General features: G+C 69.0%; 100 protein-coding genes, 1 pseudogene and 1 riboswitch (1 of these 102 cut by a window edge). Of the genes and pseudogenes, 52 read left to right on the top strand and 49 right to left on the bottom strand.

Features of this window, described 5'->3' with window-relative positions:
* The 5 genes in view from ABNX41_RS09375 to ABNX41_RS09355 are tightly spaced (at most 9 nt apart) and all read left to right on the top strand, a layout consistent with a single transcriptional unit that may run on beyond the window.
* Nucleotides 1-91: the end of an ABC transporter permease gene (locus ABNX41_RS09375; RefSeq protein ID WP_438669467.1), read on the top strand. 878 nt of this gene lie to the left of the window's left edge; the window shows 91 of its 969 coding nt (coding positions 879-969); its start codon lies off the left edge, out of view; the stop codon is at nt 89-91.
* Entirely contained in the window at nt 88-1,083 is a 996-nt protein-coding gene (locus tag ABNX41_RS09370) for an ABC transporter ATP-binding protein (RefSeq protein ID WP_438669466.1), read from the top strand. Before ABNX41_RS09375 ends, ABNX41_RS09370 begins: the two co-directional genes overlap by 4 nt.
* Nucleotides 1,080-2,057: an ABC transporter ATP-binding protein gene (locus ABNX41_RS09365; protein ID WP_438669465.1), complete on the top strand. Its 978-nt coding sequence runs from the start codon at nt 1,080-1,082 to the stop codon at nt 2,055-2,057. The genes ABNX41_RS09370 and ABNX41_RS09365 overlap by 4 nt, the downstream gene beginning before the upstream one ends.
* Complete coding sequence (locus ABNX41_RS09360) at nt 2,054-2,797, top strand: TSUP family transporter (protein WP_438669464.1); 744 nt, start codon at nt 2,054-2,056, stop codon at nt 2,795-2,797. Before ABNX41_RS09365 ends, ABNX41_RS09360 begins: the two co-directional genes overlap by 4 nt.
* A gap of 9 nt (nt 2,798-2,806) precedes the next feature.
* Nucleotides 2,807-3,562, top strand: coding sequence for an SDR family NAD(P)-dependent oxidoreductase (locus ABNX41_RS09355; RefSeq protein ID WP_438669463.1), 756 nt, complete (start codon nt 2,807-2,809; stop codon nt 3,560-3,562).
* Nucleotides 3,563-3,572: 10 nt separating this feature from the next.
* On the opposite strand, the gene ABNX41_RS09350 is transcribed toward ABNX41_RS09355, so the two are convergent.
* Nucleotides 3,573-4,997, bottom strand: a complete 1,425-nt coding sequence (locus tag ABNX41_RS09350; RefSeq protein ID WP_438669462.1) for an aldehyde dehydrogenase family protein — start codon at nt 4,995-4,997, stop codon at nt 3,573-3,575.
* Between the two features lie 110 nt (nt 4,998-5,107).
* Nucleotides 5,108-5,305: a DUF3553 domain-containing protein gene (locus ABNX41_RS09345; RefSeq protein WP_438669461.1), complete on the bottom strand. Its 198-nt coding sequence runs from the start codon at nt 5,303-5,305 to the stop codon at nt 5,108-5,110.
* On the opposite strand from ABNX41_RS09345, the gene ABNX41_RS09340 reads away from it, so the two are divergent.
* Nucleotides 5,304-5,903 (top strand): histidine phosphotransferase family protein, encoded by a 600-nt coding sequence (locus ABNX41_RS09340; protein ID WP_438669460.1) that lies wholly within the window; start codon nt 5,304-5,306, stop codon nt 5,901-5,903. The two genes, ABNX41_RS09345 and ABNX41_RS09340, sit on opposite strands and share 2 nt — an antisense overlap.
* A 131-nt stretch (nt 5,904-6,034) precedes the next feature.
* On the opposite strand, the gene ABNX41_RS09335 is transcribed toward ABNX41_RS09340, so the two are convergent.
* The 6 genes from ABNX41_RS09335 to ABNX41_RS09310 all read right to left on the bottom strand — a co-directional run bounded on the left by ABNX41_RS09335 (nt 6,035) and on the right by ABNX41_RS09310 (nt 10,873).
* Entirely contained in the window at nt 6,035-6,754 is a 720-nt protein-coding gene (locus tag ABNX41_RS09335) for a sulfate/molybdate ABC transporter ATP-binding protein (RefSeq protein ID WP_438669459.1), read from the bottom strand.
* 87 nt (nt 6,755-6,841) lie between these two features.
* On the bottom strand, nt 6,842-7,756 hold the full coding sequence (gene cysW, locus ABNX41_RS09330; protein ID WP_438669458.1) for a sulfate ABC transporter permease subunit CysW: 915 nt from the start codon (nt 7,754-7,756) through the stop codon (nt 6,842-6,844).
* On the bottom strand, nt 7,749-8,585 hold the full coding sequence (gene cysT / locus ABNX41_RS09325; RefSeq protein WP_438669457.1) for a sulfate ABC transporter permease subunit CysT: 837 nt from the start codon (nt 8,583-8,585) through the stop codon (nt 7,749-7,751). The genes cysW and cysT overlap by 8 nt, the downstream gene beginning before the upstream one ends.
* A 15-nt stretch (nt 8,586-8,600) precedes the next feature.
* The gene (locus ABNX41_RS09320; RefSeq protein ID WP_438669456.1) at nt 8,601-9,638 is read right to left on the bottom strand and encodes a sulfate ABC transporter substrate-binding protein; all 1,038 of its coding nucleotides are present in this window, start codon (nt 9,636-9,638) and stop codon (nt 8,601-8,603) included.
* Between the two features lie 174 nt (nt 9,639-9,812).
* Nucleotides 9,813-10,106 (bottom strand): hypothetical protein, encoded by a 294-nt coding sequence (locus ABNX41_RS09315; protein WP_438669455.1) that lies wholly within the window; start codon nt 10,104-10,106, stop codon nt 9,813-9,815.
* 299 nt (nt 10,107-10,405) lie between these two features.
* Nucleotides 10,406-10,873: an RrF2 family transcriptional regulator gene (locus tag ABNX41_RS09310; protein WP_438669454.1), complete on the bottom strand. Its 468-nt coding sequence runs from the start codon at nt 10,871-10,873 to the stop codon at nt 10,406-10,408.
* A gap of 213 nt (nt 10,874-11,086) precedes the next feature.
* Here ABNX41_RS09310 and ABNX41_RS09305 point away from each other — a divergent pair, with 213 nt between their 5' ends.
* Nucleotides 11,087-11,560: an Lrp/AsnC family transcriptional regulator gene (locus tag ABNX41_RS09305; RefSeq protein ID WP_438669453.1), complete on the top strand. Its 474-nt coding sequence runs from the start codon at nt 11,087-11,089 to the stop codon at nt 11,558-11,560.
* 30 nt (nt 11,561-11,590) lie between these two features.
* On the opposite strand, the gene ABNX41_RS09300 is transcribed toward ABNX41_RS09305, so the two are convergent.
* The 4 genes from ABNX41_RS09300 to ABNX41_RS09285 form a co-directional block, all read right to left on the bottom strand.
* On the bottom strand, nt 11,591-13,264 hold the full coding sequence (locus ABNX41_RS09300; protein ID WP_438669452.1) for an ABC transporter permease: 1,674 nt from the start codon (nt 13,262-13,264) through the stop codon (nt 11,591-11,593).
* Between the two features lie 16 nt (nt 13,265-13,280).
* Nucleotides 13,281-14,228, bottom strand: a complete 948-nt coding sequence (locus ABNX41_RS09295) for an ABC transporter substrate-binding protein (protein WP_438669451.1) — start codon at nt 14,226-14,228, stop codon at nt 13,281-13,283.
* Between the two features lie 7 nt (nt 14,229-14,235).
* Nucleotides 14,236-15,330 (bottom strand): ABC transporter ATP-binding protein, encoded by a 1,095-nt coding sequence (locus ABNX41_RS09290; RefSeq protein ID WP_438669450.1) that lies wholly within the window; start codon nt 15,328-15,330, stop codon nt 14,236-14,238.
* 129 nt (nt 15,331-15,459) lie between these two features.
* The gene (locus tag ABNX41_RS09285; RefSeq protein ID WP_438669449.1) at nt 15,460-17,091 is read right to left on the bottom strand and encodes a phospholipase D-like domain-containing protein; all 1,632 of its coding nucleotides are present in this window, start codon (nt 17,089-17,091) and stop codon (nt 15,460-15,462) included.
* 479 nt (nt 17,092-17,570) lie between these two features.
* Here ABNX41_RS09285 and ABNX41_RS09280 point away from each other — a divergent pair, with 479 nt between their 5' ends.
* Together ABNX41_RS09280 and dld are read left to right on the top strand one after the other, a co-directional pair.
* Nucleotides 17,571-17,822, top strand: coding sequence for a GlsB/YeaQ/YmgE family stress response membrane protein (locus ABNX41_RS09280; protein WP_438669448.1), 252 nt, complete (start codon nt 17,571-17,573; stop codon nt 17,820-17,822).
* A gap of 385 nt (nt 17,823-18,207) precedes the next feature.
* Nucleotides 18,208-19,905 carry a D-lactate dehydrogenase gene (dld, locus tag ABNX41_RS09275; protein WP_438669447.1) on the top strand — a complete coding sequence of 566 codons (1,698 nt, stop codon included), beginning with the start codon at nt 18,208-18,210 and terminating at the stop codon, nt 19,903-19,905.
* 253 nt (nt 19,906-20,158) lie between these two features.
* Here the strand turns inward: dld and ABNX41_RS09270 are convergent, their stop codons facing one another.
* Nucleotides 20,159-21,811 carry an N-6 DNA methylase gene (locus tag ABNX41_RS09270; protein WP_438669446.1) on the bottom strand — a complete coding sequence of 551 codons (1,653 nt, stop codon included), beginning with the start codon at nt 21,809-21,811 and terminating at the stop codon, nt 20,159-20,161.
* 291 nt (nt 21,812-22,102) lie between these two features.
* Between ABNX41_RS09270 and ABNX41_RS09265 the strand changes: the two genes are divergently transcribed.
* Complete coding sequence (locus ABNX41_RS09265; RefSeq protein WP_438669445.1) at nt 22,103-24,736, top strand: LuxR C-terminal-related transcriptional regulator; 2,634 nt, start codon at nt 22,103-22,105, stop codon at nt 24,734-24,736.
* Between the two features lie 250 nt (nt 24,737-24,986).
* On the opposite strand, the gene ABNX41_RS09260 is transcribed toward ABNX41_RS09265, so the two are convergent.
* From ABNX41_RS09260 to ABNX41_RS09250, 3 genes are read right to left on the bottom strand one after another with little or no spacing between them, the layout of a single operon-like run.
* Entirely contained in the window at nt 24,987-26,078 is a 1,092-nt protein-coding gene (locus ABNX41_RS09260) for an S-methyl thiohydantoin desulfurase family protein (RefSeq protein WP_438669444.1), read from the bottom strand.
* Nucleotides 26,075-26,758, bottom strand: coding sequence for an ABC transporter permease family protein (locus ABNX41_RS09255; protein ID WP_438669443.1), 684 nt, complete (start codon nt 26,756-26,758; stop codon nt 26,075-26,077). Before ABNX41_RS09255 ends, ABNX41_RS09260 begins: the two co-directional genes overlap by 4 nt.
* 4 nt (nt 26,759-26,762) lie before the next feature.
* Nucleotides 26,763-27,527, bottom strand: a complete 765-nt coding sequence (locus tag ABNX41_RS09250; RefSeq protein ID WP_438669442.1) for an aspartate/glutamate racemase family protein — start codon at nt 27,525-27,527, stop codon at nt 26,763-26,765.
* 308 nt (nt 27,528-27,835) lie between these two features.
* Between ABNX41_RS09250 and ABNX41_RS09245 the strand changes: the two genes are divergently transcribed.
* The 12 genes from ABNX41_RS09245 (at nt 27,836) to ABNX41_RS09190 (ending at nt 42,244) form a co-directional block, all read left to right on the top strand.
* Entirely contained in the window at nt 27,836-28,831 is a 996-nt protein-coding gene (locus ABNX41_RS09245) for a nitroreductase family protein (RefSeq protein ID WP_438669441.1), read from the top strand.
* 595 nt (nt 28,832-29,426) lie between these two features.
* The gene (locus ABNX41_RS09240) at nt 29,427-29,723 is read left to right on the top strand and encodes a DUF6525 family protein (RefSeq protein ID WP_438669440.1); all 297 of its coding nucleotides are present in this window, start codon (nt 29,427-29,429) and stop codon (nt 29,721-29,723) included.
* A gap of 124 nt (nt 29,724-29,847) precedes the next feature.
* Nucleotides 29,848-30,513 carry a DUF1007 family protein gene (locus tag ABNX41_RS09235; protein WP_438669439.1) on the top strand — a complete coding sequence of 222 codons (666 nt, stop codon included), beginning with the start codon at nt 29,848-29,850 and terminating at the stop codon, nt 30,511-30,513.
* The gene (locus ABNX41_RS09230) at nt 30,495-31,466 is read left to right on the top strand and encodes a nickel/cobalt transporter (RefSeq protein WP_438669438.1); all 972 of its coding nucleotides are present in this window, start codon (nt 30,495-30,497) and stop codon (nt 31,464-31,466) included. Before ABNX41_RS09235 ends, ABNX41_RS09230 begins: the two co-directional genes overlap by 19 nt.
* Before the next feature lie 356 nt (nt 31,467-31,822).
* Nucleotides 31,823-33,691: a glycosyltransferase family 2 protein gene (locus tag ABNX41_RS09225; RefSeq protein ID WP_438669437.1), complete on the top strand. Its 1,869-nt coding sequence runs from the start codon at nt 31,823-31,825 to the stop codon at nt 33,689-33,691.
* Nucleotides 33,692-33,749: 58 nt separating this feature from the next.
* On the top strand, nt 33,750-34,565 hold the full coding sequence (locus ABNX41_RS09220) for a hypothetical protein (protein WP_438669436.1): 816 nt from the start codon (nt 33,750-33,752) through the stop codon (nt 34,563-34,565).
* Nucleotides 34,565-35,491 carry a GT-B fold glycosyltransferase domain-containing protein gene (locus tag ABNX41_RS09215; protein ID WP_438669435.1) on the top strand — a complete coding sequence of 309 codons (927 nt, stop codon included), beginning with the start codon at nt 34,565-34,567 and terminating at the stop codon, nt 35,489-35,491. Before ABNX41_RS09220 ends, ABNX41_RS09215 begins: the two co-directional genes overlap by 1 nt.
* Before the next feature lie 4 nt (nt 35,492-35,495).
* Nucleotides 35,496-36,191: a class I SAM-dependent methyltransferase gene (locus ABNX41_RS09210; RefSeq protein WP_438669434.1), complete on the top strand. Its 696-nt coding sequence runs from the start codon at nt 35,496-35,498 to the stop codon at nt 36,189-36,191.
* Between the two features lie 64 nt (nt 36,192-36,255).
* A complete protein-coding gene (locus ABNX41_RS09205) occupies nt 36,256-36,948 on the top strand; it encodes an FkbM family methyltransferase (protein ID WP_438669433.1) in 693 nt (230 codons plus the stop codon).
* 321 nt (nt 36,949-37,269) lie between these two features.
* On the top strand, nt 37,270-38,784 hold the full coding sequence (locus tag ABNX41_RS09200; protein ID WP_438669432.1) for a hypothetical protein: 1,515 nt from the start codon (nt 37,270-37,272) through the stop codon (nt 38,782-38,784).
* Nucleotides 38,781-41,174, top strand: coding sequence for a sulfatase-like hydrolase/transferase (locus ABNX41_RS09195; protein ID WP_438669431.1), 2,394 nt, complete (start codon nt 38,781-38,783; stop codon nt 41,172-41,174). Before ABNX41_RS09200 ends, ABNX41_RS09195 begins: the two co-directional genes overlap by 4 nt.
* On the top strand, nt 41,171-42,244 hold the full coding sequence (locus ABNX41_RS09190) for a glycosyltransferase (RefSeq protein WP_438669430.1): 1,074 nt from the start codon (nt 41,171-41,173) through the stop codon (nt 42,242-42,244). The genes ABNX41_RS09195 and ABNX41_RS09190 overlap by 4 nt, the downstream gene beginning before the upstream one ends.
* A gap of 31 nt (nt 42,245-42,275) precedes the next feature.
* On the opposite strand, the gene ABNX41_RS09185 is transcribed toward ABNX41_RS09190, so the two are convergent.
* The 4 genes from ABNX41_RS09185 to ABNX41_RS09170 all read right to left on the bottom strand — a co-directional run bounded on the left by ABNX41_RS09185 (nt 42,276) and on the right by ABNX41_RS09170 (nt 46,783).
* Nucleotides 42,276-44,261, bottom strand: a complete 1,986-nt coding sequence (locus tag ABNX41_RS09185) for a MacB family efflux pump subunit (RefSeq protein ID WP_438669429.1) — start codon at nt 44,259-44,261, stop codon at nt 42,276-42,278.
* A gap of 35 nt (nt 44,262-44,296) precedes the next feature.
* Nucleotides 44,297-45,466, bottom strand: a complete 1,170-nt coding sequence (locus tag ABNX41_RS09180) for an efflux RND transporter periplasmic adaptor subunit (protein ID WP_438669428.1) — start codon at nt 45,464-45,466, stop codon at nt 44,297-44,299.
* Between the two features lie 67 nt (nt 45,467-45,533).
* Nucleotides 45,534-45,920 (bottom strand): hypothetical protein, encoded by a 387-nt coding sequence (locus ABNX41_RS09175; RefSeq protein WP_438669427.1) that lies wholly within the window; start codon nt 45,918-45,920, stop codon nt 45,534-45,536.
* A 74-nt stretch (nt 45,921-45,994) separates the two neighbouring features.
* Nucleotides 45,995-46,783 carry a hypothetical protein gene (locus ABNX41_RS09170; RefSeq protein WP_438669426.1) on the bottom strand — a complete coding sequence of 263 codons (789 nt, stop codon included), beginning with the start codon at nt 46,781-46,783 and terminating at the stop codon, nt 45,995-45,997.
* A gap of 211 nt (nt 46,784-46,994) precedes the next feature.
* On the opposite strand from ABNX41_RS09170, the gene ABNX41_RS09165 reads away from it, so the two are divergent.
* The gene (locus tag ABNX41_RS09165) at nt 46,995-47,720 is read left to right on the top strand and encodes a response regulator (protein WP_438669425.1); all 726 of its coding nucleotides are present in this window, start codon (nt 46,995-46,997) and stop codon (nt 47,718-47,720) included.
* Entirely contained in the window at nt 47,717-49,027 is a 1,311-nt protein-coding gene (locus tag ABNX41_RS09160; RefSeq protein WP_438669424.1) for an ATP-binding protein, read from the top strand. The genes ABNX41_RS09165 and ABNX41_RS09160 overlap by 4 nt, the downstream gene beginning before the upstream one ends.
* 8 nt (nt 49,028-49,035) lie before the next feature.
* Here the strand turns inward: ABNX41_RS09160 and ABNX41_RS09155 are convergent, their stop codons facing one another.
* The 3 genes from ABNX41_RS09155 to ABNX41_RS09145 form a co-directional block, all read right to left on the bottom strand.
* Nucleotides 49,036-49,170, bottom strand: coding sequence for a hypothetical protein (locus tag ABNX41_RS09155; protein ID WP_438669423.1), 135 nt, complete (start codon nt 49,168-49,170; stop codon nt 49,036-49,038).
* Nucleotides 49,171-49,445: 275 nt separating this feature from the next.
* Nucleotides 49,446-49,664, bottom strand: coding sequence for a hypothetical protein (locus ABNX41_RS09150; RefSeq protein ID WP_438669422.1), 219 nt, complete (start codon nt 49,662-49,664; stop codon nt 49,446-49,448).
* A complete protein-coding gene (locus tag ABNX41_RS09145) occupies nt 49,639-49,830 on the bottom strand; it encodes a hypothetical protein (protein WP_438669421.1) in 192 nt (63 codons plus the stop codon). Before ABNX41_RS09145 ends, ABNX41_RS09150 begins: the two co-directional genes overlap by 26 nt.
* 158 nt (nt 49,831-49,988) lie before the next feature.
* Between ABNX41_RS09145 and ABNX41_RS09140 the strand changes: the two genes are divergently transcribed.
* Nucleotides 49,989-50,261 carry a hypothetical protein gene (locus ABNX41_RS09140; RefSeq protein WP_438669420.1) on the top strand — a complete coding sequence of 91 codons (273 nt, stop codon included), beginning with the start codon at nt 49,989-49,991 and terminating at the stop codon, nt 50,259-50,261.
* Between the two features lie 310 nt (nt 50,262-50,571).
* On the opposite strand, the gene ABNX41_RS09135 is transcribed toward ABNX41_RS09140, so the two are convergent.
* Entirely contained in the window at nt 50,572-50,862 is a 291-nt protein-coding gene (locus tag ABNX41_RS09135) for a hypothetical protein (RefSeq protein ID WP_438669419.1), read from the bottom strand.
* A gap of 565 nt (nt 50,863-51,427) precedes the next feature.
* Nucleotides 51,428-52,879 carry an MORN repeat-containing protein gene (locus tag ABNX41_RS09130; RefSeq protein WP_438669418.1) on the bottom strand — a complete coding sequence of 484 codons (1,452 nt, stop codon included), beginning with the start codon at nt 52,877-52,879 and terminating at the stop codon, nt 51,428-51,430.
* Between the two features lie 233 nt (nt 52,880-53,112).
* Between ABNX41_RS09130 and ABNX41_RS09125 the strand changes: the two genes are divergently transcribed.
* Nucleotides 53,113-54,789 (top strand): NAD+ synthase, encoded by a 1,677-nt coding sequence (locus tag ABNX41_RS09125; RefSeq protein WP_438669417.1) that lies wholly within the window; start codon nt 53,113-53,115, stop codon nt 54,787-54,789.
* 378 nt (nt 54,790-55,167) lie between these two features.
* Nucleotides 55,168-56,409, top strand: a complete 1,242-nt coding sequence (locus ABNX41_RS09120; RefSeq protein ID WP_438669416.1) for an MFS transporter — start codon at nt 55,168-55,170, stop codon at nt 56,407-56,409.
* A 4-nt stretch (nt 56,410-56,413) separates the two neighbouring features.
* Here ABNX41_RS09120 and ABNX41_RS09115 read toward each other — a convergent pair whose 3' ends face one another.
* From ABNX41_RS09115 to ABNX41_RS09095, 5 genes are all read right to left on the bottom strand, one after another.
* Nucleotides 56,414-57,364: a 1-phosphofructokinase family hexose kinase gene (locus tag ABNX41_RS09115; protein WP_438669415.1), complete on the bottom strand. Its 951-nt coding sequence runs from the start codon at nt 57,362-57,364 to the stop codon at nt 56,414-56,416.
* A 64-nt stretch (nt 57,365-57,428) separates the two neighbouring features.
* Entirely contained in the window at nt 57,429-58,391 is a 963-nt protein-coding gene (locus tag ABNX41_RS09110; protein ID WP_438669414.1) for an MBL fold metallo-hydrolase, read from the bottom strand.
* A 100-nt stretch (nt 58,392-58,491) separates the two neighbouring features.
* Complete coding sequence (locus ABNX41_RS09105; RefSeq protein ID WP_438669413.1) at nt 58,492-58,902, bottom strand: metallopeptidase family protein; 411 nt, start codon at nt 58,900-58,902, stop codon at nt 58,492-58,494.
* Nucleotides 58,903-58,965: 63 nt separating this feature from the next.
* Nucleotides 58,966-59,655 (bottom strand): fumarylacetoacetate hydrolase family protein, encoded by a 690-nt coding sequence (locus tag ABNX41_RS09100; protein WP_438669412.1) that lies wholly within the window; start codon nt 59,653-59,655, stop codon nt 58,966-58,968.
* Nucleotides 59,656-59,664: 9 nt separating this feature from the next.
* Nucleotides 59,665-60,450, bottom strand: a complete 786-nt coding sequence (locus ABNX41_RS09095) for an SDR family oxidoreductase (protein ID WP_438669411.1) — start codon at nt 60,448-60,450, stop codon at nt 59,665-59,667.
* 357 nt (nt 60,451-60,807) lie between these two features.
* Between ABNX41_RS09095 and ABNX41_RS09090 the strand changes: the two genes are divergently transcribed.
* Nucleotides 60,808-62,037, top strand: a complete 1,230-nt coding sequence (locus ABNX41_RS09090) for a pyridoxal phosphate-dependent aminotransferase (protein WP_438669410.1) — start codon at nt 60,808-60,810, stop codon at nt 62,035-62,037.
* A gap of 184 nt (nt 62,038-62,221) precedes the next feature.
* Here the strand turns inward: ABNX41_RS09090 and ABNX41_RS09085 are convergent, their stop codons facing one another.
* The 8 genes from ABNX41_RS09085 to ABNX41_RS09050 all read right to left on the bottom strand — a co-directional run bounded on the left by ABNX41_RS09085 (nt 62,222) and on the right by ABNX41_RS09050 (nt 70,485).
* A complete protein-coding gene (locus tag ABNX41_RS09085; RefSeq protein WP_438669409.1) occupies nt 62,222-63,142 on the bottom strand; it encodes a dihydrodipicolinate synthase family protein in 921 nt (306 codons plus the stop codon).
* A 17-nt stretch (nt 63,143-63,159) separates the two neighbouring features.
* The gene (locus ABNX41_RS09080; protein ID WP_438669408.1) at nt 63,160-64,329 is read right to left on the bottom strand and encodes a M24 family metallopeptidase; all 1,170 of its coding nucleotides are present in this window, start codon (nt 64,327-64,329) and stop codon (nt 63,160-63,162) included.
* Nucleotide 64,330: 1 nt separating this feature from the next.
* Nucleotides 64,331-65,422, bottom strand: a complete 1,092-nt coding sequence (locus ABNX41_RS09075; protein ID WP_438669407.1) for a mandelate racemase/muconate lactonizing enzyme family protein — start codon at nt 65,420-65,422, stop codon at nt 64,331-64,333.
* A 1-nt stretch (nt 65,423) separates the two neighbouring features.
* Nucleotides 65,424-66,581 carry a M20 family metallopeptidase gene (locus tag ABNX41_RS09070; RefSeq protein WP_438669406.1) on the bottom strand — a complete coding sequence of 386 codons (1,158 nt, stop codon included), beginning with the start codon at nt 66,579-66,581 and terminating at the stop codon, nt 65,424-65,426.
* Nucleotides 66,582-66,605: 24 nt separating this feature from the next.
* Nucleotides 66,606-67,343 carry an amino acid ABC transporter ATP-binding protein gene (locus ABNX41_RS09065; RefSeq protein WP_438669405.1) on the bottom strand — a complete coding sequence of 246 codons (738 nt, stop codon included), beginning with the start codon at nt 67,341-67,343 and terminating at the stop codon, nt 66,606-66,608.
* Between the two features lie 9 nt (nt 67,344-67,352).
* Nucleotides 67,353-68,063, bottom strand: coding sequence for an amino acid ABC transporter permease (locus tag ABNX41_RS09060; protein ID WP_438669404.1), 711 nt, complete (start codon nt 68,061-68,063; stop codon nt 67,353-67,355).
* 122 nt (nt 68,064-68,185) lie between these two features.
* The gene (locus ABNX41_RS09055) at nt 68,186-69,010 is read right to left on the bottom strand and encodes an ABC transporter substrate-binding protein (RefSeq protein ID WP_438669403.1); all 825 of its coding nucleotides are present in this window, start codon (nt 69,008-69,010) and stop codon (nt 68,186-68,188) included.
* Nucleotides 69,011-69,540: 530 nt separating this feature from the next.
* Entirely contained in the window at nt 69,541-70,485 is a 945-nt protein-coding gene (locus ABNX41_RS09050) for a LysR family transcriptional regulator (RefSeq protein ID WP_438669402.1), read from the bottom strand.
* A gap of 148 nt (nt 70,486-70,633) precedes the next feature.
* Between ABNX41_RS09050 and ABNX41_RS09045 the strand changes: the two genes are divergently transcribed.
* From ABNX41_RS09045 to ABNX41_RS08995, 11 genes are all read left to right on the top strand, one after another.
* On the top strand, nt 70,634-71,281 hold the full coding sequence (locus ABNX41_RS09045) for a phosphoribosyltransferase family protein (RefSeq protein ID WP_438669401.1): 648 nt from the start codon (nt 70,634-70,636) through the stop codon (nt 71,279-71,281).
* Nucleotides 71,282-71,437: 156 nt separating this feature from the next.
* Entirely contained in the window at nt 71,438-72,013 is a 576-nt protein-coding gene (locus tag ABNX41_RS09040; protein ID WP_438669400.1) for an aminotriazole resistance protein, read from the top strand.
* Between the two features lie 7 nt (nt 72,014-72,020).
* Nucleotides 72,021-73,538, top strand: a complete 1,518-nt coding sequence (locus ABNX41_RS09035) for an ABC transporter ATP-binding protein (protein ID WP_438669399.1) — start codon at nt 72,021-72,023, stop codon at nt 73,536-73,538.
* Nucleotides 73,535-74,245 (top strand): energy-coupling factor transporter transmembrane component T family protein, encoded by a 711-nt coding sequence (locus ABNX41_RS09030; protein WP_438669398.1) that lies wholly within the window; start codon nt 73,535-73,537, stop codon nt 74,243-74,245. Before ABNX41_RS09035 ends, ABNX41_RS09030 begins: the two co-directional genes overlap by 4 nt.
* A 40-nt stretch (nt 74,246-74,285) precedes the next feature.
* On the top strand, nt 74,286-74,936 hold the full coding sequence (locus ABNX41_RS09025; protein WP_438669397.1) for a phosphoribosyltransferase family protein: 651 nt from the start codon (nt 74,286-74,288) through the stop codon (nt 74,934-74,936).
* A gap of 222 nt (nt 74,937-75,158) precedes the next feature.
* Complete coding sequence (gltX, locus tag ABNX41_RS09020) at nt 75,159-76,496, top strand: glutamate--tRNA ligase (protein WP_438669396.1); 1,338 nt, start codon at nt 75,159-75,161, stop codon at nt 76,494-76,496.
* Nucleotides 76,497-76,807: 311 nt separating this feature from the next.
* Nucleotides 76,808-76,904, top strand: a riboswitch (glycine riboswitch).
* Nucleotides 76,905-77,088: 184 nt separating this feature from the next.
* On the top strand, nt 77,089-78,210 hold the full coding sequence (gene gcvT / locus ABNX41_RS09015) for a glycine cleavage system aminomethyltransferase GcvT (protein ID WP_438669395.1): 1,122 nt from the start codon (nt 77,089-77,091) through the stop codon (nt 78,208-78,210).
* Nucleotides 78,211-78,228: 18 nt separating this feature from the next.
* On the top strand, nt 78,229-78,588 hold the full coding sequence (gene gcvH / locus ABNX41_RS09010) for a glycine cleavage system protein GcvH (RefSeq protein ID WP_438669394.1): 360 nt from the start codon (nt 78,229-78,231) through the stop codon (nt 78,586-78,588).
* Nucleotides 78,589-78,761: 173 nt separating this feature from the next.
* Nucleotides 78,762-81,611 (top strand): aminomethyl-transferring glycine dehydrogenase, encoded by a 2,850-nt coding sequence (gene gcvP / locus ABNX41_RS09005; protein ID WP_438669393.1) that lies wholly within the window; start codon nt 78,762-78,764, stop codon nt 81,609-81,611.
* Nucleotides 81,612-81,858: 247 nt separating this feature from the next.
* Nucleotides 81,859-82,176 carry a DUF3775 domain-containing protein gene (locus ABNX41_RS09000; protein ID WP_438669392.1) on the top strand — a complete coding sequence of 106 codons (318 nt, stop codon included), beginning with the start codon at nt 81,859-81,861 and terminating at the stop codon, nt 82,174-82,176.
* 434 nt (nt 82,177-82,610) lie between these two features.
* Nucleotides 82,611-84,224: a 2-isopropylmalate synthase gene (locus tag ABNX41_RS08995; protein ID WP_438669391.1), complete on the top strand. Its 1,614-nt coding sequence runs from the start codon at nt 82,611-82,613 to the stop codon at nt 84,222-84,224.
* Between the two features lie 341 nt (nt 84,225-84,565).
* Here the strand turns inward: ABNX41_RS08995 and ABNX41_RS08990 are convergent, their stop codons facing one another.
* The 3 genes from ABNX41_RS08990 to ABNX41_RS08980 form a co-directional block, all read right to left on the bottom strand.
* Nucleotides 84,566-85,876, bottom strand: coding sequence for a TRAP transporter large permease (locus ABNX41_RS08990; protein WP_438669390.1), 1,311 nt, complete (start codon nt 85,874-85,876; stop codon nt 84,566-84,568).
* Nucleotides 85,869-86,402 carry a TRAP transporter small permease gene (locus tag ABNX41_RS08985; protein ID WP_438669389.1) on the bottom strand — a complete coding sequence of 178 codons (534 nt, stop codon included), beginning with the start codon at nt 86,400-86,402 and terminating at the stop codon, nt 85,869-85,871. Before ABNX41_RS08985 ends, ABNX41_RS08990 begins: the two co-directional genes overlap by 8 nt.
* 82 nt (nt 86,403-86,484) lie before the next feature.
* Nucleotides 86,485-87,651: a C4-dicarboxylate TRAP transporter substrate-binding protein gene (locus tag ABNX41_RS08980; protein ID WP_438669388.1), complete on the bottom strand. Its 1,167-nt coding sequence runs from the start codon at nt 87,649-87,651 to the stop codon at nt 86,485-86,487.
* Nucleotides 87,652-87,931: 280 nt separating this feature from the next.
* Between ABNX41_RS08980 and ABNX41_RS08975 the strand changes: the two genes are divergently transcribed.
* A complete protein-coding gene (locus tag ABNX41_RS08975) occupies nt 87,932-88,684 on the top strand; it encodes an SDR family NAD(P)-dependent oxidoreductase (RefSeq protein ID WP_438669387.1) in 753 nt (250 codons plus the stop codon).
* Nucleotides 88,685-88,705: 21 nt separating this feature from the next.
* On the opposite strand, the gene ABNX41_RS08970 is transcribed toward ABNX41_RS08975, so the two are convergent.
* Nucleotides 88,706-89,812 carry a CaiB/BaiF CoA transferase family protein gene (locus ABNX41_RS08970; RefSeq protein ID WP_438669386.1) on the bottom strand — a complete coding sequence of 369 codons (1,107 nt, stop codon included), beginning with the start codon at nt 89,810-89,812 and terminating at the stop codon, nt 88,706-88,708.
* A gap of 279 nt (nt 89,813-90,091) precedes the next feature.
* On the opposite strand from ABNX41_RS08970, the gene ABNX41_RS08965 reads away from it, so the two are divergent.
* The 6 genes from ABNX41_RS08965 to ABNX41_RS08940 are packed head-to-tail and all read left to right on the top strand — an operon-like array spanning nt 90,092 to nt 97,144.
* The gene (locus tag ABNX41_RS08965; protein ID WP_438669385.1) at nt 90,092-91,336 is read left to right on the top strand and encodes a CaiB/BaiF CoA transferase family protein; all 1,245 of its coding nucleotides are present in this window, start codon (nt 90,092-90,094) and stop codon (nt 91,334-91,336) included.
* Nucleotides 91,329-92,033, top strand: a complete 705-nt coding sequence (locus ABNX41_RS08960; RefSeq protein WP_438669384.1) for an SDR family NAD(P)-dependent oxidoreductase — start codon at nt 91,329-91,331, stop codon at nt 92,031-92,033. The genes ABNX41_RS08965 and ABNX41_RS08960 overlap by 8 nt, the downstream gene beginning before the upstream one ends.
* A gap of 7 nt (nt 92,034-92,040) precedes the next feature.
* Nucleotides 92,041-93,207 (top strand): acyl-CoA dehydrogenase family protein, encoded by a 1,167-nt coding sequence (locus ABNX41_RS08955; RefSeq protein ID WP_438669383.1) that lies wholly within the window; start codon nt 92,041-92,043, stop codon nt 93,205-93,207.
* Nucleotides 93,204-94,712 (top strand): 3-hydroxyacyl-CoA dehydrogenase family protein, encoded by a 1,509-nt coding sequence (locus tag ABNX41_RS08950; protein ID WP_438669382.1) that lies wholly within the window; start codon nt 93,204-93,206, stop codon nt 94,710-94,712. Before ABNX41_RS08955 ends, ABNX41_RS08950 begins: the two co-directional genes overlap by 4 nt.
* Nucleotides 94,709-95,704 carry an NADPH:quinone oxidoreductase family protein gene (locus ABNX41_RS08945; RefSeq protein ID WP_438669381.1) on the top strand — a complete coding sequence of 332 codons (996 nt, stop codon included), beginning with the start codon at nt 94,709-94,711 and terminating at the stop codon, nt 95,702-95,704. Before ABNX41_RS08950 ends, ABNX41_RS08945 begins: the two co-directional genes overlap by 4 nt.
* 9 nt (nt 95,705-95,713) lie before the next feature.
* Complete coding sequence (locus tag ABNX41_RS08940) at nt 95,714-97,144, top strand: 3-hydroxyacyl-CoA dehydrogenase NAD-binding domain-containing protein (RefSeq protein ID WP_438669380.1); 1,431 nt, start codon at nt 95,714-95,716, stop codon at nt 97,142-97,144.
* Nucleotides 97,145-97,190: 46 nt separating this feature from the next.
* On the opposite strand, the gene ABNX41_RS08935 is transcribed toward ABNX41_RS08940, so the two are convergent.
* Both ABNX41_RS08935 and ABNX41_RS08930 read right to left on the bottom strand, forming a co-directional pair.
* The gene (locus ABNX41_RS08935; protein WP_438669379.1) at nt 97,191-98,012 is read right to left on the bottom strand and encodes an alpha/beta fold hydrolase; all 822 of its coding nucleotides are present in this window, start codon (nt 98,010-98,012) and stop codon (nt 97,191-97,193) included.
* A 329-nt stretch (nt 98,013-98,341) separates the two neighbouring features.
* Nucleotides 98,342-99,520 carry a thiolase family protein gene (locus ABNX41_RS08930; RefSeq protein ID WP_438669378.1) on the bottom strand — a complete coding sequence of 393 codons (1,179 nt, stop codon included), beginning with the start codon at nt 99,518-99,520 and terminating at the stop codon, nt 98,342-98,344.
* Nucleotides 99,521-99,667: 147 nt separating this feature from the next.
* Here ABNX41_RS08930 and ABNX41_RS08925 point away from each other — a divergent pair, with 147 nt between their 5' ends.
* Both ABNX41_RS08925 and ABNX41_RS08920 read left to right on the top strand, forming a co-directional pair.
* Nucleotides 99,668-100,423: an SDR family NAD(P)-dependent oxidoreductase gene (locus ABNX41_RS08925; protein WP_438669377.1), complete on the top strand. Its 756-nt coding sequence runs from the start codon at nt 99,668-99,670 to the stop codon at nt 100,421-100,423.
* Between the two features lie 157 nt (nt 100,424-100,580).
* Nucleotides 100,581-102,224, top strand: coding sequence for a class I adenylate-forming enzyme family protein (locus ABNX41_RS08920; protein WP_438669376.1), 1,644 nt, complete (start codon nt 100,581-100,583; stop codon nt 102,222-102,224).
* Nucleotides 102,225-102,302: 78 nt separating this feature from the next.
* On the opposite strand, the gene ABNX41_RS08915 is transcribed toward ABNX41_RS08920, so the two are convergent.
* From ABNX41_RS08915 to ABNX41_RS08895, 5 genes are all read right to left on the bottom strand, one after another.
* Nucleotides 102,303-103,382: an acyl-CoA dehydrogenase family protein gene (locus ABNX41_RS08915; protein WP_438669375.1), complete on the bottom strand. Its 1,080-nt coding sequence runs from the start codon at nt 103,380-103,382 to the stop codon at nt 102,303-102,305.
* A 1-nt stretch (nt 103,383) separates the two neighbouring features.
* A complete protein-coding gene (locus ABNX41_RS08910; protein ID WP_438669374.1) occupies nt 103,384-104,571 on the bottom strand; it encodes an acyl-CoA dehydrogenase family protein in 1,188 nt (395 codons plus the stop codon).
* Nucleotides 104,568-105,797 carry a 3-hydroxyacyl-CoA dehydrogenase gene (locus ABNX41_RS08905; protein ID WP_438669373.1) on the bottom strand — a complete coding sequence of 410 codons (1,230 nt, stop codon included), beginning with the start codon at nt 105,795-105,797 and terminating at the stop codon, nt 104,568-104,570. The genes ABNX41_RS08910 and ABNX41_RS08905 overlap by 4 nt, the downstream gene beginning before the upstream one ends.
* Before the next feature lie 29 nt (nt 105,798-105,826).
* Nucleotides 105,827-107,446, bottom strand: coding sequence for a long-chain-fatty-acid--CoA ligase (locus tag ABNX41_RS08900; protein WP_438669372.1), 1,620 nt, complete (start codon nt 107,444-107,446; stop codon nt 105,827-105,829).
* Between the two features lie 134 nt (nt 107,447-107,580).
* Nucleotides 107,581-109,254: a sigma-54 interaction domain-containing protein gene (locus ABNX41_RS08895; RefSeq protein WP_438669371.1), complete on the bottom strand. Its 1,674-nt coding sequence runs from the start codon at nt 109,252-109,254 to the stop codon at nt 107,581-107,583.
* 284 nt (nt 109,255-109,538) lie between these two features.
* On the opposite strand from ABNX41_RS08895, the gene ABNX41_RS08890 reads away from it, so the two are divergent.
* The 4 genes and pseudogenes from ABNX41_RS08890 to ABNX41_RS08875 all read left to right on the top strand — a co-directional run.
* Entirely contained in the window at nt 109,539-110,318 is a 780-nt protein-coding gene (locus tag ABNX41_RS08890) for an enoyl-CoA hydratase-related protein (RefSeq protein ID WP_438669370.1), read from the top strand.
* Nucleotides 110,319-110,327: 9 nt separating this feature from the next.
* Nucleotides 110,328-111,095, top strand: coding sequence for an enoyl-CoA hydratase/isomerase family protein (locus ABNX41_RS08885; protein ID WP_438669369.1), 768 nt, complete (start codon nt 110,328-110,330; stop codon nt 111,093-111,095).
* A 141-nt stretch (nt 111,096-111,236) separates the two neighbouring features.
* Nucleotides 111,237-112,586, top strand: a complete 1,350-nt coding sequence (gene rpoN, locus ABNX41_RS08880; protein ID WP_438669368.1) for an RNA polymerase factor sigma-54 — start codon at nt 111,237-111,239, stop codon at nt 112,584-112,586.
* 244 nt (nt 112,587-112,830) lie between these two features.
* A pseudogene (locus ABNX41_RS08875) lies at nt 112,831-112,969 on the top strand (electron transfer flavoprotein subunit beta/FixA family protein); the annotation flags it as partial.

Below are 112,969 nucleotides of genomic sequence, written 5' to 3'. Positions count from 1 at the left end.
CACCACCGACCCGGAAGAGCGTGAAAAGCGCCACGCCCGCACGCTGGCCTCGAAACGGCGCGGCATCTTCCGCAGAAGGGACATAGCATGACCGGCCCGCTCCTGGAAATCGACGGACTCGAAGTGGATTTCGACACGAGGGCGGGAACCGTCCATGCCCTGCGCGGCGTCAGCCTGACGGTCGGGCGCGGCGAGGCGCTTGGCATCGTCGGGGAATCCGGCTCGGGCAAGAGCGTGACCGCCCAGGCGGTGATGGGGCTGATCGACCTGCCCGGCCGGATCACCGGCGGCGCCATCCGCTGGCAGGGTGCGCCGATCCTGGGCCAGGGCGCGGGCAGGCGCCCCCGCGCGGTCTGGGGCAAGGAGATCACCATGGTCTTCCAGAACCCGATGACCTCGCTCAACCCGCTGATGACGGTGGGCGACCAGATCGCCGAGGTGATGGAATTGCACATGGGCCTCTCGCATGAGGCCGCGCTCGACCGCGCCGCCGAACTGCTGGCCGCCGTGGGGATTTCCGGCGCGCGGCGCAGGCTCGCGCAATATCCGCACGAATTCTCGGGCGGGATGCGCCAGCGCGTCATGATCGCCATGGCCATCGCCTGCGAGCCGCGCCTTGTCATCGCCGACGAGCCGACGACGGCGCTGGATGTCACCATCCAGGCCCAGATCCTTGAGCTGATGGCCGCTCTGATGGAGCGGCTTGGCCTGTCGATCATCCTGATCACCCATGACCTGGGCATCGTCGCGGGCCTGTGCCAGCGCGTCGCGGTGATGTATGCGGGCCAGATCGTCGAGACCGGGCCGGTGGATGCGATCTTCGAGACCCCCGGCCATCCCTATACCCAGGGGCTGATCCGCTCGACCCCGCAGCTCGACGAGGTGGCCGACCGGCTGATCTCGATCGAGGGCACGCCGCCCGGACTGATGAACCCGCCCGAGGGTTGCCCCTTCATGGCCCGCTGCCCGATCCGCGACGCGGCCTGCGCGCGGCCCCAGGCCCTGCGGTCCATGGGGGCGGATCCGGGCCATACGGTCGCCTGCCACAAGGCCGGGGCCGACGCATGGAGGGGCGCGGCATGAGCGCGACGCTTTCGGTTTCCAGCCTGTCGATCGACTATGGCCTCGGCCCGGCGGGGTTCCTGCGCAAGCGCCGCTCGGTCAATGCCGTGGGCGGCGTCAGCTTCGACATCGCCCCGGGCGAGACGCTGGGCCTCGTGGGCGAATCCGGCTCGGGCAAGACCACGGTCGGGCGCGCGATCCTGCGCCGGATCCCGACCTCGGGCGGCCGGATCGTCTTCGAGGGCCGCGACATCACCCGGCTGGAGGGCGAGGACCTGCGCCGCCTGCGCGCGCGGATGCAGATCGTGCTGCAAGATCCCTATACCTCGCTCAATCCGCGCATGACCGTCGCCGACATCGTGGCCGAGCCGCTGATCGTCCATGGCCTGGCCGCCTCGGCGGCGCAGGCGCGGCGCGAGGTGGGCGACCTGCTGGACCGCGTGGGCCTGCCCGCCGATGCCGCCGGGCGCTATCCGCACAGTTTCTCGGGCGGGCAGCGCCAGCGCATCGGCATCGCCCGGGCGCTGGCGCTGAAACCCGCGCTGATCGTCGCGGACGAGCCGGTCTCGGCCCTGGACGTGTCGGTGCGGGCGCAGGTGGTGAACCTGATGCAGGATCTTCAGCGCGACCTTGGCGTGTCCTTCCTGTTCATCGCCCATGACCTGGCCATCGTTCGCCATATCTCGCATCGGGTGGCGATCATGTATGCGGGCCGCATCGTCGAGATCGCGCCGCGCGCCGATATCTACGACCGCCCGCTGCATCCCTATACCCAGGCGCTGCTCTCGGCGGTGCCGGTGGCCAATCCCCGGCTGCAACGCCAGCGGCGGCGGATGGTCCATCCGGGCGAAAGCGTCGATATCGCCAACCCGCCCACCGGCTGCCGCTTTCACCCGCGCTGCCCGCTGGCCACCGAACGCTGCCGGACCGAGGCGCCTCAGCTTCTGCGCCGGACGGGCGATCATCTGGCCGCCTGCTGGAACCTGGACGCATGAGCGGGGTCCTCGACGGCTGGTCGCTGATCTCGCTGACCGGGGTCGCGGCCATCGTGACGGTGTTCCTTGCGGGCACGGTGCAGGGCTCGACCGGGTTCGGCTTCAACATGCTGGCGGCGCCGGTGCTGGCGGTGCTGGACCCCGCCTTCGTCCCGGGGCCGATGCTGGTCATGGCCAGCGCCGTCTGCGTCGGCGGCGCGCTGGCCGAGCGGCAGAACGTCAACCGCAGCGACCTGGGCTTTGCCCTGGCCGGGCGGCTGATCGCGGCGGCGGCGGCGGCGCTTGTGGTCGGGCTTCTCAGCCCACAGGCCTTTTCGGGCCTTTTCGGCCTGGCGGTGTTGCTGGCGGTGGCGCTCAGCCTTGCGGGATGGAAGATCGTCACCCGGCCCTCGACCCTGTTCGGGGCGGGGCTGGTCTCGGGCTTCATGGGCACGCTGACTTCGATCGGGGCGCCGCCGATGGCCATCGTCTACCAGAATGCGGAACCGGCGCGGATGCGCGCCACGCTGAACGCCTATTTCCTGTTCGGCGGCCTGATCTCGATCGCGGCGCTGCTGCTCGCCGGGCGTTTCGGCTGGCGCGATCTGGCGCTTGGGGGCGCGATGATGCCCTTCGCGCTGGCGGGGTTCCTGGCCTCGGGCTGGGGGCGGCGGCTGATGGACCGGGGCCGCGTGAAACCCGTGGTGATCGCCGTCTCGCTGGCCTCGGCCGTCGTGCTGCTTTTCCGCGCCTTTACCTGAGGATCCGACATGAGCCAGCCCGTCCTTCTGATCACCGGCGCCGCGACCGGCATCGGCGCCGCCATCGCCCGCCGCATGGCCGGGCCGGGCGCGCGGCTGGTGCTGCACACCGGGCGCAATGCCGAGGGGCTTGAGGCCCTGGCGGCGGATCTGCGCGCCCGGGGCGCCGGGGTGGTGACCGCGCTTGGCGATCTGGCCCGGCCCGAGACCGCGCCCGCGCTGGTCGAGGCGGCCCGCGCGGGCTTCGGCGGGCTCGACCAGATCGTCTCGAATGCGGGCCGCGCGCAAAAGGCCCGGTTCGGCGAGGTCACGCCCGCCGATCTGCAGGCCGCCTTCGACCTGATGCCCATGGCCTTCCTACGGCTGGTCGACAGCGCGCTGCCGGATCTGCGCGCCTCGGCCCGGGGCCGCGTGGTCGCGATCAGCTCCTTCGTCGCGCATGGGTTCGGCACCAACGGGATGCTGTTCCCCGCCTCCTCCGCCGCCAAGGCCGCGCTGGAGGCGCTGGCGCGCAGCCTTGCGGTGCAGTTGGGTCCCGAGGGCGTGACAGTGAACTGCATCGCCCCCGGCTTCGTGCGCAAGGATGCGGGCGGACATGCCGCCACCACCAGCGCCGCCATGGAAAGCGCCGCCCGGATCACCCCGAACCAGCGCCTTGGCGAACCCGCCGACATCGCCGAGGCGGTGGCCTTCCTGCTCTCGCCCGGGGCGCGCCATGTCACCGGCCAGACCCTGCATGTCGACGGCGGGCTGTTGCTGCCCTGACCCCAACAGGTCAGACCATGCGCCGCAAAAGCTGCGCGACGATCCGCCGCAGCCGCCCGCCGGGCGGGTCGAACAGAAAGCCCCCGTTCAGCCGTGGCTGGTCCAGCACCGGGCGCAGATGGCTGAAAGTGTCGAACCCCGTCCGGCCGTGATAGGCGCCCATGCCGCTTTCCCCCAGGCCCCCGAAGGGCAGCGGATGGGCGGCGACATGGAAGACCGTCTCGTTGACACAGACCCCGCCCGAGCGGGTGCCCTCCAGCCAGAAGGCGCGCTCGGCCCGGTCTTCGGTGAAGAGGTAAAGCGCCAGCGGCACCGGGCGGGCCAGGATCATGGCGCGCGCCTCTTCGGGGCTGTCATAAGGCAGGATCGGCAGGATGGGGCCGAAGATCTCTTCGCGCATCAGGCGGCCGTCCAGGGGCGGATCCAGCACCAGGGTCGGCGTCAGCCGCCCCGGCGCGGGCCCGGCGCCGGGGGGCAGGATCTCGCGGATCCCCGCGCCCCGGGCGCGGGCCTCGTCCAGCATGGCGTGGAGCCGCGCCAGATGGTCATCGGTCAGGATCGCGGTGAAATCCGGGCTTGCGGGGCCCTGCGGGAAAAAGCCCGCGATCGCTGCCGCGACCAGATCGGCGAATTCCGCCACCCGCGCGCGCGGCACCAGCGCGTAATCGGGCGAGACGCAGACCTGGCCCGCGTTCATCACCTTGCCGAAGGCGATGCGCCGCGCCGCGCGGGCCATATCCCCTCGCAGCCCCAGGATCGCCGGGGATTTCCCGCCCAGTTCCAGCGTCACCGGCACCAGATTGCGCGCCGCCGCCTGGGCGATCTGCCGCCCCACCCGGGTCGAGCCGGTGAATAACAGATGGTCGAAGGGCAGATCCGCGAAGGCCCGCGCCAGTTCCACCCCGCCGGGATGGACCGAAAGCTCATCCGGCGCGAAAGCGCCCTCGACCATGCGCGCCAAAAGGGCCGAGGTGCGGGGCGTCAGTTCCGAAGGCTTCACCAGCACACGGTTTCCCGCCGCCAGCGCCGCCGCCACCGGGGCGAGCGTCAGATAGACCGGAAAGTTCCACGGCGCGATCACCCCTGCCACGCCCTTCGGCTGCGGCAGGACACGCCCGCGCGCGGGCCAGAGATAAAGTGGCATCCCCACCCGCCGCGCCCGCATCCAGCGCCGCAGATGCCGCCGGTTCGAGCGGATCTCGCCCAGGGGAAATGTCACGTCGAACACCCGCGCCTCGAAGGCCGAGCGATGGCCGAAATCGGCCCGCATCGCCGCGACCAGATCCTCTTCCCGCGCCAGAAGCGCCGCCTCAAGCCGTCGCAGACGGTCGATGCGCAAGGCCGCGGGCGGCATCGGCGCGGCCAGATGGGCAGCGCGGGCGGCGGCGAAACCGGCATGCAGCCGGGCGGCGGCGGTCTCATCCTCAGGCGTCATGGCAGAGTGCTCCAGTCCTGGCCGATCCGGCGGGCGCGACCGGGGCCACGGCACTTGTCCCAGCCGCATCAAACGGTTGCATCATTTCCTTCGCGGACGCACTATGCGTTTCAGGCACTGAAATCGGGCAGCAAAGCCACGAATCTGCTGTCGATCACCTGTTTGCCCGCGTGCTCGAAGTTCACCGTAACCCGTCCGCCGATATTGGACTGCACCTGTCCCAGGCCCCAATCCGGGCGGGACGGGTGGCGGACGAACATACCCGGTTCGAGCAGCGAATTCATCGACGTCACGGAGAAGCCTTTCATGTCCGACAAGCCCGATCTCGCTGCCCTCATCGGCTCGCGCATCTGCCATGACCTTATCAGCCCGATCGGCGCCATCGGCAACGGGGTCGAGCTGCTGATGATGGAAGGAAATGCCAAGGCGAGCCCCGAACTCGCGCTGATCGCCGAAAGCGTGGCCCATGCCAATGCCCGGATCCGCTTCTTCCGCGTGGCCTTCGGCGCGGCCGGGCGCGACCAGCGCATCTCGCGCACAGAGGTCGCGGCGATTCTGGGCGCGATGGCGCAGGGCGGGCGGCTGCATGTGGAATGGCAAAGCGGCCAGGACCTGCCGCGACCCGAGGTGAAACTGGTCTTCCTGCTGCTGCAATGCGTGGAAAGCGCGATGGCCTGGGGCGGCGAGGTGACGGTCGAGGAAAGCGGCGCGGGATGGCGGATCGAGGCCAGGGCGGCAAGGATGAGGGCCGATCCGACGCTCTGGTCCACCCTGGGCGGTGCGCGCACCGCCGAAGACCTTGGCGCGGCACATGTGCATTTCGCGCTGGTCCCCCGGGCGCTGGCGGCACAAGGGCGGCGATTGACCTGCGCCCTGGGCGAGACGACGATCTCGCTGCGGTTCTGACCGGCGGGCGAAGGCAGCAGATAGCGAGGCCGGGAACACGCGAAGGGCAAGACCCGGGCAGGGAACGACGCTGAGCGGGCCAGGTCGCCCGCTCCCCCCCTCGGAAGCCGACCTCCGGGCCCCGCCCGCCCTCAGGCGGTGATGAAATCGCGCACGAAATCGGTGGCGGGGCGGGCGCGGATGTCGGCGGGCTTGCCGATCTGCTCGATCCGGCCCATCGACATCACCACGACTAGATCGGCAAGTTCCATCGCCTCTTCCTGGTCATGGGTGACGAAGATCGTTGTCAGGCCGGTCTCGTCATGGATGTCGCGCAGGCCCTGGCGCAATTCCTTCCTGACCTTGGCGTCGAGTGCGCCGAACGGCTCGTCCAGAAGCAGCATGCGCGGCTCGATCGCCAGCGCCCGCGCCAGCGCCACCCGCTGGCGCTGACCGCCAGAAAGCTGGCTGGTATAGCGACTGCCGATCTCGGGAAGCTGGATCAGTTCCAGCAGCCTGGTCACCCGGCGGGTGATCTCGTCGCGCGTGGGGCGGGTCGCGCGGGGGCGGGCGCGCAGCCCGTAGGCGATGTTCTCGAACACCGTCATATGGCGGAAGAGGGCATAGGACTGGAACACGAAACCGGCGCGGCGCTGCTGCACCGTCAGGTTGGTCGCATCCTCGCCATCGAACAGCACCCGCCCCGAGGTCGGATATTCAAGCCCCCCCAGGATGCGCAGAAGCGTGGTCTTGCCCGAGCCCGAAGGCCCCAGCAGCGCGACCAGCGCGCCCGATGGCAGGTTGAGCGAAACCGGGTGAAGCGCGGCGGTCGAGCCGAACAGTTTGGTGATCTCGTCGATCTCGATATGCATGGCTTGCGGTCCTTCCTTCTGTCTCCGGCGCGGCGCCTGGCAAGGCCGGGACATTTGGGTCAGCAGGTCTTCGGTGGCGACGGGTCTTCAGTGACGGCGCATCGCGGCGAGCTGGTCGGCATGGCGGATCTCAAGGGCGGTCTTCAGCAGCAGCGTCAGCAGCGCCAGAACCGTCAGCAGCGCCGCCAGCGAGAAGGCCGCCACCGAGAGATATTCGTTATACATCATCTCGATGGTGATCGGCATCGTGGCGGTCTGGCCCCGGATCTTGCCCGAGACCACGGCAACTGCGCCGAATTCGCCCATGGCGCGGGCGTTGCACAAAAGCACGCCGTAAAGCAAAGCCCAGCGGATGTTCGGCAGCGTCACCGTCAGGAAGGTGCGCAGCCCCGAGGCGCCCAGCGTCAGCGCGGCCTCTTCCTCGGCCCGGCCCTGTTCGATCATCACCGGGATCAGTTCGCGCGCGACGAAGGGGAAGGTGACGAAGATCGTCGCCAGCACCACGCCGGGCAGCGCGAAGACGATCGGATAGCCGTTCGCGACCAGCCAGCCGCCGAAGGCGGTATTGGCGCCGAACATCAGGACGATGGAAAGCCCCGCCACCACCGGAGAGATCGAGAACGGCAGGTCGATCAGCGTGATCAGGAAGGCCTTGCCGCGAAAATCGAACTTGGTGATGAACCAGGCGGCGGCGATGCCGAAAAGCGCGTTCAGCGGCACCGAGATCGCCGCGATGGTCAGGGTCAGCCTGATCGCCTGCTGCGCATCGCGCGAGCCAAGGCTTTTCACCGCCGCGGCCCATCCCCGCGACAAGGCCTCGGCGAAGATGGCGGCCATGGGCGCGAAGACCAGGACCCCCAGCCCCACCACTGCAAGGGCGATCAGGCTCCAGCGCAGGAACGGGCTTTCCTCGGTCGCCGGGCGGAAGGCGCGCGGCGGGGCGGCGGGGCGGCGCCCGCCGTGGCCCGCGCCGCGGCCCCCGTTCAGGGTTGCGTCAGACATGTCCGATCCTCCGGCGGCTCCAGATCTGGATCAGGTTTATGACCAGAAGCATGGCGAACGAAATGACCAGCATGGCGATCCCGATCGAGGCCGCGCCGTCATAGTTGAATTCCTCAAGCTGGATCACGATCAAGAGGGGCGCGATCTCGGTCACCAGCGGGCGGTTCCCGGCGATGAAGATGACCGATCCGTATTCGCCGACCGCCCGCGCCAGGGACAGCGCGAATCCGGTCAGCGCGGCGGGCAGCAGCGCGGGCAGGATCACCCGCCACAGGGTATAGGCGCGGGTGGCGCCCAGGGTGGCCGAGGCCTCTTCGACCTCGGATTCGAGTTCCTCGATCACCGGCTGGACGGTACGGGTGACGAAGGGCAGGCCCACGAAGACCAGAGCGATGAAGATCCCCCATTGGGTATAGGCGATCTTCCAGTCGATGGCCGCCGCCCAGGAGCCGAAAACGCCCTTGGGCGCGTAAAGCGCGGTCAGCGCGATCCCCGCCACCGCCGTCGGCAGCGCGAAGGGCAGATCGACCGCCGCGTCGATGATGCGGAGGCCGGGGAAGCGGTAGCGCACCAGCACCCAGGCCAGGATGACGCCGAAGACCAGGTTGAAGAGCGCCGCGAACAGCGACAGCCGGAACGACAGGAACAGCGCGCGCCAGACCCGCTCGCGGTTCACCGTTTCCCACATGTTGCCGAAGCCGAAACCGATGCCCTGCGCAAGCAGGGCACCGATGGGCAGCAGCACCACGATGGACAGCATGGTCAGCGTGATCCCCGCGCTGATGCCAAGGCCCGGCATCGGGGATCGGTGGATCAGGGGTCTGCCCATCGTTCTGCCTTTTTCCTACTTCTTGGTATAGATCTGGTCGAAGGTGCCGCCGTCACCGAAATGTTCGGGCTGCGCCTTCACCCATCCCCCGAAATCCTCGATGGTGACAAGCTCTAGTTCGGGGAAACGTGCAACATCCTCGGGATCCGCCTCGGAAGCGTCCCAGGCGCGGTAATAGTTCTTGAAGGCAATCGCCTGGCCCACCGGGCTGTAGAGGTAGTCCAGATAGGCCTCGGCCAACTTCAGCTGCTCATCGGTCCTGATATTGCCCGGGACCAGCGCCACCGGCGGCTCGGCCAGGATCGAAAGCGAGGGCACCACGATCTCGAATTCGTCGGGGCCGAGTTCTTCCAGCGCCAGATAGGCCTCGTTCTCCCAGGCCAGCAGCACATCACCGATGCCGCGCTGCACGAAGGTCGTGGTCGAACCACGCGCGGCGGTGTCGAGCACCGGAACGTGTTCGTAAAGCTCTTTCACGAATGCGGCCGGATCGCGGCCGTTCTTCTCGGCCCAGGCCCAGGCGGCCAGATAGTTCCAGCGCGCGCCGCCCGAGGTCTTGGGATTCGGCGTGATCACCTCGACGCCGTCCTGCACCAGATCGCCCCAGTCTTGCAGGTTCTTCGGATTGCCCGCGCGGACCAGGAAGACGATGGTCGAGGTATAGGGCGAGGCGTTGTGCGGCAGCTTGGTCTGCCAGTCGAGCGGGAGCTTGCCGCTCTGGGCCACGCGGTCGATGTCGCCCGCAAGCGCCAGCGTCAGCACATGGGCCTCAAGCCCCTCGACCACCGAACGCGCCTGCGAGCCCGAGCCGCCATGGGTGGTGTCGATCACCGGCGCGGGATTGCCAAGACCCACCCAATATTCGGCGAAAGCCTCGTTGAACTGGCGGTAAAGCTCGCGCGTGGGGTCATAGCTGACGTTCAGCAGCGATTGGGCCTGCACCGGCGCCGTGCCGGTGACCCCCATCGCGGCCAGCGCGACGGCGGCGACGGCGCCCTTGATCAGGCGCGCAAGCGCGATGTGGCGCCGGGTCTGGGTCAGATCTCTGGACATGGATTTCTCCTTGGTCTTCTGGGCGGGATCGGCGGCTTCCGGCGCGCCTGCCCTGCGGAGGAAAGGGATGGAGGCGAAAGAAGGAAGCAGCGGGGCGAGACCCTGGAACTCCTGTGGCGGATGCAAGACCGTCATCGGGTCGTCTTCCGTTGCTGCGGTTCGGATCCTGGCGGCTCAGGGCTCGATGGCATCGACGCGGACTTCCCAGGCGCCGCGGTCGCGGCCTTCGAGAAGCTCGGCCATCGCCTCGGCCGGATTGCGGGTGAAGACCACCAGCGGGCTGCCGTTGACGCGATGGGTCAGGCCTGTGCGGCGGTCGATCAGGCGGACGACACAGGTGCCGTTGCTGCCGGGCATGGCGGCGGGGGCGGGGGCGGCGACCGGCGCGGCGACCGGGGCCGGACGCATCAGGCCGGGGCGGCGGTGCCCGGGGCGGGCAAAGAGGGTGCCGGAAGCTGCGGCGAACATCTGCTGTCTCCTTCCTGTTCCTCTCGGGCAGTGCCTGCCCGGCATCTGCCGGGGCCTGTCCTGCCCGACCTGTTCGGGCCGGGCCCGTGCGGCCCCGCCAATACCCAAATAACGACAGAGATTATCGAGTTTAGCAAACGAAAAATCGCGGTAATATTGGCCGTAGCCGTAGAATAATTTTCCTTATTGCCCTCGGAGCCCGCCGGATCCACGCAAATCAATCTCATTCCCTGCCGGGCGAGGCGGGAACGAAACGGCGGCAATGCGCGGGAATTGCACGGGTCCGGGCGCGCGCGGCCCTAGCCGCTCATCACCTGGCCGCCCATCACCGTCTCGGCCACCGCCGAGGATCTCACCATATCCTCAAGCGTCAGCGACTCGATGATCAGCAGATAGGACCAGAACACCTCGGCAAACACCTTGCGGATGCGGCACGAGGCTTCGTCCACGCAATCCTCGCAGCGTTGATAGGCGCGGCGCGACAGGCAGGGCAAGGGCGCGATCGGCCCGTCGATCAGCCGCAGCATCTCGGAGATCGAGACATCGGCAGGTTTCTTGATCAGCGCATAGCCGCCCGAGCGCCCGCGCGTCGAGGCGATGATCCCGGCGTTGCGCACCTCAAGCAGGATATGCTCCAGAAACCGCTTGGGCGTGCCCGATCGGCGTGCGATCTCTTCGATCGTCAGCGCCTCGGGGCTGTCGCGCCGGGCTTCGTCGGCCAGAACCAGAAGCGCCTTGAGCGCATATTTCATCTTCTGCGTGATCATGGCTGCCAGACTAGAAGTGCAAAGGTCGCGAATCAATGTCGGGATTGGTGACATTCCCGCCCTGCACCTCGCACTTATGGCGGAAAGGTCAAGAAAACAAAGGTTTCAATCCCGCGAATAAATATACGATAAAAACAGTAGACAAAAAGTTCTTTTTTCGACCACCATAGGCCAGAGCCGCCATGTCGCGCGCCTCAAGGCAGGAGAAGACCAATGGACGACCTCGATCTGATCGACCGCAAGATCGTGGCAGAACTTATGCGCGATGCAACCCTTCCGGTGGCCCAGATCGCCGACCGGGTCGGGCTGTCGCAGACCCCGTGCTGGAAGCGCATCCAGAAGCTTGAGGCCAACGGCGTGCTGACCGGACGGGTCGCGCTGGCCGATCCGGCGCGGCTGGGATTCGGGCTGACGGTCTTCATCGGGATCGAGGCCCCCGACCACACCGCCGAATGGCGCGAATCCTTTGCCCGCGCGGTCCATGCCATCCCCGAGATCATGGAGACCTATCGCATGGCGGGCGAGATGGACTATCTTCTGCGGGTCGCCGTGGCGGATATGTCGGCCTTCGACGGGCTCTACAAGCGGCTGACCGATGCGGTGCCGATCAAGAACGTCACCTCGCATTTCGCGATGGAGCGGATGAAGTTCACCACCGCCTATCCGGTGGACACGCGCAACCGCTGACCGGCGCGGGGGGCGGGCCGCGCAACCGCCTCAAAGCAGGTTGCCGCGCCGTCCCATCAGGCTAAGCACCACCAGGGGCAGCGCGGTGGTGATCAGGATGGTGACGAAGGCCATCGCCATGCCCAGCCCCACCGATCCCTGTTCGAACTGGCGCCAGATATAGGTCGAGATCACCCGCACCCCCACCGGCGCCACCACGACCGAGGCCACCAGCTCGCGCGTGGCCACCGCGAAGACCAGGAGCATCGAGGCCAGCAGCCCCGGCGCGATCAGGGGCAGCAGGATGCGGCGGAAGGCGGTGACCGGCGTCGCGCCGCAGACCCGCGCGGCGGCCTCCAGATTGTCGCCGATCTGATGGAAGGCGGCGGTGGCGTAGCGCACCGGCTGCGGCAGCAGGATGCAGCAATAGGCCAGAAGCAGGATCAGCGCGGTGTTGTAGGGCGTCACCGGCAACCAGGGCTGGTTCCAGGCCAGGATCAGCCCCACCGCGACGACGATCCCCGGCAGCGCATTCGGCAGGATGGTCAGCGCATCCAGAAGCCCCCTGCCCCGCATCCGCGACTTCACCACCGCATAGGCCGCCAGCGCCCCCAGGATCCCCGTCACCAGCGCCGCGGCAAGGCCCAGGCTCAGGCTGGTGGTCAGCGCCTTCAGCGCACCGCCGCCATCCGACAGGATCGCGGCGAAATTGCCGAAACCCAGGTTGGACCAGGCCAGCCCGCCCGAGATCGTCCGCGACAGCGCCGTCACCAGGATCGCCAGCAGCGGCAACCCGGTCGAGACCAGCGCGACCAGCCCGAACAGCGCCAGCACCGGCCAGCGCCAGCGGCCCAGCGGGCGCTTGGCGCCCTCTTGCGGCTTGCCGGTGGTGATCTGGTAGCTGCGCCGGGTCAGGATCCAGCGTTGCAGAAGGAAGGCGCCGAAGGACATCGCCACCAGCAACAGCGACAGGATCGCCGCGCCCGGCAGGTCGATCGGCCAGTCCGAGACCCTCAGGTCGATCGCCGTCACCAGCACCTCGAACCCCGCGCGGCGGCCCAGGGCGGCGGGGGTGCCGTATTCCTCGATCGCCATGGCGAAGACCAGCAGCAGGCTGGCGGCAAGCCCCGGCGTCGTCAGCGGCAGCGTCACCCGCCAGAACGCCCGCACCGGCCCGGCGCCGAAGACCCGCGCCACATCGCCATAGCGCGAGCCCACCGCCTCGACCGTGCGCGAGACCGCGAAATAGACCACCGGAAAGGTGTTCAGCGTCATCACGAAGACGATGCCGGGCAACGAGAACAAGAATCCCGACAGGTCGAACCCCGCGACCTGCGCCAGACAACCCCGGGGCTGAAGCGTCATGATCCAGCCCAGCGTCGCGATATAGGGCGGGATCATGAAGGGCACCAGGAACAGCAGGTCCCAGACCATGGCGCCCGGCAGCCGGAACAGCCCGCGCACGATGGCGAGCGGCACCGCGACCAGCGCCGAAAGCGTCACCACCCCCAGCCCGAGCCCGAGCGTGTTCGCGATCATCCTGACAAGCTTCGGATTCGCCAGCGCCGGGATCACCGCCGAGAAGGGCGCGGCCAGCGAGCCGCGACCAAGCTGCGGAAACACCGCCTGCAACAGGATGAAAAGGAAGGGCACCGCCACGACAAGGACCAACCCCGCGGCCGCGACGATCACGACCGCGCCGACGCCTTCCCGTGCCGATGCCATTCCCTATGTCCCCGTCTTATTTGGCGAAGGTTTCGCCGAAGGTCGCCAGCGTCGACTCGCGCGCGCCCTGCACCGCCTCGGCATCCACCGGAAGGATGGTCAGATCGGCGATCAGCGGGCGCGCGGCGGCGATGTCGCCGCGGGCAGGCATCAGGTTGCTGTCCGCGACGACGGTCTGGCCCGCATCCGACAGGATATAGTCGACGAACTGCTTCGCCTCGTCCTGGTTCTTCGACCATTCCAGGATCATCACCGGGCGCGGCGCGATCACGGTGCCGCTTTCGGGGAAGATCACCTCGATCGTTTCGCCCTTGGCCTGGCCGTTGAACGAGATGTAGTCGACCGCGCCGAAGACGGCGGCCTTGGCGCCTTGCAGGACGGGGTTCAGCGCCTCGGCATTGGCGCCGACGACGATGGCACCATTGGCGGCCAGGCCCTCGAACAGGTCCCAGCCCTGGCTGGCGGACAGCGCGGCCACCAGCTCGAACGTGGCGCCCGACTGCGCCGGATCGGGCAGGGTCACCAGATCGCGGAACGGCTCGGTCGTCAAGTCCGACCATTCCGCCGGGCGCGGCGTGCCCGAAGTCGGGTTCCAGGCGATGGCCAGCGCCGAGACGCCCTGGGCGACGGCGGTTTCGGTCTTGAGGAAGTCGGGCACATTCGCCGCGTTCGGGCTGTCATAGGACACGAGCCAGCCGCGCGCGGCGAAATCCGTCGCGGTATCCCACGAGGCCGAGATCAGCACGTCCACCACCGGATTGGCGGCCTCGGCCTCGATCCGGGCCATGACCTGGCCGGTGGTCGCCTGGAAGACTTCGACGCCCACGCCGGTCTCGGCGGTGAAGCCCTCGGCCAGCTTCTCGATCAGCGCGGCGGGGCCGGCGGTATAGACAGTGATGTCGGCGAAGGCCGGGGCGGCAAGGGCCAGAAATGCGGCGCTGGCACGCAGGCTTTGTTTCAGCATGATGTCCTCAGGAAACCGGGGCGGTGCCGTCCGCCGGGAACCAGCGGATACGTTCGGAGACGATCTCCAACCCGATGCGCTCCCCGGGGCGCATGCGGGAATCGCTTGAAATCTGAAGGCTCTGCGGCGCCCCCGGCCCGTCGAGCAGGACGGTCACCGCATAGGCCATGTCGCGGTATTGCACCGTCTTGACCCGGCCGGTCAGCCGGGCCTCTTCGGCGGGGGCAAGGCGCAGCGCGCGCGGGGTGAACAGCGCCCGCGCGGCCCCCGCATCCGGCCCGCCGGAAAGCCCGGCCAGGCGCCCGCCTATGGCCCATTCGCCGCCCGCGCGGGCCAGGTCCAGCACGGTGCCCAGACGCAGGAATTCGGCGATCCGCGCGCTGGCCGGGGCCTCGGTCAAGGCCTCGGGGGCGGCGATCTGGGTGATGCGCCCGGCCTCCATCACCGCGACCCGATCGGCCAGGGTCAAGGCCTCGGACTGGTCGTGGGTGACATAGATCGCGGTCAGGCCCAGCGAGGCGATCAGCGCACCCAACTCGGCCACCATGGTCTCGCGCAGCTCGCGGTCGAGGTTCGACAGCGGCTCGTCGAAGAGCACGATCCGCGGCTCGGCCACGATGGCGCGGGCAATGGCGACGCGCTGCTGCTGGCCCCCCGACAGCGCCGAGGGCGAGCGGTCGGCCAGCGCCGCAAGGCCCACCCGCTCCAGCGCAGCCGCCACGCGGCGATCGCGCTCGACCCGCGGCATCCGGGCCATTTCCAGCGGGAAGGCGACATTTCCGGCCACGCTCAGATGCGGCCAGAGCGCGTAATCCTGGAACACCATCCCCAGGCCCCGCCGCTCGGGCGGGACGAAAAGGCCGGGCCCGGCGACCGGGGCGCCCGCGACGCGGATCTCGCCGCTGTCGGGCGCCAGCAGCCCCGCGACCAGCCGCAGAAGCGTGGTCTTGCCGCAGCCCGAGGGGCCGAGCAGCGCCAGCACCTGGCCCGAGGCCAGATCGAGGTCGATTCCGTCAAGGATCCGCGTCGCGCCATGGGCAAGGCCAAGGCCCCGGGCCGAGACCGCGATGGCCGGGGCGTCGTTCTGTGCTGCCGGTGCCACTTCTGTCCCTGCCCCCAGTCCTGCGCGCGGAACCGACCCTGCGCGGATCGATCCTGCCCGGCGGATATAGCGGCCAGATGACAGGCATGTGACAGGTGGGCCCCTTCGCGCGCCAGGGGCCCGTGCGCCTCAGCGGCCTGCGCCGGGCCCGCGGCGAAGCCGGGCGCGCAGCCGGTCCCAGCCCCGGAACAGGCCGCGCCGGGTGGTCGGCTCGAAGATCTCCTCGGGCCCGTCGGGGTCGAGGATCTCGTTCTCGGCCAGCCAGCTTTCCAGGTCCGAAAGCGCCGGGATGCGATAGGGCTCAAGGCTGCGGCCCGGGCCGCGCAGCGCCTCGACGGTGGCGATCAGCGATCCGGTCTCGGCCAGACGGCGCGTGACCTCGGCGGGTTCGACGCCCAGATGCTCGGCCAGAAGATCGTCGCGCAGCGCGGCGATCCGGGGGCCGAGGCCTTCGTTCCCCGGTTCGCCAACCGAAAGGATCACGTCGCATTCGGTGTCCAGCCGCATCGAGCGGTTGTTGAGGTTCGACGAGCCCACCCGCAGCACATGGTCGTCCACCACCATCACCTTGGCATGGACATAGATCGGCGCGCCGCCTTCGGTCCGGGGGTGGTAGATGCGCAGCCGACCCTGCCGGTCGTGCCTGCGCAGCGCGCTGACCAGCCGGGCGCGAGCGGTGTCCATCGCCAGTTGCTCCAGCCAGCCGTCGGCGGCCTCGGGGGTGACGAGGACGATCTCGGGCGGATCCTCCTCGGTCAGCCTCTGCGCAATGGCGCGTGCCACCCGGCGCGAGGCGAAATACTGGCTTTCGGCATAGATCATCCGCCGCGCGCCCGCGATCAGGTCGAGCCAAGCGGTCTCGACCTCATGCAGGGGCGGGTTGTCCTTCATCGCGGGGGCCGAGCGGGCGATGGCAAGGCGGGGGCGGGCAAAGCCGGACTCCCGCCCACCCGGCAAGCATTCGGGCCAGCATTCGCCGCAATCCGCGCAGGGTGCAAGCGTCTCGCCGGTCGCGGCCTTCCAGCGGGCGCGGGCCAGATCGCCCATGGCGCGGGCGGCGGCGCCGTCGAAGGCGCTGGTCGCGTCGTGCCAGGGGCCGTGACGACGCCCGCCGGGGCTGACCCGGCGCGGATCGCGGTCGAGATGCGCGCGGGTGTCCCAGCGTTGCATAGTCATGTCGATGCCGCCGCAGAAGGCGATGCTGTCGTCGATCACCACGATCTTCTGGTGATGGGCCGAGGCGAGGGGATGCGCGGCGTCGAGCCGCAGGGTGATGCGCGGATGCGCCTTCCAGCGCAGGACCGTCCACAGGGTATTGCCGCGCAAAAGCGCCTTGAAGGCGCCGGTGTCCCAGCGCAGCAGCCGGATCTCCAGCCCCGGGGCGCGGTCGGCCAGCCAGAGGATGAAATCGCCAAGGCACTCCGGCCCGCCATCGGCGGGCGCATCAGTCGCGGGATCGCCCTGCCCGTCGCCGGTCCGATCTCCCCCGCGCTCCTCCCCCCGGCCCGAGGGATCGTCGGTGCCGAAGGCGATCCGTGCGTCGAAATCCCATCCGATCATCAGGATCGAATGCCGCGCCTTCAGCATCGCCCGGCGCAGGGCGGTGAAGTAATCCGCCGCATCCACGATGAAGGCGAAACGGTCGGCCTGCTCGATCCGCCAGCAGTTGACGCCGGGCGTCAGGGCCGCCGTCGCGGTCCCGGGTGCGATATGGGCCGGGCGCATCTTGTCGGTCGGGCCCGTCTCGGCGGCTCTCACCATGGCTCCCCCATCTTTCTTCTCGCCGCCAGTCCTGCTTGCCACCAGCCTTGCGGCATGACGACCCGTCCCGGGTCCACCTGCCTGTTTCAGAACCCGTCGCCTCAGGGCAGACCGTTCCGGGGCGTGGGCTTTCCGCGCAAGGCACCCCGTGAAGGCGCCCCGTCCCAACGCCTGCCGCGCGGCGGGGTTCCCGCCATCCGTCTCGCCACCGCGAACTTCACCACCGGCAAGTACAGGCTACCGCACCGCATCCGCCCCTCTCGCAACCTTCCCCAACCGGCCCGATCACCGGATCCCGGGCGACAAAACGGCGCGGGAACCGGATGCCTTCCCGGAGGTTATCCCGCCTGATGCCGATGCGCAGCCCGGCGCCCCCCGCCAGAGCCTCCCAAGGGAAAGAGCCTCGCAGGGGAACGCCCTAGCAAGACGCATGACGGATCGCACGCAAACCCGAACAGAAACTCAGAGGGAGAGTTGAAATGGACGATACGAGCATCGGATGGATCGCAGCCATCATCATCGGCGGACTCGCGGGCTGGATCGCCTCCAGCCTGATGAAATCCGACACCGGGATCTTGCTGAACGTGCTGCTCGGCATCATCGGCGCCGCGATCACGAGCTTTCTCTTCGGGCTGCTCGGCGTCTCGTTCGGGGGCTGGGTCGGCTATCTGGTGGCCGGGACGCTTGGCGCCTGCATCCTGATCTGGGGCGCCCGCGCCATCCGGCGCTGAAGCAAACGAGAACGAACGGCGCGGCTTCGCCCGAGGCCGCGCCCGGAGGACATCCCGCCGCCCGAGGCTGCACGCCTCGGGATGGCGCATCACGGCGGCGATCCGGTCCTCTGCCCGGATCTTCGTCCCCCGAGCGGATCCCCGTCCCGATCCGCCTCCGCAGTCCTGCGACATGTCGGCAGACCCGACACTTCCCCGCAAAAACCACCCCAGCCATCTCACGCAAAACCATCCCTTTCACGCAAGACTGGTGGCGCCCGGCGGAAGGGAAGGCGATTATGCCCCCGGGCCCCGGGGCGAATCCGCGTTCGCCCGCCCTGGCCGCTTTCCCGCTAGGAAACGGCGGGGTAAACGGCGACGGCGAAGACCTTGCGAAGATGGTGACATGGACGAAACCCTGCTGATCCAAGAGTTGCGCGCCATCGTCGGCGCGCGCCACTGCCTGACCGGAGACCGCCGGACCGAACGGTTCCGCAAGGGCTTCCGCTCGGGCGAGGGCGCGGCGCTCGCGGTGATCGTCCCCGGCAGCCTGCTGGAGATGTGGCGCGCGCTGGAGCGGCTGGTCGCCGCCGATGTGATCGTGATCATGCAGGCCGCCAATACCGGGCTGACCGAGGGCTCCACCCCCAAGGGCAGTTACGACCGGCCGGTGGTCATCGTCTCGACCCTGCGGCTGGATGCGATCCATGTGCTGCCGGGCGCGCGCCAGGTGGTCAGCCTGCCCGGCGGCACGTTGTTCAAGCTGGAAAAGCTGCTGGCAGGCCACGGGCGCCAGGCACATTCCGTGATCGGCTCGTCCTGCATCGGCGCCTCGATCGTCGGCGGGGTATGCAACAATTCCGGCGGATCGCTGGTGCGCCACGGCCCGGTCTATACCGAGCTTTCGCTTTTCGCCCAGCGCGGCGCCGACGGGGTCCTGCGGCTGGTGAACCATCTGGGGATCGACCTGGGGGGAACGCCCGAAGAGATCCTAGGCCGTCTCGACCGGGGCGAGATCGACCCGGCCGCGGTGCACGAGGGCGCGGGCCGCGCCTCGGACGACAGCTATGCCGAGCGGGTGCGCGAGGTCGACGCCCCCACCCCGGCGCGGTTCAACGCCGATCCGCGCGGGCTTTACGAGGCCTCGGGCTCGGCCGGAAAGGTCGCGGTCTTCGCGGTCCGGCTCGACACCTTTCCCACCGATGCCGAAACGCGGGTCTATTACATCGGCGCCAACGATCCCGCCGCGCTGGCCGGGCTGCGGCGCGGGCTTCTGACGGAATTGCCGGAACTGCCGGTCAGCGGCGAATACATGCACCGCGACTGTTTCGACATCGCGCGGCGCTACGGCAAGGACACGCTGTTGATGATCCACTGGCTGGGCACCGACCGCCTGCCGATGTTCTTCGCGCTGAAAGGCGCCCTCGACGCCCGGCTGAACAAGCTGCGCTTTTTGCCGCGCAACATGGTGGACCGGGTGATGCAGGGCCTGTCGCGGCTGGTGCCCGAGGCCCTGCCCCCCCGGATGCTGGCCTTCCGCGACCGGTTCGAGCATCACCTGATCCTCAAGGTCACCGGCGCCAGCGCCGAAGCGACCGAGCGCCTGCTGGAACGCCACACCCCCGGCGGCTGGTTCCTGTGCGACGGCGCCGAGGCCAAGAAGGCCACGCTGCACCGCTTCGCCGCCGCGGGCGCCGCGATCCGCTATGCCGCCGTGCATCCGGCCGAGGTGGAGGATATCCTCGCCCTCGACATCGCGCTGCGCCGCAACGACGCCGACTGGTTCGAGCGCCTGCCGCCCGAGATTTCCGACCGCCTCGGCCCCAGGCTCTATTACGGGCATTTCCTGTGCCATGTTCTGCATCAGGATTACGTCGTCCGAAAGGGCGAGGATCCGAAGGCGCTGAAGGCCGCGATGCTGGAGATCCTGGACCGGCGCGGCGCGGAATATCCGGCCGAGCACAATGTCGGCCATATCTACACGGCAAAGCCCGCGCTGGCGGCACATTATGCCGCGCTGGATCCGACGAACAGCTTCAACCCCGGGATCGGCGGCACCCCGCGCGAGAAATGCCCGACCTGCGCGGGAAAGGCGCAGGGCTGATCGCCTCTCGCCCGCGCCGATGGCGCCGATGGCGGCCCCAGCCGCCACGCGATGCCGGGCCGCGCGCCTTGCTCGCCGGTACGGCCACCCGATACCCGCGCGAGGGGTCGCTGCAGTTGATCCCGGGGCCGAGATCGCCCCTTCCCGCCTTGTGACCGGCGCGGGTTTCCACGACATCATTGTCGGGATGAACGGCGACACGGGCATCCTGCCCGTCCCGGGCGCGCGTCATCCTCTCCCGACCCAGTTCCCGTCACGGGTGCCCCGCCTCAAGACCCGAGGCCTCTCGCCCGGCCTGCAGGACCAGACGGTCGAGCGCCCGCGCCTCGGCCGCCTCGCACGGGCGCGCGCGCCGACCCGCGACAGTCTCCGCCAGAAGGGCGCGGGTCGCGGCGCGGCAATGCGCCAGATCGGGCAGCATGATGGCCAGAAGATCCCTTGGTTCCAGCTTGTTCAGCCCGCCGCCATAGGCGCGGATCTGGCTTTTCATCAGGTCCTGGACAAGGCCCGAATTCAGCGCCGCCAGCAGCGCCAGCGTCGTCGTGCGGTCCGGCGACAGCGGAAAGATGCCGTGAAAAGCGGTCAGATGGGCGATGCCCGCGCTGTTGAGGACGAAGCGCATCGACTGCCGCCCGAAAACCGCGGCCCAGATCGGCGCGATATGGATCTTTTCATTGGCATACCAGGGCGATCTGGCGCGGGTCAGGAAGCGGCGGTGCAGGCCCTCGGCCTCGCCCATCGCAACATAGGCGCGCTCGGGGCCGCTCAGATCCCCAGTCAGGTGGATCAGATGCGTGGGCCGGTCCCGCGCGACCAGCGCCGCCAGATCCTCGGGGCCGAAGTCGGCCCCCGGGGCATCCTTCACCTTGGCGATGCAGGGGACCAGCCGGTCCTCGGCGATGCCGAGGGCGCGGGCGCGGGCAAGCGGCAGGTGGAAAAAGCCGTTCGCCCCGGTGGCGATGCCGCGCCGGGTTCTGGCCAGGCGGCCAAGCGGCACGAATCCCTCGGGGATCCGGGGGGCGCCGCGCTCGATCAGGTCGCCCCATTTCGGCGCCGCGCGCAGGGCCTGGACCGGGGTCTCGCGGATCAGCGCCCCGCCATCATGTGCCAGGGGTCCGAACAGCGAAGCCAGCCCCGGGATCGCCCCACCCTTCGGCACGAAGGCGGTGCGCAGCGCCACCCCGGCGGGCGGCGCCTTCTCGACCAGCAAGATGCCCATCGTCGTCAGCGCATCCTCGAACCCCGGCGCGCTCGGGCAGGTGTGGACGATGCCGCGCAGAAGGCCACGGTCCAGCAGATGGTCGCGGATCGGGCCACCGAAATTGGAATTGGACCATTCCGCCGGGATCAGGAAGGCCAGCCGCCCCCCCGGCGCCAGCCTGCGGCAGCAATCCAGCAGGAAAAGCCCATAGGCATTGGTCGAGCCCGAAAGCCCAAGCCCCGAGGCCTTTGCGACGCGGGCGATATGGCGGGCGGCATCGGGCAGGTCCTGCGGGCGCAGATAGGGCGGATTGGCGATGATCGCATCGAAGCTCTCGTCCGGGGGCAGGTCGAAGAAATCCTGCGCCCGGATCTCGATTGCGGCCCCGCCCCCCGCCAACGCGATGGCGCGGCGGGCGGCATGGGCGATCCGGGGGTCGATCTCGCAGCCGGTCACGCGGGCGCCGGGCAGGCGGGCCGCCACCGCCCGGGCAAGGACCCCGGTCCCCAGCGCCGGGTCGAGCACCCGGCGCGGCCGCGCCGCCGCGATCCAGTCGGCCATCATATCGGCGCAGGCGGGCGGGGTGAAGAACTGGCCGAAACGCCTGCGATGCGGGCGCGGCGCCGCGCGGGCATAGGCCAGATCGATCTCTTCGGGCCGTGTCAGGCCCGCGAAGGGATCGTCCCCCGCGCTCTCCGCGCCCATGTCGTCCGTCGCCTGCAATGCGACCCTTTCCGCCAAACGCCCCGCCCTCCCGGCGCGCGGCCCCCCCCGGCGCCTCCGGGGATGCCGCGCCCCCCTTTGTCGCGCCGGGACCCCGGCTTGGCAAGAGAAGGACCGCCCGCCGCAGCCTCCCGCACGGGCAAGAGGATGCGGACCGGAAGAGAGTGGCGCCCTCCCGCCAGCCCCGCACTTGACCCCGGCCGGACCGGGGGAACATAACCGACCGGACGCCATCCGGCCCCGCATTCCCCTTCCCAGCAAGGACCCCCGCATTTGGCCTTTGCCCCGCCCCGCAACGCGCTGGAGCTTCTGCCCCGCCCCGAACTGGTCGGGCGCATGGCGACCGGGTTCGAGGGCCAGATCGTGCTGCTGGAGGCCCCGCCCGGCTTCGGCAAGACCGAAACCATGGCGGCCAGCTACCGCCTGGCCGCCCGCCGCCAGCGCGAGGCGCATTGGCTGACGCTTTCGCCCGGCATGGATGCGGCCGCGATCGCGCAGGCCCTTGCCCGCGCCGTCGCGGCGCCCGATCCCTCGCCCGCCTCGGTCCTCGCCACGCTTTCCGCGCGTGAGGGCGAGGTGGAGCTTTACCTCGACGATGCCGAGCGGCTGTCGCCCCCCGGCGCCGATCCGGCCGTCGGGGCCGAGGCGCTGCACTGGCTGATCGGGGCGGCGCCGGACAATCTGCGCATCGCGCTGGCCGGGCGCCAGCTTCCGCCCCTGCGCCTGTCGCGGCTGCGCCAGCGCGGGCTGGTCAGCCGGATCGGCCCGTCGGATCTGGCCTTCAGCCGGGGTGAAATGGCGCAGATCCTGCAACACTGGCTGCCTGGGGACGAGACCGAAGCCGCGATCCAGAGCTTCGCGGGCTGGCCCGCGCTGGTGCGGCTGGCGCGGATGGAGCTGGAATCCGGCCTTGCCCCCGCCGCCCGCCGCGCGCTGATCGAGGGCAGCGCCCGCGTCTTTGACGAATTCCTGGCCGAGGACGTCCTGCCCTCGTTGCAGGACGGCGCGCGGGCCATCCTGCATTCGGTCTACGGGCTGGACAGTTTCACCCCCCATATCGTGGCCGAGCTCGCGGGCGCGCCCTCGGACAGCGAAACCATCCGCCGCCTCGACGGGCTTTTCCCGCTGATCCTGCCCGAGCACCAGAAGGCGGGGTGGTATCGGCTCAGCCCCGTCGCCTCGGCCTTTCTGGGCGGCGCGCGCAACCACGAAAGCGCCGAGGCCCGGCGCGCGCGCCATATCCGCGCCTCGCGCCTTTTCGCCGAGGAGGGCAGCCTGGAAAAATCGGTGCTGCATGCCTCGCTGGCCGGCGACCAGGATCTGATCGTGCGCACGATCGAAAAGGCGGGCGGAGTGAACCTTTTCCTGCGCGCGGGCTATTCGGTCCTGCGTGCGATCTTGCAGGCGGTGCCGCATGACGTGGTGGTGGCCACGCCCTCGCTGCGGCTATGCCGCTGCGTCATGCTGGCGAAGTCGGGGCGCATCGCCGAGGCCCGCGCCGCCGTGGACAGCCTTGTCGCCGATACCGCGGGCGAGACCGATCCCGACTGGACCGGCCCCCTGCGCCATATCGACAGCCTGGTCGCGGTCTATGAGGACCATGGCATCGACGCCGTGGGCATCACCGAACTGCGCGCCGTCGCCCGGGCCGAGGCGCAGGAGAACACCTGGAAACAGGGCTGGATCTACAACCACCTGACCATCGCCCATACCCGCGCGGGCGATCTGGAAGAGGCGATGCACTGCGCCCTGCGCGCCCTTGCCGCCTATCAGGAAGAGCGCGCCTCCTACCCGCAGATCTTCATGCAGATCCATATCGCCTATATCCATTGCCGGGCGGGCCGCCCCGATCGCGCGCAGGACCATATCGGCCAGGCGCTCGGCATGATCCGCTCGCGCCACTGGGGCGACCGCAACCTTCAGGCCATCGCCCATGTGGTGCTGGCCCGGATCCGCTATCTGCAAGGCGCGCTGCCCGAGGCGCGCCAGTTGCTGGAGCCCGCCCTGCCGGTGATGGCGCGCGGCGAGGGCTGGGTGGATTTCTACGCCGACGGCTATGCCACGCTGGCCCGGGCGCGGATGGCGCTTGAGGGCTGGACCGAGGCGCGCGAGGTGCTGGCCGAGGCCGAGGAACTGGCGGATGCCCGCGAACTGGGGCGGCTGCGGCTGTGGATCTCGATCCAGCGGGCCGGGCTTTTGCTGCGCGACGGCCAGATCGGGCCCGCCCGGGCGCTGGCCGCGCAATGGCCCGACCCCGAGGATCCCGCGCCCTGGGCCACGCCCCGCGAACGCAATGCGGCGGCGCTGATGCGCGCGCGGATCCGGCTGCGCGGCGGAGAGGGCGAGGGCGGCGGCACCGGCGAAGGCGAAACCGGCGATCCCGGGCTTTTCGACGCGCTGCGCCGCCTGTCGGACCGGCTGCGCGCCGAGGGGGCCGAGGCCGCGCTGCTGCCCGCCGCGCTGATGCGGGCCGAGGCGGCCGCGCGGCGGCATCTGAACGCCGAGGCCCTGGCCGCGCTGGAAGAGGCGGTGGCCCTGGCCCGGCACGGCGACCAGGTCCAGCCCTATCGCGACGAAGGCAAGGCCTTCGCCGAAGAGATCCGCCGCCTGCTGCGCCGCGCCGGGATCGGCGGCCTCAGCCGCGCCGCCGTGGAATATCTGTCGCGCGTGGCGCCCCAACCCCTGCGCAAGGGCCACGCCAGCCTTCTGATCAGCCGACGCGAGGCCCAGATCCTGACCCTTCTGGCCGAGGGCCTGCCCAACAAGGCCATCGCCCGCCAGATCGGCATCAGTGAGCCGACGGTGAAATTCCACCTCAAGAACCTTTACGCCAAACTGGGCGTGGGCCGCCGCCCGCTGGCGGTGGCGGCGGCGCGCAATCTGGGCCTTCTACCCCGGGCTCATTGAGGGGACCTGTCGACGGGAACCTGTCGTCGGGCGCGCGCCTTCGCGGCCCGCGCATTGTCGGGGAAGGCACCGAGATCGGGGAAGGCATGGAGAGGGCCCATCGACGTGATCCATCGACGGGGCCTGAACTGGGCTCGTATCGGGCAGAAGCGCCTCCGGCGCCGACATGCGCCCGGCGGCAAGACCGCCAGAACCAGACCGCCGAGGTCACGCCGCCGGGGTTCAGAGCAACGGGCTCAGGCTCCTAGGTTCAGGCCGCCGGATTCAGGCCGAGCGGGCTGTATTGCGCCGCCAGCCCGAAGGCCTTCGGGCCGAAGACCTCCAGCGCCTCGGGGCTGCGCATGATCGGGGGCACGCGGATCCCCAGGATATCCACCCTCTGGCCATAGCGCAGCCGTTCGGTCGGGATCGCCTCGGCCGTGTCGCCGTCCAGCACGCAGATCAGGTCGGGCACCACGGCGACGACCTCCGTCCCGCGCTCGACCACCAGATTCTCGTTCTGGATGCGGATGCGCCAAGGCTCAGCGCCGTCGAAGGGCGCGATGGTGACAATGCCCACGGACCAGCCGTTCTCGACCTTGCGGGCGATGTCGACGACCTTGCCCGCGCCGATCTTCTCGGCATGGCCGTAATGGGTGGTGCCGAGGAAGGCCACCAGCGCCGCAAGCGGCTCGGCCTTGGCCGCGCGCGCCTCGCGCACCACACGGCCGATGTCCTGCGCCAGCGTCATCGTCGCCGGGACCGAGACGCGCTTTGCCGTCGCCCCATCCATCGGATAGTTCACCAGGCTGGCCTGGCCGCCCATGCGGATGCAGATCCCGCGCGCGAGGAATTCGCCCTTGGCGGCGGTCTCGGTCTCGACCAGGGCGACATTGCCCTTCTCATCCGCCATGGCGATGGGGGCGGCCTTCACGCCATAGACGTTGAAGGTCTCCATCTCCAGTTGCGGAAAGGCGCGGCCCATGCCGTCGGCATCGACCAGCGGCAGGCCGGTCTGCGCGCCGACCAGCAGCGGAATGGTCGAGTTGATGCCGCCGATCTCGATCGGCATGGTATGGGTGGCGCGGCGCCCCAGCCGCCGCTCCAGCCGCTTCAACGAATGGATCGCCTCCTCGCCCGATGGCACCTTCTCGACCAGAACGGTGGGCGCGCCCATCATGGCGGTCGGGATGACGAAGGCGTCGTCGGCCAGCGCGTCGGGATCGACCAGTTCGACCGCCAGCCCCTCGTCAAGGCAGCGCTGCACCATCACCCGCCCGATATAGGGATCGCCCCCGCCGCCGGTGCCCAAGAATGCCGCGCCCACCGCGAGATCGGCAAGATCCTGACTGTCGAGCTTCATTCCGCCGCCTCCCCCATGCGAAGGTCGCCCACGGCCTTGACACGGATCCGCGTGGCCGAGCCAGGCAGATAGGCCAGCGGCACCTCTTCGATATCCATGATCTTGACCGAGGCCGGATCGGCGCCCGCATTGACCGCCGAGGCCGAGGCTTCGGCCTTGGCCTCGCCCAGAACCTCGTCGCGCGAGCGGCCCTCCATGGCGTAGATCCGGTCCACCTCGCCGCCGACCTGCGCGATGGCGGCGCCGATCACATTGGCCACGCCCGCGTTCTCGGGCCGGACCACCTGGCTGGCCGAGGGCAGATCGCGCGAGATCAGGATCGCACCGCCGCCGACCAGGATCACCGGCAGCATGGTGGTCGAGGGCTTCACGCTGCGCGTGATGATGAAGGCCAGCGGATAGCCGATCACCAGGCAGACCAGCGCGACCAGGATCCCGATCCAGACCGAGCGCCAGATCGCCATGTAATACAGCGCGCGGGTGAAGATCCGCTCGTAATTCGTCAGCGTCAGGTCGCCCTGGAAGGTGATGACGCCCTGCCCGCCCCGGTCGAACCCCGAGGCCAGCAGCGACACCACCGGGATCAGGAAGAACAGCACGGCCGGCGCGACCAGCCACCACAGCCTGGGCCGCATCCAGTCGCGCCTGGCCTCGGAGGGAAAGGTCGCGCCGTCGCTCATCCGCTCATTCCGCCGCGAAGGTCAGCGCGGGCATGTCGTAGCCCGGCATCAGCTTTTCGGGCGGCATCGGCCAGGTCAGCTTGGAATGGCTCAGCCCCGACCGCACCAGCGCGGCGGCGACATTCACCGCCGTCGGGATCGGATCCACCACCGGAATGTCGATGCCGCGCGAAAGCAGCCCCTCGCGCACCGCGCCCGCGCAGCCCATCAGCCCGGTGCAGCCGAAGACGATGGATTCCGCGCCATCGATCTCGACCGCCTTCTGCGCCTCGTCGATCAGGGCGCGGTTGGTCGCGGCCAGGTCCTTCTCCAGTTCCAGCACCGGAATATCGACCGAGCGCACCGAGGCGAGCTTGCCCGCAAGCCCGGCGATGGCGGCGGTGTTCTCGAAGCTCGACCGCAGGCGGCGCATCACGGTGACGACCGAGAAGCGATGGCCCAGCATGGCGGCGATATGCATGCCGGTCTGGCCGGGGCCCAGCACCGGGATCGTCACCACCTCCCGCGCGGGCCGCAGGCCCGGATCGCCCATGCAGTCGATGATGCAGGCATCGACGCCATCGCGCTCGGCCTCGATGATCTTCGCGACGGTGTCGGGCATCGCCATACCCGCCTCGTATTCGCTTTCGATCGAGCCCGGCCCCTTGGAGATCTGCGACCAGGAGACCCTCACCCCCGGCGATTCGAGCGGCTTCACGGTTTCGTCGCTGCGAAACCCCGGGGTCGAGATCGGCATGACGATACGGATATGGACGGGTTTGATCGACATCGGCGGGGCTCCGTTTCCAGGTCCGACAGCGGACCGATTGCCCTGAATTTCAGCGCAGCGACCGGGTTGCGGAACCCGGAATGCCGGATAGGTATCTGGCTTATACGGACAATATTTCGGGTTCCATAAGGAAATATTTACAACTCCTTAGGATAAGGTATTCAATAATTATTTATATATTTCATATGTCTAAATCTATGATCAAATTCACCGACAATCCTTGATCACCCTATCCTTTCTGCCCGGCCCAAGCTTGCCCGCGCCTGCCGTCGCCCACATTCTGGGCAAAACCCCAGCAGGAGCCCGCGATGCCGCTTCCCGATACCGCCACCCCGGACGAGCGCCGCGCCCGCTTCCGCGCGCTTGTCGCCAATGGCCGCCACGACCTGCGCCGGTTCTGGGACGCCTCCTTCACCAATGGCGCGCCGAAGCGCGAGAATCTGCGCGCCCGCATGGCGATGGACGGCCATTTCCTGGAATACGGCCTGTCGATCAGCGGCAGCGCGCCCGGCCATGGCCATGACCGGGCCGAGCGGCTGGCGCGCGACCTTGATCGCTATGCGGCCGAATTCGGCCATGATTCCTCGACCGCCATCGCCTGGGCGATGCTTGGGGCCTGGGCGGTTCAGGCCCGGCGCTCGACCCTCGATCTGGCCGGGATCGAGGCGGTCCTCGCCCGCCATGCGCCCGCCTGCGCCGCAAGCCCGCTGCGCGGCGGGGCCGAAACGGTCACCGCCGAGGCGATCCGCGCCGCGGGCCGGATCGATTTTCTGGCCTTCGCCGAATCGCGCCATTCGATCCGCAGCTATGCCGACCGCCCGGTCCCGCCCGAGGCGATCGAACGCGCGGTGCGCGCGGCGCAGCAATCGCCGTCGTCGTGCAACCGCCAGACCTGCCGCGCCCATATCTGGACCGATCCCGCCGCCCGCGCCCGGGTGCTGGCGCTGCAGAACGGCAATCGCGGCTTTGGCGAGCAGTTGGGCGGGGTGGCGGTGATCACCTCGGATCTGGCGCATTGGGAACAGGCGCATGAACGCTATCAGGCCTGGGTCGACGGCGGCATGTTCGCGATGAGCTTCGCCTACGGGCTGCATGCCGAGGGGCTGGGCGCCGTCATGCTGAACTGGTCGGTGACGAAGGAGCGCGATGCCGAGCTGCGCCGCCTGACCGGCCTGCCCGAGACCGAGTTGGTGATCACGATGGTCGGCTTCGGCTGCCTGCCCGAGGATCTGCGAGTCCCCGTCTCGCAGCGCCGCCCGCTGGAGACCGCCCTGCGCCTGAACACCCCCCTGGCGCCGCTCTAGGGCGGGGGCCTGGCAGGGGGCGGGTTACCCCCCAGCCGGGGATCTGCGCGAGGCCTTCGTCGGAGGGCCGGGGGCGGACCTCGCAAGAAGACGAGCGTCCAACGAAGGGGCGTGAGGGCGGCCTTCCGCGCCAGCTCGGGAATGATCGCTGCCCAGTCGAAACCTTTGCCCAGAAGTTTGGCCGCACGGATCAGGCTGTCTGGATCGGGCAGGATCCCGCAAAGAGCCTTCGCCGGATCCAGACCGGCTTCGGGATTGACGGGGTGGAGAATTCCGATCTAGATAAGATACGTTATAACATAAAATCCGAAATCCAGTGCTCCTCCAGCTTCACGCCCTCCCCGCCGCCTGCCGCCTGCCGCCTGTCGGGCACCGCCGCTCCCGGTTTCCCGGCAGCAAGGAGCAAGTCGGCGCGGGACAACCGCGACAGCCGCCGCGCGGGGGTCACAGATGGCAGGCGCGGCGGCGCCGAACGGTCGCCTTCCGCTGGACAGCCGACCGGGATTGCCGATGCCCGCCACGCGCCGCGCGACGACCTGTCCGCGGGGCCCTGCGATCCACCCGTCCCCGCCGCTCCACCACCGCAGGAGGCCGCATGAAAGCCGCGAACCTTGCCACATCGCTCCGGCGCCGGAACCGGGCCGATCCGATGCGCCGCTACGACCGCCTGCCGCCCGAGCTGCGCGGCTGGCTGGCCACCGCCGCCCTGCCCTGGAGCCCGTGCTCGGCGCTGCGGCTGTGGCGCAGGCTCTTGCGCGAGACCGGGGAGGACGTTCCCGCCGCCCTGAGGCGGATGGATCTGGCCGAGGCGCGGATGCTCGGCCGCGACGGCCTTGCCCTCGCCCCCCGCCCCGGCCCCGCCTTCGCCGCAAGGGGCGGGAAACCGGCGTGATCCCGCCGCTGCCCCGGCCGATGCGCTGGCCGCGCACGGCGCGGCGCGGTATCCTCGCGCCATGTGCGCCGCCACCCTTCTTCACCCACCGTCGCGGCCAGCCCCCGGACGGGCGGCAGGCCTTTTGCTGTCGGCCCTGCCTGGCATTGCCGGGCTTTTCCTTGCGGTTTCCCCCGCCCCGGCCCGCGCGCATCCGCATGAATTCGTCGACACCGCGATCACTTTCCGCTTCGACGACACCGGCCGGTTGGGCGCGATCGGGGTGGTCTGGATCTGGGACGACCTCACCTCCATGCTGATCGTCGAGGATCTGGGCATGGATGCGGATGGCGACGGCGAGTTGACCGAGGCCGAACGCCAGGCGCTGTCCGACAGGTTCGGCAACTGGCCCGAAGGGTTCACCGGCGATCTGCATCTTTCGCACGCGGGCCGGACGGTGGGAATCGGCGGGCCGCTGGATCTGGTGGCGGATTACCGCCGGGGCCGTCTGATCGTCAGCTATCTGCGCGCCCTGCCCGAGCGGATCGAGATGACGGCGGGGCCGGTGTCGCTTCAGGTCTACGACCCCGAATATTACGTCTTCTACGACCTTTACGGTGTGCCCGAGGTCGTCGGCCGCGCGGATTGCCATGTCGATGTGGTGAAAGCCGACATCCCGGCCGCGCAGCGGATCTACGACCAGCTTCTCGGCCAGTTGAGCGAAGAGGAGATGATGGAGGAAGGCCGCTACCCCGAGGTCGGCGGCGCCTTCGCCGATGAGATGAGGCTGGAATGCGCCGCAGCACCCTGATCGCCCTTCTGATCCCCGCCGCCGTGATCCTCGCGGTCGGCGGCGCGGTGCTCGCCTTCGGGCTGGAAGAACGGCTGGCGCGCCACGCGCTTGCCCTTCAGCGCGAGGCGCAGGACGCGCTGGCGGCGGCGCTACGGGCGCTCAGGACCGGCCAGCCCGGCGCGATCGCGGCCTTCCTGGGCCTGTGTTTCGCCCATGGCGCGGTCCATGCCCTCGGCCCCGGGCATGGCAAGGCGGTGATCGCGGCCTATGGGCTGGCGAGCGATGTCGCGCCCGGGCGGATCCTGCGGCTGGCCGCCGTGTCGAGCCTTGCGCAGGCCACGGTCGCGGTGGTGCTGGTCCATGTCGCGCTTGGGCTTTACGGCAGCGCGCGCGGCCAGGCCGAGGGGCTGGCCGCCGCGATCGAGCCGCTGTCCGCCCTGGCGCTCGGCCTTCTGGGAGCGATGCTGTTCTGGCGCGGCGCCCGGCGGCTGTTCGCCCAGGCCAAGGATCGTGACCAGGCCCATGACCGGGCCCATGACCAGGCCGGGCAGCGGCACGATGACCATTCCACGCATGACCATCCCGCCGATTGCGGCTGCGACCAGTCCCGCCTGCCTCAGCTTGAAGCCGCCCTCGCCCGGGGCAACCGGCGCGAGGCGGCGGCGCTGGTGACCGCCATCGCCCTGCGGCCCTGCACCAGCACGCTGATCCTGTTGTTCCTGACATGGCGGTTCGGGCTGGTCGGGATCGGCATCCTGGGGGCCTATGTCATGGGCCTTGGCACCATGGCGGTCACGGCCGGGGCGGCGCTGCTGGCGGTGGCGGCGCGCAGCTCCCTGTTGCCGCGCGCCGCCGGGCCGCTGCGGGCAGGCGGCGGGATCCGGGGCGGGGCGCTTGTCTTCACCCTGGCCGAGCTTGCCATCGGAACCGTGATCGCGATCTTCGCCCTCGGCCTCGTGCTGCGGGCCTGATCCCCGCGGAAGAGGCGCCATACCCCCCGCACCCCCCGCACCCCTGTTTGAGCTCGCAACCCTCTGTGGGAAAAGGACGACACCTCCACCGCCCCTTGATCCGCCTTCATTGACAAGGCCCCGCCGCCTTGTCTAATCCACGGGCGGAACCGGAGCCCCGGCGGATCGGTCCCGCGCCGGAAGACCGGGACGGGCCCGACGGAAAAGCGCCCGGGCGGAAGAGAGGGAGAGGTCATTCCCGGCAGAGCGGCCCCGCCGCGAGGAAGCCCCCGAATCCACCCGCCCGGATCGCTCACCCGGGCCCACCGACGATCGCCTGCGTGCCGAATTGCCCTTTGACCGAGTTGATGCCCCGGATGACAGCCCAAGCGCCCAGCCTCGACACCCTGCGCCCCGTCAGCCGCCACGGCATCGTCACCGCCGTGTCGATGATGAAGGACGAAGGCCCCTTCGTGCTGGAATGGATCGCCCATCACCTCGCCGTCGGCTTCTCGCGCATCGTGGTCTATACCAACGACTGCTCCGACGGCACCGACGACATGCTGATCCGGCTGGAGGAGCTGGGGCTCGCCCATCACCGCCGCAACGTCATCGGCCCGGGCCTTCGCCCGCAGCCCTCGGCGCTGAACCATGCCCAGGACGAGCCGCTGGTGGGCGAAAGCGACTGGGTCCTGGTCTTCGACGCCGACGAATTCCTCTGCATCCGCTATGGCGACGGCACGCTCGATCCGCTGCTGGACGCGGTGACGGCGCAGGGCGCGAACGGGCTGGTGATCACCTGGCGCATCTTCGGCTCGGGCGGGGTGCAGGACTGGTCCCGCGCGCCCGTGACCGAGCAATACCTGCGCGCCGCGCCCAAGGACTGGAACAAGGGCTGGGGCGTCAAGACCCTGTTCAAATTCGACCCCGAGCACTGGAAGCTGGGCATCCACCGGCCCAAGATGAAGAACAAGTGGCTGGAGACCGGCTATCCCGACGGGGTGAAATGGCTCAACGGCTCGGGCCGCCCGATGGAGGATTACTTCAAGTTCCGCGGCTGGCGCTCGATCACCCGCACCATCGGCTACGACTGGGTGCAGATGAACCATTACGCGGTGAAATCCATCGACAGCTATGCGATCCGCAAGTTTCGCGGCAACGTCAACCTGAAGAAAGACAAGTATAATTCCGACTACTGGTCGCTTCAGGACCGCAACGAGACCGAAGACAACACCATGCTGCGCTATTCGACGCGGCGCAAAGAGATCTTCGAGCGGCTGCTGACCGATCCGGTGCTGAACCGGCTGCATTTCGCCGCGCTGGAGCGGGTGGAGGCCCGGCTGGCCGAATACAAGGCCCTGCCCGCCTATGCCGAGATGGTGGCCGGGCTGCGGGCGGCGGCGCAGCGCCCGATCAACGAGGTGGTGGCCAAGCCGCCCCAGGCCCGAGATCCCGAAAAGATCGCCGCCCTGATGAGCCGGGTCGAGAAGGTCCAGTCCGAACGCCAGGCCGAGGCGCGCAAGGCCGCGGGCCTTGCCCCGCCGCGCGGCGCGATGCTGCTCGACACGCCCGCCCTGGCACCCAGCCCCGGCGTGGCCTGGGTGGCCAATCACGAGGTTCTGCTGCCGGTGGATCCGGGTTTTTTCGGCGCGCAGGCGCTGGACCTGATCGCGGCGGGCAAGTTCGAGCGCAGCCTGGCGCGCTTCCTGCCCCGGCTGGTCGGGGCCTCGGGCACGCATCTGGAACTGGGCGCGGGCTGCGGCTTTCGCGCGGCACTTCTGGCGCGGAGCCGCCCCGGACTGCGTCAGGTCGTGCAGGAGGGCCATCCGGCGCGGCTTCTACTGATCGAAGAAATCTGGCGCCGGAACGGGGTGCGGCAGGGCCCCGGGTTGCAATTGACGAACGAATGGCAGGACGAGGGGCCGAACGGGAGCGATCTGGCCCGCCTGCTGGCCGAGCTGCGCCCCGACAGCCTTCTGATCGCCGATGCCGCCTTCACGCCCGCCCGCCTCACACGCGCGATCAAGGACAGCGGCCACCGGCCCGGAACCACGATTCTGGCCGGCCCCTGTCGTGATGACGCCATGGGCTGGAAAGAGGTGTTTCCCAACCTCGTCGCCGCCCGGGCCGACAACCGCCAGACCGCAGAGCCGCAGGCCCCAGACCCGCCCCCGCAAACCGCGGACCGTCAGACCTGGGACCAGCAGGCCGATTTCCTGCTTGCCCGCCCACCGGGCCCCGTGTGACCTTCGACCCGGATCAACGATTAACTCCGGTCCCCGCCGGATCTTGCCAGGAGCCGCCATGACCACCGCCGAACGTCGCCCCGTCGCCTCACTCTGGATCGGCCCGCGGCTGCATTACATCAACCAGTTCTGCCTGCTCAGCCATGTCCAGCAGGGCCATCCGACCACGCTTTACTGCACCGAAGAGGTCGAAAACGTGCCCGAGGGCGTGATCACCCGCCCCGCGACCGAGATCATGCAGATCGACATGGACATCGTGCGCCAGACCTCGGAATCCTTCCTGTCGAACGTGTTCCGCTACAAGATGATCCAGAAGACCGACGCGATCTGGATCGATTGCGATGCGCTGTGCCACCGCCCCTTCCCCGAGGGGATGGACCATATCTACGCGGGCCACGGCTTTCGCGGCGCGCTGAACTGCGGCGTGGTCTATATCCCGCCGCAGGGCGAGTTGATCGACCGGCTGATCGATTATTACGAAAACCTGCCCGAGGCGCCGGGCTGGTTCAACAAGCAGCAGCGCAAACGGCTGGACAAGCAGGACCCCGCGCTGCCGCAGGCGGTCAGGATCTACAACGCCGACCGCACCTCGTTCGGGCCGCAGGCCTTCACCTGGTTCGCCCAGCAGACCGGCGATTTCGAACGCGCGCTGTCGCATGACGTGCTTTATCCGGTGCCGTTCCAGCTCAACGACGTGTTCTTCGACCCCCACAGCAATGTGGAGGGGCATTTCACAGACCAGACGCTTTCGGTCCATCTCTACACCAACGGCACCAAGCCCTGGTGGCGCAAACATGCGCCGCTGCCCGGCTCCTATGCCGCGCGGATGGCCGAGCGGATGGGGGTAGACCCCTCGAAAGCCCTGGAAGAGTGATGACCAGACCGCCCCTGACCTTCGTCTATATCGTCGAGCCGCCGGATTATCAGATCATGGCCTGCATGCTGCTGGCCTCGATCCGCGAGAATTTTCCGGCCGATGTGCAGGCGATCGGCTATTGCCCCGAACACCGGATGGCGGAACTGCATCCCGCCGTCTTCCGCGCCCATGAGATGCTGGGCGCCGAGATCCGCCCGATGCGGACCGAGGGCATGTGGGACAGCCCCTATCCGCATGGCAACAAGATCATCGCCGCCATGCAGCCGCGCGACAGCGAATATTCGGCCTTCGTCGACAGCGACGTGCTGTTTCTGGAACCTAACAGCCCCGCGGCGCTGACCCGGGCGGGCCATGTCTCATGCTCGGCGGCGGCCTCGATGAATTGGGGGGAACAATCGGTCTGGGACCGGATCTGGGGCACCTTCGGCATGGAGGTCCCCGCCGAGCGCATCCGCCTGATGCGCCGCACCCGGCAAGAGGTCGTGCCCTATTTCAGCGCGGGCCTCGTGGTCTTTCCCGAGGATCCCGGCCCCGGCGGGCGCTTTCCCGATGTCTGGTATGATACCGCCCGGCGGCTGGACCGCGAGAGCGATCTGGAACACCGCCGCCCCTATCTCGACCAGATGACCCTGCCGGTGGCGATCCGGCGGGCGGGGCTGGGCTGGAACATCCTGCCCGAAGAGCAGCATTACATCCTGGGCGGGCTGATGCGCGGCAAGACCCTGCCCGAGGGGCGGCTGATACATACCGTGCATTACCGCAACGACAAGGTGCTGCGCGAGGTCGGGCTGACCCGGCGCGGACGGGCGATGCTGCGTCGCCATCTGGGCGTCGACTATGTGCGCAGGCTGGTGCCCGACGCGCCGCAGGCCCGCGCCGAAGAGGGCGCCCCCGAACAGGGCCTCACCGGCCAGGAGGAATGAACCCATGGGCATCAGCCTGATCCCCGCGCTGTTTCTCGCCCGGCACAGCCGCAACCTGAACGGCGCCGAACGGGGGCTGATCCTCGGGCGGCAGAAGCTCCACCTCAAGGGTCGCAAGATGGAGCAGTTCATCCGCAGGGCCGGACGGCTGGGCCACAGCCTGGCCATCGACCGGATCGTGCAGAAGGACGGTTTCACCGAAAGCCTGCTGGCCGCCCTTGGCTATCCGGTGATCGAGGCGATGGATTTCACCGACAAGGAAGGCGCCGCCCATATCCACGACCTGAACACCCCCCTGCCCGAGGCGCTGAAGGGCCAGTTCGACTTGGTGATCGACGGCGGCACCACCGAACATGTCTTCCACATCGGCCAGGCGCTGGACACCTGCCATGAACTGCTGCGGCCCGGCGGGCTTTTCATGTCCTATGTCTCGGCGGACGGCTGGTTCGGCCACGGCTTCTTTCAGACCGGGCCCGACGTGCCCTGGCGCTACTGGCACCACGCCCGGGGCTACGAGATGCTGGAGGTGACGCTGGTCTGCCGCACCGCGCCTTTCGACCTGATCGCCGTCGAGGACCCGACCGGCAAGCCGCGCGGCGGGGAAAGGGCGCTGGCGGGCCCGCATATGATTCTGACCGCGGCGCGCAAACCCCTGGTGGCGCCGCCCTATGCCCTGCCGATCCAGAGCCATTATGTCTGAGGCCCTCATGCCCCCGCCCCCCAAGACCAGCCCCCAAGACGACCCCATCCCGGACGGCACCGAAATGCCGCAAACCGACCACCCCGAGGATCCGGCGGCACGGATAGCCGAGATGGAAACCCGCATCCGCCGCCACAAGCGCAACCTGCGCAAGGCCTCGGCCGAGGGGTTTCTCTCGGGCGCGGTGGCGATGCTGCGCCCGACCGATCTGGTGCTGGATTGCGGGGCGAATGTCGGCAAGATCAGCGCGATCCTGGCCGCGACCGGGGCCGAGCTGCGCTCCTACGAACCCGACCCCTTCGCCTTTTCCCGCCTGACCGAGGCCTGTGGCGCCTTGCCCAACGTGCGACTTTTCAACGCCGCCGTGGGGGCTGCGGCAGGCAAGGTGCGGCTGATGCGGGCGGGGAATTTCGACGACAACCCGATCGGCGCCTCGGTGAAAAGCACGGTGATCGGCGGCGGGCGGATGATCAACGAGGCGGAAGCGATCGAGGTCGAGATGCTCTCCTTTCCCGATCTGGTCCGCGACGCCGTGGCCGAGCGCGGCGAGATCGCCCTGGTGAAGATGGATATCGAGGGCGCCGAGCTGGAAATCCTGGAAACGCTTGAGGAACAGGGCCTTCTGGGCGCGATCCGCTGCTTTCTGGTCGAAACGCATGAGCGCAAGTTCAAGGACCTGCGCCCGCGCTACCGCGCCTTGCGCGACAGGATCGGCGCGGGCCCCCATGCGGCGCGGATCTTCCTCGACTGGATCTGAGCCGGGCGGTCGACTGCGGCGGGGCGGGCGCGGGCCCGGGTTTCCCTTGAAACTCCCTCCCCCGCGCTCTAGGATTTTTGCCATCCCGGCGCGCCTGTTACGGCCGCCCTCGGGGCGGTGCCAGGGGCCGGGCGGTCGGCGCGTGACAAGACCGCAATGGCGGGGCGGCAAGACCCCGAAAACCCGGGCCCTCCTTGGGCCGAGAGAGCAGGAGCGCATCATCCCCATCCGATCGCATATCCGGGCGACAAGGCCCCACCGGCCCGGCTGCCGAAGCCCCCTCCGGTCGCGCCCGGGCGGGAAGCGGGCAGGCTAGTCGCCATGTGTCCCCCGCCCCCGGAAACGCCCCAGCCTCAGCCCGCGCATGCCCCCGACGACCGCGCCGCCCGCAAGGCCCGCCGCGAGGCGCGCCGCCGCGCCCGGACCGAGGCCGAGGCGCTGGCCCGCGCCGAAACATTGGCCGAAGCCGGGGCACTGGCCGAAGCCGGGGCCTCGACCGGAACCTGGAGCGCGGGCGCCACCCCCGCGACCCTCGCCCGCCTTCCCCCCGACCGCATCGACCCGGCCGAGACCCTGGGCGACATCGACGCCTGGAACCTGCGCCATGACGGCGGCTGGCTGCGGTTCGACGCCAGGCTCGAAGACGCCCCCCGCGCCTATCTGCGCCCCATCGAGGGCGGCGACATCATCGCCGATGCGCCGGGCGACCTGCTGGCGCTGCTTGCCCTCGGCGGGCCGCGCCGGGCGGGCTTCACCCGTGGCCCGGCGCGGTTTTGCCACAACATCCTCGCCCCCGCCGACCATATCGGCGCCGTCGGGCGTGAGGCCACCGGCACCGCCGCCCGCACCAACCGGATGCAGCGGATCCGCCATCGCAGCCGCGAGGCGCTGCTGGCCGATGCCCTGTTGGCCCGCCGCCACCGCGACCGGCGCGGTCTGCCGCTGCTTTATGTCCGCGCCGAGACCGAGGCCACCGCCAGCCTCGACGCGCTCGGCCAGGGGCGCGCCTTCGCGAATTTCACCATCGCGCTCGACAATCTGGTCGAGGCCGCCGCAAGCCTGGGCCGCCGCGCGCGGGTCGTTGCCGTGGCGATCGGCTTTGGCGCCGAGGCGCTTGGCGGCACGCCCGAGGGGATCGCGCAAGCGTTCCGCGACCTCATGGCCAGGATCACCGCCGCGATGCGCGCCCGCACCCTGGCGCCGCCGCTGTTTCTGGTCGATGCCGAATGCGGCACCGCACGGATCCACGACCATCCCGCCATCCGCGCCATGCACGATCTGGCGCGCAACCATGGGCCGCACCGCCTGATCCTGCCCGCACCCGGCTATATCGCCGGGCAGGACCGTTTCGGACGGGTGACCGATGCCGGACGCACCGCCCTTGCCGCGATGGATGCCTGCGCGGTCGAGGCGCATCTGGCTGGAGAGGCCTGGTTCTGCCCGCTGCCCTTGCTGGCCGAACGCTCGGGTGGGCAGATCCGGGTGACCTTCCGCGCCATGGCGGATCTGGTGATCGACCCGGCCGATCCCTTCGGCGCCGGGCCGGGCGCGGGGTTCCATATCCCGGGCGGCGCCCTTCACGCGCCGCGCATCGCGCCCGACGATCCGAAGGCGCTGATCCTCGATGCCGGGCCGGGGGCGGACGGCGCGCCGCGCCTTCTGCATGCCTGCGCCCTGCCCCCCCGCGGCGACGGGCGCCCCGCGAACCGCAGCGCCATCCGCGACGGCTGGCACGATGAGGGGCCCGATGGCGCGCCCCTTCACCGCTGGGCCCTGCCCGCCGATCTGGCGATCCATCCCGCGCCCCCCCTTCGCGTCAGGAGCGACGCCCCATGAGCTTCACCCCCCAGACGGTCCGCGACGGCAATATCTGCCTGATCTGGATCGACGACATGATCGACATCTTCACCTGGCGCAACGCCTTCGGCGTGACGATCCAGACCCCGAACATCGACCGGCTGATGGCCGAGGGCGCGCGCTTTGCCAATGCCTATGCCACCATCCCGCTTTGCGCCCCCTGCCGGGCCGAGGTGGCGACCGGGCTTTCCCCCTTCGTCACCGGGCTGGTCGATCTGAACCGCTTCTGGCGCGACGTGCTGCCGCCGACGGCAAGCTGGGTCCACGACCTGCGCCGCGCGGGCTTTTACACCTTCACCACCGGCAAGACCGACGCCAATTACAAACCGATGCCCGAGGAATATCGCCGGGTGCTGTTCCATGAGGACCTGGCCGCCGACGACAGCGGCAGGCGCAGGGGCGTGCACAGCTATCTCGACAAGGGCCCGGGGATCGAGGGCGTGAACCACCCCGACGACGACGGCAGCTACGACCATACCTTCTACGACCACGCCGTGGCGCAGAATGCCATCGACTTCGTGCGCCGTGCCGATCCCGCGCGCAGGCATCTGATCCAGCTTGGCTTCAAGCATCCGCATTACAACCTGGTCTGCCCCGACCGCTTCTACCAGATGTATGATCCCTCCCGGATCGAATGGCCGCGCTCGGCCCACCCGGACGACTACCACGGGCCGCAGCCCGGCATGGCGGTCTATGAGATGGCCTATGTCGTCAACGGCCGCTGGACGCCGGAAAAGGCCGGGGACGAGGCCTGGCGCCAGGTGGTCCGCGCCTATTTCGCCGCCTGCTCGCATGTCGATCACGAGATCGGCCGCTTCATGGACGCGCTGCGCGCCTCGCCCCTCGGGGCGAGGACGACGGTGGTCCTGGTCTCGGACAACGGCTTCAACCTTGGCACCCACGACAGTTTCCACAAGATGAGCCAATGGGACAGCGCGGCCCATGTGCCCCTGGGGATCTGGCATGCCGGGATGACCGGCGGGCAGGTGGTGGACTGCCCGGTGTCGCTGCACAACCTGCCCAGGACCATCCTTGACCTCGCGGGCCTGCCGCCGCGCCCGGACTGGACCTCGGGCCAAAGCCTCCTGCCGCTGATCTGCGACGAATTCGGCGCCTACGACCGGGCGCAATCGCCGCTGACCGCGGTGTTCGGCACGCTTTCGGTGCGGCCCTCGGTCCCGGGATACGAGCATCTGCGCTATTTCCGCTATCCGAACGGCGAAGCCCATGTCTATGACGTGGTGGCCGATCCGGGCGAGACGACGAACCTTGCGGGCGGGCCCGAGACCGCCTTCCTGCACCGCGAACTGGTCCAGGCGGCGGCGCGGCTGGGGCTCGACCTTGGCGGCATGGACGAGGATCCCGCCACCGGGCTGAACGCGATGATGGCGATGGACGGGACGGTCGCGCTGAAGGGGCCAGCGGCCGACGGCCATTTCTGGGCCTATGGCGCCGCCGCCGACCGGATCGCGCCCGCGCCGGGCGGGCGGCATGTGCTGTGGTATCTGGGCGGGCCGGACGATCATGTGCTGCATGTGCCCAGGGGCATCGGCACCCTGCGCATCGGCACCGTGGTCTCGCGGATGGAGGGCGACGGCCAGAGCCCGCGCGCCTTCGAGGTGGTGGCCCATCCCGAAAGCCGCATCGAATTCGAGGCCTCCGAGCGCGTGCCGGTGCGGCTGCGCGGCAGCGACCGGGGCGACCGGCTGTTCGGCCCGGTCTATGCCGGGGCCGAGTTCCACGGCGGCGCGGGGGACGACCTGATGGTCGCCGTCTCTGGCCGCAGGAACGACAGCCACGCCTTCTACGGCGGCCCGGGCGACGACACGCTGATCGGAGCCGCGGGCCGCGCCACGCTGGACGGCGGCCCCGGCGACGACGTGATCCGGGGCGGCGACGGCTTCAACCGCATCTACGGCGGGCCGGGCAACGACCTGATCACCGACGGCGACCGCAGTTCGGTCATCCACACCGGCCCCGGCCACAACCGCGTCACCGCAGGCCATGGCGCCCACACCTTCCATGTCGGCCCGGGCGAGAACACGATGACCGGCGGCACCGGCGGCGTGACCTATCACGTTGCCTGGGGCGGGATCTGCCGCATCACCGACTGGCACGAGGGCGACCGCATCGTGCTTGAGGGCTGGCCGCTCGACCCCGAGATCGCGGTCGAGGATGGCGATACGCTGATCACGCTGGGCCTGTCTGCGATCGTGCTTGAGGGGATCGAGGACAGCCGCCTTGCCCGGGCCGGGCTTGCGCGCGCCGAGGCCGCCGCAGATCGGGCCGCGGATCCGGGCGAGGGCCCGGAAGAGACCCGCCCCATCGATTCCGCCCGCGACCCCGGCAGGACAGGAGAGGACGAATGACCCCCACCGAACCGCGCCCAGACGTGACCCCCGAAGACGCGCCCCCCGGCATGCCCCCCGAAGAGGTGAACGCGCCCGACGCCCTGGCCGAGGCCGGACGGATCGGCACCCACGCCGGGCAGGCCGAAAGCCGCGACGACGCGGCGGATTCCCAGAAGGCGGGGGCGAATGACCCCGATTCCGGCGGCGTTGACCCCGCCGCGCTTCTGGCCGCGCCCATCCTTTTCGTGACGCGGTTTTCCTTCGTCGGCCTTTCGGGCTGGCAGAGCGACGCCTCGCGCGATGCCGAAAAGCTGTTCGCCCGCGAAAGGCTGCTCCAGCGGCTGGAGCTGTTCTCGACCATCGCGCTGCCCTCGCTGGCCGCCCAGACCGACCGCGACTTCCACCACCTGATCCTGACCAGCGACCAGCTTCCGGCCTGGGCGATGGAAGAACTGACCGACAGCTGCGTGATGTGCTACGGCGACAGCCGCCAGTTCACCATCCGGGCCGAGCCCCCTGGGACCACCCGCCGCGCGCTGCGCCATTACATGCAGCGGGTCTATCGCGATCCGGTGGTGGTTCAGGTGGTGCTGGACGACGACGACGGTCTGGCCTGCGATTACGTCGCCGACCTGCGCCGCCAGATCGCCACCCTGGCCGCGCCGCCCCAGCCCCCGGAGGAGGCGGCCCGCGCCGGGGTCGCGCTGCCCTATTTCCTGTCCTTCCCCGAAGGCTACGGATTTTCGATCACCGAACATGCCGCCGACGGCCTGCGCGAGCGGCAGGAGGCCAGCCTCTACAGCCACCGCTATCCGTTCATCAATTGCGGGCTGGCGATGCTGGGCACGCCGGACGGCAAGAACATTTTCGCCATCGACCACCGTGCCGCACCGCGCAAATACGGCGCGCGGCTGTTCCCCGGGAAGGCGATGTTCCTGCGCTCGATCCACGAGTTCAACGATTCCCGCGTCGCGGTGACCGAGAAGTGGCAGCCGCTGGAAAGCTGGCGCGAGGCCGAGGACATCAGGACCAGGTTCCCCTGGCTTCTGGCGCGCGAGGCGCTGTGGAACGGCGCGCAGGGCGGGTGATCCCCCCGGCCAGCCGCCGGGGGGACAAGGTTCAGTCCCGGCTGAGCGCGACCACCGGATCGAGCTGCGCCGCCGATCTTGCCGGCAGGAAGCCGAAGGTCACCCCGATCAGGGTCGAGGACAGGAAGGCCGCCACCACCGACAGGGTGGAAAAGCTCAGCCGCAGGCTCTCGCTCAGGGCCTGGGCCAGAAGGCCGCCGCCCAGGGCGATGGCGATCCCCAGGGTGCCGCCGACCAGACAGACCAGCACCGCCTCGATCAGGAATTGCGCGATGATGTCCGACCGGCGCGCGCCGATGGCGATGCGGACGCCGATCTCGCGCGTGCGCTCGGTGACCGAGACCAGCATGATGTTCATCACCCCGATCCCGCCGACGACCAGCGAGATCACCGCGATGGCGCCGACCAGAAGCGTCATGGTCTGGGTGGTCGAGGTCAGGGTCTCGCGGATGGTGTCGCTGTTTTGCAGGAAGAAGTCCTGTGTGCCGTGCCGGGCCAGCATCAGGGCGGCGATCTCGTCCTGGACGGCGGCGGTCTCGAACCCCTCGGCCACCTGCACCTCGATCGACGACAGATAATCCTGGCCCGACACCCGCGCCATCACCGTGGTATAGGGCAGCCAGACATTCAGCGAACTGGGCCCGAAACTCGCGCCCGAGGACCGCACCACCCCGATCACCCGCACCGGCACCCGGCCCAGATGCAGCACCTGGCCCAAGGGGTCCTCGCCATCGGCGAAGAAGGTGTCGCGGGTGGCCTCGTCGATCACCGCCACCTGGGCGCGGCTGGTGATGTCGGTGGCATCGAACAGCGCGCCCGCCACCGCGACATAGGAATGGGCGGCGAAATAATCGTTGGCGATGCCGTTGATCTGGGTGCTGGCCTCGACCGCGCCATGGCGCGCGGTGGCGCTGGCGGAAACGGCAGGCGAGACGCCCTGGGCCCAGGGCTCCAGCGCCAGCGCATCGGCGTCCGAGGGCACCAGCGTCTCGATCCGCCCGGAATCGCGCGCGCCAAAGCCCGAGCCCGCGCGGATGGTGATCGTGTTGGTGCCGAGGGAAGAGATGTTTTCCAGCACCTTCTCCTGGCTGCCGGTGCCAAGCGCCACGACAAGCACCACCGAGGCGATGCCGATGATGATCCCCAGCATGGTCAGGAAACTGCGCATCCGGTGCGCGAGCATCGCCGCAAGCGCCATGTGAAGCGCCTCGGTCATCCGGGTCAGCCCGGCGAAACCCGCCCGGACCGGGCGCAGCGCCCCCGGCCCGTCGCCGGGCGTGGACGGCGCCGCCTTCGGACCCGCGTCCCGGCGCCCGCTGTCGGCGGTGACCCGGCCGTCGCTGATCTCGATGGTGCGATGGGCGTGGGCAGCCACCTTGGGATCATGGGTGACCATGATGATGGTATGGCCCTGCCGGTTCAGCTCCAGCAAAAGCTCGATCAGCTCGGCGCTGCTTTTGGTGTCCAGCGCGCCGGTGGGCTCGTCGGCCAGGATCACCTCGCCGCCGTTCATCAGCGCCCGCGCCACCGAGACCCGCTGCTGCTGGCCGCCCGACAGTTCCGAAGGGCGGTGATCCATCCGGCTTTCCAGCCCCAGCCGGGTCAACAGGGCGCGGGCGCGGGCGCGGCGGGCCTCGGCCCCCTCGCCCGCATAGATCGCGGGCACCTCGACATTGCCGACCGCATCCAGATCGCCCAGAAGCTGGTAGCGCTGGAAGATGAAGCCGAAATGCGCGCGCCGCAATTCGGCCTGTTCATCCGCATCCAGCGTGCCGACGTCGCGGCCGTCGAAGTGATAGCGGCCGGTGCTGGGCCGGTCGAGGCAGCCCAGGATATTCATCAGCGTCGACTTGCCCGAGCCCGAGGCGCCGATGATCGCCACCATCTCGCCCGGCCAGATGTCCAGATCGACATCATGCAGGACGGTGACGGTTTCCTCTCCGGCGGCAAAGCTGCGGGTGATGCCGCGCACCGAGATGATCGGGCGCGCTTCGGGATCTTGACGGGTCTGTTCCATGGTGTTTCCCCCGGGATCGGTGAATGTCTGGGGCGTCAGAACATCGGCGGCGGGCCCATGCCGCCCTGGCTGTTGCCGGTCGTGGCCGCTGTGGCGGCGGCGGTGCCGGTCACGACGCGCTCGCCCTCGGCCAGCCCCTCGACGATCTCGGCGGTGATCTTGTCGTTCAGCCCGACGGTGACGGCGCGGCGGCGGGTGGTGCCCTCGGCCGGGTCGAAGACCTCGACATAGCTGCCCTCGGCGTCGCGGCGGATGGCCGAGGCGGGGACGGTCAGCACATTCTCGGCCCGCGCCAGTTCGACCGAGACCTCGGCGGTCATGCCGATCCTGAGCCGCCCGTCCAGGTTCTCGACCTCAAGCAGCCCGTTGTAATAGACCGCGCTGTCGGACGAGATCGTGTCGCTGGTCTCGATCCCGGTCGGCGCGGGCTCGATTTCGCGCACCACGGCCCGGAACGGCAGGTCCGGCGCGCCAAGCGTGGTGAAGATCACGTTCTGGCCCCGGGCGACATTCATCACATCGGCCTCGGAAATCTCGGTCTTGACCAGCATGGTCGAAAGATCGGCGATCTTGACGATGGTGGGCGCGGCCTGGGCGGCATTCACCGTCTGGCCCTGCTTGACCACCACCGCAACCACCGTGCCGCTGATCGGCGCGGTGATGCTGGTGCGCTCCAGCGCCAGCCGGGCGGTGCCGACGGTCACCTCGGCGCTGGCCTTCTGCGCCTCAAGCGCGTCAAGCTCCGCGCGCGTCACCAGCACCTCGGCGGTGGCGCTTTCCAGCGTGTCCTGGGTGGAAAGGCCGCCAAGCCGGGTCTGACGCTCCAGCGCGGCCTCGGCGCGTTGCAGCGTCGCCCGCTTGGCCGAGATCTGCGCCTCGATATTGGCCAGCGCGGCCTCGGCCTGAAGCACGGTGTTCTGCTGGTCCTGGCTGTCGATCTGCGCGATCAGGTCGCCCGCCTGGACGCTCTGGCCCAGCCGGACCGCCAGGGTCTCGACCTGGCCCGAGACGCGGGCGCCGACGCTGACCAGTTGCGCGGCCTCGATCATGCCCGAGGCCAGCACCGTTTCGGCCACGTCGCCCCGCACCACCTGCGCCAGCACCGGCGGCGCGACGGTCTCCACCGCGGAGAAATAGCGCCAGCCGAAAGCGGCGGCGAGGGCGAGGGCGACGAGGATCGCGAGCGAGGTCTTGCGGCGTTTCATGGCCGGGCACTCCGAAAGGGGCGGGACAGGACCGGCGGGCAGAACCCGCCCGGATCCCCGCGCAGGATCATTTCAGCAAGGTGTTCAGAAGGCCCAGAACGGTGACGATCTTCAGCGTGTCGCTGTCGATCAGCACGAGGTGCTCGTTCACCACGCGGTATTCCTGGCCGCGCGGGGGCGCCTTGAACCGGCTGTTGGTGGCGCGCTGGAAGGGCTGGCCGTTGCGGCCGTTGTCACCCGCGCGCGGGTTCGAATGCGGCGTCGCGCGGCTTTCGCCCTGGCCCGCGCCCTGGCCGCCCCTGTCCCCGCGCCCTTCGGGGCTGAGGACGCAGCTTTGCTGGCCGCGCTGGCATTGGTCCCTGTCGCGGAAGCCGGATTGGGATTGCGCATATCCCGCCGGAACGCTGGCAAGCGTGATGGCGGCGGCACTGGCGATCATCAGAAGACGGCGCATGGGGCGCTCCTTTCAGGAATGGGTTCTGCTGGGTGGAGGCGCCCCCCGGGCCCGATCCGGGGGGCGCCGGTCGATCATTCGGCCTCGGGGACGGCGGGGGCCGCAGGCGGGACGCCGCGTTCGGCCGCACCGCCTCGGGGCGATTCGTGTGGGGTTTCCCGGGTGGCTTCTCGGGGGAACTCTCCGGGGCCCTTCCCGCCGTCCTTGTGGAAGGCCTTGTGCGGGGCGGCGTGCGGGGCGGCATGGGGGCCTTTCCCGCGGGCCTTATCGCCGCCTTTCCCCCCGCCTTTCTCATGGCCGTGCTCGCCGCCCTTTTCCGGGCCTCCCGGCGCATGAAGCGGGACCTCGGCCTCGACCAGGCGGGCGAACTGCTCGGGCGAGAGCGCGGCGCGCAATGTCGCCGTGGCTTCTTTCAGGGCCGCCGCCCTTTCGCCCCGGACGATGGCGCGATCGGCCAGCCGCTCGGCCATTAGGGTCTGCTCCGGCGCCTGGGGCGGGGCCGCGCCGATCGGCGCGCCCTGCGGCGGGCCCGAAGGCTCGGCGCCACGCGCGCCGGGACGCTCGTCCCGGCCCTCGCCCTCGGCAAAGGCCAGAACCGCGTCGCTGTAGCCGCGCCAGGCCGCCTGCTGATCGGCGGTGATCCCCACCAGGGTTTCCAGCGCCGACAGATGGCCCGCCAGTTTCAGGCCCGCAGGCCCCCGGCGGTCGGAGCCGGGACCGAATCCAGGACCGGGACCCTGCCCGGGCGCGCCCTCGGGCGCCGCGGCGACGGCCGGGGGCGCCGTGTCCTGCGCCAGAACGGGCGACACCATGCCGCCGATCAGGGCCGCGGCCATAAGACCCTTGAGAATGTTGCCTTGCATCGCAGCTTTCCTTTCGCTGTTGTGCCGTGATGCTCAAACTGGCCCCTTCGCGTATCCCGCGATGGTCCGCCCCGTATCGAAAGGTTTCCCGGGGCCCGAGTTTTGTAACCGAATGTTTCCAAGCCCCGGCGGGCAACCTTTCGTCACAAATCCTTCTGCCCCCCGCGCCCGGCCGGGCTATACTGCGGGCGATGCAAAGGACCGCACCGCCATGCCGCATTCCGACCTGATCCTGATCACCGACGACGACCCGGAAATCCGCAGCCTGCTGGCACGCTATCTGACCGGCCAGGGCTTTCGCACCCAGACCGCCGCCAATCGCCGCGAATGCGAGATGCGCATCGCCCAGACCCCGCCCGACCTGGTGGTGCTGGACGTGATGCTTCCCGACGGCTCGGGGCTTGAGATCTGCCGCGACCTGCGCGCCCGCCTGCCGCATCTGCCGATCATCCTGCTGACCGCGCTGAAAGAGGATGTGGACCGCATCATCGGGCTTGAGATCGGCGCCGACGACTATCTCGGCAAGCCCTTCAACCCGCGCGAGCTGGTGGCCCGGATCAAGGCGGTGCTGCGCCGCACCACCCCCGAAGAGCCCGTCGCCGAACCCGCGCGGCAGTATCGCATGGCGGGCCTCTCGGTGGATGTCGAGACGCGCAGCATCCTCGCCGCCGACGGCAGCGCGGTCGAGCTGACGGGGGCGGAATTCGACCTGCTGCGGGTGTTTCTGGAGCGGCCCGGGCGGCTTCTGTCGCGCGACCAGTTGCTCGACCTGACCCAGGGCCGCGACCGCGATCCGCTCGACCGCTCGATCGACGTGCTGATGAGCCGACTGCGCCGCAAACTGGGCGAAAAGCTCGACACGCCCGCCTTCCGCACCGTGCGCAACGGCGGCTATCAACTGGCGCTGCCGGTCAGCGCCCATGTGGTGACGCGATGAATTCGCTGCGCGCCCGTATCGCCGCACTGCTGATCGCCGCCATCCTGACCGTGGTGGGGCTGGCCACGCTGGCCGCCAGCCGCGCGCTGCGCGCCCCCGATCCCGAGACCACCATCGGCCCGGTCGCGCGCCAGATCCATGTGCTGGCCGCGCTGGCCGAAACCGCGCCCGACAGCCTGCGCGCCGCCGGGGGCCGGGTCGAGGAAAGCCCCGCCGGGGGCGAGGTGCTGGAACGGATGAGCCTGTTCCTGAACCGCGCGCTGGAGCGCACCGCCCCCCCGCCGCATCCCCCGCGCAGCGTGATCGTCAGCCGCGAGGGGGCCGAGGGCATGCTCCTCGCCTCGGTCGCGCTTGCGGGCGGCGGCTGGCTGGTGACCCCGGTCCCCGATCCGTCGCCGCCCGACGACCAATGGCTGATCCTGACGATCTGGCTGGGGATGATCCTGGTCGGCTCGGGCGCGGTCTCGCTCTATGCCGCGCGGCGGCTGAGCCGCCCGATGGAGCTTCTGGAAGGCGCGGCCAGCCGGATCGGCGCCGATGCCACCCTGCCCGAAGTGCCGGAGACCGGCCCGGCCGAGGTGCGCGCCACCGCCCGCGCGCTGAACCAGCTTTCCGAACGGCTGCGGGGCGCGATGGAAAGCCGGATGCGGCTGGTCGCCGCCGCGGGCCATGACCTGCGCACGCCGATGACCCGGATGCGGCTGCGCGCGGAGTTCATCGAGGACGATGCCGAGCGCGGCAAATGGCTGGCCGATCTGGAAGAGCTGGACCTGATCGCCGACAGCGCGATCCGGCTGGTGCGCGAGGAAGCGGGCGGCGACGGGGCCGAGCCGCTGCGGCTCGACCGGCTGCTCCACGACATCGCCCGCGAGTTGCGCGAGACCGGGCATGAGGTGCGACTCGGCGATCTTGCGCCCCTGACCGTGCGGGCCGGGCCGCTCGCCCTCAAGCGCGCGCTGCGCAACCTGGTCCTGAACGCCGCGACCCATGGCGGCGGCGCGGAGATCGGCCTGTCGCGACAGGGCGTCCGGGCGATGGTCGAGATCCGCGACAACGGGCCCGGCATCCCCGAGGACCTGATCGGCCAGGTGTTCGAGCCCTTCTTCCGCGCCGATCCCGCGCGCAGGAAAACCATGCCCGGGGCGGGCCTGGGCCTTGCCATCGCGCGTGAGATCCTGGAGCGGTTCGGCGGCTGCATCGCCATCGCCAACCTGCGCGACGGAGACGGCAATCCCTTGGGATTGCTTCAGAAAGTGACGCTCGATTGCACAAGCCCCTCAGGCGCGGCGCCGGGGGTGCCGGGCTGAGTGCCGCCTCAGCCCCCGGCCTTGGCGACCAGCCCCCGGCCCGCCGCCTCCAGGCGGTAGAAGCGGCGCTGGCTGTGGGGATCCTCGCGGGTGATCCCGATCCGCCCCAGGTCGTGGCACAGCGCGCCCGTCTCGCGCAGCACCGGCGCATCGGCGATCCCGGTCGTGCGGGCGAAACCGCGACTGCCCCGGCAAGCTCCAGCACCAGCGCGGCAAGGATCCCCCCGCCCAGCGGGGAAAGCCCGGGCGCCTGCGCCGCAAGGGCATCGCTCAGGCCCGCCCAGGAGGAGGCGGAATCTCGAAGCAGCCGGACCAGCACGGATTTCGAGGCCGGGGTGTCGCGATCCTCGCCATGGGCGCCATGGGGCACCAGCGCGTTCAACTCGGGGTAACAGCCCGCGACACAGCCCGGGGGGTGTCAAAGGGCACCGCGCGAAAGCCGCTGGCGCGCCGGTCCGCGCCCGTCCCGGGCCTGGGTGATCTGGCTCAGCCGCGCGCCGACCTCCGCCCGCAGCCCGGCCAGGTCGTCGGGGTTGACGAAGACCACCTCGCGCTCGCCGCAAACGCCGCGATAGCGGTCGCCCATGGCATCGATCGTCGTGTTATACTGGTCATGCGAGCGCAGGGTCTGGAGCACGAACAGATTCTCGGCCCCGGCCCTGACCTTCGTCGGGCGTGGCGCGGACGAAATTGCCGCCCGGCCCGACGAAGGCCAGGACCGAACCCGAAAGCATCGCCCCGATGCCCTCCGGCACGTCATGGCCCGGGCGGCGCGGCAGCGCGGTGCCCAGCTCGCGCTCCATCGCGTCCAGCAGCGCGGCGGGGCCTTTTCGTTGATGACCATGGCGCGCTCGCCCTGCATGTTGGAATGGCCGCGCAAGGGACAAAGCCCCGCCCCCTTCCCCCCGATACTGCCGCGCAGAAACATCGGATTGGCGATCTCGCGGATGGCGGCGAACGAATGGCGGTGTTGGGTAATCCCCATCGCCCAGGTCGCGATCGTGGCGCGGGACTGCATGAAGACCCCGGCGGCGCGGGCAGGATCGGCCCGGGAAAGGCCCGGTTGCGCCTCGATCTACGGCCATTCGGCAAGGCCATGGGAGTGTTCCGCCAGGAAGGCATCGTCGAGCACCGGCGTCGGGCGGGCGGCGCGGGCGGCTCCAGCGGCGGCGAAGACCAGTTACGCCATCCCCGCACCGCCGCCATGTCGCCGCCGAGGCACGGCTGGAAATAATGGGTCGAGGTCGGGGCCGAGCCGTCGGTCGGCATCTCGATCTTGTTCTGCGGATCGGCGAAACGGTTCAGGCCCTTTTCCTTCAGCGTGTTGAAGGCCACCACCTGCGCGCCGCGCAGGGTGGCGCGGCGCAGATCGGCCAGCATGCGCGGATGGTTGGGGACAGGGTTCTGGCCGAAGACGAAGATCGCACCGGCATGGTCGAAATCCTCAAGATACACCGTGCCCTTGCCGATGCCGATGGCGTTGCCCAGCGCCACGCCCGAGGCCTCATGGCACATGTCAAGCAATCGGGGAAATTGTTGGTGCCTTAGAGCCCCACGAGGGTCTGGTAGAGGAAGGCCGCCTCGTTCGACGCCCGGCCCGAGGGGTAGAATTCCACCGGATCGGGCTGGAAGCCGCGCAGGGCCGCGCCGATCCCGGCGAAGGCCTCGTCCCAGGCGACGGGCTCGTTGCAGTCGGTGCCGGGGTCGTAGCGCATCGGATGGGTCAGGCGGCCGCGGTACTCCAGGTCGCAATCGCTCCACCCCCGCAGTTTCGAGACCAAATGGGCGGCGAAGAAATCGGGGGCGACCCGGGCCTTGCTCGCCTCCCGGGCCACGGCCTTGACGCCGTTTTAGCAAAATTCGAAGAAAGAACCATGTTCGGGATCGCGCCCCAGGCCAGCCCGGGCAGTCGGACCCATCGGGCTGGTTGGCCTTGAGCGTGGTGCGCGCGCCGCCCGGCGGGCGGCCGGTTTCAAGAAGCCGCTTGCCGCAGCTTTTGAGCGCCCCCCCCCCTCGCCTGCGGCGCGCGAGGTGCGGCCGATGAAATCGTCCTTTGGCATGTTCCCTCCCGCCCCTGCCCGGTCCGGGGCGCGGATCGGCGCTTTACCCTTGCCCTGGGGGCATCATCCCTGCACGGCACGGGCCAAGGCTGGCGCCGACCGCCAAACCTTCATGCCGGATGCAACTTGGGACGGGGCCGATCGATTGGCCTGTTCTTATGGGCGGATAAGGCCGACCTATCGACGGGCGACGGGCCCAGCCTGAAAAGGACGCGCCCTGTCGGGACCGGGGCCGGAGGCAGACCTTCCGGCCATCGAGAGGGTCGCAGGCAGGCGATCCGCGACAGGCAAAGGCCCCCGGCAACCCTGCCGGGCCGGGGGCGGGGCGCCGCCCCGGCGCTCAGGGTTCCTCGGCGTCGGGGTCGACGGTGGGGGCCGGGGCCGTCAGGATGCCGTCCTTCCAGATCCCCTCGGCGACCTGGCCGTTGGCATAGGTCATCTTGCCCTGCCCCTCACGCGTGCCCGCGACGAAGGCGCCCTCATAGGTATCGCCCGAGGGATAGGTCGCGACACCCTCGCCCTCGATCACGCCCGCGCGCCATCCGCCGATATAGCGAAAGCCGCCGGGCATGGTCAGTTCGCCCCGGCCTTCGCGCAGGCCCGCGCGGAAATCGCCCTTGTAGACCGTGCCGTCGGGATAGGTTGCGGTGCCCGCGCCCTCGCGGCTGCCCGCCTTCCAGTCGCCCTCGTAGCTGTAGCCGTCGGGAAAGGTGATCTTGCCGATCCCCTCGGGGCGCGAGCGTTCGAAGGCGCCCTCGTAGATCTGGCCGTTGGCATAGGTCGCCCGGCCCTCGCCCTGGATCATGCCGCCGACCCAGCCGCCCTGGTAGGTGGAGCCGTCGGGATAGGTGATGGCGCCCTGGCCCTCGGGCTGGTCGGCGCGCATCGCGCCGACATAGACCGCACCGTCGGGATAGGTGACCGAGCCGGTCCCCTCCATCCGGCCCTCGACCCAGGCGCCTTCGTATTTGAAGCCGTCGGCGGCGGTGAAGACGCCCTGGCCATGGCGGCGGTCGGTGCGGAACTCGCCCACATAGACATCGCCCGAGGCATGGGCGTAGCGGCCCTGGCCGTTGCGGCGGCCCGCCTCGAAGGCGCCCTCGTAGCTGTCGCCGTTGGGATGGGTCATCTGGCCCTGGCCGGTCATCTGGCCCTCGACCCAATCGCCGACATAGGTCTGGCCGCCGGGGGTGATCAGCGTGCCCTTGCCATGGCGACGGTCCTGCGAGATCTGGCCCTCGTAGCTTGAGCCGTCGGGATAGCCGGCCTTGCCGGTCCCCTCCTTGACACCCGCGACCCAAGACCCTTCATAGGCATGGCCGCCGGGATTCTCGATCCGGCCCTGGCCCTCGCGCTGGCCGTTCAGGAAGGCGCCTGTATAGACCGCGCCGCCGGGATAGGTGGCCACGCCCTGGCCGGTCATCTTGCCAAGCTGCCAGTCGCCCTCATAGGTGCCGCCATCGGCGAAGGTGATCTTGCCGGTGCCATGGGGCTGGCCCGCGTCGAAGGCGCCCTGATAGACCGATCCGTTGGGGTAGCGCGCCGTGCCCTGGCCCTTGATCTCTCCGTCCACCCAGTCGCCCGAATATTCGTAGCCGTTGGGAAGCCGGTAGATGCCCTTGCCGTGCTGACGGCCGTTCCTGAAGGTGCCTTCATAGACCGAACCATCGTCGTAACGCTTGGTGATGACCTCGCCTTCCGACTGCGCGAGGACAGGACGTGTGATCGGGCCGGAAAGCATCAGGGGCGCGGCAAGCATCGCGGCGAGAAAGGGTGCCGAAAGAATGCGCATCTGAGGTTGTCTCCGGTTGGTAATCGCGCCAGAGCCTATGCCCGGCGGGGCGCTTCTGTCCAGTCACGCCCGCCTGAACGAAGGATGCGGCAGGCCTGGACGGACGATCCGCCCGCCTCCGGCAAGCCTGCATCTTTCATGGCCCTGCGGTTCGGGCTAGAACCCGGGACATGCGGCGCGCGGCCCGGGCAAGCGGGCGCCCGCGCCCCTTCCCCTAGCTGAGGGCATTTTCGATGGGCGACATCTTCCGGCTGATGCTGGTGCAGGACAATCCGGTCGTGGGCGATATCGCGGGCAATATCGAAAAGGCCCGCGCGCATTGGCGGGCGGGCCGGGCGGCGGGCGCCGATCTGGTCGCGCTGACCGAGATGTTCGTGACCGGCTACCAGACCCAGGACCTGATCCTCAAGCCCGCCTTCCAGGCCGATGCGATCCGCGCCATCCAGACCCTGGCCGCCGATTGCGCCGCCGAGGACCCGGAGGGCCCCGCCCTGGGGATCGGCGGGCCCGCGATGGTCGACGGCAGGCTCTACAACGCCTGGTATGTCCTCGATTCCGGGCGGATCCAGGCCCGCGTCCTCAAGCACCATCTGCCCAACGACTCGCTGTTCGACGAGAAGCGGCTTTTCGCCTCGGCCGAGGTGACCGGCCCCTATGTGGTGCGCGGCCTGCGCATCGGCACGCCGATCTGCGAGGACGCCTGGCATCCCGACGTGGCCGAGACCCTGGCCGAGACCGGAGCCGAGATCCTGCTGGTGCCCAACGGCTCGCCCTATCATCGCGGCAAGCCGAACCTGCGGCTGAACCTGATGATCGCGCGCGTGGTCGAGACCGGGCTGCCGCTGTGCTATCTGAACATGGTCGGCGGCCAGGACGATCAGGTCTTCGACGGCTCTTCCATGGTGCTGAACCCCGGCGGGCGGCTGATGGTGCAGATGCCGCAGTTCGACGAGGCGCGCGAGCTGGTGACCTTCCGCCGCACCGACGCGGGCTGGCGCGCCGATCCCGGCGGCTTCGCCGAGATCCCCCCCATCGGCGAGGCCGATTACCGCGCCTGCGTGCTGGGCCTGGGCGACTACATGCGCAAGACCGGGTTCTCGAAGGCGGTTCTGGGGCTTTCGGGCGGGATCGACAGCGCCATCGTCGCCGCCATCGCCGCCGATGCCATCGGCCCCGAGAACGTCCATTGCGTCATGCTGCCCTCGGCCTATACCAGCGCGCATTCGCTGGAGGATGCGGAAGGCGCCGCGCGGGCGCTTGGCTGTCGGCTCGACACCGTGGCAATCGGCGGCGCGCAGGCCGCGGTGGGCGAGGCGCTCGGGCCCCTCTTCGAGGGCACCGTGCCGGGGATCACCGAGGAGAACATCCAGTCGCGGCTGCGCGGGCTGATGCTGATGGCGATCTCCAACAAATTCGGGGCGATGCTGCTGACCACCGGCAACAAATCCGAAATGGCGGTGGGCTATTGCACGATCTACGGCGACATGAACGGCGGCTACAATCCGATCAAGGACATGTATAAAAGCCGCGTCTTCCTGACCGCGCGCTGGCGCAACGAGAACCACCGCCCCTGGATGAAGGGCCCGGCGGGCGAGGTGGTGCCCGAGCGCATCATCACCAAGCCCCCCTCGGCCGAGCTGCGCCCCGACCAGAAGGATGAGGACAGCCTGCCGCCCTATGAGGTGCTCGACGCCATCCTGGAGGGCTTGGTCGAGGGCGAGGAATCCGTGGCCGACCTGGTCGGGCGCGGCTTCGACCTTGGCACAGTGAAGAAGGTCGAGCACCTGCTTTACATCAGCGAATACAAGCGGTTCCAGTCCGCCCCCGGCGTGCGGCTGACGCAGAAGGCCTTCTGGCTGGACCGCCGCTATCCGATCGCGATGCGCTGGCGGGACGGGTCGGGCGGCTAGGGCGCCCCGGGTCCCCCGGGCGAGGATGGCCCTGACGAACGGCGGTCGGAGGCGGTTTCCGCGCGGGCGTTGCGGCGGAAATCGCTCCCGACCCTCGCCATGCGACCCGGGATCGCTGCGGTCCCGCGCGATACGGGGCGAGCTTCCGGCTTGCGTGTTCGGGCCCTGCTGCCGCGAAAGCTGAGGGGGCCCGGAAAGCGCCGCCCCTTCGCCCAGCTCTGCCCTCTCCGGCCAGCCACGATCGCGCCCCCTTGCCTCGCCGCACCGCAACGACATGCATTTTCTGCAATGTGGCGCGGCGTCGGCGGCGATGGTCGCCGCAGGCGCGGGCTGTTATCGCAAACATCTCCGCCCCCGACAGCAAGCCACGGCCAGATCATGATCCCCGCAAGCCCCTCCTCGCATCCCGACCAGATCCTGCCGCAACCCTGCCATGACGGCCCCGGCGCAGCGGTGCATCGCCCCAATCTGACGCTGGCGATCCTGGCCATGGCGCTTGGCTCTTTCGCCATCGGAACCTCGGAGTTCGCCGCCATGGGGCTTCTGCCCTGGTATGCCGCCGATCTGGGCGTGACCGAGCCGCAGGCGGGCCATGTCGTCTCGGCCTATGCGGTCGGCGTGGTCGTGGGGGCGCCGATCACCACGATCCTTGGGGCGAAACTGCCGCGCCGCCGCTATCTCGCGGCCCTGATCGGGATCTACGGGCTGATGAACCTGCTGGCGGCGATGCTGCCGGGCTATGGCGCGCTGGTGGGCGCGCGTTTCGTGGCCGGGCTGCCGCATGGCGGCTTTCTGGGCGTCGCGATGCTGTTTGCCGCCGACGCCCTGCCGCGCGAGCGCCGCGCGCAGGGGGTGACGCAGATCATCCTAGGCCTGACGGTGGCGAATATCGCGGGCGTGCCGCTGGCGGGCGTGCTGGGGCAGGAACTGGGCTGGCGGTGGGGCTTTGCCCTTCCCGGGGTGCTGGCGCTGGTCTCGGCCGCGCTGATCTACCGGCTGGCGCCCCGGGTGGGCGCCGATCCCGATGCCCGTCCGATGCGCGAGCTTGGCGCGTTGCGGAACGGCGGCGTGCTGCTGACGCTGCTGGTGGGCACCATCGGCTGCGGCGGGATGTTCGCGGTCTATGCCTATCTTTCGGCGGCGATGATGGCGACCACCAGCCCGCCGGGCTGGGCGCTGCCAGTGCTGCTGTCGCTGTTCGGCGTGGGCGGCACCCTGGGCAGCATCCTGGCGGCAAGGGCGACGATCCGCTTCGGCGCGATGCGGGCGGCCTTGTTTCTGATGCTGTTCATGATCGCCACCCAGGGCTTTGCCTCGGTCGCGGTCGGCGACTGGGGGCTGATGCTGGTTTCCTCGTTCTTCCTCGGCCTCGGCTCAGCGGTCTTCGTGCCGCTTCAGACCCGGCTGATGGACATCGCGGGCGAGGCGCAGAGCATGGCCGCCGCGATGAACCACGCCGCCTTCAATGCCGCCAATGCGCTTGGGCCCTGGGTGGCGGGGATGGCCTTGACGGCGGGCTGGGGCTGGAGCTCCTCGGGCCTTGTCGCCATCGGCTTTTCCACCGCCGGGATCGTCAGCCTGGGCCTGCTCGCGCTTCACCTGCGCCGGACCGGGCGCTGAGGCGCTAAAGCTCGGTGACGGCCACCTGGGGCAGCAGCCGCATCACATCCTCGGGGCGGCAAAGCCGGGTGCCCTCGGTCGAGACGGCGGCAGCGGCGGCGGCGGCGGCCAGCGAAAGCGCCTCCGCATCGCTCTGGCCCCGCGCCAGCGCAAGGACCAGCGCCGCGACGAAACTGTCCCCCGCCCCCACCGCCGAACGGACGGTGACCTTCGGCGCATTGGCGAAGATGCGCCCGGTGGCCGAGGCGATCACATTGCCGTCCGCGCCACGCGCCACCACGACCTTGCGCGCCACCCCCCGCCGCACGAGGGACTGGGCGAAATCGGCGGTCTCCTCGCGGCTGTGCAGCGGATGGCCGGTCAGGCTTTCGGCCTCTTCCCCGTCCATGCGCAGGATCTCAAGCCCGCCGATCGGGCGGGCCACCGCTTCCGAAAGCGGCTTGCCCGAGGTGTCGAGCAGCACCCGCGCCCCTTCCATCGACGACACCAGATGGGCCGAGAAATCGTCCGGCACCCCCGGCGGCTGACTGCCCGAGATCACCGAATAGCCGCCCGGGCGGGCGGTGGCGCGCAGCAGGGTGAAGACCCGCTCGCGCTCCACCTCGCCCCAGACCGGGCCGGGCAGCATGAAGCGATATTGCCGTCCCGTCGCGCCCTCGCGCACGGAAAGCGAGGTCCGGGTCTCGCCCGGGCCAAGGATCGACAGGAAGGTCACCCCGGTCTCGCGGATCAGCCCGGCCAGCCGGTCGCCGGTCAGCCCGCCAAGCGCGACCAGGGCAAGGCTGTCGCCGCCAAGCGCGCGGATGGCGCGACTGACGTTCAGCCCGCCACCGCCGGGGTCAAGGAGCGGCTCGGCGCAGCGCAGCTTGTGACCGGGCAGGATCTCGCCCACCTCGGTCGACATGTCCAGCGCGGGGTTCAGCGTGATCGTCAGGATCGGGGCTTGGTCGGGCATCGTTTGCATCCTTGGCAAGGGCGCCGCCAGCATAGGCGCGGCGCCTGCCCGAGGAAAGCCGCGCCTAAAGCGTCAGTTGATAGCTGTGGGGCACGAAGCGGAAGCCCTCGCCCTGCGGCTCGACATAGCCCAGCCCGGGGAAGGGCATGTGATAGCCGACGAAGGGGATGCGCTCGGCGGCGATCTGGTCGAAGACGCGGCGGCGGGTGGCGGCGGCGGCGGCCTTGTCGGCGTCGAACCGCACCTCCCAATCGGGATGGGCCAGCGAGAAGACGTAGTGGTTCGCGGTGTCCGCCGTCAGCATCAGCCGCCGGCCCGCATCCTCCAGATGGAAGATCATATGGCCGGGCGTATGCCCCGCCGCCGCCAGAGCGGTGATCCCGGGCAGCACCTGATCGCCGTCTTCAAGGAAGGTCATCCGCTCGGCCAGCGGGCGGACCTTGGCCTCGAACCCCTCGTTCGCCTGCGCCGCCCAATGGTCGAACTCGACCCGGCCGGTGGCATAGCGCGCATTCGGCAGGAAGGCCGCGCCACCGGCCCCGGTCAGCCCGCCGATATGGTCGCCGTGCATATGGCTGAGAACGACCAGCGTGACCGCCTCGGGCGCCACCCCGGCCAGGGCCAGCGCCGCGCCAAGCCCGTCGGCATCGAGGCCGGTGTCGAAGAGAACACTCTCCGACCCCGTCTCGACCAGGACGGGGGTGAAGAAATTGCGCGAGGCCGCGACCGGCAGGAAAGCCGCCTCGGCGGCGGCGGCAAAGGCCTCGGGCGCGACATCGGTGCCGAAGGTGCCATGCGGATTTTCAAGGATCCGCGTGCCCGCCAGCAGCGAGGTGACCGAAAACCCGCCCAGACCGAATCGCGCCGCCGCCGCATCGCCCGCGGGCGCGGCCTGCGCCCGGGCGGCGGGGGCGCCCGCCCCTGCGGCCAGCGCCGCCGCCGGAAGCGCCGCCACGGCCGTCAATGCCTGCCTGCGGGACAGGCCTCGCCCCGCCATTTTCGCGTCGATCCGGGGCGATGCGGCCATGAGCACTCTCCTTTGCGGGGGATGGATTTCCCGGCGCGAAGGATAGACCGGAATGTCCCGGCGCGGATGTCACAACCGATCACGGAGGCGTGAGGCCCGGTCACTCCCACCAGCGGTCGATCCGCGCGATATCCTCGTCCGACCAGCCGAAATGATGCGCCAGCTCATGCACCACGACATGGGTGACCAGTTCGGCCATCGAGACATCGCCGCGCTCGGCCCATTCGTCCAGGATCGGGCGGCGGAAGATCCAGACCAGATCGGGGTGCATCGGCTGGTCCGAGACGGATTTCTCGGTCAGCGGCGTGCCCTCGTAAAGGCCGGTCAGTTCGAACGGATCATGCAGGTCCATCGCCTCCAGGATCTCGTCGGGCGCGAAATCCTCGACCCGCAGGACGACCTGGGTCGCCGGGCCGCGCCAGGGGTCGGGCAGCGTCGCCACCGCCTCGCGCGCGAGTTCCTCGATCAGGTCGAGCGAGGGGGCGATGCTGTCGGGCGAGGGATTGGTCATGCCCGCCAGCATAGCCGCGCGGGCCAGGGGGCGGAAGGGGGCAAGGCGCCCCCTTCGCCCGGCTCAGGCGACGGTGTTTTCCAGATGGCCCAGGCCCGCGATCTCGATGCGGATGCGGTCGCCCGGTTGCAGCGGGCCGACGCCCGCGGGCGTGCCGGTATAGATCAGGTCACCCGGGCAGAGCAGGATCTCGCGCGACAGGATCGAGATCACCTCGGCCAGCGACCAGATCATCTGGGCCAGATCACCCTCCTGCCGGGTGGCGCCGTTCACCGAAAGCGCGATCCGCCCCGAGGCCGGATGGCCGGTCGCCGACAGCGGATGGACCGGCCCGCAGACCGCCGAGGCGTCGAATCCCTTCGCCAGCGACCAGGGCCGCCCCAGCTTCTTGGCCTGGGCCTGCACGTCGCGGCGGGTCAGGTCGTTGCCGATCGCATAGCCCCAGACGAGGTCCAGCGCCCGATCGACCGGGATGTCGCGCCCGCCCGCGCCCAGGCAGGCGACCAGTTCGGCCTCATGCTCCAGCTTGGCGGTCAGCGGCGGATAGGGGATCGCGGCCTCGCCGATCACCAGCGCATCGGCGGGCTTGTCGAAGAAGAACGGCGGCTCACGGTCCGGGTCATGGCCCATCTCGCGCGCGTGATCGGCGTAATTGCGCCCGACGCAGAAGATGCGGCGCACCGGAAAGCGGGCCTCGGAGCCCACGACGGGCAGCGAGGGGGTCTGGGGCGGGGGGAAGACGTAGCTGGTCATGAAGGGCTCTCAGATATTGCGCAGCAGGCCGCCATCGACCCGCAGGGTGGTTCCGGTAATATAGGACGCCCGGCCCGACAGCAGGAAGCAGGCCGCATCGGCAAATTCGCGCGGATCGCCGTATCGCCCCATCGGGATCGTCGCGCGCGAGGCGGCCGCGACCTCATCCGCGGTCTTGCCGGTGCGCGTGGCGGCGGCGGCGTCGAGCTGGTCGACGCGGGCGGTGTGGATGCGGCCCGGGATCAGCCCGTTCACGGTGACGCCATCCGCCGCGACCTCGGCGGCCAGCGTCTTGGCCCAGCCGATCAGCGACAGGCGCAGCGTGTTCGACAGGCCCAGATTGGGGATCGGCTGCACCACGCCCGATGACAGAAGCGTGAGGATGCGGCCGAATTTCCGCGCCCGCATCTGCGGCAAAAGCGCGGTGGCGATGCGGATCGGCGCCTCGACCATGGCCTCGAATTGCGGGGCGAGGCTGTCCGCCTCGACCAAGGCCATCGGCCCGGGCGCGGGCCCGCCGCCGTTCAGCACCAGCAGATCCGGCGCGGGTCTGGCGGCCAGCGTCTCAAGCGCCGCTGTGACCGAATCGCGGCGGGCGAGATCGGCGAGCAGCGTGGTCACCCGGCCCTTCGCCACGGGCCGCAGCGCGGCGGCGGCTTCGGCCAGACGGTCGGGGTTGCGCCCACCCAGGATGACATCGGCGCCCTCGGCCGCCAGCCCCTCGGCAATCGCCTGGCCCAGCCCTCCGGTCGCGCCGAGGACAAGGGCCGTGCGCCCGTTCAGTTGCAGATCCATGCGGTTACTCCATTCGCGGCGGCCCGGCATTCGCGGGCGCATTCAGGTTAGGGGCGGCGGTCGACAAGAAGGATTCCGAGGGGCCTGGGGCTTCGAATCGCGTCGGGACGCGACCGACGGGGCCGTCCCGCTGAAACGGCGGGCGGGTCCAAGCCATGCCGCATATCGCCAGAAACCATCCGTCCCGCCCCGTTGCGTGAAGACCCGGCACAATTCCGCGCATATATACGCGGATCGCACAACAATCCCTCACATCTTATGCGTCCTTTACAGCATATTCGCGGCTTTCCCTCAAGATCATATTGTATATTTAATATCAATATGCACAATTATCCCAACCAATATCGAGGATCCGCCATGAACGCCAGACTCGCCCCCCGGATGAACGTCATCGGGGCCTCTCCCACCGCCGAAATCTCGAACAAGCTGCGCGAACTCGCCGCCCGGGGCGCCGATGTGATCAACCTGGGCGAGGGCGAGCTGGATTTCCCGACGCCCCCCCATGTCTGCGCCGCGGGCATCAAGGCCATCGAGACGGGCGAGACGAAATACACCGCCGTCTCCGGCACCGCCGCGCTGAAAGCCGCCATCGCCCGCAAGTTCGAGCGCGAGAACAGGCTGTCCTACGGCCCCGGCCAGATCATCGCGGGCTCGGGCGCGAAACAGTTGATCTTCAACGCCTTCCTTGCCACGCTTTCCGAGGGCGACGAGGTTCTGGTCCCAGCCCCCTACTGGGTCAGCTATCCTGACATGGTGCGGCTGACCGGGGCCGCGCCGGTGATCGTGCCCACGACGGCGGCCGAGGGCTGGAAGCTCACCCCCGCCGCGCTGCGCAAGGCGCTGACGCCCCGGGTGAAATGGCTGGTGCTGAATTCGCCCAACAACCCGACCGGCGCTGTCTATACCCGCGCCGAGCTTGTCGCCCTGGCCGAGGTTCTGGCCGGGCATGACACGCTGGTCATGGCCGACGACATCTATGAACATATCGTCCACGACGGCAGCTTCGCCGCGCCCGCCGCCGCGATGCCGGGGCTTTTCGACCGCATCCTGACCGTCAACGGCGTCTCGAAGGGCTATTCGATGACCGGCTGGCGGCTTGGCTATGCCGGGGGGCCGGAATGGCTGATCCGGGCGATGGATGTGCTGCAATCGCAAAGCACCTCGAACCCCTCGACCATCTCGCAGGCGGCGGCCATCGCGGCGCTGGATGGCGGGACGGGCTTTGTCGACGACTGGAAGCGGGTGCTGCTGGCGCGGCGCGCGCGCGTGCTGCGCGCCATCGACGGGATCGAGGGGCTGACCGCCTTGCCCACCCCCGGGGCCTTCTATGTCTTTGCCGATTGCAGCGGGCTTTTCGGCGCACGCAGCCCCGAGGGCAAGGTGCTGGAAAACGATCTCGACGTGGCAGGCTATATCCTTGAGGCCGCGCATGTCGGCATGGTCCATGGCTCGGCCTTCGGCACGCCCGGCCATCTGCGCATCGCCTATGCCATCGACGATTCCCGGCTGGATCAGGCCATGACGCGGATCGCGACAGCGGTTCGGGCGCTGAAGCTTCCGATGAACGCCTGGCCGGTCAACGCCTGAGCGTTCCCAGGAAACTCCGGCCTGCCCCTTGCAAAAGGGGCGGGCCACTTCTGACGGCCCTCTCCCCTTTTCACTCCGGCAGAAGAAAACCCCCGCATCGACGCTGCGGGGGTTCTTTTTTTCACATTTGCAATCTGGGGACGGTTTCCCGGGCCCGCCTTCGCGCAGGCCGGGAAGCCCCGCCTCAGGCCAGCGTCACGCCCGAGCGCGGATCGGCGGCCAGACGCTCCATCACCGCGCGCAGCTTCTCCAGCGCCTCGGGCGGCACATCGCGCAGCGGCAGGCGGACCGAGCCGCCGTCGAAGCCGCGCAGGTTCATCGCGGCCTTCACCGTCTGCGGCTGGCCGAAAGCGCGGGCGAGCTGGCGGTAGTCATACCACAGCGCATGAAGCGCGGTCGCGGTCTGCGCATCGCCCGATCGCACCGCCTTCCAGGTCGCCAGCACCAGTTCGGGCAGCGCGCCGGAATTGGTAGTCGAGAACCCGTCGAACCCGGCCATGACCGGCCCGAGGAACGCCAGGTCCGAGGCGCAGAAGGTCGCGACCTTGCCCCGCAGGTCATTGGCGATGCGGTCGATGGCGGTGGGGTTCAGGTCGCCCTGTTTCAGCCCCACCATGCCGGGGATCTCGGCGATCCGGTTGATCACGCCGGGCGAAAGCGTGATGCCGATCCCGGGCGCGTTGTAGATGATGATCCCGGTCTTCGACAGCGGCGCCACCTCGCGAAAGAATTCCACGATCTGGTCGTCGGTGATCTCGGAGACATAGGGCGGGGTCACCATCGGCACGCCGCCCAGATCGCCCGCAAGCCGGGTCAGTTCGAACACGTCGCGCGGATCGGACCCGGCCGAACACAGCATGGCGGGCGCCCGGTCGCCGATCACATCCATGACGCGGCGGAAGACATCGGCGCGTTCGGCCACCGTCATCGTGGGGAATTCGCCGTAGGTGCCGCCGATCAGCACGCCGTCATAGCCAAGGTCGATCACCCGCTCGACATTGCGGGCAAGCCCGTCGAGGTCCAGCGCGCCGTCCTTGGCAAAGGGCGTCATGGTGATGTTGAAGACGCCTTTCAGCCGGGCGCGGGCTTCTTCCATGTCTTTCATGGTCTTGTCTCCCAGTCTCAGGATACGCGATGCAGGTCGCGCGGCACATGGCCAAGCTGGCGCCAGCCGGTCTCGGTCACGACGATGGTTTCGGACACGCCCACGGTGAAGCGGCCGTAGATGCGCAGGGCGGGCGGCAGGTGGAAGGTCATGCCGGGTTGCAGCTCGGTCCTGACCCCGGTGTTGAGCGACAGGATCCCGCCCTCGCCCCAGTCGGGCGCGAAGGAGATGCCGACCGAATAGCCCAGCCGCTTGCGGAAATTGTCGGTGTAGCCCGCGGCGTCGATCACCTTCTGGCAGGCCAGATGCGGCACCTCGCAGGCCACGCCGGGGCGGATCTCGTCGAGCGAGACGGCAAGCGCCTCCTGGCAGACCTTCATCATCTCCTCGGCCTCGCGCGGGACCTCGCCCACCCAGGCCGAGCGCATCAGCGCGGCGTGATAGCGGTCGTGCACCGCCGCCATCTCAAGGAAGGCCGGGTCGTCGGCGCCAAGCGCCACCCGCCGCCAGGTGCCATGCGGGACGCCGGTGCGCCGCCCGGTCGAAACCAGCGGCTCCATCCCCATATATTCCGAGCCCGCGCGGATCGAGGCCTCGAGCATCGCGGCCACGAGATCGTTGTCGGTCGCGCCCGCGCGCACGGCGGCCAGACCGGCTCGCATCCCCGCATCGACGTAAGAGGCGGCGATTTCCAGCTTTGCCACTTCAAGCGGCGATTTCACCGCCCGCAGGCGTTCGACGATCCCCGCACCGTCGTGAATGGTGCCCAGGGCCGATTGCAGCACCTCATAGACCGCGATCGGCAGGAACCAGCCCCGCTTGTCGATGGCGACGCGCTTGCCCGAAAGGCCCTTGGCGGCGATCACCTTCATCAGGAAGGCGATGGGATCTTCACTATCCTGATAAACCTCGGCATCGGTGATGAAGGTATTGGCGGTGAAGTTGAAATATTCCAACTGCCGGATCACGAAGACCGGATCGCCGTCCACCGGCAGCACCAGCGCCTGGAAGGTGTAATAGCCCGGGGTCTGCTGGCCGGTCAGGTAATAGATGTTCTCCGGCCCGGTGATCACCAGCGCATCGAGGCCCGCCCCGGCCAGGCCTTCGCGCGCGCGCTCTTGCCGGGCGGCATACTCCTCTTTGGGAAAGGCCGATTCCTGGCCGAGGACGACACCTGCGGTATCCATCTCATTCTCCTTGGGAAATGGGCGCCGAGGGCGCCCGGAAAGTCAGCCCCAGCCCGGGCCGCGCGGGCAGCGAAACCCGGCCCTCGGCATAGGTCAGCCCCTCGGCCGGATCGTTGGTCAGGCCGTCGGCGCCGTAAAGCTCGGCAAAAGCGGGCCGGGCGGCCACAGCCAGATGAAGCGCCGCGGCGGTGGCAAGGCCGCCCTCGTTCATCTGGCCGATCATGCAGGGGATACCCCCCGCATCAAGCGCGCGCACCGCCTCCAGCGCCGGGGTCAGCCCGCCCAGCTTCAGAAGCTTCAGATGGCCGCAAAGCCGCCCCCCCGCCGCAGGCGCATGCCGCACCAGCGCCTCGACATCGGAAAGCGCCGCCATGCTTTCATCCAGCATCAGCGGCATCGGCGCGGCCCCGGCCAGCCGGACAAGGGCGGGCCAGTCCCCGGGCGGGATCGGCTGCTCCAGATAGGCCAGATCGAAGGGGGCAAGGCGGGCGAGATTGGCGGCGGCCTCGTCGGGCTCCCAGGCGCCATTGGCATCGGCGGCCAGGGTGACCCCATCGCCATAGCGGTCGCGCAGCCGGGCGATCCGGGCGCAATCGGCAGCGATATCCTTGCCGACGCGCACCTTCAGGTCACGGAACCCGCGCCGGACATAGGCCGCGACCTGGGCGTCGAATTGCGCCTCGGACGACAGGAACAGCGTCTGGTTGGTGGCCCAGGACAGCGCCCTCGCCTCGTCCGCCAGCAGATGCGCAAGCGGCAGGCCCGCCCGTTTCGCCGACAGGTCCCACAGCGCGATATCATAGGCCATCCGCACCGGCGCGGGCGCGGCGCTGGCCGCGACCCGGGCGCGCAACTCTTCCGGCGCGCGGCTCCAATCGAGCCCGTCCCGCAGCGCGCGCGCGGCCGCAAGCAGGGTTTCGGTCGAATAGCCGTTGAGATAGGCGCAGTTCAGCCGCGTCTCGCCCTGCGCCAGCAGATCGCCATCGGCGATTTCGACATAAAGGCTGTCGAGCCCCGCGACCGGCCCGGAACTGGCGGTATGCACCGTCAGCCCGGCATAGGTCAGCATCTTGCGATAAAGCGCCGGGACCATGTCAGACCTGCAACAGGCGTTGCGCAATATCGGCATAGATCGCCGCGCTGGCGACGAATTCGTCGAGCGGCACGAATTCGTCGGGGCGATGCGCGACGCGGATATCGCCCGCGCCGACCACGGTGCCCTCGGCCCCGGCCTCGATGAAATGGACCAGATCGCAGGCGCCCTGGAAGCCGAAGGGGCCGGGCGCGGCCACACCCGCCGCGGCCGCCGCCGCGATCGAGGCCTGGACCACCCGCGCGCCGATCGGGGTATCGGTCGCGCCGCCGGTCGTCGCATGGCCGCCGGTGATCGCGGCGCGGATGCCATGCCTTTCGCGGGCCTGGTCCAGCAGCGCCAGGATCTCCGCCTCGGCCGAGGCATCGGTCTCGCCCGGGATCAGACGACGGTCGAGCAGCAATTCGCACCAGAACGGAATGACGTTGTCGGCATGCCCCCCCTGGATGCGGGTCACGGTCAGCGAGGGGCTGCCCACCAGCGGATGGCTGCGCTTGGCCAGAACCTCGGTGTGGAAGGCGGCGATCAGGGGCATCAGTTCGGCGGCGCGGAAGATCGCGTTTTCGCCCAGATGCGGGCTGCCGGAATGCGCCGCCTTGCCCTCGACCCGCACCACGGGGCGGTAAGAGCCCTTGTGGGCCGAGAAACAGGCGTTCCCGGTGGGCTCGCCCACGACGACCGCGTCGATATGGACACCCTCCCTGGCATAATGGCGCGCGCCCGCGCTGGCGACCTCTTCGTCGCCGGTGAAGACCGCCATCAGCGTGCCGCTCCAGCCCGACCTCCGCGCGACCAGGAGGCGCAAGGCCTCGACCATCGCCGCCAGCGGGCCCTTGCAGTCGCAAGCGCCACGCCCGAACAGCTTGCCGTCGCGCTCGGCCAGCACGAAGGGGTCGCTGGTCCAGCCGTCCCCGGCGGGCACGGTGTCCATATGGGTGTTGAAGGCGAAGACCGGGCCCGGCCCGTTCTCCAGCCGCGCCTCAAGGTTGAAACGGCCGGGCGCATATTCGATCAGCCGCACCGCGAATCCCAGCGGCGCCAGCAGGCCCCGCAGATGTTCGGCCACCGCGCCTTCGCCGCCCGGCGGATTTTCCGAGTTGATCGCCACAAGATCGGCAAGGTCGCGCTTCATGCGCAAGGCGTCGGGCTGGAACAGCATGGTCATATCCGTCCGGGGTTGGGATCAGTGCAGGATCTGGTCGAGGAACTGGCGCGCGCGCGGGCTGACATCGCCCTGGAAGAAGGCCTCGGTCTCGGCGTTCACGATGATCTCGCCCTGTTCCATGAACACGATCCGGTCGGCGGCGCGGCGGGCGAAGCCCATCTCATGGGTCACGCAGACCGAGGTCATGCCATCGGCCGAAAGCTCGGCCATCACGTCGAGCACCTCGCGGATCATCTCGGGGTCCAGCGCCGAGGTCGGCTCATCGTAAAGCATCAGTTTGGGCTTCATCGCCAAGGCGCGGGCGATGGCGACGCGCTGCTGCTGGCCGCCCGAAAGCTCGTCCGGGAAATGGTCGGCGCGGTCGGGGATATGGACCTTCGCCAGCAATTCCGAGGCCAGGTCATGGGCCTCCTTGCGCGATAGACCCAGCACCTTCATCGGCGCGAGCATGATGTTTTCCACCGCGCTCAGATGCTGGAACAGCTCGAAATTCTGAAACACCATGCCGATCTGGGTGCGCAGCCTGTCGGCATTGCGCAGATCGCCGGTGATCTCGCGCCCCTCGAACAGGATGGAGCCGCCGGTCGGGGGCTCAAGCAGGTTGATGCAGCGCAGAAGCGTGGACTTGCCCGAGCCCGACGGCCCGATCAGCACGACCGTCTCGCCCTTGTCGACCGAAAGCGAGCAGCCCTTGAGCACCTCCATATGGCCGAAGCTCTTGTCGATCCCGACGAGTTCCAGATAGGCATTCGACATGTTCGGACCTCAGTGATTGTCGGCGGCGGCAGCGGCGGAAGGGGCCGCGACGGGCAGGTGGCGGCGGCGCCGGGGCTCCAGCGTGCGCTCCATCCAGTATTGCCCGGCCATGAAGACGGTGGTCAGCGCCAGGTAATAGATCCCGGCGGCGGTCAGCGCCTCGAAATAGCGGAAATTGGCCGAGGCGGTCTGGTTGGCGATCAAGAGCAGTTCCTCGACCGCGATGACCGAGACGAGGGCCGAGGTCTTGAGCATGCCGATGGTCTGGTTGCCGATCGGCGGCAGCATGATCCGCGCGGCCTGCGGCATGACGACATGGCGCATGACCAGGAAGCGGTTCATCCCAAGCGCCTGCGCCGCGGTGCGCTGGCCCTTCTTGATGGCCTGCAGGCCCGAGCGGATGATCTCGGCCATATAGGCGCCCTCGTTGAGCGAAAGCGCGATCACCGCCGAGGCGAAGGCGGTCAGCCGGATCCCGAAGGTGGGCAGGACATTGTAGATGAAGATGATCTGGAACAGGACCGGCGTGCCGCGAAACAGCCACAGATAGAACACCGTCAGCCAGCGGACCGGCTTGAACTTCACCTGGTTCAGCAGGGCCAGAACAAAGCCCGCCAGCACGCCGAACCCCAAAGAGCACAGGGTGATCAACAGCGTCATCATGGCGCCGTTGAAGAACGACGGCGAAAGCAGATACTGGAGGACCAGTTCAAATGACATAAGTTCGGGTTCCTGAACCTTTGCAAGAAATTGCGCCGCCGCAGTGCTGCCGCGGCCCGGCGGGTCGTGTCAGCCTGGGAAGAGAGGGGGGGGGCAGGTCGCGACCCGCCCCGACCACCGCGTCAGCGGAACAGCGAAACCGATGCCGGCAGGTTCCATTTCGCGATCAGCGCATCATAGCTGCCGTCCTCGACCATGGACTGGATCGCCGCCGCCAGCGCCTCTTGCAGCGCGGTCGCGCCCTTGGGGGTGGCGATGCCGATCTGGGTGTCCTCCTCGAAGGCCTCGCCCGCGATCTCGAAGACGCCCGGCATCTTCTCCAGCGCCATGACGGCGCCCGGGGTGCTTTCGTAATTCGCATCCGCCCGTCCCTGCGACAGCGAAAGCGCGCTGTCCTGCGCGGTCGGCAGCGTCATCACCGTGACATCGCCCAGACCCGCGGCCTTGCAGCGTTCGCCATCGGCGCGGGCCTGGCTTTCCGAAATGCCGCCCAGCGTCACCGCGACGACCTTGCCGCAGATGCTGTCGTCGCGGCCGGTGATGCCCTTGGGGTTCCCGGCCTGGACAAGGACATTGTTGCCGATCTTGAGGTAGGGCACGAAATCGACCTGCTCGGAGCGGGTCGGGTTGATATACATCGCCGAGTTGATGATATCGATCCGCCCGCCCTGAAGCGCCGGGATCAGGCCCTTGAACTCCATGTTCATGGCGCTGGTCTCGACACCCAGCTTCTCGGCCAGCGCGTCGATGAATTCGATGTCGAAGCCGCTCAGCTTGCCGTCCTGGACGAATTCGAAGGGCGCGAAAGAGGCCGCCACGCCATAGGTGATCTTGCCCGGCTCGACGAGCGCGACACCATCGAGACCCTGGGCATGGGCGGTGAAGGCAAGACTTCCCGAAAGAACGGCGGCAGCGGCGGCAAGGCGGCGGCGAGTGGAACGAGTCATGGATGGCCCCTGTTGGTATGATTTGGTTTCAGATTCGCCTATATTGCACTTATGGTAAAATCAAATACAATTTTGTCGTGACAGGTCAATCTTCGTTCGCCGCATCAAAAAGCCATGAAAAATAAGCAAATACCAAGCATTAATGCATAAAATGTCAGCGATATTTAAAATGTATCGGATCATTGATTGCCGAAAGATGGGTGCAGCCGGTCACACCTCGATCATGCCTCCCGCCAGAACCATCAAGAATCTCGGGAATCAAATGTATGAAATCACTATATAATACAAAATCGAGACGCCCGGCAGAATCGCCTGGCGCACACCCCGCAGGCGCTCGTTCCGGCCCGACCTGGCATAGGCAAGGAAAAACAGCGGATTGGCATTCCCATCCCCGCGCCTGTCGGCCCTGCCGCCCGGACGACAGGGATCGGCAGCGGGCGGGGCGACGGGACCGGCCTCGATCCGCCCCCCGGGGCGAATCGATGTCATGCGCGGCGGCGGGATCATGCAACCAAAGCGCCGCCCACTCCTCAGCCCGCCGCGGATCCCGGCGCCCCGCCTGCTGAGGCCCCGGCGGCGTCGAAGATCGTCTCGAAACAGCGCTTGGCCAGGATCGCCGCGACCGGCAGGCTGCGCTCCATCGGCGCGATCAGCGACAGCACCATCCCCGGCATGGCGCCGCGCGGGAAGGGCAGCAGGACCACGCCCTCGACCGGGCCGAGCGGCGCATCGGGGCGGGTCGCGGTCATGCCGTAACCCGCCCCCGCCCGCACCATGGCCCGCATCAGCTCCAGGCTGTTGGTGGTCAGCACCGGAGCGCTGCGGATCCTTGCCCGCGCGGCGGCGATATCCATCACATCGCGCAGATGCGTGCTGGAATCGGGCAGGATGACCGGGCGGGCGAAAAAACGGTCAAGCGCCATGCTGCGGTGGCGCGCCTCGACATCGGTGGCGGGCAGGACCGCGCGCGGCTCGAACCCCATATCGCGCGAGACCGAGACACCCGGCAGCGGCTGCGGGCTGAAGGTCAGCCCGAAATCGGCCTGGCCGTCCAGCACCATCTGGCGGATCCGCTCGGGCTCGGCCAGGGTGGCGAGCATGGCGATCCGGGGATGGGCGCGGGCAAAGGCGGCCAGCGCCTCGGGCAGAAGGCCGGTCGCGATCTCTTGCGGGGCGACGACGCGGACCTCGCCCCGGCTCAGCCCCTGCAACTCCTCGATCTCGCGCCGGATGGTCAGAAGATCCTTCTGCCAGCCGCGCAGCCGGTGGATCAGCACCTCGCCCGCCGAGGTCAGCCGCATCCCGCGCGGCAGACGCTCAAAAAGGGAAACACCAAGCGCCTCTTCCGCCCGGATCAACTGCTTGTCGATGGCGGAAGCCGAGACGTTGAGGCTGTCCGCCGCCTTCCTGACCGAGCCCTGGCGGGCGATTTCATCAAGATAGATGCTGAATCGCGAAAGAAAGACCCGTTTCACGGCGGTTCCCCCTGCTTCTGGCGGCAAAGGCATCAGCATAGACAGCGTTGAATTTAATTCAACGTCATGTGCTGTTTTCAATGTTTGCAACCGCGGCATCCGGCGGGTTTCATGCCCCGACAGCCTCCAAGCCAACCGCCGGAGCCCCATGCAGCCTATCGCCCCCTATAGCTGGACCGTGGATGTCGCGGGCATGCCCGTCGAACTGCCGGTCTTCGAGGCGGGCGAGGATCGCGCCATCGCGCTTTTAATGGTGATCGACCGGGGCCTGCGCTTTGTCGAGCGCGCGGGCCGGGCGCTGGCCGAGACCTTCCGCCCGCTCTCGCCCGAGATCGTCGTCGGCAGCGCCACGCTGGGCATTCCGGTCGCGATGGAGGTGAGCCGCGCGCTCGGCCTCGACCAATATGTGGTCTTGCAGAAATCGCCGAAATTCCACCTTTCCGACGCGCTGGTCGAGGAGGTGCGCTCGATCACCTCGCACGGGCCGCAGCGGCTCTTGCTCGACCGCGCCGCCATCGAGCGGCTGCAGGGCCGCCGGGTCGTGGTGGTGGATGACGTGATCGCCACCGGATCCAGCATGGCCGCCGCGATGCGGCTGGTGCGCCGCGCCGGGGCCGAGATCCTGGCGGCGGGCACCATCCTGACCGAGGGGCGGATCTGGCGCGACTCGCTTGGCCGCGACGCAGGCCTGGTCCGGCGGCTTGGCCATATCCCGCAGTTCCGGGTGGTCGATGGCAGGGCCGAGCCCTTGGCCAACAGCATGGAACCCCGCAGGCTGCCGGAACCGGCGGGCTGAACCAAGGAAAGGACCCGGACCGGGCGGCGGCGGCCCGGACCGGAATGCCCCGGCGCCGGGGAGGAGGCGGCATCGGGGCGGCAGAGCCGCCGGGGACGAACCCCGGCCCGCCGCGCAAGCAAAAGATCCGATCCAACAGGGAACAGGGACAGTCAGATGCAAACCTCCTCCTCTTCGTCGCCCGCCGAGGGCAACACGCTTTTTCCCCTGGTGCTTTCCATCGTCGCCGCCGCGGCGACGGGAGTGCTCTGGGCCTATGCCAATCCGATCCAGCTCGTGCCCGGCGTCATCCAGTGGCGCATCTTCGCCTTTCTGCCGCCGCTGGTCGGCATCCTTCTGGGCGCGAAAAGCGGCTTCATCTGCGGCTATCTGGGCACCATCGTCTGGTCGCTGCTGGCGGGCACCTTCATCCCGGCGCATTCGCTGATCGTGGACGGGATCATGGTCGGGCTGACCGGGCTGGTGCCGGGCCTGATGTTCGATCCGAAGAAGACCACTTTCGACAAGGCCGCCCTTGTCAAGATCGCCCTGGTCTGCCTGGTCGTCGGCCTGGTGATGGTGGTGGCGGTCTCGGCCAGCCTGGCATGGCTTGGCATCTTTCCGTTCTGGTGGGCGGTGCTTTACCTCGGCCTCTCGGACATCGTGCCGATGCTGATCGGGACGCCGCTTCTGGTGGTTCCGGCGCTGAAGATCCTGACCGCCGCCCATCCGGCCGGGTTCAAGCGGTTCTGAGCCCGCCATGCTGAAAGCCTTTCGCCTGCGCCTCGGCTTCGAGCCGGGCAAGCCCGTGATCGAGGATGCCGGTTTCGAACTGGGCCCGGGCGGAAGGCTGCTGGTCTGCGGCGCGACCGGCAGCGGCAAGACCACGCTGATGGCCGCCGCCGCGGGCCTGATCCCCCGGCTGCTGCCCAATCCCGGCTTTGCTGGCGAGGTCACGCTGGACGGCGCGCCGCTTGGCGGCATGACGCAGGACGCGCTGTTTTCCGCCATCGGCTATGTCTCGCAGAATGTCGAGGACCAGCTCTGGGATCTGGGCGTCGAGGATGTCATCGCCTTTCCGCTGGAAAACCGTGCCCAGCCTCGGACGCGCATCCGCGAACGCGTGGCGGCGGTGATGGCGCGGCTGCACCTGACACATCTGGCCGGGCGCCGGGTGCTGACGCTTTCGGGGGGCGAGCGGCGCATGGTCGCGCTGGCCGCCGCGCTCGGCCCCGGGCCGCGCGTCCTTGTCCTCGACGAGCCGACGACCGGGCTCGACCCCGAGGCCCGCGCCCGGCTGCGCCGCGCCCTGGCCGAGGATCTGGAGCCCGGCACCGCCGCCCTGATCGCCGACCAGGATGTCGGCGCCTTTTCCGGCGCGGTCGGGCAGATCGCGCTCTTGGCCGGGGGGCGGCTCGGCCCCGCCCGGCCCGCCGCCGAGATGGAAGAGGCCGCCGCCGACTGGCAGGCGGCGGGCCTTCTGCCGCCCCGGCCCGCGCGGCGGGACCGCCCGCAGGCCACCCCGGGGCGGGAGCTGCTGGCGATCCGGGGGCTGACCACCCGGCTCGCGCGGGCCGATGGCATGCCCGTCCTGCAAGATGTCGCGCTTTCGCTGCATGCGGGCGAGACGGTCGCCATCCTGGGCCGCAACGGCGCGGGCAAGACCACCCTGTTCAAATCGCTGCTGGGGCTTTTGCCGATCGCCTCGGGCCGGATCGCGATCGAGGGCGAAGCCGCCGAGGGCTGGACCACCGCCCGCCGCGCCCGCCGCATCTCATATGTGCCGCAGAACATGCGCCAGATCCTCTTCAACATGACGCTGGCCGAGGAGATGCTTTTCGCCATGACCGCGAAGACCGGCGTCACCGACCCCGATCTGCGGGCGAAAGCCGCGCGGGTGCTGGCGCGCTATGGGCTGGAAGGCATGGCAGAGGCCAATCCCTTCGCGCTTTCGGCCCGCCAGCAGGGCCAGCTCGGGCTGGCCTGCGCCGATGCGGCGGGCGCGCCGGTCACCATCATCGACGAGCCGCTTCTGGCGCGGGACCTGCGCGGGCGGGCGCTGCTTGAGCGTTTCATCGCCCGGATGCGCGACCGGGGCCGGGCGGTGATGGTGATCACCCACGACCTGGAACTGGCCGACGACATCGCCACGCGGATGGTGATCCTGGGCGGCGGAGGCATCGCCCATGACGGCGGGGTCGAGGCGGGCTGGCGCTCGGCCGCCTTCGCCGCGCTTGGGTGGGAGCTGTCGGCGCGATTGCGGGGAGAGGCGGCATGAGCCGGTTGTTCGATCTGAATTTCTTCGTGAAGCTTGGCGGCGCCTTCGCGGTGATGGCCCTGGCCTGGAGCCTGCCGGGCTGGCGCTTCGGCCTGCCGCTGGCGCTGGCCTCTGTGGCGGCGCTTGCGCTGATGCGGGTGCCGGGGCTGCGCGGCTATCTCAAGGGGGCGGGGCTGCTGTCGGCGCTGGTCGTCGCAAGCTGGATCCTGAACCTGTGGCTTCAGGGCGTGGCGCCGGAGGCGGCGCTGCCGATCGCCGTCGCGGCGGCGGCACGGCTGGTCACCACCACGGCGGCCTTCTATTTCGTCATGGAGACCTCAAGCCCCGGGGCGATCCTTGCCGCCTGTTCGGCCGCAAGGCTGCCGCCGGTGGCGACGCTGGTGCTGTCCCTGACCTTCGGCATCATCCCGATGCTGCGCGACGAATTCGAACGCATCGCCGATGCGCAGCGCGCGCGAGGGATGGAGATCGACGACGTGGGCTTCGTCACCCGGCTGCGCTTTGCCCTGGCGCGCGGCGTGCCGCTTCTGGTGCAGGCGGTGCGGATGGCGCATGCGATTTCCTTCTCGCTGGCGATCTACGGCTTCGACCTGGGCCGCAGGCGCAGCACCTGGCGCGAGGTCGGCCTGATGGTCGAGCCCCGGATGCGCTTCGGCCCGCCCGCGGATGGCATGGGCGCCCCCCCGGCCACCACGCACCATCCCTGACGCCTCACCGCCCTGACGACCACCAACGGAGCCGCATCGCATGACCGCCAATTCCCTCCCCGGGCCCGAACCGCTTCCCCCCCGCCAGAGCTGGAGCGTCGATGTCGAGGGCTTCGCGCTCGACCTGCCCATCGTGCCGATCAAGCCCGATTTCGCGATCTCGCTGATGATGGTGATCGACCTTGGCGTGCGCTTCGGCGCCCATATCGGCGAGAAGCTGGCCGAGCGGATCGCGCCGCTGCGGCCCGATATCATCGTGGGGCCCGCCACACTGGGCATCCCGGTCGCGATCGAGCTGACGCGGGCGCTGGGGCTGGACCGTTACGTCGTCTTGCAGAAGTCGCCCAAGATCCATCTGGGCGACGCGCTGGAGCACAGGATCACCGCGATCACCTCGAAGGGCGAGCAGCGGCTGCTTCTGGACCGCCAGGCGGTGCCGCTGATCCGGGGGCGGCGCGTGGTGGTGGTGGATGACGTCGTCGCCTCGGGCGGCAGCCTGAGCGGGGCGCTGGCGCTGGTGCGCCAGGCCGGAGGCGAGGTGGTCGGCATCGGCACCATCCTGACCGAGGCCCATGACTGGCGCGCGCGACTGGGGCCGGATGCGGCTTTGGTCCGGGCCCTGGCGCATATCCCGCAATTCACCCGGGCGGATGCGGCGGGGGACTGGGTTCCGATCCCCGAAAGCCTGTGAGCCCTGGCGCCCCATCCGGGGCCGGGCGGCATTTGGCTGGGGTCGGAAGCCTCCGGCGGGGATATTTTTGCCAAGATGAAGGGGCTTTCGGTGGAAGGTTGGGCCATCCGGTGCGGTAATGATTCGTCGGCCGGACGGGGCGCGAGGCCTTTGGGGGGCCGCGCGGAAACTGGACAAAGCCCGGGGCTTGTGACAGAGGGGGCCGGGTCAAGGAGACCTTCGATGTCCAGTCCCGCCCCCGTCGTCACCCGCTTCGCCCCCTCGCCCACCGGCTATATCCATGTCGGCAACCTGCGCACCGCGCTGATGAACTATCTTATCGCGCGCAAGGCCGGGGGGACCTTCATCCTGCGTCTGGACGACACCGACCAGGAACGCTCGAAGCAGGAATATGCCGACGGGATCATGCGCGACCTGGAATGGCTGGGCCTGAGCTGGGACCGGCTGGAGAGGCAGTCGCTGCGCTATGACCGTTATGAAGCGGCGGCCGGGCGGCTGCGCGAGGCCGGGCGGTTCTACGAATGTTTCGAGACGCCGGGCGAGCTGGACCTCAAGCGCAAGAAGCAGTTGGGCATGGGCCGCCCGCCGGTCTATGACCGCGCGGCGCTAGCGCTTGGCCCGGCCGAGAAGGACGCCCTGCGCGCGGCGGGCACTCCGGGCTACTGGCGCTTCCTGCTGGAGCGCAGCCGGATCGAATGGTCCGACGGCATCATCGGCGATATCTCCATCGACGCGGCCAGCGTCTCGGACCCGGTGCTGATCCGCGCCGACGGGCAGGTGCTTTACACCTTCGCCTCCTCGGTCGACGATGCCGAGATGGGCGTGACCCATATCGTGCGCGGCGCCGACCATGTCACCAATACCGCGACCCAGATCCAGATCATCGAGGCGCTTGGCGCCACGCCCCCGGCATTCGCCCATCATTCGCTGCTGACCGGCGCGCAGGGCGAGGAATTGTCGAAGCGGCTGGGCACCCTGTCGCTGCGCGACCTGCGGGCCAGGGGGGTGGAGCCGATGGCGCTGCTGAGCCTGATGGCGCGGCTGGGATCGTCGAAGCCGGTGGAACTGGCCTCGTCGATCGAGGAACTGGCCGAGGGGTTCGAGATCGGCAGTTTCGGCGCGGCGCCCACCCGCTTCGATGCCGCCGACCTGCTCCCGCTGACGCGCGGCGTGGTCCAGGGTTTCGGTTTCGACCGGGTGCGGGAGAGGATCGCGGAACTGGGGGTGCCCGAGGCCGAAGCCGAGGGCTTCTGGGCGGTCACGCGCGGCAATATCACCGTGCTGGACGATCTGGCGGGCTGGTGGAAGCTGTTCTCGGAGGGCTCCGAACCCGTGGTGGACGAGGCCGACCAGGAATTCGTGGCCACGGCCTTCGGCCTGCTGCCGCCGCAGCCCTGGACGCGCGAGACCTGGGGCGCCTGGACCGGCGCGGTCAAGGCCGCGACCGGGCGCAAGGGCAAGGATCTGTTCATGCCGCTGCGCAAGGCGCTGACCGGCCAGGCCCACGGGCCCGATATGGCCGATCTGATGCCGCATCTGAAGGCGGTCCGCCTGCCCTGAACCGGACGGACGGGCCTGGATTTTCGGAGGTCGGCTTTCTGGGCCAGCTTTTTGGTGCGCGGCTTCCGGGCGCGGTCTCGGGGGCCGGACGGCATGTTGCCGGATTCCCGGATCCGCCTTTCATGGGGGCTGCGTTTCATGGGGCCGGAACGCGGCGCCCTGCCCTTTCGTGTCTGCGGCATCGGCCGTCGGCACGGTTTCCGGTGATCGCGAAACGGGCGGGCGGATGGGCGGGCGCGCCGCTTTACCTGGCCGATGCGCCGGTTTCACTTTTTCCTCTTGCCAGCCGGGGCCGGGCCGGGCTAACCGGATTCCAAGGATCGGGAGAATCCGGGGGTGAAAGCCGCCCGGTGCCGAAGGAGCAACCGCCCCGGTAAACTCTCAGGCGCAAGGGACCGTTCCGGCACGAAGACTCTGGAGAGTGGCGCGGTTCAGCGCCCGCCGAAGGGATAACGATCTCAGGCGCAGCCCGCCCGGCAGGACCGGAACGGCGCAAGGACAGAGGGGGCACCGGGCGGCAGGGGAACTGCCGCGAACGGTGTCGTGGCCTGTCCGGGGGACAAGTCCGGCCTTAATGACGGGGAGACGCGATATGACCGATCTCGCGCGCCTGCCGCTTCATGACCTGCATCTGGGTCTGGGCGGCAAGATGGTGCCTTTCGCGGGCTATGAGATGCCGGTGCAATATCCCGCCGGGGTGTTGAAGGAGCATCTTCACACCCGGGCGGCGGCGGGGCTGTTCGACGTCAGCCACATGGGCCAGGTGATCCTGCGCCCCAAGGCCGGGATGGAGACGCTGGCGCTGGCGCTGGAGGCCTTGATGCCGGTCGATGTGCTGGGCCTGGCCGAGGGGCGGCAGCGCTACGGGCTTTTCACCGACGAGACCGGCGGGATCCTTGACGATCTGATGTTCGCGAACCGGGGCTCGCATTTCTACCTGGTGGTGAACGCGGCGAGGAAGGCGCATGATTTCGCCCATCTGGCCGGGCATCTCGCCGATGTGGCCGAGGTGGAGGTGCAGGCGAACCGGGCGCTTCTGGCGCTGCAGGGGCCCAAGGCCGAGGCCGCGCTGGCGCGGCTGGAGCCGGGCGTGGCCGGAATGCGGTTCATGGATTCGGAAATCTTCATCACCGAATTCGGCGAGATCTGGGTCTCGCGCTCGGGCTATACCGGCGAGGACGGGTTCGAGATCTCGATCCATCCCGGCGGGGCCCAGGCGCTGGCGCGGGCGCTGCTGGAGATGGAGGAGGTGCTGCCGGTCGGCCTTGGCGCGCGCGACAGCCTGCGGCTTGAGGCGGGGCTGTGCCTTTACGGCCATGACATCGACGAGACCACGAGCCCGGTCGAGGCCGGGCTGACCTGGGCGATCCAGAAGGCGCGGCGCACCGGCGGCGCGCGGACGGGCGGCTTTCCCGGTGCGGCGCGAATCCTGCGCGAACTGGCCGAGGGGCCGGAGCGGCTGCGGGTGGGGCTGCGCCCCGAGGGCCGGGCGCCGATGCGCGAGGGGGTGGAGCTGTTCGCCACCGACGGCACGCCGATGGGGCGGATCACCTCGGGCGGCTTCGGGCCGACCGCCGCCGTTCCCGTCGCCATGGGCTATGTGCCGACCGCCTTCGCCGCGCCCGGCACCCGGCTGGAGGCCGAGCTTCGGGGCAAGAGGCTGCCGGTCGAGACCGCCGCCCTGCCCTTTGTCGCAACCAACTACAAACGCTGAACCGGGGAGACCGAGGCGATGAAATACACCAAGGAACACGAATGGCTGCGCGTCGAGGGCGATGTGGTGGTGGTGGGGATCACCGAACATGCCGCCGAGGCCCTGGGCGACGTGGTCTTCGTCGAATTGCCCGAGGTCGAGACCCAGGTCGCCGCCGGGGACGAGATCTGCGTCATCGAAAGCGTGAAGGCGGCCTCGGACATCCTGGCCCCGGTCGATGGCGAGATCGTCGCGGTGAACGAGGCGCTGGCCGACACCCCCGCGCTGGTCAACGAGGACCCGCTGGGCGCGGCCTGGTTCTTCAAGATGAAGGTGGAGGATCTGTCGCTTCTCGACCAGTTCATGGACGAGGACGAATACAACGACATGATCGGCTGAGCGCCGGTCGGTCGCAGCATCGGCCGGGTCGCCGGAACGCGGCGCAGGGCGGTTGCGAGGCTGTCGGTTGCTAGGCCGGGGGGGCTGCAAGGCCGGGGGCGCTGCCCCCGGACCCCCGGGATATTTCAACCAAGATGAAGGGCGGATCCCTTTCCCGCACAGGAGGCATGGCCATGGCTTTCACGCCAAGCGATTACGATCCCTACGATTTCGCCAACCGCCGTCATATCGGCCCCTCGCAGGCCGAGATGGCCGGGATGCTCGAGGTTGTGGGCGTGCCGAGCCTGGAGGCGCTGATCGACGAGACGGTGCCCGCGGCGATCCGCCAGGCCGTGCCGCTGGGATGGGCGCCCCTGCCCGAGCATGAGCTGCTGGCCAGGCTGCAGGCGGTGGCGAAGAAGAACCGGGTGATGACCTCGCTGATCGGGCAGGGCTATTACGGCACGGTGACGCCACCCGCGATCCAGCGCAACATCCTGGAGAATCCCGCCTGGTACACGGCCTATACCCCCTATCAGCCGGAAATCGCCCAGGGGCGGCTTGAGGCGCTTTTGAACTTCCAGACCATGGTCTGCGACCTGACCGGGCTCGACATCGCCAATGCCTCGCTTCTGGATGAGGCCACGGCGGCGGCCGAGGCGATGACCATGGCCGAGCGCAGCGCGAAATCGAAGGCGCGGGCGTTTTTCGTCGACGAGGGCTGCCATCCCCAGACCATCGGCGTGATCCGCACCCGCGCCGAGCCACTGGGGATCGAGGTCCGGGTCGGCGCGCCCGAGGCGCTCGAGCCCGAAAAGGTCTTCGGCGCGATCTTCCAGTATCCCGGCACCTACGGCCATCTGCGCGACTTCGGCGACCTGATCGCCAGGCTGCACGAGGCGAAGGCGCTGGCGGTGGTGGCGACCGATCTTCTGGCGCTGACCATGCTGCGCGAGCCGGGCGCGATGGGGGCCGATATCGCGGTCGGCTCCTCGCAGCGTTTCGGCGTGCCGATGGGCTATGGCGGGCCGCATGCCGCCTTCATGGCCACCCGCGACGCCTTCAAGCGCAACATGCCCGGGCGGATCGTCGGCGTTTCCGTCGACAGCCACGGCAAGCCCGCCTACCGGCTGTCGCTGCAGACCCGCGAGCAGCATATCCGCCGTGAGAAGGCCACCTCGAACGTCTGCACCGCCCAGGCCCTGCTGGCGGTAATGGCCTCGATGTATGCGGTGTTCCACGGGCCCGCGGGGCTGCGCGCCATCGCCGAGCGGGTGCATTTCCTGACCCGGCGCATGGCCCATGCGCTGGAGGGCGCGGGGGCGAAGGTCTCGCCCGCGGCCTATTTCGACACGATCACCGTCGAGGTCGGCGTGGGACAGGCCGGGATCCTGGCCGCCGCCCGCGCCGAGGGGCTGAACCTGCGCCGCATCGGCAACGACCGGGTGGGGATCAGCCTGGACGAGACCTCGGACGAGGCGGTGCTGGCGCGCGTCCTGCGCGCCTTCGGGATCCACGACCTCGCCCCCCTGGCGCCGGGGCTGGGCTTTCCCGAGTCGCTGCTGCGCGAAAGCGCCTATCTGACCCATCCGGTCTTTCACATGAACCGCGCCGAATCCGAGATGATGCGCTACATGCGCAGGCTGTCGGACCGTGACCTGGCGCTGGACCGGGCGATGATCCCGCTCGGCTCGTGCACGATGAAGCTCAATGCCGCGGCCGAGATGATGCCGATCACCTGGCCCGAGTTTTCCAGCCTGCACCCCTTCGTTCCCGCCGATCAGGCGGCGGGCTATCACGAGGCGATCGGCGACCTGACCGAGAAGCTGTGCGAGATCACCGGCTATGACGCCTTTTCCATGCAGCCCAATTCCGGGGCCCAGGGCGAATATGCCGGGCTGATGACGATCCTGAACTATCACCGGGCGCGCGGCGACCACGACCGCAAGGTCTGCCTGATCCCGATCTCGGCCCATGGCACCAACCCGGCCTCGGCGCAGATGGCGGGGATGGAGGTGGTGGTGGTCCGCTCCTCGGCCAATGGCGATGTGGATGTCGAGGATTTCCGCGACAAGGCGGCGGCGGCGGGCGCGCGTCTGGCGGCGGTGATGATCACTTACCCCTCGACCCATGGCGTGTTCGAGGAAACCGTGCGCGAGATCTGCGACATCACCCATCGGCACGGCGGGCAGGTCTATATCGACGGCGCCAACATGAACGCGATGGTCGGGCTGGTGAAGCCGGGCGAGATCGGCGGCGATGTGAGCCATTTGAACCTGCACAAGACCTTCGCCATCCCGCATGGCGGCGGCGGTCCCGGCATGGGGCCGATCGGGGTGAAGGCGCATCTGGCGCCCCATCTGCCCGGCCATGCCGAGACCGGCGGCGGCGATGCGCTGGCCGGGCCGGTTTCGGCGGCACCCTATGGTTCGGCCTCGATCCTGCTGATCTCCTGGGCCTATTGCCTGATGATGGGGGGGGCGGGCCTGACCCAGGCCACCCGCGTCGCGATCCTGAACGCCAATTACATCGCGGCGCGGCTGCGCGGCGCCTATGGCGTGCTTTACATGGGCAACAAGGGCCGGGTGGCGCATGAATGCATCCTCGACACCCGCCCCTTCGCGGAAGCGGGCGTGACGGTGGACGACATCGCCAAACGGCTGATCGACAACGGCTTCCACGCGCCGACGATGAGCTGGCCGGTCGCGGGCACGCTGATGGTCGAGCCGACCGAGAGCGAGACCAAGGCCGAGATCGACCGCTTCATCACCGCGCTGCTGGCGATCCGGGCCGAGATCGCGGCGGTGGAGGCGGGCGAGATCGCGGCCGAGGAAAGCCCGCTGCGCTTCGCCCCCCATACTGTCGCCGATCTGGTGGCGGAATGGGACCGGAAATATTCCCGCGAACAGGGCTGTTTCCCGCCGGGCGCCTTCCGGGTGGATAAATACTGGCCCCCCGTGGGGCGGGTGGACAATGTCCATGGCGACCGCAACCTGATCTGCACCTGTCCGCCGCTGGAAGCCTGGCTCGACGCCGCCGAATAGGCGGCCGGGGCGGGGCCGGGACGCGGGGGATATCCCCCCGCGGGCGGCGCCGCTTGCGGGCTCCTCCCCCGGGCGCAGTCCGGGCAGGGCGAAGGGCAAAGGCAGGTTGCCCGGGCAGGACTCAGGGCGTCTTGGACTTGCATCCGGGCCGCTTGGGCTTGCGCCCGGACACGGGCTGGGCGACCATGCCTTGCCGGATCCCGCCATCTGCGGGCCCGGCGCGAATCCCCCGGCCCGAGGAGCCCGCATGATCGAGATCAGCCCCAGCAAAGTCGTTCAGGTCATCTTCCTGTCGCGTGAGGGTCCGGTCGGCGCCGCCCAGCTTCACGCCTTCATCGACGGGCTGAACGAAGACGAACAGGCCCATCTGACCGCCATCGCCTGGGTCGGCCGCGGCGCCTTCGAGCCCGAGGATTACGCCGAGGCGCTGGCCACCGCCTTTGCCGAGGCCACCACCCCCACGGCGGACTATCTGACCGGCATGCCGCATCTGGCCGAGAACCTGGAATCCGGGCTGGAGGCGCTTGGCGTCGATGTGACGGGCGAGGAAGAAGACCTGCTCTGACCCCCCCCCCGGCACCCGCGTGCCCGGCCCTGCGCCGACTCTCGGTGCAACCCCGATCTTCCGCCCCGGACCTTCACCGCCGACCGGGACAGGGCGGCGCGGCGGCGCCTTGTCCGGGCGCCTTGTCCGGGCGCTTTGCCCGGAGGGGCCCGGCGGCATCTCGGAGGGGACGGCCGATCCGGGAAGGAAATTGCGCGGGCGGGCGGGAAAAATCGCGAAAGGCACTTTCCAACGCCCCCCGGCATCGTGTAACCCGCTTGCATGACCAAGGGACCGCAGATCATTGCCGTCGACAGCCACGGGCCTTCCGGCCCGGCGAACCCCCTTGGCCTTCTCCTTCTTAGCAGCCTCTGAGCGTGCCCCCGGGCGCGACCGCTCAGAGGTGACCAGCGCCCAGAGACACAAACTCCGCTGCTGAACGAAGGAATCTTCCCATGGCCCAAGATGCCGCACGGCCCGCCCAACCGGCCGCCGAACAGGTCGCCGAACAACCCCGCGTCCTGATCTTCGACACCACGCTGCGCGACGGCGAGCAATCGCCCGGCGCCACCATGACCCATGACGAAAAGCTCGAAATCGCGGGCCTGCTGGACGAGATGGGTGTCGACATCATCGAGGCGGGCTTCCCCATCGCCTCGGAAGGCGATTTCTCGGCCGTGTCCGAGATCGCGAAAAATGCCAGGAACTCGACCATCTGCGGCCTGGCACGCGCCAATTTCAAGGATATCGACCGCGCGTGGGAGGCGGTGAAACACGCCCGCTCTCCGCGCATCCACACCTTCATCGGCACCTCGCCGCTGCACCGCGCCATCCCGAACCTGGACATGGACCAGATGGCCGAGCGGATCCACCAGACCGTGACGCATGCCCGGAACCTGTGCGACAACATCCAGTGGTCGCCGATGGATGCCACAAGGACCGAAGCCGATTACCTGTGCCGCGTGGTCGAGATCGCGATCAAGGCCGGCGCCACCACGATCAACATTCCCGACACCGTCGGCTACACCTATCCGATGGAATCGGCGCAGATCATCCGCATGCTGCTCGAACGCGTGCCGGGCGCGGATACCATCACCTTCGCCACCCATTGCCACAACGACCTCGGCATGGCGACGGCCAACAGCCTCGCCGCCGTCGAGGCGGGCGCGCGCCAGATCGAATGCACGATCAACGGGTTGGGCGAGCGCGCGGGCAATACCGCGCTGGAAGAGGTGGTGATGGCGCTGCGGGTCAGGAACGACATCCTGCCCTACCGGACCGGGATCGACTCGACGAAGATCATGCATCTGTCGCGCCGGGTCTCGACCGTTTCGGGCTTCGTCGTGCAGCCCAACAAGGCCATCGTCGGCAAGAACGCCTTCGTCCACGAATCCGGCATCCACCAGGACGGCGTCCTGAAGAATGTCGAGACCTTCGAGATCATGAAGCCCGAACATATCGGGCTGACGGTCAAGAACATCGCCATGGGCAAGCATTCGGGCCGCGCCGCCTTGCGGGCGAAGCTGAAGGAACTGGGCGTCGATCTGGCAGACAACCAGCTCAACGACGTCTTCGTGCGGTTCAAGGCGCTCGCCGACCGCAAGAAGGAGGTCTATGACGAGGATCTGATCGCGCTGGTCGCGGACGAACAGACCAACGACGCCCATGACACGCTGGTCCTGAAGAAGCTGCGGGTGATCTGCGGCACCGAGGGGCCGCAGGAAGCCGACATGATCCTGACGATCGACGGGGTCGAGCATCATATCGACGCCACCGGCGACGGGCCGGTCGATGCCGCCTTCAACTGCGTCAAGATGCTGTTCCCGCACAAGGCCCGGTTGCAGGTCTATCAGGTCCATGCCGTGACCGAGGGCACGGATGCGCAGGCCACGGTCTCGGTCCGGCTGGAAGAGGACGGACGCCTCGTCACCGGCACCTCGGCCGATACCGATACGATCGTGGCCAGCGTGAAGGCCTATGTGAACGCGCTGAACCGGCTGATCCTGCGCCGCCAGAAGACCGCGCCGGGCGAGGACATCAAGACCGTGACCTATCACCACGGCGAATGAGCCGCGCGCGCCTTCCGGCCCCCGGGCCGGAAGGGGAAGGCGGGCCCGCGCCTCGCACCCCGGCGTGTCAAGAGCGGTCCTGCGGCTGTCAGGCCCTCGCCCGCCGGTTCGACGGGAACGCCGGATAGGCCCGGCTTCGGTCGAACCAATCGCCATCCCTACCCCGTTGAGGCCGGGCCCGGAGAATCGCCCCCCAGACACCCCGGGACGCGCCTAAACCCGCCGCGCCGATCCCGTTTCGAACCGCGCCCGCCCTTGGCCCCGGGCAGGCCCGGGCGGAAATCGCCCGGAAGGATTTTCCGGGGACGAAGATATGCCCCCGGATCCCGGCCCAGACCCGCTCAGTTCCCGACCAGGTTGGGCAGATAGAGCACGATCCCCGGCAGGGCGACCATCAGCGCCAGAATGCCCAGATCGAGGACCACGAAAGGCGTCACCCCCCGGAAGATCTCGGTCGTCGTCATCATCTTGCCGACCACGTTCTTGATCACGAAGACATTCATCCCGACCGGAGGTGTCAGCATTCCCACCTCCAGCACCTTGGTCACCAGAATGCCGAACCAGATCAGGCTGAAGCCCGCCTCGCCCACCAGCGGCACGAAGATCGGCAGGGTCAGCAGCATCGCCCCGATCGGCTCCAGCACCATGCCGATGACCAGATAGACCATGAGGATCAGCAAGATCACCAGATAGGGCGAGGGATCCCAGACCCGGAACATCTCAAGCACCTCGCGGCTGAAGCCCGACAGCGCAAGAAATCGGGTCAGCAGGCTGGCGCCGATGGCGATGATCAGCAACGAGGAGGTGGCGGTCAGCGTCTCGACCGCGGCGCGGCGCACGGCCTCGAAGCTGAACTGCCCCTTGATCGCGCTGACCAGCACCGACAGCGTGGCGCCGACAGCCCCCGCCTCGGTGGCCGAGAAATAGCCCGAGAACAGCCCGCCGAAAACCCCAACCACGATCAGAAGCACCGGCCAGACCTCGATCAGCGCCTCAAGCCTCCCCTTCTCCAGCCCTTCCAGCGCGGCGGGCGGCGCCAGCGCGGGGTTCAGCTTGGCGCGCAGGATGATCAGCAGCGAATAGCCCAGCATGGTGATGATGCCGATACTGATCCCGCCAAGGAACAGCGAACTGATCGGGGCCTGCGCGATGATACCGTAAAGGATCATCAGGATCGAGGGCGGGATCAGCGCGCCGATGGTGCCCGACGCGGCCGCTGTGCCCGCCGCGAAAGCGGGCTTGTAGCCGTTGCGCACCATTTCCGGCACGGCGACCCGGCCCATGGCGGCCGCGCAGGCGACCGAGGATCCGGTGACGGCGGCAAAGCCCGAACAGCCGAAGACCGAAGCCACCGCCAGCCCGCCCGGCAACCGCCAGAGCCAGACCCGCGCGGCGTCGAACAGCCCCTGGGTCAGCTTGGTGTGATAGCAGAAAAAGCCCATGAACAAGAAGGTCGGCACCGAGCTGAGCACCCAGCTTGCCGCGAAATGCTGCGGCAAGGAGCTGAGCGCGCCCCAGGCCACGCGCCAGCTCAGCGTCTCCCCGATCCCGATCAGAGAGATCGCGATCAGCGACACGCCGATCGGAAAGCGCAAGAGGATCAGCAGGAACAATGCGGCGATGCAGACAAGGCTGAATTGAAGTTCAGTCATGGCCCGGCCCCTTCGAATGCTCGGAAACCCCTTCCAAGGGTCGGTCGGTCACGATCATGCCGGTCTTCCACAGCAGAACCGTCGCCATCAGCGCGCAGCCGAAGGGCAACAGGAAATAACTGGGCCAGGTGGCGATCCTCAGGCCGCCCTCGATCTCGGCGGCGCCGATCTGGAATTTCTTCGCCGCCTCAAGCCAGGCCCGCCAGGCCAGGGCCGACAGGATGACGATCGACAGCAGGTTGCCCAGCACGTCCAGCACCAGCCGCGCCCGCCGGGGCAGGTAGTCGTAGAGGATCTCGACCGAGATATGGGTGTTCATCCTCTCGCTCATGGCAAGCGGCAGGAACACGATCGCGGGCATGTAGAACAGCGACACGATCAGAACCGTGCCGTTGATCGGCATGTTCAGGAACGAGCGCATCACCACATCGAAAGTGATGTGAAGGATCATCATCACCAGAATGAGGCCGGCCAGAGCCCCCGCCCCATCCGAGGCTTTCGCCAATAGTCGTCCGATATATTTCACGCTGCTGCTCTCCGCTCGCACGCTGTGGAAGCCGTCACGGCGATGGACGGGCCCGGGAAGATCCCCCCGGGCCCGCGCCCGCTCAGTTCACGCCGTAGCTGGCGGGGTCGAGCTTGGAGAAGATCTGGCTCCAGTAGATCTCGGCCAGGTCGTCGGCATTGTCGACATCGGCGACAAGCCCGGCCCAGCGTTCAAGCACCAGGGCGAATTCCTGCTGCATCTCGTCGGCGCGCGCCACGCCGTAATTGGTGCGGAAGTTGTCGGCGACCACGCCGACCTCGCTTTCGACGAAGCTGCGGGCCTGCCCGGCCAGTTCGGCATCTGGGCTCAGCACGGTCTTGCCCAGGGCAAGTGCATTGGCGATGTCGGTTTCACCGGCGGCGTGATAGTTCCAGGTGATCCCCGCGGTCAGGCCCGCCGCCTCACGCAGCATCAATTCGCGCTGCTCGACCGTCAGCGCATTCCAGACATCGAGGTTGATGTTGCCGCTGCCATTGGCGCCGAAGACATTCCCCGGCAGGCCCTCGGTGATATTGCTCACCACCTCGATCAGGCGGAAGTTGGTCAGTTCCGGCGCGGCGGACATCGTGCAATCCACGATCCCCTGGCTGATCGCCTCATAGGTCTCGGCCACCGGGATCTGCACGCCGACCGCGCCGAAATGCTCGGCCAGGCGCTTGTGCGTCGTGGTGGCGATGCGCAGCCGCTTGCCGCGCAGGTCGGCCACGGTCGAGATCGGCTTGTTGCACAGCAGCATGTAGGGCGGGGTCACCGCGCTGCCCAGATAGACCTGGTTCTGGGCCTTGAACTCGGCCAGGCATTCTTCGCAGCCGGTGGTGATATATTCCGCCATCGCCCCCGAGAAGGCGAGGCTTTCCTTCCCCGTCGCGGGCAGCAATGTCTGGATCATCGAAAGCTCGGCCAGAAGGTTCGAATGGGCGTATTCGGCGGTGAAATAGGACAGCACGACATAGCCGATATCGGTCAGCCCGTCGCGCAGCCCAGGCGACATCTCGGCGAGGCTGAGCAGTTCGAGCGAGAAGACGTTGATGTCCATCGCGCCGCCGCTGGCCTCGGCAACACTCGCGGCATAATCATGCGCCGCGCGGGTCGGCGCCGAATCCGGGCCGAGGCCCACGGAATAGTTGAGCGACTGCGCCAGCGCCGGGGCGGCAAGCCCCGCAGCCAGGGCAAGGCCGAGACCGGCGGCCAGAAGCGGGGTCTTAAACGTGGTCTTTCCAGGTTGCATCGCGATTTCCTCCCTAAGATCGCCCGCCGCCGGGCTGCCGAGACGGCGACGGACGGCGGGCTTGCCGCAGACAGGCAGCAAGATGGATGCCAGCCGGGGTCAGTCGGCGTGCCCGTGCCCTGTTTTCCGCCCGGCGAAAGAGGGTTGGGCGCCGCCGCGCCCGACCGGCACGGCGCTTGCGGGCAGGCCGCAGGAAACCCCGGTCGAAGGCCGCCCCCCTGGAAGGGCGCGCGCGGAAGACCGCCGCTCTCGAAACCGGAACGACATGGGAAAAGCCGCGATGGCATATCAGGATCTGGCCGGGAAATCCGCCATCGTGACGGGCGCGGGCGGCGGGATCGGCGCGGCCATCGTGCGACGCCTGCTGGCTGAGGGCTGCAATGTCCTCGCCGGCGACAGCTCGGTCTCCGCGCTGGACAGGCTGGCCGGAGAATGCGGGGGCCTGCCGCTCGAGATCCTGCCCGGCGACGTCACCGCGCCCGATTGCGCCCCCCGGATGGTCGAGCGGTGCTGCGCGCGCCACGGCGGCGTCGACCTTCTGGTCTGCGCGGCGGGCATCCTCGGCCCCCGCGCGCCGGTGGCCGAGGCCGGTGCGGACACGCTGGCGCAGATCCTTTCGGTCAATGTCGGGGGCACTTTCCTGTTCCTGCGCGCGGTGCTGCCCCGGATGATCCGCCAGGGACGGGGCGGCGCGGTCGTGACGCTCTCGTCGGTCGGCGCGACGCGGCTGCGCGCGGGCTTCGGCCTTTACGGCGCGTCCAAGGCGGCGATCACCGCGCTCAGCCAGGCGGCGGCGATCGAGAACGGCCCGCACGGAATCCGGGTGAACGTGATCGCGCCGGGCTCCATCGACACGCCGATGCTTTCGGGCTTTGCCGCCTCGGCGCAGGCGCCCGCCGCTGCGCCGACCCGCCCGATCGCCCGCAAGGGTCGGCCCGAAGAGGTCGCCGCGCTTGCCGCCTGGCTCCTAAGCGCACAATCCAGCTATGCCACGGGCGCGGTTCACACGCTGGACGGCGGGCTTTCGCTCTAGTCCTCCGGCTCCGGGGGCCGCTCAGACCCTGGCCCCGTCCGCCCCCAGCCCCGGCGCGCGCGGCGCAACCCCCGCCCCCCGCAGCACCGGCGCGATGATCGAGGGCAAGGACGGAAAACTTTTTCCTGCGATTTCAATCGATTGGCCAAAAATGCCGCGCGCGGCCCAATGCGGGTCGGCCAGCGCCTCCTGCAAGCTCAGCACCAGCGAGCAGCAGACGTCCTTCCCTGCGAACACGCCCTGCCAATGCGCGGCATCCTGCATGGCGATCCGCGCGGCGACCGCCACCCGGGAGGCCGCAGGATCACGGCCATCGTCCACGAAGGCCTCGGGCAGGCCGATCAGCGCGGTGAAGGTAGCCCAGAACTTGTCCTCCAGCGGTGCGGCAGCGATATGGCGGCCGTCGCGCGTGCGGTAGATCTGGTAGCGCGGGCTTCCGCCCGTGACGGTCTCGGCCCCCGGCGCGGGCCACAGATCCAGCGCATGGGCATTTCCGAGCGCCCAGTAAAGGAAGGGATAGAGGTTCTCGCCCATGGCAAGGTCCAGCCAGGCCCCCTCGCCGCTGCGATCGCGCCGCCGCAACGCCAGAAGGATGTTGATCATCGCCGGATAGGCGCCCCCGGCAATGTCCCCTGCCAGGATCGGCGGCAGGATCGGTGCGCCATCTGCCCCGACGGAAAGCCCCAGAACCCCGGTTTCCGCCATGAAATTCAGGTCATGCGCCGCCTGATGCGCCTTCGGCCCGTTCGAGCCCCAGCCCGAGATCGAGCAATAGACGACATCGGGGCGGATCTTGCGGATATCCTCGTAGCCCAGCCCCAGCCGCGCCATCACCCCGGGGCGGAACTGTTCGACGACGACATCCGCACGCTGCAAGAGCGGCATCAGCACCCGGCGCGAGGCCGGGTCCTTCAGATCCAGCGCGATGCTGCGCTTGCCACGGTTCAGCATGGCGAAATTGATCCCCTCGCCGTCGAGCGCGGGAAGGTAGCTGCGCATTTCGTCGCCCTGGCCCGGACGCTCGATCTTGATCACCTTGGCACCGGCCTCGGCCAGAAACAGCGTGGCGAGCGGGCCGGGCAGCAGGGTGCTGAAATCCAGCACGAGAATGTCTTCGAGCGGCGCCATGAAACGGTCCTTTCGTTGTCAGCGGCCAGGGCGATGGTCGGCCCCTGGCCGTCCCGCAATCTTCGTGCCCGCCCCCTTCGGGCCTGCGCCTCCCCCCCTGAACCGCCCCCATACCTGATCGGGACGGATCCCGGCGGAACTGTCCGCGCGGCGGACACCGGCCGCGGCCCCGCCACCCGGCGCGGGTGGTGGCGCGGCTTTTTCCGCATCGCGGCCGCGCGAAGGCAATCTGGCATGGGACTTGCGGTTTCCTCTGGCAAGAAAACGGGAGGAGACGGAATGGAACTGGATACTGCCGTAGCAGGGCCCGAGGCGGCGGCTTCGCCATGGCGCCGCCTGCCCCTTGTCGATGCGGCACCGGGCTTTCGCCATTTCGAGGGAATCCGCGTGGTCGATCTGACCACCTCGGTCGCGGGCCCATATGCGACGATGCTGCTTTCGGATTTCGGGGCCGAGGTGATCAAGATCGAACGCCCCTCGGGCGATGACGCGCGGCATTGGGGTCCTCCTTTCCTCGAGGGTCAGGCGCTCTGGTTCTCGGCCGTCAACCGCAACAAGAAAAGCGTGGTGCTGGATCTGGTGACCGCCGACGGGCGGGCCCAGTTGCGCCGCCTGATCGCCGGGGCCGATGTCGTCGTCACCAACCAGCCCCCCGATGTGCAGCGCAAGCTGGGGCTGGACTACGACAGCCTGCGCAGCCTTCGCGAAGGCCTGATCTTCGTGGCGATCACCGGCTTCGGCCTTGAGGGCGCGCGGGCCGGACTGACCAGCTACGACCTGATCGCCGAGGGCTATTCGGGGATCATGGACATCACCGGCGCGGCCGAAAGCGCGCCGCAGAAGGTCGGCGCGCCGGCCGCCGACATGCTGGCCGGGCAGGATGCCGCCATGGCGACCATGGCCGCGCTTTACGCCCGCCAGAACACCGGAAAGGGCGCGCTGATCGATATCAGCCTGGTCGAAAGCATGACCCGCTTTCTAAGCTGCCGGATCTCCAGCTATCTCGGCTCGGGCGAGGTGCCCGAGCGCACCGGCGGCACCGACAGCGTGATCGCCATCTACCAAAGCTTCGAGACCGCGGACGAGCCGCTGAACCTCGGGCTCGGCTCGGACGCGATCTGGCGGCGGTTCTGGGCTGCGCTGAACGAGCCAGACTATGCCGCGCGCCCGGAATTCGCCAGCAATGCCGAGCGGCGCGAACATCGCGCCGGGATCGTCGCCCGCATCCAGCGGGCCCTGCTGACCCGGGGCCGGGCCGAATGGCTGGCGCTGTTCGCCCGCGCGCGGGTGCCCGCGGGCCCGATCAACCGCGTCGACCAGGTGGCCCATGACGCCGAGCTTCAGGCGCGCGGGCTGTTCTTCGCCCTGCGCGACGGCGACCGCATTTCGCCGCAGATCGGCCTGGGCATCCATATCGACGGCAAGACCGCCACGCCGCGCGCCGCCCCCCCCGAACTGGGACAGCACAGCGCGGAAGTGCTAGGCAATCTGTCGGACCACAAGAAGGAACATCGCGATGGCTGAGGGCCAGATCATCGTCACCGGCGGCTCCAAGGGAATCGGCCTTGCCATCACGCAGGAACTTGTCGCGCGCGGCCGCGACGTGGTCTGCCTGTCGCGCAGCGGCGAGGGCCCGGCCGGGCGGCATATCGCCTGCGACATGACCGACGAGGCGCAGGTGCGCGCCGCGATGCAAGGGATAGGCGCCGATGGCCCGGTGGCGGCGCTGGTCAACAACGCCGGGGTGCATATCCTGGGCGCGGCCGCCACCCTGTCGGTGGCGGATTTCGACCGCACCATGGCGCTGAACGCCACCGCCGTCATGGTCGCCGCGCGCGAGGTCTTTCCGCATCTGAAGGAAAACGGCGGGGCGATCGTCAACATCGGCTCGTTTTTCGACCGGATCGGGGTGCAGGACAACCTGGCCTATTGCGCCTCGAAGGCGGCGGTGGCGGCGATGACCCGGGTGATGGCGGTGGAATGGGCCCGCCACGGCATCCGCGTGGTCAATGTCGCCCCCGGCTATATCGAGACCGACCTGAACCGCGACTATCTCTCGCGCGAAAAGGTCAGAGCCTTCATGGCCGCGCGCATCCCCGTCGGCGCCCCCGGCAAGGCGGCCGACGTGGCGCGGCTGGTCGCCGCCATCATCACCGAGGCCATCCCCTTCCTGACCGGCGAGACCATCTACATCGACGGCGCACAAGCCATCAACCATTGAGGACAGCATGAAACTTCTCGACCAGATCGCCGCCGCCCGGAACTGGAGCGACGAAGAGCGCCAGGTCCTCGACCAGGTGCAGCGCCTCGCCGACGAGGTGATCGCCCCAAATGCCGAAAGGATCGACCGCACCGGCGATTTCCCCTGGGAAAACGTCCGGGCGCTGAACGATCTGGGCCTGAACGCCATCTTCATCCCCGAGGCCTTCGGCGGCATGCCGATGTCCTATGCGCTTTATCTTGAGATCGTCTCGATCCTATCCGAGGCCTGCGCCTCGACCGGGATCATCTGGGCGACCAATTTCCACGGCATGAAGCCGCTGGTGCAGTTCGGCACCGACGAACAGCGCGCCCGCCTGCTGCCGCGCATCGCCGAAGGCGGGCTCGGCGCGCTTGCGATCACCGAACCATCGGCCGGTTCCGACGCCACCGGGATGAAAACCACCTTCACCCCCAAGGGCGACGAGATCGTGGTCAGGGGCTCTAAGACCTTCATCTCGAATGGCGACGTGGCCGACCTCTATCTGCTGTTCGGCAAATGGTCCGAAATCCCCGAACCGAAGAAGTCGATCTCGGCCCTGATCTTCGAAAAGGGCACACCGGGGTTCGAGGTCATCTCGAAAGAGCACAAGATGGGCCACAACGGCTCGTCCACCTGCGCGCTCTCCTTCGACGGGTGCCGGGTGCCGCGCGCCAATCTGATCGGGGCGCCGGGACAGGGCCTGTCGATCCTGCTGGCCTCCTTGAACAAGTCTCGCCCCTCGATCGCGGCGCATGCGCGCGGCATCGCGCGTGCCGCCTTCAAGGACATGGTTGCCTATGGCAACGACAGGGTGCAGGGCGGCCAGAAGGTGCTGGGCTTCCAGGGCAACCAGTTCACCCTGGCCGACCTGGCCTGCGAGCTGGCGATGCTGGAGGTCTGGATCGACCATGTGGCGCGGCTGGTCGATTCCGGCGAGGAGGACATCGGCCTCGCCGCCTCGGTCGGCAAGCTGCGCGCCTCGGACCTGGCGATGCGGATGGCCACCGAATGCGTGCAGTTCCACGGCGGCTACGGCTATTGCCGGGACTATCGCGCCGAGCGGCTGATGCGCGACGCCAAGATCACCCAGATCTGGGAGGGCACCAACCAGATCCACCGTCAACTCATCGGCCGGAGCTTTTTGCGCAAATGACCAGCATCAGGAAAGTCGCCGTCTGCGGCGCGGGCGGAACCATGGGCGCCGGGATCGCCATCGTCGCGGCGCGGGCGGGGTTCCAGACCATCTGCTTCGACCAATCCGCCGAAGGGCTGGCACGGGCGCGCAAATCCACCGAGGGTTTCGTCGCCAAGACCGTCGAAAAGGGCCGGATGGGCGCCGAGGACGGCGCCGCGCTGCTGGCGCGCCTGACGGACAGCACCGACCTGGCCGATCTGGCCGATTGCGATCTGGTGATCGAGGCGATCTTCGAAAACCTCGCCGCCAAGCAAGATCTGTTCGGCAGGCTGAACGCGATCTGCAAGCCGGAAACCATCTTCGCCTCGAACACATCTACCCTGTCGATCACCCAGATCGCAGGCGGCTGCGGGCGCGAGGATCGGGTGGTGGGGATGCATTTCTGCCTGCCCGCGCAACTGATGAAACTGATCGAGATGTCGCGCGGCCTGAACACCTCGGATACGGTTTTCGCCGCCGCCTGGGCCTTCACCCAAGCCGCCGGGCAATTGCCGGTCGAGACGCAGGACAAGCCGGGCTTCATCCTCAACGCGCTGCTGGTGCCGTTCAACAACGACGTTCTGCGCGCCATCGAGGCGGGCCTGGCGACGCCCGAGGATATCGACACCGCGATCAAGGTGGGGCTGGGCTACAAGATGGGCCCCTGCACGCTGCTCGACCTGATCGGGCTGGACACCCAGGAACGGCTGGGCGAGGCGTTCCATCCGATCACCCTCGACCCGCGCGCCGCCGTGCCGCCGATCCTGCGGCGGATGGTGGCGGCCGGACGGCTGGGCAACAAGTCGGGCCGGGGCCTTCTGGCCGGGCCCGCCCGCGAAAAGGCCACGGCGGCACCGGATTTTGCCCTTGCGGGCGCTGGCGGCCGATCCTTCGCCCCCGATGACGCCTTCCGCGCCCGGGCCTCGGCCAGCGGCCCGGTCACGCTTTGCCTCGGCGGCCATTTCGCCGCCGATCCGGCGAAACTGGCGGTACTGGTCGAGCTGGACACCGAATGCCTGGGCGTCCATACCGGCGAGGATCTGGGGCGCGAGGGCTGCAACACGGTCGGTTTCGCCCGCTACCGCAACGGCGACGATCCGCCCTCGAACCTGATCGAGATCGTCAGCCAGCCCGCCACCGACCCCGCCGCCATCGCGGCCGCGCGGGCGGTCTTCGAGGTCGCGGGCTTCGACACCGTGGTCTGCGCCGACCGCCCCGGCCGGATCGTCGACCGGCTGGTGCGCCCGAAATACAACGACGCGCTGCGCTTTCTGGACGAAGGCCTCGCCAGCGCCGCCGACATGGACAAGACCTGCAGGCTGGGCCTGGGCTATCCCGACGGGCCGCTTGAGCGAGTGGCGCGCGGCGGGCTGGCACGGCACCATGCGGTAACCTCGGCCATCCATGCCATGACCGGCCTGCCCAGCTATGCCCCCGCCCGCGCCGCCGTGGTGGCCGCCCGGCGGGCCGGATCCAGGCCATGAAGGCCGCCGTCGTCCACGATTTCGCGCCTTATCGCAGCCTGGCCCTGGACGAGGTCGCCGCCCCCACGCCCGGCCCGGGCGAGGTGGTAATCGCAGTCGAGGCCTCGGAGGTGAATTTCCCCGACATCCTTCAGGTCGAGGGACGCTACCAGACCCGCGCCGCGCTTCCCTTCGTGCCGGGATTGGGGGCAGTCGGGCGCGTTCTGCGCCTGGGAGAGGGCGTCGCGGAGCTGGCGCCCGGACAGCGCGTGCTGACGCTGCCCGATGGCGGCACCCATGCCGAAGAGGCCAGGGTGCCCGCGCGCTGGTGCTGGCCCGTGCCCGAGGACATCCCCGCCGACATCGGCGCCGCCCTGGGCCTTGCCTATCAGACGGCATGGTTCGCCCTGACCGCCCGCGCCGGATTGCGCCCGGGCGAGCGGGTCCTGGTCACCGGCGCGACCGGCGGCGTCGGTATGGCCGCGGTGCAGCTTGCCCGGGCGCTTGGCGCGGGCCAGGTGATCGCCGCCACCCGGGGCGCGGCAGGCGGGGCGCTGGCTCGGGACCTTGGCGCCGACGCCGCCCTGGACAGCGCGGCGCCGGATCTGGTCGAAAGCCTGCGCGCCGGAGTGCGCGCGCTGACCGGCGGAAGCGGCGTCGATGTGGTGATCGACCCGGTCGGCGGCACGACCGGCGAGGCGGCCTTCCGCACCCTTGGCTGGGAGGGGCGCTTCGTGACGCTCGGCTATGCCTCGGGCGCGGTGCCCGGGCTGAAGGCCAATCACCTACTGGTCAAGAATGTCGCCGTGCTGGGGCTGCAATGGACCGATTACCGCGCCCGCCACCCCGAACGGGTGGCCGAGGCGCAGGCGCGGATCTTCGCCCTCTGGCGCGAAGGAAGGCTGGCGCCGCGCATCTCGCATCGCCTGCCGCTCGCGCGGGTGGCCGAGGCGCTGGAACGGATGGAACAGGGACAGGCGCAGGGCAAGATCGTCCTGCTGCCGGGAAGGTGAGTGGGTCGCATGACGAAAGCCGGTTTGGACAAAGGCGCGGTGGTCGCGGTGATCGGCGCGGGCACCATGGGGGCGGGGATCGCCCAGGTCGCGGCGGCGGCCGGGCATCCGGTGCTGCTTCACGACGCCAAGGAGGGCGCCGCCGAGGCCGGTCTGGCGCGGCTGGCCAGCGGGCTGGAGGGCCAGGTCCGGCGCGGAAGGCTGGCGCAGGACGCGGCCGAGGCGCTGTTCGCGCGGATCAGCGTGGCCCCGGAGCTTGAGGATCTCGGCCCCGCCGCCCTTGCCGTCGAGGCGGTGGTGGAGCGGCTGGAGGTGAAGCAGCAGATCTTCTCGCGGCTGGAGGGGATCCTGACCCAAACCGCCGTGCTGGCAAGCAATACCTCGTCGATCTCGGTCACCGCCATCGGCGCGGGCCTCGCCCGGCCAGGCAATCTGGTGGGGATGCATTTCTTCAACCCCGCCCCGGTGATGAAGCTGGTCGAAGTGGTGTCGGGCCTGGCCACCGACCCCGATGTGGCGGCGCTGGTCCATGCCACCGCGACCGACTGGGGCAAGGTGGCGGTCCATGCCAACTCGACCCCCGGCTTCATCGTCAACCGCGTCGCCCGCGCCTATTACGGCGAGCCCTTGCGGCTTCTGGAAGAGGGGATGGCCGATCCGGCGACGCTGGACGCGCTTCTGACCCGGGGCGGCGGCTTTCGCATGGGGCCCTTCGCGCTGATGGACCTGATCGGCAATGACGTGAACCTCGCCGTCAGCAGATCGGTGTTTGAGGCCTATCACGGCGAGCCGCGCTTCCGCCCCTCGATCCTCCAGCAGGAGATGGTCGCGGCCGGATGGCTGGGACGCAAGAGCGGGCGGGGCTTCTACGACTATTCCGAGGGCGCGCCATCGCCGCAACCGGCCGAAACCGCGCCCGATGCGACGGCAGGGCTTTGGCCCGCCGTGGTGCCGGGGGAGGAGGCCCGGCAAGGCGGCGTGCTGGTCGCCCCGACGGACGGGCGCACCGCCGCCGCGCGGGCGGCGGAAGAGGGCTGCCCAGTTATCCTCACCGACCTTCTGGCCGCCAGCGGCGAAGGGCAAAGGCTGGGCTATGCCGCCTCGCCCGACCTGCCCGCGGCGGCCGAGGCGCGCCTTGTCGCCACGCTGGCGGCGCAGGGGATCAAGGCCACGCGCCTGCCCGACTGGCCGGGGCTGGTGGTCCTGCGCGTGCTGGCGCTGATCGCGAACGAAGGGTTCGAGGCCGTGCAGCAAGGCGTTGCCGCCGAGGCCGACATCGACGCCGCCATGGTCAATGGCGTGAACTATCCGCAAGGGCCGATCGGCTGGGCGCGGCAGATCGGGCTGGACCGCGTGCTCGCGGTTCTGACCCGGCTGCAGGAGGCCACCGGCGACATGCGCTATCGCCCGTCGGTGGCCCTGCGCCGCGCGGCGGGCTGATCGCTCCCCCCCACAGGGCCCGGTCGAAGAGGCGAAAAGGGGCCCCTCAGGCCCCAAGCCGACGGGCCAGAAACTCCAGCACGATGCGCGTCCATTCTTCTGGCCGCTCCCACATCGGCGTATGGCCCGCGCGTGGAATGATCGCGATTTCGCTGCCGGGAACCGCCTCGGCAAGCGCGATGGACTGCTCGGGCGACGCGACCGGATCGGTCGCGCCGGTCAGCGCCAGCACCGGCAGGTCCAGCGCGGCGAAGCGCGCGGCCTCCAGCGGCGACGCCGCATAGGCGTCATGCAACTGCTCGCGCAGTGCCGCTGTCGATGCGCGCAACGCCATCTCGACGAAGAAGGCCAGCGTCTCAGGGTCGCGGTTGCGCGGGTCGAAGTAATTGGGCACCGAAGCCTCGAAGACCCTGCGGTTCTGCTCGGTGGTGCCATAGGCCGCGATCCGCGCCCGTTTGGCCGCATCCATTCCCGGCAATTCGCGATGCCGCGCCAGGGCGTTGCAACTGACGACGGCCCGCAGCCGCCCGGGCCAGAGCGTGGCGAATTCCTGGCTGATCGCGCCACCCAGCGAATGCCCGGCCAGCACCGCGCGGTCGATGTCCAGGCGGTCCAGCAGCGCCTTCAGGTCATGGGCATGGATCGTCATCGAATGGCCGCTGTCCGGTTTGGACGAATGGCCGAAACCACGCTGTTCGTAGCGATAGATGGTGAAGCGGTCGGCGGGCAGCAGCGGCAGCACCCGGTCCCAGGTGCCCGCGCCAAGGCTGTAGCCATGCAAAAGCACCAGCGGCACCGGGCCATGCCCTTGCTGCCACAGCGCCAGTTCGACGCCATCGACGACGGGGATCATCCTTGGTTCAGTCATCCGCGTTTTCCTTGGCCAAGATAGGGTGCGATCCGCCCGCGACGCGCCGGTCCGGGAAAGGTGGCCGCAGCGGGACATGCCGACTGCGGCCACCGGCGCCGCCCGATCCGACAGGGAGCAGGCCGGGGATCGGACGAGCATCCGCCGACCCCGCCCCTTTCCCTTCGCGGAACCGGGCACGGGCATCGACAGGACGGCGACGGGGAGAGCGCGCCGAACCTCAAGGCGCGGGCGCTTCCCGATGCCTGACCCCCGGAGGTGCATGGGGGCAGCACCGGAAAGCGCCCGCAGAGGACGGCCCGCAGGGGCCCCCTCAAGACGGGAAGGCGTCAGGGCGCCTCGATCAGCACGGCCATGCCCTGCCCCGCGCCCATGCACATGCTGACCACGGCCCGTTTCTGCCCGGTGTCGCGCAGGTGCTGCATGGCGGTGATCGCCATCCGCACCCCGGTCGCCCCTGGGGGATGGCCAAGCGAGATGCCGCCACCGTAAAGATTGGTCCTCTCGCGCGAGAGACCCAGTTGCGCCTCGGCATGCAGGTTGACCGAGGCGAAGGCCTCGTTGATCTCCCAATAGTCGATATCCCGCACCGTCAGGTTCTGGCGTTGCAGCAGGCGCTGGATCGCCGGAACCGGGCCGCAACCCATGATCCGGGGCGAAACCCCGACCACGGCCCAGTCGACCAGAACGCCCGCCGGGGTGCCGCCCGCCTTGCGGAAGGCCTCTTCCTCGCCGACCACGACAAAGCCCGCGCCGTCGGTCACGCCGCTGGAATTCCCGGGGGTCACCCGGCCGCCCTCGCGGAACACCGCCGGAAGCTTCGCAAGCTTTTCGGCATTGATGTCGGGGCGCGGAAATTCATCCATGTCGAAAAGCCGCGTGCCGCGCCTTTCCGGCACCTCGACCGGCACGATCTGCCGCGCGAGAAAGCCCGATTGGATCGCCGCCCCCGCGCGCTGCTGGGACATCAGCGCCCAGCCGTCCATCGCCTCGCGCCCATAGCCGAAGTCGTCGGCCAGATTCTCGGCCGTCTCGCCCATCAACTCCAGGCTGAAAGGATCGCGATACGCGAGGTCGAGCGCATCGACCATGGTGCCCGGACCGCGCTTGAGCCCCCAGCGGGCACCGTTCACCCAATAGGGCGCGCGGCTGAAATTCTCGCCCCCACCCGCCAGCGCCAGGCTGCCATGGCCGGAAAGGATCTGCTCGGCCGCCGTGACGATGGCCTGCGTCCCCGAGGAACAGGCCCGGCTGACGTTGATCGCGGCGCTGGCCTCGGGCAGGCCCGAATTCAGCGCGATGACGCGCGAGGCCAGAAAGCCCTCCTGATCCACAGGCATCACATTGCCCCAGACCAGATGGTCCAGTGCGGCGGCCGGGATGGCGGAGTCCGCAATGGCCGCCTCGGCCGCGATCTGGCCCAGGCGCACCATGGGAACGTCTTTCAACGACCTGCCGTAATCGCCGAACGGGGTGCGCTTGCCAGCCGACAGAACGATTCTCTTCATCTTCTCGCTTTCCGTAAGTTTGGCCTTGCCCATCCCCCAGCAAGCGCCGTGCCGGTCGCCGCCGCCGCGCAGAAATCCGCCGCCTTCAAGGCGCCACGGGCTGGCACGGAAATTGTGACGCCTCATCCTGCATGAATGGAGGATCACATGGCACGTCTGGAAGGCAAGACCGCAATCATCACCGGCGCGGGCACCGGGATCGGCCGCGCGGCGGGCGAGCTGTTCGCGGCAAAGGGCGCCAATGTGGTCCTGGCCGACATCGACGGCCCGGCCGTGGAGGAGACCGCCGCAAGGATCGCGGCGGCGGGCGGGCGGGCCATGGCCATCACCTGCGACATCACCGAAGAGGCGAGTGTCGCCGCCCTGATGGCGCGGGCCATCGACGGCTTCGGGCGGATCGACGTGCTTTACAACAACGCCGGGGGCAGCTCGCGCGAGGACGGCCCGGTGACCGAGGTGGCGCTGGAGGAATTCTGGCGCACCTTGCGGCTGGACCTTTACGGCACCGTGCTGTGCAGCCGCCTGGCCATCCCGCATATCGTCGCCGCCGGGGGCGGGGCGGTGGTCAACACCGGCTCGATGGTGGCAGCCTATGGGCGACAGGGCGCGCATTCCTATACCGCGGCCAAGGGCGGGATCACCTCGCTCACCCGGGCGATGGCGGCGGAATATGCCGCCCAGGGCGTCCGGGTGAATGCGGTCGCGCCGGGGATCACCCGCAGCCCGCGAGTCGAGGCCCGGCTGGCCGAGGGCCGGATCCGGCAAAGCGACCTGGATCGCCACAGGCTGGGCCTGCCCGAGCCGATCGACATCGCCCAGGCGGCGCTGTTCCTGGCCAGCGACGCCGCCCGCAGGATCACCGGCCACGTCCTTCCCGTGGACAGCGGCATGACCGCCTTCTAGCCAATTGTCGCTGCGGCGGGCACAGATCCTGCCGCAACGGTCGCCTCGACGGACAAAAGGCGCGGGCCGGGCGCCGCCGCGCAGCCCCGCCCATCTGGCACGCGGCTTGCAGGAGGGATTTCAAGCGCCGCGATCACAATTCAGCCACGGAGCCCGGATGCCGCCGTTCCTGACCCTGCATCACCCCCGAAGTGCCGCCGCCTATTACCGGACGGGCCTCTGGCAGGACGACACCTTCTACACGCTCTTGCGCCGCAATGCCGATCTTGCCCCGCAGCGGCTGGCGCTGGTCGACGGCGGGACGGGGATGGACTGGCGGACGCTTCTCGCGCGGGTGGACGGGCTGGCCGCCGATCTGGGCACCTACGGTCTGCGCACCGGGGACCGGGTTTGCGGCTGGATGCCCAACCGCGCCGAGATGGTCATCGCCATGCTGGCCTGTTCGCGCGAGGGCTATGCCTTTAACCCTTCGCTGCACCGCAGTCATACCGCCGCCGAGGTGGGCCAGCTTCTGAACGGGCTTTCGGCCCGGGCGCTGCTGATGGAAGAAGGCTGGGGCGCCGATGCCGAGACCGCCAATCTCACCGCGATCCTTGCCGGAGTGGCCAGCCTGAAGGCGGTCTATACCCCGGAAAGCTTTCCCGCTCCGGGGCCGAACCGCAGCGCCTGGCAGAGCGACCCGGATGCGGTGGCCTATCTCGCGCATACCTCGGGATCAAGCGGCGCACCCAAGTGCGTGATGCATTCGGCGAACACGCTGCTGGCGAATGCGCGCGAACTGGCGCGGGACTGGCGGCTTGATCCCGAAACGGTGATCTATCCGGTCTCACCCCTGTCGCATCACATCGCCTGGGTCGCCTTCGGGCAATGGCTGCTGACCGGCTGCCGCTACGTGCTGAACAATCCGCCGCCCGGCATGTCGACGCTGGACTGGATCATCGCCAGCGGCGCGACCTATGTGCTGGGGGTGCCGACCCATGCGCTGGACCTCATCGCGGAAGAGGCGCGGCGCGGCTGCGGATTTGGCCGCATCCGGCAATTCTACCTTGCCGGCGCGCCGATCCCCGCCGAGCTATGCGAGGATTTCCGCGCCAGGGGCATCATTCCGCAGAATGTCTACGGCATGACCGAGAATTCCTCGCACCACTACACATTGCCCGGCGACGGCCCTCGGATCGTCTCCACCACCTGCGGGCGGGGCGGGCAGGCCTATGAGGTGCGGATCTTCGACGAATCCGACCCCGACCGCGCATTGCCGCCCGGCCAGGTCGGCCAGATCGGCGGGCGGGGCGCGGCGCTGATGCTGGGCTATTTCGCCAACCAGCGCGCGACCGAAACCAGCTTCAACCGCGAAGGCTGGTTCATGTCGGGCGATCTGGGGATGCTTGATGCAGAGGGCAACCTGAAGGTGGTGGGCCGACTGAAGGATGCGATCATCCGGGGCGGCCACAACATCTATCCCGCGCATATCGAGCAGGCGGCGCTGACCCATCCCGGGGTGCGCCAGGCGGCCTGCGTGCCGGTCCCGGACCGTCGTCTGGGGGAAAGGGTCTGCCTCGCGCTCAGCGGCGGGGCCAGTCCCGACGAGGTGCTGGCGGTGCTGCGCGGGCGCGGCCTGTCGAAATACGACATGCCCGAATACATGCTGAACCTGCCCGCCCTGCCGGTGCTTCCCAGCGGCAAGATCCACAAGCGCGAGTTGAGCGAGCGCATCCGCCGCCGCGAGCTGGAGCCCGTCATGGTCACCCCGCAGCGCCGCGGCGAGGCGCCGCGCGGCATGGCGCGGATGACGAAACCCTGATCCCGGCCAGGCGCACAGCGCCGAAAGCAGAGGGCCCCCGGATCCGCTCCGGGGGCCCTTCGTCTATTGCCCACAGGGTCAATCCGGCAGGCAGGCCAGGCGCCGCAGGTGATGGGTGGAATTGCCAAAACGCGCCTCGATCGCCAGAAGACGGCGGTAGTAATGGCCGATGGCATATTCCTCGGTCATGCCGATCCCGCCATGCAACTGCACCATGTCGGCCCCCATCGCATTGCCGCTGCGCCCGATCAGCGCCTTGGCGGCGGCGACCGCCCGCCGACGCGGCCCCGGGCCCGCCGCCCGCCCGGCAAGCGCGGCGAAAAGGCTTGAGCGCGCCTGTTCGACCATCACGAAAGCATCCGCCATCCGGTGCTGAAGCGCCTGGAAAGAGCCGATGGCCACCCCGAACTGCTTGCGGGTCTTTAGGTAGTCATTGGTCAGCCACAGCGCCGCCTCCATCGCGCCGACCGCCTCGGCGCAGGTGGCGATGATCGCGGCATCGGTGGCCTCCTCCAGCGCCGCGCCGCAATCGCACGCGATCAGGGCTTCGGCCGGAAGCGCCAGCCCGTCCAGCGCCAGATCCGCCGCCGGATAGAAATCCAGCGTGCGGCAGGGCGCCAGCCGCGCCGGATCGGGCGCGTCCAACCGGAACAGCCCGATCCCGTCGAAAGCGCCATCGGCCGAGACCGCCGTGACCAGCAGGCTGTCGGCCCCCGGCGCGCCGATCACCACCGACTTGCGTCCCGCCAGAACGAAGCCATCGCCGCTTCGCCGCGCGGTTGTGGCGACCGCCAGCGCATCGCCCGCCCCCTCGGGCTCGGCCGAGGCGAGGGCCGCGACCTTCGTGCCCTCCATCAGCCCCTCGACCAGATCGGAGGCAAGGCCGAGCGCGCCCAGCAGACCCCCGGCATGGACGACCGAGGCCGCGAAGGGCTCGGCCACCAGATGGCGGCCGAATTCCTGCATCACCAGCGCAGTTTCGATCCCGGCGCCACCAAGACCGCCCTGCGCCTCGGGAATATCGGTCATGGACGCGCCCAGTTCGGCCAGCGCCCGTCGCAGCGCAGGCCCCGAGGCGCCGCGGCCGAAGCCTTCCAGCGTGCGGCGCACGCCATCGCGGAACAGTTCCTGTTCGGGGGTCAGTCGGAAATCCATCATGTCAGAGCCCCAGAATCCGCTTGGCGATGATGTTGCGATGGATCTCGTTGCTGCCCGCATAGATCGAGACCGAACGGTTGTAGAGGCTGCGCGAGGCCAGCCCGGGCGCGCCGTCGGGACCGATCCGCAGGTCGCCCTCTCCGATATGGGGGTCGGGGTAATAGACGGTGCCGTATTCCCCCAGGGCCTCGACCGCCAGGTCGGAAAGCTTCTGCTGAAGGTCCGAGCCGCGCAGCTTCAGGGTCGAGGTGATGGGCGAAGGCTCACCCCCCCGCTTTTCCTCGCTCAGCACCCGCAGGACGGAAAATTCCAGCGCCATCAGTTCGGCCTCGGCCTCGGCCACCTTCAGGATGAAGGCCGGATCCCCGGCCAGCCTGCCACCATTTGCGGTGCGGGCCAGTTCCTTCACCCGGCGCAGCTCGCGCTTCGAACGCGGCACCTGCGCGGAATCGGTGCGCTCATTGGCCAGAAGGAATTTGGCATAGCTCCAGCCCTTGCCCTCTTCGCCGACCAGATTGGCCGCCGGAACGCGCACATTGTCGAGAAAGACCTCATTGACGGAATGGCCGCCGTCGATCGAGATGATCGGCCGCACCGTCAGCCCGGGCGCGTCCATATCCGCCAGCAGGAAAGAGATCCCCTGCTGCTGCCTCGGGTGGACCGAGGTGCGGACCAGCAGGAAGATCCGGTTGGCGTGATGGCCGTCGGTGGTCCAGGTCTTCTGGCCGTTGACGACCCAATGGTCGCCGTCCAGCTCTGCCCGGGTGCGCACCGCGGCCAGATCGGATCCGGCGCCGGGTTCGGAAAAGCCCTGGCACCAGAAGTCCGAGCCATCCAGGATGCGCGGCAGGTATTCCGCCTTCTGCGCGGCCGAGCCGAAGCTGTAGATCACCGGCCCGACCAGCGACAGGCCGAAGACGTTGATCAGCGGCGCGTCGGCGGCCATGCATTCCTCGGCGAAGATATGCTGCTGCATCGGCGTCCAGCCGGGGCCGCCGTATTCGACGGGCCAATGCGGCGCCGACCAGCCCCTTGCCGCCAGGATCCGGTGCCAGGCGACCAGGTCCTGCTTCAGGTGGTGGAAACCCGATCCGATGCGCCGGGCGATATCCGAGGGCAGGTTTTCCGCGATGAAGGCCCGCACCTCGGCGCGGAAGCCCGCATCGGGGGGATCTGGAGTCAGGTTCATGCGGCACCGCCTTTCGGATCCTCGAAGATGCGGCCGCCCGCGGCGGCGGCGCGGCGCAAGCTCTCGGCGGGGCGCAGGGTCTCGTCGCCGGTCTCCTCGGCCATCCGGTCCAGCGCAGCCACCAGCGCGGGCGCGCCAATCGTCTCGGCCCAGGCCATCGGCCCGGTCTTGTCCGCGGGCCAGCCATAGCCATGGCGCCAGATCGTGTCGATGTCCCCGGCCGAATCCGCGATCCCCTCTTCAAGGATGCGGATGCCTTCGTTGACCAGCGGGTAAAGCTGCCGCTCCAGCAGTTCGGCCCCGGTGAAACCGCGCGGCCTGTGGCCAAGCTCGGCGCCAAGGCGCCTGCACAGGGCCTCGACCTCGGGATCGGCAAGGGCCTCGCGCCCGCCCGGCGCATAGCGGTAGAACCCCGCGCCGGACTTCTGGCCGTGGCGGCCCATCGCCACCAGCGCGTCCGAGACCGGGCGGACCTCTCCCCTCGGCTGGCGGATGCGCCATTCCACATCGAGGCCCGAGAGGTCCATCATCGCATGCTGACCCATCGGAAAGCCGAAGGCGGTCAGCGCGGCATCGTTCTGCGAGGGCGTCGCGCCCTCCAGCAGCATGCGTTCCGACTGGGCCGCGCGGGCAAACAACATCCGGTTGCCGACGAAGCCGAAACAGACCCCGACGACGACCGGCACCTTGCCCAGCAGGCGGCCGATCCCGGCGGCGCGGGCGACCACCTCGGCCGAGGTCGCCTTGCCGCGCACGACCTCCAGCAGCTTCATCACATTGGCGGGGCTGAAGTAATGCATCCCAAGAACCCGGGCCGGATGGCGGCTGGCGGCCGCGATCTGGTCGATATCCAGCGTCGAGGTGTTCGAGGCGATGATCGCCCCCGGCGCCAGCACATCGTCGAGCCGCCGCACCAGATCCAGCTTGGCGACCATGTCCTCGAAGATCGCCTCGGTGACGATATCGGAACCGGCCAGGTCGCCGATCTCCAGCGTGCCGGTGATGCGGGCGATCCGCGCCTCGGCCTCGGCGGGATCGAGGCGGCCGCGCTCCACGCTGCGGCGGTAGTTCTTCGCGATGATGCCAAGGCCGCGTTCCAGCGCCGCGCCCTCGGCATCCAGCAATGTCACCTGGATCCCGGCATTGGCATAGGCCATGGCGATGCCGCCGCCCATCGTGCCCGAACCCACGACGCCCGCGCGGGCGATCGATGCAGATCTGTCCATCGGAAAGTCCTTTCTGGCGCTGCCGCCGCTCAGGCGGTCGGCAGACGATAATCCCTGAGGCTCTTGCGAAGCTCGGCCTTGCTGATCTTGCCGGTGGCGGTATGGGGGATGCTGTCCACGACAAGGACATCGTCGGGATACCACCATTTCGCCACCCGGCCCTCGAAATGGCGCAGAAGTTCGGCCCGGGCGACATGCGCCCCCGAACGCGGCACCACGACCAGAAGCGGCCGCTCGTCCCATTTGGGATGCGCGACCGCGATCACCGCCGCCTCGGCCACGGCGGGATGGCTGGCGGCGATGTTCTCAAGATCAATCGAGCTGATCCATTCGCCGCCGGACTTGATCATGTCCTTGGAACGGTCCACCACCCGGATGAAGCCGTCCGGGTCGATGGTGCAGACATCGCCGGTCTTCAGCCAGCCATCGGTGGTGATGTTGTCGGCGGTGGATTTCGGATCCCGGTAATATTCGCCGATCACCCAGGGCCCGCGAACATAAAGATCGCCGCGGGCGATCCCGTCATGGGGCAGTTCCCGGCACGCCTCGTCGGTGATCCTTGCGTCTACCAGGCTGGGCGGGCGGCCCTGCGACTGGTTGACGGCATCGAGCGCGGCCTGCCCGGCCTGCCAATGGTGATGCTTGGGGGCGGCGACGGCGCCCATCGGGCTCATCTCGGTCATGCCCCAGGCCTGGACGATGCGCACGCCGTAGCCATCGCGGAAGGCCTCGACCATCGCCTGAGGAACCGCGGAACCGCCGATCAAGAGCTTGCGCAGGCTGGAAAGCTTCAGCCCCCGGGGCTCCATATGCAGCAGCAGCCCCTGCCAGACCGTCGGCACGCCAAGCGCCAGCGTCACCTTCTCGGCCTCGATCAGGTCATAAAGCGTGGCACCGTCCAGATGGCGACCCGGCAGCACCAGCTTGGCGCCCGAGGAGATCGCCGAATAGGGAATGCCCCAGGCGTTGCCATGGAACATCGGCACCACCGGCAGGATGCATTCGCCGCCCGAAACCCCGTGCCCGTCCACCGCACAGGCCGAAAGCGTGTGCAGGATGGTCGAGCGGTGGCTGTAGAGCGCGCCGCGCGGATCGCCGGTGGTCCCCGAAGTGTAGCACAGCGACGAGGCGGTGCGTTCGTCGAACTCGGGCCAGTCGAAGGCGTCGCTTTCGGGGGCGATGAAATCCTCGTAGCTGACCAGCGGCAAGGCCGAATCCGGGAGCGCCGCACGCGGGGCAAGCGCGACGAAGGTCTCGATCGTGGTCAGTTCCGACGCCAGATCCTCGATCATCTCAAGGAAGGAGAGGTCGAAGAACAGGACCCGGTTCTCGGCATGGTTGATGATGAAGCGGATCTGTTCGCGGAACAGTCGCGGATTGACCGTATGCAGCACCGCGCCGATGCCCGAGATGCCGTAGTAGAGTTCCAGATGCCGGTGGGTGTTCCAGGCCAGCGTCGCAACCCGGTCGCCCGGGCGGATGCCGCGACGCACCAGCGCATTGGCCAGCTTTTTCATGCGGCGATGCGCGTCGCGATAGGTGTAGCGGCAAAGACTGTCGTCCACCTCGCGGTAGACGATCTCGACATTGCCGTGGAACCGCGCCGCCTGCTCGATCAGCGACGAGATCAACAGCGGCCTGTCCATCATAAGACCCAACATTCCCGGCTGGCCTCCCCTTACAGCTTCCTGCCGCTGCGGTTTCAGCAAGCTGCGTGCCAGTCGCGGGCGGATCGTCCCTGCCCGAAAGCACCGGCAGCGCGCGCGGGACCGCTCAGCCCTGGTCAGCCCTGGGCGGCGTCGTCCTGCGCCCCGAGCAATTTGTAGAGATACGAGCGCGAAATCCCCAGCGTTTCGGCCACCCGGCGCTTGTTGCCGCCGAACCGCTCCATGGCGCGGGCGACGGCTTTCTTCTCCAGATCCTCGATCATGTCGCGCATGGGCAGGATCCGGCTGTCTTCCTCGACGACAGCCGGACGTGCCCGGGCCGAGGACATCCCCGGCACGATATCCTGGTCGCTGTGCCGGATCAGCGTGTCGGCATCGATGACGCCCCCTTCGCAGAAGACCAGCGCGCGCTCGGTCTCGTGACGCAACTGGCGAACATTGCCGGGCCAGTGCTGGTCCATCAGGTAGTCCAGCGCATCCTGGGTCACCCGGGGCAGGGGCTGTCCGTAGCGCGAACACAGGTCCTTGAGCGTATGGTCCACCAATGCCGGGATGTCGTCGATCCGGCGGCGCAGCGGCGGCACGTCGATGACGATGGCCGAGATGCGGTAATAGAGGTCAAGCCGGAACTTCTCTTCGGCGATCATCTCGCGCAGGTCGCGGTTGGTCGCGGTGACCAGGCGAAAATCCACCTCGCGCGCGGCGCCGCCGCCGATCCGCTCGATCCGGCGGTCCTGCAACACGCGCAGCAGCTTGACCTGCACCTCGGGCGGGGTGTCGCCGATCTCGTCCAGGAAGATCGTGCCCTTGTCGGCCTGTTCGAACTTGCCCTTGCGGCCCTTGCGGTCGGCGCCGGTGAAGGCGCCGGATTCGTAGCCGAAAAGCTCGGCCTCGACCAGGGTTGCGGGCAAGGCCGCCGAGTTCAGCGTCACCATCTGGGTGTCGCGGCGCGGCGAGAGCCGGTGGATGGCATGGGCGACCAGCTCTTTGCCGGTGCCGCTTTCGCCCCGGATATGGACCGGGATCTCCAGGGGCGCGACCTTGGCGATCTCGGCCCGCAGCCGCTGCATCGCCGGGCTGTTTCCGACAAGGCTCTCAAGCCCGTATCGGTTACTGCGCAGGGCCTGGGTCTCGCGCCGGTAGAACTGCACCTCGCTTTCGAGCGTGCTGATGCGCTTGAGCAGATCCTCGACCTGACGCGGCCCCTTGAACATCACCCGGCCGATGGCGCCGACCACCCTGCCCTCGCGGCGGATCGGTATGCGCGAGACCACGCGTTCGGTGTCGCCGATCTTTTGCAGGACGCCGACCTCGGCCTTGCCCTCGGCCAGCACGCGGTCGAGCCGGGTGTTCTCGATCACGTCGCGGACGGCGCGGCCATTGCCACCCCCGGGCGACAGGCCGAAGAACCTTTCATGCACGGGCGAGATGAAGACCAGCCGCCCCTTGGCGTCGACGACGGTCATCGCCTCGAACGGGTCGGCCACCAGATGCGAAAAAACATCATAGGCAAAATCGACCGACCCGATGAAATCCAGCAGCGCATTGCCCGGCGGACAGCTTATCACGACCATCTCGCCATGACTATGCGGCGCCAGCAGCAGCACATGGCCCTGCCGGTCCAGCGTCAGGGCCATGATCCGCCGCTCGCGCAGCTCGGCCATCCAGGCCGGATCCATGACCAGGGCGCGAATGCGCAGATCCTCTCCGATTCCAGTGGCTTGCTGGATGCGCCCCTCGGCATCCATCAGCACGATCCCGGTGATCGCGTGCTCTCCTCCGGCGATCATCAGCCCTCCCCCGGCCATGTATCCCTTGCGGACACTCTATTGTCGGCCACGCCGGGCGCAAGACAAATCGCCCCGGCCCCGGCCCCGCTGGCGGATGGAACCCTGCCTTTCCGACAATCATCGCGAAAATCTCAAAAGTTGGCACGCCGCTTGCTGAACCCTATGCTGAGCACAGGGAGGAAGCCTGCCACGACCGCGCCACGGGCCGTTTCGGACCGGGCGGAACCGCCACGGGGCGGCGCAGGGCGGCATGATTTCCTGAGAGACCATGAGGAGGACGCCGGATGGAATTCAAGGAAATCACCTATGAGGAACGGGGGCCGGTCGGCGTCCTGACCCTCAATCGCCCCGAGGACGGCAACATGTTCACCCAGACCATGTGCCACGAGATCCGCGACTGCATCGAGGCCGTCCGGCGCGAGACGTGGACCCGCGTCCTCGTGCTGACCGGCGCGGGAGAGCGGTTCTTCTGCATCGGCGGGCGCAAGACCGGCATGGAAGACAGCACGCTTTACGCGGGCACCCTGCCGACGCTTGAGATGTATGAGGCCATCGACAAGCTGCAAAAGCCGGTCATCGCCTCGGTCAACGGTTTCGCGGTCGGCGGCGGCAATGTGCTGCAAATGGTCTGCGACCTGACCATCGCCAAGGAAAGCGCGGTGTTCCGGCAGGTCGGGCCGATGATGGGATCGTTCGACGCCGGCTATGGCACCTGGTATCTGGAAGACCTGGTCGGCAAGAAGAAGGCCAAGGAGATCTGGTATCGCAACCCGAAGATCACCGCCGCCGAGGCGCTGTCGCTGGGCCTGATCAACAAGGTGGTTCCCGATGCCGATCTGGCCGGGGCGACCATGGAATTCGCGCTTGAAGTGGCCGATCGCGGCGCTTTCGCGCTGGCCTCGATCAAGGCCGCGTTCAACGCCCGGCATGGCGGGGTCTCGGGCCTGTCGCGCATGGCGCACGACCTGCTTCTGCGTGCCTATCTGGAATCGGACGAGCATCAGGAACTGGCCGATGCCTTCGCCGAAAAGCGCAAGCCCGACCCGTCGAAATTCGGACATTGAGGCCAGGAGATGAGCGTTACCCTCACCACTCGCGGCGACTGCGCCCTCATCACCCTCGACCGCCCGGCGGCGCTGAACGCGCTCTCGTTCGACGTCATCACCCGCATCGGCGCCGCCATTGACGAGGTGGCGACGATGAAGGTGCGGGCATTGGTCATCACCGGCGCGGGGACGAAATCCTTCTGCGCCGGGGCGGATATCAAGGAACTCCAGAACCGCTCGATGATCGAGCAGCGCCGCGGCGTCGAATTCGGCCAGGCCACCTTCGCCAGGCTGGACCGGCTCGGCCTGGCCTCAATCGCGGCGATCAACGGCTATGCCTTCGGCGGCGGGCTGGAGCTGGCACTGGCCTGCACCTTCCGCATCGCGGCCCCGACGGCAAAGCTCGGCCTGCCGGAAATCAAGCTGGGCCTGATCCCGGGCTATGGCGGCACGCAGCGCCTGCCGCGCGTCGTCGGCCCGGCCCGCGCGCTTGAACTGATCATGACCGGCCGCACCGTCGAGGCCCAGGAGGCGCTGGCCATCGGCCTCGTGAACCGCATCGCCGGGGGCGATACCGTCGAGGCCGCGCTGGATTTCGCCACAGGCTTCACGCGCTACGGCCTGCCCGCGCTGGAACTGGCGCGCCGCGCGGTCCTGCGCAGCCTGGACGCCCCGCTGCACGAAGGACTGGAGACCGAGGCCGATCTCAGCACTCTGGCCTATCAGACCCGCGATGCCGTCGAAGGGCTGCAAGCCTTCGTCGACAAGCGCAAACCCGAATTCAAGGACATCTGATGGCAGCACGCCCCGGCCGATCCTGGAGGAGGGTCGGCCGGGGCTTCATCGGGAGGGGAAAACCACAATGACGATCCGAAACGGTTGCATGCCCGCAAGTCTCCGACACGACAGGGGGCGCGGCCCGAAAGGGGGCCGGGGATGAACATGCGCGTCGATCACAGGCAGGCGCTTCAGACCGCCCTTTCGCCGCAGATGCTGCAATCGGTCGAACTGTTGCACATGACCGCGCTTGACCTTCATGCCTTCGTCGCCGCCGAGGTCGAGCAGAACCCCTTCCTGGAAAGCGACGGTCCCGCGCCGACGCCCACGGCGCCCGCCGCTGGCCCGCCCCCGCCTGGGCGCGGCGCGGGGGCTGGCGGCGCCAGCGATTTCGACCGCGCGGCGCTGGTGGCCGACCACCTCTCGCTGCATGAAAGCCTTGAGCAGCAATTCGGCCTGCTGACCCGCGATCCGGTGCTGCGCCATATCGGCATGCACCTTATCCGCGCGCTGACCCCGGATGGCTATCTGGACGACCCCCTGGATCTGATCGCGCTTCAGGCCGGGACCAATCCCCTGCGCGCGTCCGAGGTCCTGAAGATGGTGCAAAGCCTTCAACCCAGCGGCATCGGCGCCCGCAACCTTGCCGAATGCCTGGCCCTGCAACTGCGCGAAAACAACCGGCTGGATCCGGCGATGCAGGCGCTGCTCGACAATCTGCCGCTGATGGCGCGCGGCGATCTTGCGGCCCTGCGGCGGCTGTGCGGGGTGGGCGAGGACGACCTGCGCGAGATGTTCGCCGAGATCCGCCGCCTCGACCCGCGCCCGGGACGCGCCTTCGACAGCGCCCCGCTGCAACTGGTGGTCCCCGATGTCTTCGTCACCCGCGCCGCCGACGGCGGCTGGGGGATCCGGGTCAACGAGGCCGCCCTGCCCCGGGTCCTGGTCAACATGAGCTATTACCACGAATTGCGCCGCGACCTGAAAAGCGCCGAGAACCGCAGCTATCTGAGCAACCGGATGCGCGCCGCCAACTGGCTGGTGCAGGGGCTGGACCAACGGATGCGCACCGTCCTGAACGTGGCGACCGAGATCGTGCGCCAGCAAGCCGATTTCTTCGACGGCGGGATCGAGCGACTGCGGCCGCTGCGGCTGCGCGACATCGCCGATACGCTGGGCATCCACGAATCGACCGTCTCGCGCGTGACCTCGAACAAGTCTATGGCAACGCCCTGCGGGACGTTGCCGATGAAGTTCTTCTTCCCCACCGCGATCGGCAGCGCGGGAGAGGGCGGCAGCCATGCCGCCGATACCGTCCGCCACCGCATCCGCGAAATCATCAAGGCCGAACCCGCCCGCCGCCCGCTGTCCGACGGCGCCATCGCCGCCCGGCTTGAGGCGATGGACATCCGCATCGCGCGGCGCACCGTCACCAAATACCGCGAGGCGATGAACATCGCCTCATCGGTGGAACGCGCGCGTCAGGCGGCCAGACGACCGGCGGCCTGAAGACGAAACGGCGATCTCAAGGCCCGCGACCTGAAGACCGGCCGCTTGACGGCGCAAGGCAGCCTCCGGCGGTCCGCGCCAAGCCAGCCACCCCGATGGCACGCGCCTTGCAGGCGGGGCTTCGGACCGGGACGGCGCGCCTTGGTCGGGGGCCGTTTCGCCATGCTGCGCGGCGACCTGGCCGGGCCGGGGCCGCATTCGGAAATACGCGCAAGCCACGCGCGACAAAGGGAAGGGAAGACGCATGAAGATCCTCGTGCCTGTCAAGCGGGTGATTGACTACAACGTTAAGGTCCGGGTGAAATCTGACGGGTCTGGCGTTGACCTTGCGAATGTGAAGATGTCGATGAACCCGTTCGACGAGATCGCGGTTGAAGAGGCGA

This window comes from Pseudogemmobacter sonorensis, assembly GCF_042762395.1.
In the GTDB taxonomy this organism is placed as follows: domain Bacteria; phylum Pseudomonadota; class Alphaproteobacteria; order Rhodobacterales; family Rhodobacteraceae; genus Pseudogemmobacter; species Pseudogemmobacter sonorensis.
Note: the sequence above shows the minus strand (reverse complement) of the source record. Positions and strands in the feature narration are given on the sequence as shown.

Bases quoted from the DNA above. Each gene is read 5' to 3' on its own strand.
- gltX (WP_438669396.1), top strand. From the start codon at position 75,159: ATGTCCAGTCCCGCCCCCGTCGTCACCCGCTTCGCCCCCTCGCCCACC.
- ABNX41_RS08945 (WP_438669381.1), top strand. From the start codon at position 94,709: ATGAAGGCCGCCGTCGTCCACGATTTCGCGCCTTATCGCAGCCTGGCC.
- ABNX41_RS09360 (WP_438669464.1), top strand. From the start codon at position 2,054: ATGAGCGGGGTCCTCGACGGCTGGTCGCTGATCTCGCTGACCGGGGTC.
- ABNX41_RS09370 (WP_438669466.1), top strand. From the start codon at position 88: ATGACCGGCCCGCTCCTGGAAATCGACGGACTCGAAGTGGATTTCGAC.
- ABNX41_RS09175 (WP_438669427.1), bottom strand. From the start codon at position 45,920: ATGCGCCGTCTTCTGATGATCGCCAGTGCCGCCGCCATCACGCTTGCC.
- ABNX41_RS09345 (WP_438669461.1), bottom strand. From the start codon at position 5,305: ATGAAAGGCTTCTCCGTGACGTCGATGAATTCGCTGCTCGAACCGGGT.
- ABNX41_RS08940 (WP_438669380.1), top strand. From the start codon at position 95,714: ATGACGAAAGCCGGTTTGGACAAAGGCGCGGTGGTCGCGGTGATCGGC.
- ABNX41_RS08885 (WP_438669369.1), top strand. From the start codon at position 110,328: ATGAGCGTTACCCTCACCACTCGCGGCGACTGCGCCCTCATCACCCTC.
- ABNX41_RS08990 (WP_438669390.1), bottom strand. From the start codon at position 85,876: ATGACTGAACTTCAATTCAGCCTTGTCTGCATCGCCGCATTGTTCCTG.
- ABNX41_RS09310 (WP_438669454.1), bottom strand. From the start codon at position 10,873: ATGATCACGCAGAAGATGAAATATGCGCTCAAGGCGCTTCTGGTTCTG.
- ABNX41_RS09365 (WP_438669465.1), top strand. From the start codon at position 1,080: ATGAGCGCGACGCTTTCGGTTTCCAGCCTGTCGATCGACTATGGCCTC.
- ABNX41_RS09295 (WP_438669451.1), bottom strand. From the start codon at position 14,228: ATGCTGAAACAAAGCCTGCGTGCCAGCGCCGCATTTCTGGCCCTTGCC.
- ABNX41_RS09285 (WP_438669449.1), bottom strand. From the start codon at position 17,091: ATGGTGAGAGCCGCCGAGACGGGCCCGACCGACAAGATGCGCCCGGCC.
- ABNX41_RS08910 (WP_438669374.1), bottom strand. From the start codon at position 104,571: ATGAACCTGACTCCAGATCCCCCCGATGCGGGCTTCCGCGCCGAGGTG.
- ABNX41_RS09195 (WP_438669431.1), top strand. From the start codon at position 38,781: ATGAGCTTCACCCCCCAGACGGTCCGCGACGGCAATATCTGCCTGATC.
- gcvH (WP_438669394.1), top strand. From the start codon at position 78,229: ATGAAATACACCAAGGAACACGAATGGCTGCGCGTCGAGGGCGATGTG.
- ABNX41_RS08995 (WP_438669391.1), top strand. From the start codon at position 82,611: ATGGCCCAAGATGCCGCACGGCCCGCCCAACCGGCCGCCGAACAGGTC.
- ABNX41_RS09080 (WP_438669408.1), bottom strand. From the start codon at position 64,329: ATGGATACCGCAGGTGTCGTCCTCGGCCAGGAATCGGCCTTTCCCAAA.
- ABNX41_RS09190 (WP_438669430.1), top strand. From the start codon at position 41,171: ATGACCCCCACCGAACCGCGCCCAGACGTGACCCCCGAAGACGCGCCC.
- ABNX41_RS09140 (WP_438669420.1), top strand. From the start codon at position 49,989: ATGGCGGTGTTGGGTAATCCCCATCGCCCAGGTCGCGATCGTGGCGCG.
- ABNX41_RS09215 (WP_438669435.1), top strand. From the start codon at position 34,565: ATGACCAGACCGCCCCTGACCTTCGTCTATATCGTCGAGCCGCCGGAT.
- ABNX41_RS09085 (WP_438669409.1), bottom strand. From the start codon at position 63,142: ATGAAAGACATGGAAGAAGCCCGCGCCCGGCTGAAAGGCGTCTTCAAC.
- ABNX41_RS09045 (WP_438669401.1), top strand. From the start codon at position 70,634: ATGCAGCCTATCGCCCCCTATAGCTGGACCGTGGATGTCGCGGGCATG.
- ABNX41_RS09255 (WP_438669443.1), bottom strand. From the start codon at position 26,758: ATGAGCGACGGCGCGACCTTTCCCTCCGAGGCCAGGCGCGACTGGATG.
- ABNX41_RS08930 (WP_438669378.1), bottom strand. From the start codon at position 99,520: ATGAAGAGAATCGTTCTGTCGGCTGGCAAGCGCACCCCGTTCGGCGAT.
- ABNX41_RS08975 (WP_438669387.1), top strand. From the start codon at position 87,932: ATGGCATATCAGGATCTGGCCGGGAAATCCGCCATCGTGACGGGCGCG.
- ABNX41_RS09125 (WP_438669417.1), top strand. From the start codon at position 53,113: ATGGGCGACATCTTCCGGCTGATGCTGGTGCAGGACAATCCGGTCGTG.
- ABNX41_RS09120 (WP_438669416.1), top strand. From the start codon at position 55,168: ATGATCCCCGCAAGCCCCTCCTCGCATCCCGACCAGATCCTGCCGCAA.
- ABNX41_RS09225 (WP_438669437.1), top strand. From the start codon at position 31,823: ATGACAGCCCAAGCGCCCAGCCTCGACACCCTGCGCCCCGTCAGCCGC.
- ABNX41_RS08920 (WP_438669376.1), top strand. From the start codon at position 100,581: ATGCCGCCGTTCCTGACCCTGCATCACCCCCGAAGTGCCGCCGCCTAT.
- ABNX41_RS09000 (WP_438669392.1), top strand. From the start codon at position 81,859: ATGATCGAGATCAGCCCCAGCAAAGTCGTTCAGGTCATCTTCCTGTCG.
- ABNX41_RS09040 (WP_438669400.1), top strand. From the start codon at position 71,438: ATGCAAACCTCCTCCTCTTCGTCGCCCGCCGAGGGCAACACGCTTTTT.
- gcvT (WP_438669395.1), top strand. From the start codon at position 77,089: ATGACCGATCTCGCGCGCCTGCCGCTTCATGACCTGCATCTGGGTCTG.
- ABNX41_RS09070 (WP_438669406.1), bottom strand. From the start codon at position 66,581: ATGCTGTTCCAGCCCGACGCCTTGCGCATGAAGCGCGACCTTGCCGAT.
- ABNX41_RS09095 (WP_438669411.1), bottom strand. From the start codon at position 60,450: ATGGATCTGCAACTGAACGGGCGCACGGCCCTTGTCCTCGGCGCGACC.
- ABNX41_RS09260 (WP_438669444.1), bottom strand. From the start codon at position 26,078: ATGAAGCTCGACAGTCAGGATCTTGCCGATCTCGCGGTGGGCGCGGCA.
- ABNX41_RS09180 (WP_438669428.1), bottom strand. From the start codon at position 45,466: ATGAAACGCCGCAAGACCTCGCTCGCGATCCTCGTCGCCCTCGCCCTC.
- ABNX41_RS09250 (WP_438669442.1), bottom strand. From the start codon at position 27,527: ATGTCGATCAAACCCGTCCATATCCGTATCGTCATGCCGATCTCGACC.
- ABNX41_RS09205 (WP_438669433.1), top strand. From the start codon at position 36,256: ATGCCGCAAACCGACCACCCCGAGGATCCGGCGGCACGGATAGCCGAG.
- cysT (WP_438669457.1), bottom strand. From the start codon at position 8,585: ATGGGCAGACCCCTGATCCACCGATCCCCGATGCCGGGCCTTGGCATC.
- ABNX41_RS09055 (WP_438669403.1), bottom strand. From the start codon at position 69,010: ATGACTCGTTCCACTCGCCGCCGCCTTGCCGCCGCTGCCGCCGTTCTT.
- cysW (WP_438669458.1), bottom strand. From the start codon at position 7,756: ATGTCTGACGCAACCCTGAACGGGGGCCGCGGCGCGGGCCACGGCGGG.
- ABNX41_RS09210 (WP_438669434.1), top strand. From the start codon at position 35,496: ATGGGCATCAGCCTGATCCCCGCGCTGTTTCTCGCCCGGCACAGCCGC.
- ABNX41_RS09165 (WP_438669425.1), top strand. From the start codon at position 46,995: ATGCCGCATTCCGACCTGATCCTGATCACCGACGACGACCCGGAAATC.
- ABNX41_RS08900 (WP_438669372.1), bottom strand. From the start codon at position 107,446: ATGATGGACAGGCCGCTGTTGATCTCGTCGCTGATCGAGCAGGCGGCG.
- ABNX41_RS09350 (WP_438669462.1), bottom strand. From the start codon at position 4,997: ATGACGCCTGAGGATGAGACCGCCGCCGCCCGGCTGCATGCCGGTTTC.
- ABNX41_RS09075 (WP_438669407.1), bottom strand. From the start codon at position 65,422: ATGGTCCCGGCGCTTTATCGCAAGATGCTGACCTATGCCGGGCTGACG.
- ABNX41_RS09115 (WP_438669415.1), bottom strand. From the start codon at position 57,364: ATGCCCGACCAAGCCCCGATCCTGACGATCACGCTGAACCCCGCGCTG.
- dld (WP_438669447.1), top strand. From the start codon at position 18,208: ATGGACGAAACCCTGCTGATCCAAGAGTTGCGCGCCATCGTCGGCGCG.
- ABNX41_RS08970 (WP_438669386.1), bottom strand. From the start codon at position 89,812: ATGGCGCCGCTCGAAGACATTCTCGTGCTGGATTTCAGCACCCTGCTG.
- ABNX41_RS08925 (WP_438669377.1), top strand. From the start codon at position 99,668: ATGGCACGTCTGGAAGGCAAGACCGCAATCATCACCGGCGCGGGCACC.
- ABNX41_RS08950 (WP_438669382.1), top strand. From the start codon at position 93,204: ATGACCAGCATCAGGAAAGTCGCCGTCTGCGGCGCGGGCGGAACCATG.
- ABNX41_RS09335 (WP_438669459.1), bottom strand. From the start codon at position 6,754: ATGCATATCGAGATCGACGAGATCACCAAACTGTTCGGCTCGACCGCC.
- ABNX41_RS09030 (WP_438669398.1), top strand. From the start codon at position 73,535: ATGAGCCGGTTGTTCGATCTGAATTTCTTCGTGAAGCTTGGCGGCGCC.
- ABNX41_RS09035 (WP_438669399.1), top strand. From the start codon at position 72,021: ATGCTGAAAGCCTTTCGCCTGCGCCTCGGCTTCGAGCCGGGCAAGCCC.
- ABNX41_RS08955 (WP_438669383.1), top strand. From the start codon at position 92,041: ATGAAACTTCTCGACCAGATCGCCGCCGCCCGGAACTGGAGCGACGAA.
- ABNX41_RS09065 (WP_438669405.1), bottom strand. From the start codon at position 67,343: ATGTCGAATGCCTATCTGGAACTCGTCGGGATCGACAAGAGCTTCGGC.
- ABNX41_RS09185 (WP_438669429.1), bottom strand. From the start codon at position 44,261: ATGGAACAGACCCGTCAAGATCCCGAAGCGCGCCCGATCATCTCGGTG.
- ABNX41_RS08980 (WP_438669388.1), bottom strand. From the start codon at position 87,651: ATGCAACCTGGAAAGACCACGTTTAAGACCCCGCTTCTGGCCGCCGGT.
- ABNX41_RS09105 (WP_438669413.1), bottom strand. From the start codon at position 58,902: ATGACCAATCCCTCGCCCGACAGCATCGCCCCCTCGCTCGACCTGATC.
- ABNX41_RS09230 (WP_438669438.1), top strand. From the start codon at position 30,495: ATGCGCCGCAGCACCCTGATCGCCCTTCTGATCCCCGCCGCCGTGATC.
- ABNX41_RS09220 (WP_438669436.1), top strand. From the start codon at position 33,750: ATGACCACCGCCGAACGTCGCCCCGTCGCCTCACTCTGGATCGGCCCG.
- ABNX41_RS09110 (WP_438669414.1), bottom strand. From the start codon at position 58,391: ATGGCCGCATCGCCCCGGATCGACGCGAAAATGGCGGGGCGAGGCCTG.
- ABNX41_RS09340 (WP_438669460.1), top strand. From the start codon at position 5,304: ATGTCCGACAAGCCCGATCTCGCTGCCCTCATCGGCTCGCGCATCTGC.
- ABNX41_RS09240 (WP_438669440.1), top strand. From the start codon at position 29,427: ATGAAAGCCGCGAACCTTGCCACATCGCTCCGGCGCCGGAACCGGGCC.
- ABNX41_RS08905 (WP_438669373.1), bottom strand. From the start codon at position 105,797: ATGGACAGATCTGCATCGATCGCCCGCGCGGGCGTCGTGGGTTCGGGC.
- ABNX41_RS08935 (WP_438669379.1), bottom strand. From the start codon at position 98,012: ATGACTGAACCAAGGATGATCCCCGTCGTCGATGGCGTCGAACTGGCG.
- ABNX41_RS09315 (WP_438669455.1), bottom strand. From the start codon at position 10,106: ATGTTCGCCGCAGCTTCCGGCACCCTCTTTGCCCGCCCCGGGCACCGC.
- ABNX41_RS09170 (WP_438669426.1), bottom strand. From the start codon at position 46,783: ATGCAAGGCAACATTCTCAAGGGTCTTATGGCCGCGGCCCTGATCGGC.
- ABNX41_RS09130 (WP_438669418.1), bottom strand. From the start codon at position 52,879: ATGCGCATTCTTTCGGCACCCTTTCTCGCCGCGATGCTTGCCGCGCCC.
- ABNX41_RS09025 (WP_438669397.1), top strand. From the start codon at position 74,286: ATGACCGCCAATTCCCTCCCCGGGCCCGAACCGCTTCCCCCCCGCCAG.
- ABNX41_RS09090 (WP_438669410.1), top strand. From the start codon at position 60,808: ATGAACGCCAGACTCGCCCCCCGGATGAACGTCATCGGGGCCTCTCCC.
- ABNX41_RS09270 (WP_438669446.1), bottom strand. From the start codon at position 21,811: ATGGGCGCGGAGAGCGCGGGGGACGATCCCTTCGCGGGCCTGACACGG.
- ABNX41_RS08915 (WP_438669375.1), bottom strand. From the start codon at position 103,382: ATGATGGATTTCCGACTGACCCCCGAACAGGAACTGTTCCGCGATGGC.
- ABNX41_RS08965 (WP_438669385.1), top strand. From the start codon at position 90,092: ATGGAACTGGATACTGCCGTAGCAGGGCCCGAGGCGGCGGCTTCGCCA.
- ABNX41_RS09300 (WP_438669452.1), bottom strand. From the start codon at position 13,264: ATGGCATCGGCACGGGAAGGCGTCGGCGCGGTCGTGATCGTCGCGGCC.
- rpoN (WP_438669368.1), top strand. From the start codon at position 111,237: ATGAACATGCGCGTCGATCACAGGCAGGCGCTTCAGACCGCCCTTTCG.
- ABNX41_RS09060 (WP_438669404.1), bottom strand. From the start codon at position 68,063: ATGTCATTTGAACTGGTCCTCCAGTATCTGCTTTCGCCGTCGTTCTTC.
- ABNX41_RS09245 (WP_438669441.1), top strand. From the start codon at position 27,836: ATGCCGCTTCCCGATACCGCCACCCCGGACGAGCGCCGCGCCCGCTTC.
- ABNX41_RS09320 (WP_438669456.1), bottom strand. From the start codon at position 9,638: ATGTCCAGAGATCTGACCCAGACCCGGCGCCACATCGCGCTTGCGCGC.
- ABNX41_RS08895 (WP_438669371.1), bottom strand. From the start codon at position 109,254: ATGATCGCCGGAGGAGAGCACGCGATCACCGGGATCGTGCTGATGGAT.
- ABNX41_RS09280 (WP_438669448.1), top strand. From the start codon at position 17,571: ATGGACGATACGAGCATCGGATGGATCGCAGCCATCATCATCGGCGGA.
- ABNX41_RS08960 (WP_438669384.1), top strand. From the start codon at position 91,329: ATGGCTGAGGGCCAGATCATCGTCACCGGCGGCTCCAAGGGAATCGGC.
- ABNX41_RS08890 (WP_438669370.1), top strand. From the start codon at position 109,539: ATGGAATTCAAGGAAATCACCTATGAGGAACGGGGGCCGGTCGGCGTC.
- ABNX41_RS09160 (WP_438669424.1), top strand. From the start codon at position 47,717: ATGAATTCGCTGCGCGCCCGTATCGCCGCACTGCTGATCGCCGCCATC.
- gcvP (WP_438669393.1), top strand. From the start codon at position 78,762: ATGGCTTTCACGCCAAGCGATTACGATCCCTACGATTTCGCCAACCGC.
- ABNX41_RS09355 (WP_438669463.1), top strand. From the start codon at position 2,807: ATGAGCCAGCCCGTCCTTCTGATCACCGGCGCCGCGACCGGCATCGGC.
- ABNX41_RS09100 (WP_438669412.1), bottom strand. From the start codon at position 59,655: ATGACCAGCTACGTCTTCCCCCCGCCCCAGACCCCCTCGCTGCCCGTC.
- ABNX41_RS09200 (WP_438669432.1), top strand. From the start codon at position 37,270: ATGTGTCCCCCGCCCCCGGAAACGCCCCAGCCTCAGCCCGCGCATGCC.
- ABNX41_RS09145 (WP_438669421.1), bottom strand. From the start codon at position 49,830: ATGGAGCGCGAGCTGGGCACCGCGCTGCCGCGCCGCCCGGGCCATGAC.
- ABNX41_RS09305 (WP_438669453.1), top strand. From the start codon at position 11,087: ATGGACGACCTCGATCTGATCGACCGCAAGATCGTGGCAGAACTTATG.